The sequence below is a fragment of the Wenzhouxiangella sp. YN9 genome (assembly GCF_056324165.1).
Map to the genome: position 1 here is coordinate 1 of NZ_JBJNIP010000059.1, position 113,611 is coordinate 113,611.

At 64.7% G+C, this 113,611-nt stretch carries 102 protein-coding genes and 1 tRNA gene (1 of these 103 cut by a window edge); 63 read left to right on the forward strand and 40 right to left on the reverse strand.

The window, feature by feature from the left end; genetic code table 11:
* The first annotated feature begins 354 nt into the window (after positions 1–354).
* From ACEWQ0_RS02620 to ACEWQ0_RS02670, 11 genes are all read left to right on the forward strand, one after another.
* The gene (locus ACEWQ0_RS02620) at positions 355–774 is read left to right on the forward strand and encodes a prepilin-type N-terminal cleavage/methylation domain-containing protein (protein ID WP_476484398.1); all 420 of its coding nucleotides are present in this window, start codon (positions 355–357) and stop codon (positions 772–774) included.
* A gap of 69 nt (positions 775–843) precedes the next feature.
* Entirely contained in the window at positions 844–3,519 is a 2,676-nt protein-coding gene (aceE, locus tag ACEWQ0_RS02625; protein ID WP_476484399.1) for a pyruvate dehydrogenase (acetyl-transferring), homodimeric type, read from the forward strand.
* 162 nt (positions 3,520–3,681) lie between these two features.
* Positions 3,682–5,067, forward strand: coding sequence for a dihydrolipoyllysine-residue acetyltransferase (locus ACEWQ0_RS02630; RefSeq protein ID WP_476482635.1), 1,386 nt, complete (start codon positions 3,682–3,684; stop codon positions 5,065–5,067).
* On the forward strand, positions 5,064–5,567 hold the full coding sequence (locus ACEWQ0_RS02635) for a retropepsin-like aspartic protease family protein (RefSeq protein WP_476482636.1): 504 nt from the start codon (positions 5,064–5,066) through the stop codon (positions 5,565–5,567). Before ACEWQ0_RS02630 ends, ACEWQ0_RS02635 begins: the two co-directional genes overlap by 4 nt.
* 54 nt (positions 5,568–5,621) lie before the next feature.
* A complete protein-coding gene (lpdA, locus tag ACEWQ0_RS02640; RefSeq protein ID WP_476482637.1) occupies positions 5,622–7,454 on the forward strand; it encodes a dihydrolipoyl dehydrogenase in 1,833 nt (610 codons plus the stop codon).
* Positions 7,455–7,757: 303 nt separating this feature from the next.
* Entirely contained in the window at positions 7,758–9,914 is a 2,157-nt protein-coding gene (locus ACEWQ0_RS02645; protein WP_476482638.1) for an alpha/beta hydrolase, read from the forward strand.
* A gap of 16 nt (positions 9,915–9,930) precedes the next feature.
* A complete protein-coding gene (locus ACEWQ0_RS02650) occupies positions 9,931–11,817 on the forward strand; it encodes a DUF1302 domain-containing protein (RefSeq protein ID WP_476484400.1) in 1,887 nt (628 codons plus the stop codon).
* Between the two features lie 29 nt (positions 11,818–11,846).
* Entirely contained in the window at positions 11,847–13,274 is a 1,428-nt protein-coding gene (locus tag ACEWQ0_RS02655) for a DUF1329 domain-containing protein (RefSeq protein ID WP_476482640.1), read from the forward strand.
* 67 nt (positions 13,275–13,341) lie between these two features.
* Complete coding sequence (locus ACEWQ0_RS02660; RefSeq protein ID WP_476484401.1) at positions 13,342–14,430, forward strand: WD40/YVTN/BNR-like repeat-containing protein; 1,089 nt, start codon at positions 13,342–13,344, stop codon at positions 14,428–14,430.
* Between the two features lie 10 nt (positions 14,431–14,440).
* Complete coding sequence (locus ACEWQ0_RS02665) at positions 14,441–16,888, forward strand: efflux RND transporter permease subunit (RefSeq protein WP_476482642.1); 2,448 nt, start codon at positions 14,441–14,443, stop codon at positions 16,886–16,888.
* Positions 16,889–16,985: 97 nt separating this feature from the next.
* Positions 16,986–17,657, forward strand: coding sequence for a Dph6-related ATP pyrophosphatase (locus ACEWQ0_RS02670; protein ID WP_476482643.1), 672 nt, complete (start codon positions 16,986–16,988; stop codon positions 17,655–17,657).
* A gap of 15 nt (positions 17,658–17,672) precedes the next feature.
* Here the strand turns inward: ACEWQ0_RS02670 and ACEWQ0_RS02675 are convergent, their stop codons facing one another.
* From ACEWQ0_RS02675 to ACEWQ0_RS02685, 3 genes are read right to left on the reverse strand one after another with little or no spacing between them, the layout of a single operon-like run.
* On the reverse strand, positions 17,673–18,536 hold the full coding sequence (locus ACEWQ0_RS02675; RefSeq protein ID WP_476484402.1) for a helical backbone metal receptor: 864 nt from the start codon (positions 18,534–18,536) through the stop codon (positions 17,673–17,675).
* Positions 18,520–20,349 carry an SLC13 family permease gene (locus tag ACEWQ0_RS02680; protein ID WP_476482645.1) on the reverse strand — a complete coding sequence of 610 codons (1,830 nt, stop codon included), beginning with the start codon at positions 20,347–20,349 and terminating at the stop codon, positions 18,520–18,522. Before ACEWQ0_RS02680 ends, ACEWQ0_RS02675 begins: the two co-directional genes overlap by 17 nt.
* Positions 20,350–20,379: 30 nt before the next feature.
* Positions 20,380–22,440: a thioredoxin domain-containing protein gene (locus tag ACEWQ0_RS02685; RefSeq protein ID WP_476484403.1), complete on the reverse strand. Its 2,061-nt coding sequence runs from the start codon at positions 22,438–22,440 to the stop codon at positions 20,380–20,382.
* A gap of 126 nt (positions 22,441–22,566) precedes the next feature.
* On the opposite strand from ACEWQ0_RS02685, the gene lgt reads away from it, so the two are divergent.
* The 5 genes from lgt to ACEWQ0_RS02710 are packed head-to-tail and all read left to right on the forward strand — an operon-like array spanning position 22,567 to position 26,553.
* Entirely contained in the window at positions 22,567–23,421 is an 855-nt protein-coding gene (gene lgt / locus ACEWQ0_RS02690; RefSeq protein WP_476482647.1) for a prolipoprotein diacylglyceryl transferase, read from the forward strand.
* Positions 23,418–24,248 carry a thymidylate synthase gene (locus tag ACEWQ0_RS02695; protein ID WP_476482648.1) on the forward strand — a complete coding sequence of 277 codons (831 nt, stop codon included), beginning with the start codon at positions 23,418–23,420 and terminating at the stop codon, positions 24,246–24,248. Before lgt ends, ACEWQ0_RS02695 begins: the two co-directional genes overlap by 4 nt.
* 24 nt (positions 24,249–24,272) lie before the next feature.
* Positions 24,273–24,782: a dihydrofolate reductase gene (locus tag ACEWQ0_RS02700; protein ID WP_476484404.1), complete on the forward strand. Its 510-nt coding sequence runs from the start codon at positions 24,273–24,275 to the stop codon at positions 24,780–24,782.
* A 47-nt stretch (positions 24,783–24,829) separates the two neighbouring features.
* The gene (locus ACEWQ0_RS02705; RefSeq protein WP_476482650.1) at positions 24,830–25,738 is read left to right on the forward strand and encodes a cation diffusion facilitator family transporter; all 909 of its coding nucleotides are present in this window, start codon (positions 24,830–24,832) and stop codon (positions 25,736–25,738) included.
* Positions 25,735–26,553 carry a symmetrical bis(5'-nucleosyl)-tetraphosphatase gene (locus ACEWQ0_RS02710; RefSeq protein ID WP_476484405.1) on the forward strand — a complete coding sequence of 273 codons (819 nt, stop codon included), beginning with the start codon at positions 25,735–25,737 and terminating at the stop codon, positions 26,551–26,553. The genes ACEWQ0_RS02705 and ACEWQ0_RS02710 overlap by 4 nt, the downstream gene beginning before the upstream one ends.
* A 19-nt stretch (positions 26,554–26,572) precedes the next feature.
* Here the strand turns inward: ACEWQ0_RS02710 and aroE are convergent, their stop codons facing one another.
* Together aroE and hemB are read right to left on the reverse strand one after the other, a co-directional pair.
* Entirely contained in the window at positions 26,573–27,385 is an 813-nt protein-coding gene (gene aroE / locus ACEWQ0_RS02715; protein WP_476484406.1) for a shikimate dehydrogenase, read from the reverse strand.
* Positions 27,385–28,374: a porphobilinogen synthase gene (gene hemB, locus ACEWQ0_RS02720; protein ID WP_476484407.1), complete on the reverse strand. Its 990-nt coding sequence runs from the start codon at positions 28,372–28,374 to the stop codon at positions 27,385–27,387. Before hemB ends, aroE begins: the two co-directional genes overlap by 1 nt.
* 886 nt (positions 28,375–29,260) lie before the next feature.
* Between hemB and ACEWQ0_RS02725 the strand changes: the two genes are divergently transcribed.
* On the forward strand, positions 29,261–30,184 hold the full coding sequence (locus ACEWQ0_RS02725) for an NAD-dependent protein deacetylase (protein WP_476484408.1): 924 nt from the start codon (positions 29,261–29,263) through the stop codon (positions 30,182–30,184).
* On the opposite strand, the gene dusB is transcribed toward ACEWQ0_RS02725, so the two are convergent.
* The gene (gene dusB / locus ACEWQ0_RS02730; RefSeq protein ID WP_476482655.1) at positions 30,130–31,080 is read right to left on the reverse strand and encodes a tRNA dihydrouridine synthase DusB; all 951 of its coding nucleotides are present in this window, start codon (positions 31,078–31,080) and stop codon (positions 30,130–30,132) included. The genes ACEWQ0_RS02725 and dusB overlap by 55 nt on opposite strands.
* A 156-nt stretch (positions 31,081–31,236) precedes the next feature.
* On the opposite strand from dusB, the gene ACEWQ0_RS02735 reads away from it, so the two are divergent.
* A complete protein-coding gene (locus tag ACEWQ0_RS02735; RefSeq protein ID WP_476484409.1) occupies positions 31,237–31,650 on the forward strand; it encodes a PilZ domain-containing protein in 414 nt (137 codons plus the stop codon).
* Here the strand turns inward: ACEWQ0_RS02735 and yihA are convergent.
* Positions 31,611–32,243 (reverse strand): ribosome biogenesis GTP-binding protein YihA/YsxC, encoded by a 633-nt coding sequence (yihA, locus tag ACEWQ0_RS02740; protein ID WP_476482657.1) that lies wholly within the window; start codon positions 32,241–32,243, stop codon positions 31,611–31,613. The genes ACEWQ0_RS02735 and yihA overlap by 40 nt on opposite strands.
* A gap of 77 nt (positions 32,244–32,320) precedes the next feature.
* On the opposite strand from yihA, the gene ACEWQ0_RS02745 reads away from it, so the two are divergent.
* The 8 genes from ACEWQ0_RS02745 (at position 32,321) to ACEWQ0_RS02780 (ending at position 43,114) form a co-directional block, all read left to right on the forward strand.
* Positions 32,321–32,944, forward strand: a complete 624-nt coding sequence (locus tag ACEWQ0_RS02745) for a c-type cytochrome (protein WP_476482658.1) — start codon at positions 32,321–32,323, stop codon at positions 32,942–32,944.
* 85 nt (positions 32,945–33,029) lie between these two features.
* Complete coding sequence (locus tag ACEWQ0_RS02750; protein WP_476482659.1) at positions 33,030–33,731, forward strand: thiol:disulfide interchange protein DsbA/DsbL; 702 nt, start codon at positions 33,030–33,032, stop codon at positions 33,729–33,731.
* Between the two features lie 26 nt (positions 33,732–33,757).
* Positions 33,758–34,552 (forward strand): endonuclease/exonuclease/phosphatase family protein, encoded by a 795-nt coding sequence (locus ACEWQ0_RS02755; RefSeq protein WP_476482660.1) that lies wholly within the window; start codon positions 33,758–33,760, stop codon positions 34,550–34,552.
* Between the two features lie 139 nt (positions 34,553–34,691).
* A complete protein-coding gene (locus ACEWQ0_RS02760; RefSeq protein WP_476484410.1) occupies positions 34,692–36,632 on the forward strand; it encodes a transglycosylase SLT domain-containing protein in 1,941 nt (646 codons plus the stop codon).
* A 44-nt stretch (positions 36,633–36,676) separates the two neighbouring features.
* Positions 36,677–37,633: a complex I NDUFA9 subunit family protein gene (locus tag ACEWQ0_RS02765; protein WP_476484411.1), complete on the forward strand. Its 957-nt coding sequence runs from the start codon at positions 36,677–36,679 to the stop codon at positions 37,631–37,633.
* 25 nt (positions 37,634–37,658) lie between these two features.
* Complete coding sequence (locus ACEWQ0_RS02770) at positions 37,659–38,876, forward strand: multifunctional CCA addition/repair protein (RefSeq protein ID WP_476484470.1); 1,218 nt, start codon at positions 37,659–37,661, stop codon at positions 38,874–38,876.
* Between the two features lie 108 nt (positions 38,877–38,984).
* On the forward strand, positions 38,985–42,053 hold the full coding sequence (locus ACEWQ0_RS02775) for an efflux RND transporter permease subunit (protein WP_476482663.1): 3,069 nt from the start codon (positions 38,985–38,987) through the stop codon (positions 42,051–42,053).
* Between the two features lie 14 nt (positions 42,054–42,067).
* Positions 42,068–43,114: an efflux RND transporter periplasmic adaptor subunit gene (locus ACEWQ0_RS02780; protein WP_476484412.1), complete on the forward strand. Its 1,047-nt coding sequence runs from the start codon at positions 42,068–42,070 to the stop codon at positions 43,112–43,114.
* A gap of 13 nt (positions 43,115–43,127) precedes the next feature.
* On the opposite strand, the gene ACEWQ0_RS02785 is transcribed toward ACEWQ0_RS02780, so the two are convergent.
* Positions 43,128–43,937: an ABC transporter ATP-binding protein gene (locus tag ACEWQ0_RS02785; protein WP_476482665.1), complete on the reverse strand. Its 810-nt coding sequence runs from the start codon at positions 43,935–43,937 to the stop codon at positions 43,128–43,130.
* Complete coding sequence (locus tag ACEWQ0_RS02790) at positions 43,934–44,905, reverse strand: FecCD family ABC transporter permease (RefSeq protein ID WP_476482666.1); 972 nt, start codon at positions 44,903–44,905, stop codon at positions 43,934–43,936. Before ACEWQ0_RS02790 ends, ACEWQ0_RS02785 begins: the two co-directional genes overlap by 4 nt.
* Positions 44,906–44,978: 73 nt before the next feature.
* Between ACEWQ0_RS02790 and ACEWQ0_RS02795 the strand changes: the two genes are divergently transcribed.
* From ACEWQ0_RS02795 to ACEWQ0_RS02805, 3 genes are all read left to right on the forward strand, one after another.
* Positions 44,979–45,476, forward strand: coding sequence for an RNA pyrophosphohydrolase (locus ACEWQ0_RS02795; RefSeq protein WP_476482667.1), 498 nt, complete (start codon positions 44,979–44,981; stop codon positions 45,474–45,476).
* Between the two features lie 128 nt (positions 45,477–45,604).
* Positions 45,605–47,023, forward strand: a complete 1,419-nt coding sequence (locus ACEWQ0_RS02800) for a M20/M25/M40 family metallo-hydrolase (protein WP_476484413.1) — start codon at positions 45,605–45,607, stop codon at positions 47,021–47,023.
* 35 nt (positions 47,024–47,058) lie between these two features.
* Positions 47,059–47,433, forward strand: coding sequence for a DUF6164 family protein (locus tag ACEWQ0_RS02805; protein ID WP_476484414.1), 375 nt, complete (start codon positions 47,059–47,061; stop codon positions 47,431–47,433).
* A 20-nt stretch (positions 47,434–47,453) separates the two neighbouring features.
* On the opposite strand, the gene recQ is transcribed toward ACEWQ0_RS02805, so the two are convergent.
* Both recQ and hemH read right to left on the reverse strand, forming a co-directional pair.
* Entirely contained in the window at positions 47,454–49,274 is a 1,821-nt protein-coding gene (gene recQ / locus ACEWQ0_RS02810) for a DNA helicase RecQ (protein ID WP_476484415.1), read from the reverse strand.
* 114 nt (positions 49,275–49,388) lie between these two features.
* Positions 49,389–50,540 carry a ferrochelatase gene (hemH, locus tag ACEWQ0_RS02815; protein WP_476484416.1) on the reverse strand — a complete coding sequence of 384 codons (1,152 nt, stop codon included), beginning with the start codon at positions 50,538–50,540 and terminating at the stop codon, positions 49,389–49,391.
* Between the two features lie 382 nt (positions 50,541–50,922).
* Between hemH and ACEWQ0_RS02820 the strand changes: the two genes are divergently transcribed.
* The 9 genes from ACEWQ0_RS02820 (at position 50,923) to ACEWQ0_RS02860 (ending at position 63,469) form a co-directional block, all read left to right on the forward strand.
* On the forward strand, positions 50,923–51,714 hold the full coding sequence (locus ACEWQ0_RS02820; RefSeq protein ID WP_476482672.1) for a DUF3450 domain-containing protein: 792 nt from the start codon (positions 50,923–50,925) through the stop codon (positions 51,712–51,714).
* A 65-nt stretch (positions 51,715–51,779) separates the two neighbouring features.
* Complete coding sequence (locus ACEWQ0_RS02825) at positions 51,780–53,147, forward strand: MotA/TolQ/ExbB proton channel family protein (protein WP_476484417.1); 1,368 nt, start codon at positions 51,780–51,782, stop codon at positions 53,145–53,147.
* 27 nt (positions 53,148–53,174) lie between these two features.
* The gene (locus ACEWQ0_RS02830; RefSeq protein WP_476484418.1) at positions 53,175–54,143 is read left to right on the forward strand and encodes a MotA/TolQ/ExbB proton channel family protein; all 969 of its coding nucleotides are present in this window, start codon (positions 53,175–53,177) and stop codon (positions 54,141–54,143) included.
* A 15-nt stretch (positions 54,144–54,158) separates the two neighbouring features.
* Positions 54,159–54,569: an ExbD/TolR family protein gene (locus tag ACEWQ0_RS02835; RefSeq protein WP_476482675.1), complete on the forward strand. Its 411-nt coding sequence runs from the start codon at positions 54,159–54,161 to the stop codon at positions 54,567–54,569.
* Complete coding sequence (locus ACEWQ0_RS02840; protein WP_476482676.1) at positions 54,566–55,171, forward strand: energy transducer TonB; 606 nt, start codon at positions 54,566–54,568, stop codon at positions 55,169–55,171. The genes ACEWQ0_RS02835 and ACEWQ0_RS02840 overlap by 4 nt, the downstream gene beginning before the upstream one ends.
* A gap of 1 nt (position 55,172) precedes the next feature.
* Positions 55,173–56,627, forward strand: coding sequence for a tetratricopeptide repeat protein (locus ACEWQ0_RS02845; protein WP_476484419.1), 1,455 nt, complete (start codon positions 55,173–55,175; stop codon positions 56,625–56,627).
* A 209-nt stretch (positions 56,628–56,836) separates the two neighbouring features.
* Positions 56,837–60,805, forward strand: a complete 3,969-nt coding sequence (locus ACEWQ0_RS02850; RefSeq protein ID WP_476484420.1) for a sensor histidine kinase — start codon at positions 56,837–56,839, stop codon at positions 60,803–60,805.
* Between the two features lie 36 nt (positions 60,806–60,841).
* Positions 60,842–61,426 (forward strand): LemA family protein, encoded by a 585-nt coding sequence (locus tag ACEWQ0_RS02855; protein ID WP_476482679.1) that lies wholly within the window; start codon positions 60,842–60,844, stop codon positions 61,424–61,426.
* Positions 61,427–61,597: 171 nt separating this feature from the next.
* Positions 61,598–63,469: a M48 family metallopeptidase gene (locus tag ACEWQ0_RS02860; RefSeq protein WP_476484421.1), complete on the forward strand. Its 1,872-nt coding sequence runs from the start codon at positions 61,598–61,600 to the stop codon at positions 63,467–63,469.
* 40 nt (positions 63,470–63,509) lie between these two features.
* Here the strand turns inward: ACEWQ0_RS02860 and ACEWQ0_RS02865 are convergent, their stop codons facing one another.
* Positions 63,510–64,658 (reverse strand): class I SAM-dependent methyltransferase, encoded by a 1,149-nt coding sequence (locus tag ACEWQ0_RS02865; protein WP_476482681.1) that lies wholly within the window; start codon positions 64,656–64,658, stop codon positions 63,510–63,512.
* Positions 64,659–64,678: 20 nt separating this feature from the next.
* Here ACEWQ0_RS02865 and ACEWQ0_RS02870 point away from each other — a divergent pair, with 20 nt between their 5' ends.
* Positions 64,679–65,434 carry a pteridine reductase gene (locus ACEWQ0_RS02870; protein ID WP_476484422.1) on the forward strand — a complete coding sequence of 252 codons (756 nt, stop codon included), beginning with the start codon at positions 64,679–64,681 and terminating at the stop codon, positions 65,432–65,434.
* Between the two features lie 68 nt (positions 65,435–65,502).
* Here the strand turns inward: ACEWQ0_RS02870 and ACEWQ0_RS02875 are convergent, their stop codons facing one another.
* From ACEWQ0_RS02875 to tsaD, 4 genes are all read right to left on the reverse strand, one after another.
* Positions 65,503–66,063: a hydrolase gene (locus ACEWQ0_RS02875; protein WP_476482683.1), complete on the reverse strand. Its 561-nt coding sequence runs from the start codon at positions 66,061–66,063 to the stop codon at positions 65,503–65,505.
* Positions 66,064–66,218: 155 nt separating this feature from the next.
* Positions 66,219–66,716, reverse strand: a complete 498-nt coding sequence (gene folK / locus ACEWQ0_RS02880; protein WP_476482684.1) for a 2-amino-4-hydroxy-6-hydroxymethyldihydropteridine diphosphokinase — start codon at positions 66,714–66,716, stop codon at positions 66,219–66,221.
* Positions 66,713–67,069, reverse strand: a complete 357-nt coding sequence (gene folB, locus ACEWQ0_RS02885) for a dihydroneopterin aldolase (RefSeq protein WP_476482685.1) — start codon at positions 67,067–67,069, stop codon at positions 66,713–66,715. Before folB ends, folK begins: the two co-directional genes overlap by 4 nt.
* A gap of 188 nt (positions 67,070–67,257) precedes the next feature.
* A complete protein-coding gene (tsaD, locus tag ACEWQ0_RS02890) occupies positions 67,258–68,259 on the reverse strand; it encodes a tRNA (adenosine(37)-N6)-threonylcarbamoyltransferase complex transferase subunit TsaD (protein ID WP_476482686.1) in 1,002 nt (333 codons plus the stop codon).
* A 60-nt stretch (positions 68,260–68,319) separates the two neighbouring features.
* Between tsaD and rpsU the strand changes: the two genes are divergently transcribed.
* The 7 genes from rpsU to wrbA all read left to right on the forward strand — a co-directional run bounded on the left by rpsU (position 68,320) and on the right by wrbA (position 74,651).
* Positions 68,320–68,535, forward strand: a complete 216-nt coding sequence (gene rpsU, locus ACEWQ0_RS02895; RefSeq protein WP_476482687.1) for a 30S ribosomal protein S21 — start codon at positions 68,320–68,322, stop codon at positions 68,533–68,535.
* 38 nt (positions 68,536–68,573) lie between these two features.
* A complete protein-coding gene (locus ACEWQ0_RS02900; RefSeq protein WP_476484423.1) occupies positions 68,574–69,020 on the forward strand; it encodes a GatB/YqeY domain-containing protein in 447 nt (148 codons plus the stop codon).
* Between the two features lie 13 nt (positions 69,021–69,033).
* Positions 69,034–70,770 carry a DNA primase gene (gene dnaG / locus ACEWQ0_RS02905; RefSeq protein WP_476484424.1) on the forward strand — a complete coding sequence of 579 codons (1,737 nt, stop codon included), beginning with the start codon at positions 69,034–69,036 and terminating at the stop codon, positions 70,768–70,770.
* A 24-nt stretch (positions 70,771–70,794) separates the two neighbouring features.
* Entirely contained in the window at positions 70,795–72,660 is a 1,866-nt protein-coding gene (rpoD, locus tag ACEWQ0_RS02910) for an RNA polymerase sigma factor RpoD (protein ID WP_476484471.1), read from the forward strand.
* Between the two features lie 126 nt (positions 72,661–72,786).
* Complete coding sequence (locus tag ACEWQ0_RS02915; RefSeq protein WP_476484425.1) at positions 72,787–73,353, forward strand: bactofilin family protein; 567 nt, start codon at positions 72,787–72,789, stop codon at positions 73,351–73,353.
* Positions 73,354–73,376: 23 nt separating this feature from the next.
* Positions 73,377–74,000: a hypothetical protein gene (locus ACEWQ0_RS02920; protein ID WP_476482691.1), complete on the forward strand. Its 624-nt coding sequence runs from the start codon at positions 73,377–73,379 to the stop codon at positions 73,998–74,000.
* Positions 74,001–74,051: 51 nt separating this feature from the next.
* Positions 74,052–74,651, forward strand: coding sequence for an NAD(P)H:quinone oxidoreductase (gene wrbA, locus ACEWQ0_RS02925; RefSeq protein ID WP_476482692.1), 600 nt, complete (start codon positions 74,052–74,054; stop codon positions 74,649–74,651).
* A 48-nt stretch (positions 74,652–74,699) separates the two neighbouring features.
* Here the strand turns inward: wrbA and ACEWQ0_RS02930 are convergent, their stop codons facing one another.
* Positions 74,700–74,924 carry a hypothetical protein gene (locus ACEWQ0_RS02930; protein WP_476482693.1) on the reverse strand — a complete coding sequence of 75 codons (225 nt, stop codon included), beginning with the start codon at positions 74,922–74,924 and terminating at the stop codon, positions 74,700–74,702.
* 174 nt (positions 74,925–75,098) lie between these two features.
* Here ACEWQ0_RS02930 and ACEWQ0_RS02935 point away from each other — a divergent pair, with 174 nt between their 5' ends.
* Positions 75,099–75,479 (forward strand): TraR/DksA family transcriptional regulator, encoded by a 381-nt coding sequence (locus ACEWQ0_RS02935; RefSeq protein ID WP_476484426.1) that lies wholly within the window; start codon positions 75,099–75,101, stop codon positions 75,477–75,479.
* Between the two features lie 135 nt (positions 75,480–75,614).
* Here ACEWQ0_RS02935 and ACEWQ0_RS02940 read toward each other — a convergent pair whose 3' ends face one another.
* Both ACEWQ0_RS02940 and ACEWQ0_RS02945 read right to left on the reverse strand, forming a co-directional pair.
* A complete protein-coding gene (locus ACEWQ0_RS02940) occupies positions 75,615–76,628 on the reverse strand; it encodes a homoserine O-acetyltransferase family protein (protein ID WP_476484427.1) in 1,014 nt (337 codons plus the stop codon).
* Positions 76,625–77,947, reverse strand: coding sequence for an O-acetylhomoserine aminocarboxypropyltransferase/cysteine synthase family protein (locus ACEWQ0_RS02945; RefSeq protein WP_476484428.1), 1,323 nt, complete (start codon positions 77,945–77,947; stop codon positions 76,625–76,627). The genes ACEWQ0_RS02940 and ACEWQ0_RS02945 overlap by 4 nt, the downstream gene beginning before the upstream one ends.
* Before the next feature lie 342 nt (positions 77,948–78,289).
* On the opposite strand from ACEWQ0_RS02945, the gene ACEWQ0_RS02950 reads away from it, so the two are divergent.
* From ACEWQ0_RS02950 to ACEWQ0_RS02960, 3 genes are all read left to right on the forward strand, one after another.
* Positions 78,290–78,553 (forward strand): DUF2835 domain-containing protein, encoded by a 264-nt coding sequence (locus ACEWQ0_RS02950; protein ID WP_476484429.1) that lies wholly within the window; start codon positions 78,290–78,292, stop codon positions 78,551–78,553.
* Positions 78,554–79,263: 710 nt separating this feature from the next.
* The gene (locus ACEWQ0_RS02955; protein WP_476482699.1) at positions 79,264–79,689 is read left to right on the forward strand and encodes an antitoxin Xre-like helix-turn-helix domain-containing protein; all 426 of its coding nucleotides are present in this window, start codon (positions 79,264–79,266) and stop codon (positions 79,687–79,689) included.
* Complete coding sequence (locus tag ACEWQ0_RS02960) at positions 79,682–80,371, forward strand: RES family NAD+ phosphorylase (protein ID WP_476484430.1); 690 nt, start codon at positions 79,682–79,684, stop codon at positions 80,369–80,371. Before ACEWQ0_RS02955 ends, ACEWQ0_RS02960 begins: the two co-directional genes overlap by 8 nt.
* A 102-nt stretch (positions 80,372–80,473) precedes the next feature.
* On the opposite strand, the gene ACEWQ0_RS02965 is transcribed toward ACEWQ0_RS02960, so the two are convergent.
* From ACEWQ0_RS02965 to ACEWQ0_RS02975, 3 genes are all read right to left on the reverse strand, one after another.
* Positions 80,474–80,550, reverse strand: a tRNA-Ile gene (locus tag ACEWQ0_RS02965).
* Positions 80,551–80,557: 7 nt separating this feature from the next.
* Entirely contained in the window at positions 80,558–80,902 is a 345-nt protein-coding gene (locus ACEWQ0_RS02970; protein ID WP_476484431.1) for a DUF3144 domain-containing protein, read from the reverse strand.
* A 91-nt stretch (positions 80,903–80,993) separates the two neighbouring features.
* Complete coding sequence (locus ACEWQ0_RS02975) at positions 80,994–81,824, reverse strand: methyltransferase domain-containing protein (RefSeq protein ID WP_476484432.1); 831 nt, start codon at positions 81,822–81,824, stop codon at positions 80,994–80,996.
* Positions 81,825–81,839: 15 nt separating this feature from the next.
* On the opposite strand from ACEWQ0_RS02975, the gene ACEWQ0_RS02980 reads away from it, so the two are divergent.
* Positions 81,840–82,574, forward strand: coding sequence for a double zinc ribbon domain-containing protein (locus ACEWQ0_RS02980; protein ID WP_476484433.1), 735 nt, complete (start codon positions 81,840–81,842; stop codon positions 82,572–82,574).
* 7 nt (positions 82,575–82,581) lie between these two features.
* Here the strand turns inward: ACEWQ0_RS02980 and ubiA are convergent, their stop codons facing one another.
* The 7 genes from ubiA to ACEWQ0_RS03015 are packed head-to-tail and all read right to left on the reverse strand — an operon-like array spanning position 82,582 to position 88,532.
* A complete protein-coding gene (gene ubiA, locus ACEWQ0_RS02985; RefSeq protein ID WP_476482146.1) occupies positions 82,582–83,472 on the reverse strand; it encodes a 4-hydroxybenzoate octaprenyltransferase in 891 nt (296 codons plus the stop codon).
* A gap of 4 nt (positions 83,473–83,476) precedes the next feature.
* Complete coding sequence (locus ACEWQ0_RS02990) at positions 83,477–84,145, reverse strand: SPOR domain-containing protein (RefSeq protein ID WP_476482147.1); 669 nt, start codon at positions 84,143–84,145, stop codon at positions 83,477–83,479.
* Entirely contained in the window at positions 84,142–84,876 is a 735-nt protein-coding gene (locus ACEWQ0_RS02995) for a type III pantothenate kinase (protein WP_476482148.1), read from the reverse strand. Before ACEWQ0_RS02995 ends, ACEWQ0_RS02990 begins: the two co-directional genes overlap by 4 nt.
* The gene (locus ACEWQ0_RS03000; protein WP_476484434.1) at positions 84,866–85,822 is read right to left on the reverse strand and encodes a biotin--[acetyl-CoA-carboxylase] ligase; all 957 of its coding nucleotides are present in this window, start codon (positions 85,820–85,822) and stop codon (positions 84,866–84,868) included. Before ACEWQ0_RS03000 ends, ACEWQ0_RS02995 begins: the two co-directional genes overlap by 11 nt.
* 29 nt (positions 85,823–85,851) lie before the next feature.
* Positions 85,852–86,490, reverse strand: a complete 639-nt coding sequence (gene plsY / locus ACEWQ0_RS03005) for a glycerol-3-phosphate 1-O-acyltransferase PlsY (protein ID WP_476484435.1) — start codon at positions 86,488–86,490, stop codon at positions 85,852–85,854.
* Complete coding sequence (locus ACEWQ0_RS03010; protein ID WP_476484436.1) at positions 86,483–88,300, reverse strand: DAK2 domain-containing protein; 1,818 nt, start codon at positions 88,298–88,300, stop codon at positions 86,483–86,485. The genes plsY and ACEWQ0_RS03010 overlap by 8 nt, the downstream gene beginning before the upstream one ends.
* Position 88,301: 1 nt before the next feature.
* On the reverse strand, positions 88,302–88,532 hold the full coding sequence (locus ACEWQ0_RS03015; protein WP_476482152.1) for a glutaredoxin family protein: 231 nt from the start codon (positions 88,530–88,532) through the stop codon (positions 88,302–88,304).
* Between the two features lie 114 nt (positions 88,533–88,646).
* Between ACEWQ0_RS03015 and ACEWQ0_RS03020 the strand changes: the two genes are divergently transcribed.
* Positions 88,647–89,606 carry a peptidoglycan DD-metalloendopeptidase family protein gene (locus tag ACEWQ0_RS03020; protein WP_476484437.1) on the forward strand — a complete coding sequence of 320 codons (960 nt, stop codon included), beginning with the start codon at positions 88,647–88,649 and terminating at the stop codon, positions 89,604–89,606.
* Positions 89,607–89,617: 11 nt separating this feature from the next.
* On the opposite strand, the gene ACEWQ0_RS03025 is transcribed toward ACEWQ0_RS03020, so the two are convergent.
* Together ACEWQ0_RS03025 and ACEWQ0_RS03030 are read right to left on the reverse strand one after the other, a co-directional pair.
* Positions 89,618–91,339 carry a hypothetical protein gene (locus ACEWQ0_RS03025; protein ID WP_476484438.1) on the reverse strand — a complete coding sequence of 574 codons (1,722 nt, stop codon included), beginning with the start codon at positions 91,337–91,339 and terminating at the stop codon, positions 89,618–89,620.
* A gap of 103 nt (positions 91,340–91,442) precedes the next feature.
* Positions 91,443–93,185 (reverse strand): hypothetical protein, encoded by a 1,743-nt coding sequence (locus ACEWQ0_RS03030; protein WP_476484439.1) that lies wholly within the window; start codon positions 93,183–93,185, stop codon positions 91,443–91,445.
* Positions 93,186–93,327: 142 nt separating this feature from the next.
* On the opposite strand from ACEWQ0_RS03030, the gene ACEWQ0_RS03035 reads away from it, so the two are divergent.
* Together ACEWQ0_RS03035 and ACEWQ0_RS03040 are read left to right on the forward strand one after the other, a co-directional pair.
* Positions 93,328–94,929: a peptide chain release factor 3 gene (locus ACEWQ0_RS03035; RefSeq protein ID WP_476484440.1), complete on the forward strand. Its 1,602-nt coding sequence runs from the start codon at positions 93,328–93,330 to the stop codon at positions 94,927–94,929.
* Positions 94,930–95,112: 183 nt separating this feature from the next.
* Positions 95,113–97,149 carry a serine/threonine-protein kinase gene (locus ACEWQ0_RS03040; RefSeq protein WP_476484441.1) on the forward strand — a complete coding sequence of 679 codons (2,037 nt, stop codon included), beginning with the start codon at positions 95,113–95,115 and terminating at the stop codon, positions 97,147–97,149.
* A 60-nt stretch (positions 97,150–97,209) separates the two neighbouring features.
* On the opposite strand, the gene lptB is transcribed toward ACEWQ0_RS03040, so the two are convergent.
* From lptB to ACEWQ0_RS03070, 6 genes are read right to left on the reverse strand one after another with little or no spacing between them, the layout of a single operon-like run.
* A complete protein-coding gene (lptB, locus tag ACEWQ0_RS03045; protein ID WP_476482157.1) occupies positions 97,210–97,929 on the reverse strand; it encodes an LPS export ABC transporter ATP-binding protein in 720 nt (239 codons plus the stop codon).
* 3 nt (positions 97,930–97,932) lie between these two features.
* Complete coding sequence (lptA, locus tag ACEWQ0_RS03050; protein WP_476484442.1) at positions 97,933–98,526, reverse strand: lipopolysaccharide transport periplasmic protein LptA; 594 nt, start codon at positions 98,524–98,526, stop codon at positions 97,933–97,935.
* Complete coding sequence (gene lptC / locus ACEWQ0_RS03055) at positions 98,435–99,046, reverse strand: LPS export ABC transporter periplasmic protein LptC (protein WP_476482159.1); 612 nt, start codon at positions 99,044–99,046, stop codon at positions 98,435–98,437. The genes lptA and lptC overlap by 92 nt, the downstream gene beginning before the upstream one ends.
* The gene (locus ACEWQ0_RS03060) at positions 99,043–99,546 is read right to left on the reverse strand and encodes a KdsC family phosphatase (RefSeq protein WP_476484443.1); all 504 of its coding nucleotides are present in this window, start codon (positions 99,544–99,546) and stop codon (positions 99,043–99,045) included. The genes lptC and ACEWQ0_RS03060 overlap by 4 nt, the downstream gene beginning before the upstream one ends.
* Positions 99,543–100,520 (reverse strand): KpsF/GutQ family sugar-phosphate isomerase, encoded by a 978-nt coding sequence (locus tag ACEWQ0_RS03065; protein ID WP_476482161.1) that lies wholly within the window; start codon positions 100,518–100,520, stop codon positions 99,543–99,545. Before ACEWQ0_RS03065 ends, ACEWQ0_RS03060 begins: the two co-directional genes overlap by 4 nt.
* Before the next feature lie 33 nt (positions 100,521–100,553).
* The gene (locus ACEWQ0_RS03070; protein WP_476484444.1) at positions 100,554–101,534 is read right to left on the reverse strand and encodes a calcium/sodium antiporter; all 981 of its coding nucleotides are present in this window, start codon (positions 101,532–101,534) and stop codon (positions 100,554–100,556) included.
* A 111-nt stretch (positions 101,535–101,645) separates the two neighbouring features.
* Here ACEWQ0_RS03070 and ACEWQ0_RS03075 point away from each other — a divergent pair, with 111 nt between their 5' ends.
* Together ACEWQ0_RS03075 and murA are read left to right on the forward strand one after the other, a co-directional pair.
* Entirely contained in the window at positions 101,646–101,894 is a 249-nt protein-coding gene (locus ACEWQ0_RS03075; RefSeq protein ID WP_476482163.1) for a BolA/IbaG family iron-sulfur metabolism protein, read from the forward strand.
* Between the two features lie 5 nt (positions 101,895–101,899).
* Positions 101,900–103,159, forward strand: a complete 1,260-nt coding sequence (gene murA / locus ACEWQ0_RS03080; RefSeq protein WP_476482164.1) for a UDP-N-acetylglucosamine 1-carboxyvinyltransferase — start codon at positions 101,900–101,902, stop codon at positions 103,157–103,159.
* Positions 103,160–103,182: 23 nt separating this feature from the next.
* Here murA and yidD read toward each other — a convergent pair whose 3' ends face one another.
* Complete coding sequence (gene yidD / locus ACEWQ0_RS03085; RefSeq protein ID WP_476482165.1) at positions 103,183–103,416, reverse strand: membrane protein insertion efficiency factor YidD; 234 nt, start codon at positions 103,414–103,416, stop codon at positions 103,183–103,185.
* Between the two features lie 78 nt (positions 103,417–103,494).
* Between yidD and dksA the strand changes: the two genes are divergently transcribed.
* A complete protein-coding gene (dksA, locus tag ACEWQ0_RS03090; RefSeq protein ID WP_476482166.1) occupies positions 103,495–103,920 on the forward strand; it encodes an RNA polymerase-binding protein DksA in 426 nt (141 codons plus the stop codon).
* A gap of 236 nt (positions 103,921–104,156) precedes the next feature.
* Here the strand turns inward: dksA and ACEWQ0_RS03095 are convergent, their stop codons facing one another.
* On the reverse strand, positions 104,157–104,576 hold the full coding sequence (locus tag ACEWQ0_RS03095; RefSeq protein ID WP_476482167.1) for a SufE family protein: 420 nt from the start codon (positions 104,574–104,576) through the stop codon (positions 104,157–104,159).
* Entirely contained in the window at positions 104,573–105,946 is a 1,374-nt protein-coding gene (gene cysS / locus ACEWQ0_RS03100) for a cysteine--tRNA ligase (protein WP_476482168.1), read from the reverse strand. Before cysS ends, ACEWQ0_RS03095 begins: the two co-directional genes overlap by 4 nt.
* Before the next feature lie 72 nt (positions 105,947–106,018).
* Between cysS and pepQ the strand changes: the two genes are divergently transcribed.
* The 6 genes from pepQ to ACEWQ0_RS03130 all read left to right on the forward strand — a co-directional run.
* Positions 106,019–107,347 (forward strand): Xaa-Pro dipeptidase, encoded by a 1,329-nt coding sequence (gene pepQ / locus ACEWQ0_RS03105; protein ID WP_476484445.1) that lies wholly within the window; start codon positions 106,019–106,021, stop codon positions 107,345–107,347.
* Between the two features lie 338 nt (positions 107,348–107,685).
* The gene (locus ACEWQ0_RS03110) at positions 107,686–108,369 is read left to right on the forward strand and encodes a class I SAM-dependent methyltransferase (RefSeq protein ID WP_476482170.1); all 684 of its coding nucleotides are present in this window, start codon (positions 107,686–107,688) and stop codon (positions 108,367–108,369) included.
* 77 nt (positions 108,370–108,446) lie between these two features.
* Entirely contained in the window at positions 108,447–109,706 is a 1,260-nt protein-coding gene (gene proV / locus ACEWQ0_RS03115) for a glycine betaine/L-proline ABC transporter ATP-binding protein ProV (protein WP_476482171.1), read from the forward strand.
* Positions 109,699–110,544, forward strand: a complete 846-nt coding sequence (locus tag ACEWQ0_RS03120) for an ABC transporter permease (RefSeq protein ID WP_476484446.1) — start codon at positions 109,699–109,701, stop codon at positions 110,542–110,544. The genes proV and ACEWQ0_RS03120 overlap by 8 nt, the downstream gene beginning before the upstream one ends.
* 89 nt (positions 110,545–110,633) lie before the next feature.
* Complete coding sequence (locus ACEWQ0_RS03125) at positions 110,634–111,497, forward strand: glycine betaine ABC transporter substrate-binding protein (protein WP_476484447.1); 864 nt, start codon at positions 110,634–110,636, stop codon at positions 111,495–111,497.
* A gap of 301 nt (positions 111,498–111,798) precedes the next feature.
* Positions 111,799–113,611, forward strand: the 5' portion of a protein-coding gene (locus ACEWQ0_RS03130) for a type I restriction-modification system subunit M (RefSeq protein WP_476484448.1). It continues 359 nt past the right edge of the window; only the first 1,813 of its 2,172 coding nucleotides appear in the window; it begins with the start codon at positions 111,799–111,801; its stop codon lies beyond the right edge, outside the window.

The window sequence follows — 113,611 nt, forward strand, 5'->3', positions numbered from 1 at the left end:
GCGCGGAAGGCCCGAACCAGCCGCTTGACGTGGCGAACGCTCAGCCCCAGATGAAGCGCCGCCTCACGCTGGATCAGCGTGCCGTCAACCACCTTCCGGATGACACCCACCCGATCCAACTCCCTGTGACTCATGGCAATCTTCTCCCGATCCATGGCCCCGCTCCTTGTCAGAACAAAAAGGGGACACTTTAACTTTGTGGAAAGGGGACATTAGTGCTTTGGGCTAACATAGCCCTGGGTTTGCTTGACAGCCTGCCGCGACGCGCGACTATACTTCGGCCATGAATGTGGACGTGAATGTTGTCGAGAACGATTTGGCGGGTTGGAGTGGCGTGTCACTTGAGCGGCTGTCATGAAGCCGGTTTCGGGCTTTACGCTCATCGAGCTGGTTACGGTCATCGTGCTGCTGGGGATTTTGTCGGCAGTTGCCACCGTGCGCTTCATTGACCTGTCGCAGCAGGCGCGTGATGCCCGTATCCAGGCGCAGGCCCAGGCGCTGATCTCCAACGACACGCTTAATCACATGGCTTGCAAGGCTGGGGCTGAGGACTGCGTCGCCTTCGATCAGACGGGCTTTTCAACCTGCCAGATCGCTGTGGCCGCATTCCTGCCCGAGGTGGCTGCAGATTTCACCGCCACTACCTACACTTCGGCAACGCCTTCAGGTCAGTGGCAAAGCCTTCCCGGCCCGGGTGAGGCGCTGTTCTGGGTAACGCGAACGCTCGAGGTTCCGTTTCCCCAGAAGGTGCCCTGTGTGCTGGCCTACAAGTAGCGCCACCGGCCGCGGGTACTCGTTACAATAGGGGGTCTGATAACGAATACGCCCTTGAAGAGGACTGGCATGGCGCACGAGTATCCCCATCCCGACGATATCGATTTCCAGGAGACGCAGGAGTGGCTTGAGTCGCTGACCGCGGTTGTCGACCGCGACGGCCCCGAGCGCGCGCACTTCATTCTCGAGCGCCTGGTCGAACTGGCGCGCCGCTCCGGCGCGCACCTGCCGTTTGACCTGACAACGGCCTACATCAACACCATTCCGCTTCACCGTGAGCCGACCATGCCCGGCGACGGCGCCATGGAGCGGCGTATCCGCTCGATCATTCGCTGGAACGCCATGGCCATGGTGGTGCGCGCCGCGCGTCGCGGCGGCGAGCTGGGCGGACATATCGCCAGTTTTGCTTCGGCAGCGACGCTCTACGACGTCGGCTTCAACCATTTCTTCAAGGGCCCGGATCACGCCGATGGCAGCGATCTGGTCTACTTTCAGGGGCATTCCTCGCCCGGTTTCTACGCCCGCGCCTTTCTCGAGGGGCGCCTGACCGAAGAGCAGCTCGACGGCTTTCGCCAGGAAGTCGACGGCGAAGGGATCAGTTCCTATCCGCACCCCTGGTTGATGCCTGATTTCTGGCAGTTTCCGACGGTGTCGATGGGCCTGGGCCCGATTACCTCGATCTATCAGGCCCGATTCCTCAAGTACATGACCAACCGCGGCATGGCCGATGCGGAAAAGCGTAACGTCTGGAGTTTTCTCGGCGACGGCGAGATGGACGAGCCCGAATCGCTCGGCGCGATCTCGCTGGCGGGTCGCGAAAAGCTCGACAATCTGGTGTTTGTGGTCAACTGCAACCTGCAGCGCCTGGACGGGCCGGTCAGGGGCAATGGCAAGATCATTCAGGAGCTGGAAGGCTTCTTCCGCGGCGCGGGCTGGAACGTCATCAAGGTGATCTGGGGTTCCTACTGGGATCCGCTGCTGGCGCGCGACACCAAGGGACTGTTGCGCCGGCGCATGCAGGAAGCGCTCGACGGCGATTACCAGAAATACAAGGCCAATGACGGCGCCTACGTACGCGAGCACTTCTTCGGCGCCTACGACGAGCTCAAGGAAATGGTCGCCGACATGTCGGATGCCGATATCTGGCGGCTCAACCGCGGTGGCCACGACCCGCACAAGATCTACGCGGCCTATCACGAAGCGACCCATCATGAGGGTCAGCCCACCGTCATCCTGGCCAAGACCATCAAGGGCTACGGCCTGGGCCAGTCGGGCGAGGGTCAGAACATCTCGCATCAGCAGAAGAAGCTCGACGATCAGGGTGTGAAGTACTTCCGCGATCGCTTCAACGTGCCGCTGAGTGACGACCAGCTCGAAGGCGTGCCGTATTACCACCCGGGCGAAGATTCCGAAGAAATCAAGTACATGAAGAAGCGTCGGAAAGAGCTCGGTGGCTATCTGCCCCAGCGCCGGGTCGAAAACGACACGCTCAAGGTGCCCGATCTGGACGCTTTTTCAAGGCTGCTGGAATCCACCGGCGAGCGCGAGATTTCGACCACCATGGCCTACGTGCGCTGCCTGTCGCTGCTGCTGCGCGACAAGAACGTCAAGGAGAACGTGGTGCCGATCATCTGTGACGAAGGGCGTACCTTCGGCATGGAGGGTCTGTTCCGCCAGATCGGCATCTATGCGCCCTTCGGTCAGCTCTACGAGCCGGTTGACTCCGATCAGTTGGCCTACTATCGCGAGGCCAAGGAAGGCCAGGTGCTGCAGGAAGGCATCACCGAGGCGGGCGCCCAGAGTTCCTGGATGGCTGCCGCCACCAGTTATGCCACCACCGGCGTGCCGATGATTCCGTTCTACGCCTTCTACTCGATGTTCGGTTTCCAGCGTATTGGTGACCTCGCCTGGGCGGCCGGTGACATGCACGCGCGCGGCTTCCTGATTGGCGGCACATCCGGGCGGACCACGCTCAATGGCGAGGGCCTGCAGCACCAGGACGGCCACAGCCACGTGCAGGCCGGCGTCATCCCTTGCTGCGTCAGCTACGACCCCACTTTTGCCTACGAACTGGCGGTGATCCTGCAGGATGGCCTGCGGCGCATGTACGGCGAAGGCGAAGACGTTTTCTACTACATCACCGTGCTCAACGAGAACTACCAGCACCCGGCCATGCCGGAAGGCGCCGAAGAGGGCATTCGCAAGGGCATGTACCTGCTGCGCGAAGCCAAGGGCCAGAAAGACGCCCCGCGCGTGCAGTTGATGGGCTCGGGCGCGATCCTGCGCGAAGTCATGGCGGCCGCCGACCTTCTCGAACAGAACTACGGCGTCGGTGCCGATATCTGGTCGGTAACCAGCTTCAACGAGCTGCGCAAGGACGGGCACGAAGCCTCCCGGCGCAACCTGCTCAACCCCGACCAGTCGCCGACCACGCCCTGGATCACCGGCCTGCTCAAGGATCGTGAGGGGCCGGTGGTGGCTGCTACCGACTACATTCGGGCCTATGCTGATCAGGTGCGCGAGTTTGTTCCGGCCGATGACTACCTGGTGCTGGGTACCGATGGCTTCGGGCGCTCGGACACGCGCGAGAATTTGCGCCGCTTCTTCGAGGTCGATCGTTACTACGTCGCCTGGACGGCTCTGGTCGGTCTCAATCGTCAGGGCAAGTTCGATGACGACAAGCTGATCAAGGCCCGAAGCGCGCTGAATATCGATCCGGACAAGCCGCTGCCGACAACCGTGTGAGCGCGCGCGAACATCGGCACGCAGGTCGCGGCTACATCCGCGACGGACGACCTGGCAGGCTTGTTCACGCGTAGCTGACGCGTGTACAGACCAGATGCGTTGACCGTCGGGAATGTCATCCCCGACCTGCGCGGGCACCAGATACACAACGAGACGAATGTCATGAGCAACAGAACAGAGATCAAGGTTCCCGATATCGGCGACTTCGACAAGGTGCCGGTCATCGAGGTGCTGGTATCGCAAGGCGACACGGTCGACAAGGAGCAGTCGCTGATCACCCTCGAATCCGACAAGGCCACCATGGAGGTGCCATCACCGGAGTCGGGCAAGCTGGTCGAGCTGAGAGTCTCCGAAGACGACGAGGTGGGTCAGGGCGATGTGATCGGTATTGTCGAGGTGGCCTCTGAAGACGCCGGCGATGACGCGGGTGACGACCAGGCCGAAGCCGACGGGGAGGGTGAAGACGCTGCCGGCGACTCGGACTCGGCCCCGGCGCCGGCCGAAAGGCCAGCGACCGCCGAAGATACCGATACCGCCGCAACGGAAAGCCGAAGCTCGCAAGCGGATGCCGCTTCGGCGGGCCGTGCCGACAGGCTGCCGGCGCCGCCGGTGCCTTTCGAAGCGATGGATATGGACCCGTCGAAGCTGCCGCATGCCTCGCCGGCGGTGCGCCGACTGGCGCGCCAGCTGGGTGTCGATCTGGTCGGCGTCGAGGGCTCCGGGCGCAAGGGGCGCATCACCGAGCAGGATCTGAAGGACCATGTCAAGCAGGCGATGACCTCCGGTGGCGGCGCGACGGCCGGCGCGGGCCTGGACATTGCCGAGCCGCCGCGGGTGGACTTTGCCAAGTTCGGCGATATCGAGGAAGAGAAGCTCTCGCGCATCCAGCAGATTTCCGGCCCCAATCTGCACCGCAACTGGGTATCGATTCCGCACGTCACCCAGTTCGACGAAGCCGACATCACCGAAATGGAAGCCTTCCGCAAGGCCAACAAACAGGCGGCCGAGGACGCCGGCACCAAAATGACGCCGCTGGTATTCCTGATCAAGGCGGTGGTGGCCGGGCTGAAGGCCTTCCCGCACTTCAACGCCTCGCTGGCCAACGACGGCAAGAAGCTGATCAGGAAGAAATATTTCCATATCGGCGTGGCCGTGGATACGCCCAACGGCCTGGTTGTACCCGTCATTCGCGACGCCGACCAGAAGGGACTGCTGGAGCTGGCGACCGAGTTGACCGACCTGTCGGGTCGCGCGCGCGAGGGCAAGCTCAAGCCGGGTGAAATGCAGGGCGGGTGCTTCTCGATTTCGAGCCTGGGCGGCATCGGCGGCACTGCCTTCACGCCAATCATCAATGCGCCAGAGCTGGCCATCCTGGGCGTGTCACGCTCGGAGATGAAGCCGGTATGGGATGGCGAGCAGTTCGCCGCGCGCCTGATGTTGCCGCTGTCACTGTCATACGATCATCGCGTCATCGACGGCGCGGATGCAGCTCGCTTTACCCGCTATCTGGCCACTCAGCTCGAGGATCTGAGGCGACTGTTGCTTTGAGCCAGCAGCGCACGGGTTTTGGCATGATGCTGGCCGCCGCGGTCGGCTTCCTGCTGTTGCTCACCTTTGTCTTCTCGGGCCTGATCGAGGATCGGAGCAATCCCAACCGGCAGGTCGCCAGCAGTCGGGTCAACGGCAGCATCGAGGTGGTGCTGGAATCCGATCGTCAGGGGCACTTCATCGCCAGCGGCGCGATCAGCGGGCGCGAGGTGACCTTCCTGGTCGATACCGGCGCCACGCTGGTGTCGGTGCCCGAGGATCTGGCTGACCGGCTGGGGCTGGAGCGCATGGCGCGCATCGGGCTGGAAACCGCGGCCGGGCCGGTGACCGGCTGGATGACGCGCCTCGACGAGGTGCGCCTGGGCGATATCGTTCAGCGCGATGTGCGCGCAGCGATCAGCCCGGCTCGCAGCGAAACGGTGCTGCTGGGAATGAGTTTTCTCAAGAACCTGGAAATGACCCAGTCCGGCGGCAGGTTACGATTGGTGGCAAGGATTTAGGTCGCGGGCGCAGTAGCCGCGATCGGCGACAAGACACAGAACGAGACGAATGCCATGAGCAAGAAACAGGAAATCAGGGTTCCCGATATCGGTGACTTCGACAAGGTGCCCGTCATCGAGGTGCTGGTGTCAGAAGGCGACACGGTGGAGAAGGAGCAGTCACTGATCACGCTCGAGTCGGACAAGGCGACGATGGAAGTGCCGTCACCCGAATCGGGCAAGCTGGTCGAGCTCAAGGTCTCCGAAGACGATGAAGTCGGCCAGGGCGATGTGATCGGGACCCTTGAGGTTTCCGCAGCCGCCGCTGAGGGCGCTGACGAGGCCGGCGCCGAAGATGAGGGCGATAGTGCCCCCGACAAGTCGTCTGCTGGCCCGGACGCAGCTGCAGAATCAGGCGACGCCGAACCGGCTGACGAGCCCCGCACGGCCGGCGGTGAACGCAGAGCGGACACCGACGTTGACCCCGGCGATCACGAGTACGAATTCGATCTGGCCGTGCTCGGTTCCGGGCCGGCCGGCTACACTGCGGCCTTCCGCGCCGCGGATCTGGGGTTGAAAGTCGCGCTGATCGAGCGCTACGACACCATCGGCGGGGTCTGCCTGAACGTTGGCTGCATTCCATCGAAGGCCTTGCTGCACGTCGGTCAGGTGATCGATTCGGCGGCGCAGCTGGGCGAGCACGGCGTGGCCTTCGGCGCGCCCGAAATCGATCTCGACAAGCTGCGCGGCTTCAAGGACTCGGTGGTGAAAAAGCTCACCGGCGGCCTGGCCGGAATGGCGAAAAAGCGCGGCGTCGAGGTCATTCAGGGTTCGGGGACGTTCAGCGGCGAACACGAGCTGAGCGTCGAGCACGACGACGAAACGCGAACCGTCGGCTTCAATCAGTGCATCATCGCCGCCGGTTCGCGCGTGGTCGACATTCCCGGGCTGCCCGAGGGCGACGAGCGCGTCATGGACTCGACCGCGGCGCTCGAGCTCGCCGAGGTGCCGGAGCGCCTGCTGGTCATCGGCGGCGGCATCATCGGCCTGGAAATGGCCTGCGTGTTCCGCGCGCTGGGCTCGAAGGTCACCGTGGTCGAGATGATGCAGCAGCTTGTCCCGGGCGCCGACGCCGATCTGGTCAGGCCGCTGCAGCAGCATCTCAAGAAGCTGGGCGTCGAGTTTCATCTTGAAACGAAGGTTGCGAAGGTCGAAGCCGACGACTCGGGGCTGACCGCCCAGCTCGACGGCGAGGGCGCACCGGAAACTGCCGATTTCGATCGCGTGCTGGTCTGCGTTGGCCGCCGCCCCAACGGCGATCGGCTCAACGCCGAAGCGGCCGGCGTCAACGTCAACGACAAGGGCTTCATCAAGGTTGACGGCCAGATGCGCACCAGCACCGATCACATCTTCGCCATTGGCGACATCGTCGGCCAGCCCATGCTGGCGCACAAGGGCTCGTACGAAGGCAAGGTGGCCGCCGAGGTCGCCGCCGGCCACAGGCGCGCCGCCGACGCGCGCGTCATTCCCTCGGTGGCCTATACCGATCCGGAAGTCGCCTGGGTCGGCCTGACCGAGGCCCAGTGCAAGGCCGGCGACGTCAATTACGGCGTCGGCAAGTTCCCCTGGGCGGCTTCCGGCCGCGCTCTGGGCATGGACCGCAGCGAGGGCTTCACCAAGCTGATCTTCGAGGCCGAAAGCAACCGGCTCATTGGCGCCGGCGTCGTGGGCCTGCACGCCGGCGACCTGATCTCGGAGCTGGCGCTCGCCATCGAGATGGGCTGCGACGCCGACGACATCGGCCTGACAATCCATCCGCATCCGACGCTTTCCGAATCGGTGATGATGGCCGCCGAAGCCTACCAGGGCACGATTACCGACCTGTATCTGCCCAACAAGAACAGGTAAAGCGTCGGCCGAGCGGCGGGCCCGGCCACTCCCGAGCGGGCGGCCCGCCGACGGTCGTCGTCGGCACCGATGGGCTGCCCTGTCGGCTCACGCGCCTTCTCCCCGCGCGTGAACCCCGGCCGGATCAACGCTGCCGCCGCTCTCCTCGGGCGCTGGCGCCGGGCGTTTGTCGGCAGCCGGGTTCCGGCTGCTTGCAAAAGTAAAGAAGTTGTTCATATCATACAATCCAGAAAGCTGGATGCTGCGCCATACTGGACAGTATTGAGCAACACCTGAACCATCTCTGCCTAGGGGAGAAGTCCGATGAAGTCATGCCGATTCCTGGCGCCCGTGCTCGCACTGTTATGGTTGGTCGGCTGCGGCGGCAGTTCCAGCGTCGACCGTGCCGTCGATCAAGAGCCCGCCACCCAGCCCGACGGCCAGCCTGTCGATGGTGTCATCACCGCGGTCTTCGATCCCGCAGGCGGCGAGATTCCGTTTCCCAACACGCTGCTGTTGTCGGATACGGACGACATGACGCTCAATATCCCGGTGGCCGACCCCACCGACTACGGTGATCCCGCAGTGGCCATGAACGCGCTGGACGGTTTCAGCACCGTGGCGCCCTGGACCTTCGATTTCACCGCACCGATCGATCCTGCCAGCGTGATTCCCGGCAGCACCGTTCGTTTTTATGAAGTCACTTTCGTGCAGGGGCAGCCGGTCGTCTCCGGCGTCAATCGCGAACTGGTGCCGGGCCGGGAGTATGTGGCCGCAGTGGCGTCGTCTGACCCCAGCGGGCAGACGCTTGCCGTGGTGCCGCTCCAGCCGCTGCAGGAAATGACCGGTTACATGGCGGTGCTGACTGACGGTATTACCGATACCAGCGGCAATCCCGCCACTCCGGCGCAGCCCTATTTTCTGGCCAAGCGCCCCGATCCGCTGGTCGACGAGGCGGGCAACAGCACCGACCCGCTGCTGGACAACCCCACGGCGCAGGCGCTGGAGCCGCTGCGACAGGTGATCAATACGCACCTGGCCGCGGCAGCCTCGCAGGGTGTGACCGCAGACAGCATCGTGGTCTCTTCCACGGCCACCACGCAGTCGATCACGCCGGTGCTGTCGAAACTGCGCTCGGTCATCGGCCCGACCGGCAGTCAGGTGGCGCCGGCCTGCCTTGCGCCCGACAGCTGCCTGACCACGGCCGATGTGTTGCCGCCGGGCAGTTCGGCAGGCCTGGCCGACCTGTACATGGGCATCATGGAAGTGCCGTACTTTCTCGGCGTGCCCTCGCAGCAGAATCCGACCGCACCCCTGACCGCCTTCTGGGAAGCCGCGCCCGGCAACTACGTGCCGCCGTTCGACCAGCTGGGCCTGAACCCAGAATCCACCAACGTCACGGTGGCCAATCCGATTCCTGTGGAAACGGCCCGGCCGATGATCCCGCTGCTGATGACCGTGCCCAACGAGACTTCGGGGCAGCCGCGCCCGTCGGCAGGTTGGCCGGTGGTGATCTTCCAGCACGGCATTACCGGGGATCGCTCACAAATGCTGGCCCTGGCCGACACCATGGCCTCGCAGGGTTTCGCGATGGTTGCCATTGACATGCCGCTGCACGGCGTGACCGACCAGACCAGCCCGCTCTACATCGGCAATACGCCCTTTGCGGCGGCCGCAATGGAGCGCACCTTCGATCTCGACCTGCAGAACAACGACAGCGGCGCGCCGGGACCTGACGGCATCATCGACGACTCGGGTGCCTGGTTCATCAATTTGCAGAGCCTGCTGACCTCGCGCGACAACCTGAGACAGGCGCAGATCGACCTGTCGACTCTGGCCCTGAACGTGCCGGAGATGGACATCAACGGCGACGGTGTCAGTGATCTTGATGGTTCCAGTATCCACTTTGTCGGGCTCTCGCTTGGCGCCATGACGGGCACGCCTTTCCTGGCCGTTGAGCCGACCGTGGGCAACGGCGTGCTGTCGGTCGCCGGCGGCGGCGTCGCCAACCTGCTGGCCGGATCACAGACCTTCGGGCCGGTTATTCGCGCGGGTCTCGAGTCGGCGGGCGTCGAGCCCTACTCGCCTGACTATTATCAGTTCCTGCTGGCCGCACAGACGGTGATCGACGCGGCCGATCCGATCAACTGGGGCGCGATGGCAACCGCCCAGAACACCGTTCTGCTGCAGCAGGTCGCCGGCGACGCAGTGGTGCCCAACGCGGTCGAAGGGGCGCCGCTTTCCGGCACCGAACCGCTGATCCGGGTCATGGGCCTGGAGGCGATTACGGAGACCACGCAGGACCCGATGGGTATCCGCGGCGCGGTCCGATTGCTGCAGGGCGGGCACGGCTCGCTGCTCGATCCGACCGCCGGCCCGGCGGTGACCGCCGAAATGCAGGGCGAGGCGGCCAGCATGATGGCCTCCGGTGGCGCGATGGTTCTCATTGGCGATCCGTCACTTATCCAGACCGAAGACTGAGAGGGAGAATCCGAACATGAAACGTCAAGCATTCAAGAACACTCGGCGCGTGCTCGGGCTCCGTCCAGGCCTGCTGGCCGGTGCCGTCGGGCTCGCCCTGGCCACCCAGCCGGCTCATGCCATCGACCTGAGTACCGATGATGTCGAGATCCGTCTCGATACCACCGTAAGCTACGGTATTGGCGTGCGCGCTTCCGAGCGCGATGACGAACTGGTGGCCAAGTCACATTTCGATCCGGAGGTGTCTCAGCGCCCGCTGGCGCAGCAGATCGCCGCAAAGGGGCGCTTTTCAGCCAACTCCGACGACGGCAACCTCAACTTCGATCAATGGGATCCGATCTTCAACCAGGCCCGTATCAACTCCGAGCTGGCGATCAATTATGACAACATCGGCGCCTTCGTCCGGGGTAACTACTTCTATGATTTCACCCTCAACGACATGGACGAGCTGCCCGACGCCGCCAAGGATCAGGCCGGTGAACGCGCACGCTTGCTCGACGCCTATGTCTATGGCGACTTCTTCATGGGCGATCGCCTGCTTTCGCTGCGGCTTGGCCGGCAGGTCGTCAGCTGGGGCGAAAGCACCTTCCTGGCCGGCGGCATCAACTCGATCAACCCGGTCGATGTCACCGCGCTGCGTACTGCGGGCGCCGAGCTCAAGGATGCCTTTCTGCCGCTGAACATGCTCTGGGGCTCGATCGACGTCACGCCCAATCTGTCGGTCGAGGCCGTGGTCATGGCTGAGTGGGACTACGTCGAGGCCGAGCCGTCAGGCACGTTCTTCGCCACCAACGATTTCGCCACCGCCGGTGGTCGCTACGCCATGCTCAATTTCGGCCTGGTGCCGCAGCCGGTCAGAAACCCCGATCGGTTCAACGCCGTCTGTCGCGGCGGTAATTTCGGGGCATCCGACAGCGGCCTGCCGCCGCCACTGGTTGCTGCTGGTTGCAGCGCTGCCTTTCCGCGGGCGGCCGATGACCGTGCCAGCGACAGCGGCCAGTTCGGGGCCGCCCTGCGCTATTACGCCCCGGCGCTCAACAGCACCGAATTCGGCCTTTATTACCTGCGCTACCACAGCCGGCTGCCGCTGCTTTCCGGCCGCGCCGTGAGCAGCGCTGAGCCGTCCTCGGGTGCCGTCATCGTCGGCTATCCTGAAGACATCGATCTGTGGGGTGCAAGCTTCAACACCACGGTGTCGGGATGGTCGGTGGCCGGTGAGGTGAGCTATCGCGACAACGTGCCTCTCCAGATCGACGATGTGGAGCTGCTCTACGCCGGCCTGTCGCCGCTCAACGCCGCCATTCCCGAGCCCTACAACCGCTTCATCAGCCAGCTTGGGCAGTTCCAGCCGGGCGAATACATTCAGGGCTACGAGCGCCGCGAAGTGTCGCAGGCCCAGTTCACCCTGACCAAGGTGTTCGGGCCGGGCAACTGGCTCGGCGCCAACCAGGTGGCCATGGTCGGTGAGTTCGGGGTCACGCACGTCTGGGATCTGCCCGACCCCAGCGAGTTGCGTTTTGAAGGCCCGGGTACCGACACCTTCGGCGGCCCTTCGCGCCAGAGTGGCGGCAACTCCCGCAGCCCGACCACCACCACCAGCGGCTATGCCACCGATACCAGCTGGGGCTATCGCCTGGTGATGGCGCCAACCTACAACAACGTGCTCGGTACGGCCTGGAACATGACGCCCAGCGTGGCCTTCAACCACGATGTCGACGGCGTCTCTCCCGGCCCGGGCGGCAACTTCATCGAAGGGCGCAAGCAGGTGACCCTGGGCGTGGACTTCTCGTATCAGTCAGCCTGGCAGGCGGGGTTGTCGTACACCAACTTCTTCGGTGCCGGCAACAACAACCTTCTGGGTGATCGCGATTTCATCGCCGCCTCCCTCAGCTACTCCTTCTAAACATGCTCCCAAAGCAAGAGGCCAATCGAATGCACAAGCTAACCCCTGCAATCCTGGCACTGACCGGCATGATGACCCTGGCCGGCAGCGTGACGGCCCAGCAACCCGGTGCCGACCAGGATGCCAACATCGGCACGGCAGATATCGATGCAGTGATCCCGAAAACGCCGGAAAACATCGCCCGACTGGGCCAGGACCTCACGCCCATGGGTGCGCCCGTGGCGGGTAACGCCGAAGGCACCATTCCCGAGTGGGACGGTGGCCTGACGCGGGCTGACTGGCCCGAAGGTTATACCCCGGGCGATCGCCATCCCGACCCTTTTGCCGCCGACGAGCCGCGGCTTCGCATTACCGGGCAGAACTACCGCGAGCACAGCGACTATCTCTCACCCGGTCAGGAAGCGATCTTCGAGCGCTATCCGGATACCTTCTACATGGAGGTCTACCCCACCCGCCGCAGCGCGTCCTTCCCGGAACGCATTTATGAAATGACCGCCCGCAATGCCGAAACCGGCCGCCTGGTCGCCAACGGTGAAGGCGTTGCCGACGTCGCCGAAGGTTACCCGTTTCCGCTGCCGCAGAATGCGCGTGAGCTGATGTGGAACCACAAGATGAAGTACAAGACGGCCGGCAGCATCCGCTACTGGAACCAGGTGGTGCCGACCGCCGGCGGCAGCTACACGATGATCAAGATTCGCGAAGAGATCCTCGGCCTGTACTTCAAGGAAGGCATGACGATCGATGACATCGACAACGTGCTGCTGTATTTCTTCCAGGAAGTCGAATCGCCGGCGCGCCTGGCCGGCAACATCCTGCTGGTGCACGAGTCGCTCAACCAGATCAAGAAACCGCGCCAGGCCTGGGTCTACAACCCCGGGCAGCGCCGCGTGCGTCGGGCACCCAACGTGGCCTACGACAACCCGGGTACGGCAGCCGACGGCCAGCGCACCAGCGACATGACCGACATGTTCAACGGCGCGATGGACCGCTATGACTTCGAGTTGGTCGACAAGCGCGAAATGTACGTTCCCTACAACTCCTACAAGGCCCACAGCGCTGATCTGACCGCCGATGATCTGATCATGCCCGGCCACCTCAACCCCGAGCATCTGCGCTATGAACTGCATCGCGTGTGGGTGGTGGAAGCCACCATTCGCGAGGGCACGCGGCATATCCATCCGCGGCGCACCTTCTATATCGACGAAGACACCTACCAGATCCTGATGATCGAGCACTATGACCAGCGTGGCGATCTGTGGCGTGTGTCGGAAGCGCACCCGATCAACTACTACGATCAGCCGCTGATGACGCCAACGCTGGAGTCGACGGTCGATCTTCAGAATGGACGCTATATCGTCAATGGCGTGAACAATCAGGATCCCGTGATGCAGTTCGGACTCGAACTGTCGCCGCGAGACTACACGCCGCAGGCGCTGCGCGTGCGCGGTCGGCGCTGATTGCAGTCATCGTTGCAAACGCAAGGGCCGGCCGTGCGCCGGTCCTTGTGTCTCGGGGTTCGCGAACATGAATCACTTCAAGCTGATCGCCCTGGCGCTGCTGTTGCTGCCGGTGCTCACCTGCGCTCAGGAAACGCCTCAAGTCATCGAGCCCGAACCGGCGGAGCGCGTGCCCCTGGCCGATGAGTCGTTGATACTCGATGTGATCCGCGCCGGCGAACGCCATGTTGCCGTCGGCGCCAGGGGGCACGTGCTCACCTCCCCCAATGGCAGGGACTGGACCCAGGCCGAGCATGTGCCCGTGCGTTCGACGCTCACCCGAGTGGCGTTCAGCAACGGCCAGCTCTGGGCAGTGGGCCATGACACCACCATCATCCACAGCAGCGATTTTGGCAACACCTGGGAGCTGCAATACTTCATGCCTCTCTGGGATGGCCCGATTTCCGAACAGCCGCTGCTCGACGTGCACTTTTTCGATGCCCGCCAGGGCCTGGCCATCGGCGCCTATGGGTTGATCATGCATACCCGGGACGGCGGGGAGAACTGGACGGTGTCGCATATGGAAGACGCGATGGTTTCCGAGGCCATCAACTGGGAGCACCCCGGATCCGAACAGCGGGCAGACGACGCCGCCGAGCCCGAGGGCAGTGCCAGTGATGCCTATTACGACGCATCGCAGGACTTCGACCGCGGCTGCTACGAGTTCATGGAGTGCCATCTCAACGCTATCCTTGCGCTCGATGACGGCCGCCTGATGCTGGCCGCCGAGTCCGGTTACGGCTTTCGGAGCGACGACGGTGGCCAGACCTGGGAGAGCTTCCGGTTTCCCTATCCCGGCTCGATGTTCGGTCTGTTGCCCGCCGGTAATGGCATCATTGCCTTCGGCTTGCGCGGCAACGTGCAGCTTTCGGATGACTACGGCGACAGCTGGCAGGAACTCGAGTCCGGTGTCGAGGCCACGCTGCTTGGTGGCGCCGTCAGCCCGGACGGTCGGGTCGTGATGGTGGGAACTGGCGCGACCGTGCTTGCCTACGATCCGGAAGCCGGAAGCTTTGCGGTATCCCAGGATCGCCTCGGCAGCGACTATGCCGCGCTCGTGTTCGGCGACAGCGGCGACATGATCCTGGCTGGAGACAACGGACTGACCCATGAATGACACTCCTTCCATGACACGTCGCATTGCCGATGCCGTGTTCAGCGTTCGCCCGCTGATCCTGCTGCTGTTCGTTCTCGGCACGGCGGCGATGGTTTACTACAGCCTGCAGCTGCGCGTCGATGCCGGCTTCAAGAAGCAGCTGCCGCTGGAGCATTCCTACATGCAGACCTTCCTCGACTACGAGGAGACTTTCGGCGGCGCCAATCGCATCATGGTGGCCCTGATCGACCGCAAGGGCGACATGTTCACGCCCGAGTTCTTCCGCGCCTTCGAGCAGCTCAGCGAAGACGTGCTGTACGTGCCCGGCGTGGACCGCTCGTCGGGGCGCTCGATCTTCACCCCCAACGTGCGCTTCGTCGAGGTGGTGGAAGACGGCTTTGCCGGCGGCAACGTTATTCCGGCGGACTTTGCGCCCTCGCCGGAAATGCTCGAGAAGGTCCGCTCGAACATCATCAAGTCCGGCGAGGTCGGGCGCCTGGTGGCCGAGGATTTCTCTGGCGCGATGGTGTGGGCCAATCTGCTCGAGGAAAACCCCGAGACCGGGGAAAAGCTCGACTACCAGCGCGTTGCCAGTGCGCTGGAAGAGATCCGCTCGCGCTACGAAAATGAAGCGCAGGTGGTGCACATCATCGGCTTTGCGAAGATTGTCGGCGACGTTGCCGATGGTGCACGCGGGGTGGTGCTGTACTTCGGTCTGGCTTTCCTGATTACCGCAGGGCTGCTGCTGCTCTATTCCCGTTCCGTGTGGCTGACCGTGCTGCCGCTGGTATGCTCGGTCACCGCGGTCATCTGGCAGCTGGGCCTGCTCAATGTCATCGGCTTCGGGATCGACCCGATGAACATTCTCACGCCGTTTCTGATCTTTGCCATCGGCGTCAGTCATGGCGTGCAGATGATCAGCGGCTGGAACGCAGAGAAGCTCTTTGGCGGGCATTCGCCGATCGGTCTGGTCCAGGAAGGCATTCCGCTCGAGCAGATTCAGCCGGTTTCCAGCCTGGAAGCATCCAAGGCGGTATTTGCCCGCCTGCTCGCTCCAGGCGCCATCGCGCTGCTGAGCGACACCATCGGCTTTCTCACCATCCTGTTGATTGAAATCAAGATGATCCAGGAGCTGGCCATCACCGCCAGCATCGGCGTGGCCGTGATCATCCTGACCAACCTGGTTCTGCTGCCGGTGCTGCTGTCGTACGTGCGGCTGCGCAATGAAGACAGGATGCGCCGGCGCCAGTACGAAAGCAGCCAGAAGCCAAGCGCCATCTGGGACTTCATGGCCCGGTTCACGCAGCGCGGCGTGGCCGTGTTTGCGGTGATTGCCGGCATCGTCCTGTTCGCCGGCGCCTGGGTCAAATCACAAGACATGCAGATCGGTGACTCCGAAGCCGGGGTACCCGAACTGCGCGACGACGCCCGCTACAATCGTGACGCCCGCGCCATCCAGGAGCACTTCTCTCTGGGCACGGACGTGATCAACATCATTGCCCAGACCGAGGCCAACGCCTGCACCGAGTCACACGAGATCATGGAGGCGATCGATCGTTTCGGTTGGCATATGCGCAATGTCGAAGGCGTGCAGCGCGTGATGACGCTGCCAATGGCCGCCAAACAGGTCAATGCCGGGTGGAACGAAGGCAACCTGCGCTGGCAGATTCTCCCGCGCGACAAGTATGCGCTCGCCCTGACCACCCAGAATATCCCGACCGACAGCGGGCTGCTCAACCGCGACTGTAGCGCCATGCCGGTCATGATCTTCACCGAAGATCACAAGGCCGAAACCATCGACCGCGTGGTTGAACGGGCGCACCAGCTTCAGGAAGAGATCCGCATCGAGGAGCTCGGTTATCAGTCCGTCGGCCAGGCGGCCCACGGCAACTGGCCCGAAAACGGTGAGCATCCACCGCTGGTGTTCAGGCTGGCGACCGGCAACGTCGGCGTGATGGCGGCCACCAATCAGGAAGTGGCGGCAGCTCGCACGCCGATGCTGCTCTACGTCTACAGCGCGATCGTCGTGCTTTGCCTGATCACCTTCCGCAGCGTGCTTGGCACCCTGTGCATCGTGCTGCCGCTGGTGCTGGTCAGTTATCTGGCCTATTCGCTGATGGCTTTCATGGGCATCGGCCTGAAGGTCAACACGCTGCCAGTGGTCGCATTGGGTGTTGGTATCGGTGTCGACTACGGCATCTATATCTTCAGCCGGATGAAGAGCTTCCTGGACGCGGGTATCGGTCTGGACGACGCCTACTACCGCACCCTGCGTCTGACCGGCCGTGCGGTGTTCTACACTGCGGTCACCCTGGCCGTCGGCGTGGGCACCTGGCTGTTTTCGGACCTGCAGCTCCAGGCCGACATGGGGCTGCTGCTGGCCTTCATGTTCATCTTCAACATGATCGGCGCCATGCTGCTGCTGCCGGCGCTGGCGCGCGTGCTGCTGGGCTGGAAGGAAAAGCCCGGCAAGCCATGATGAACAACAGCGACACCACCGCAGGCAGTGACGACAGTGCAGGACAAGCCCGTCCCCGGGCTTTGCTGCACGCATTGACCATGGACGCGGTTCGGGCATGAGTCGCCGACCGTTGGTTGTGCTGTCCTCCGGCGGCAAGGACAGCCTGTACATGCTCGACAAGCTCCGGCGCGATCCGGCATGGCGAGTCGAGGCGCTGATCACCACCGTCAACGCAGGCAACGGCCGGGTGGCAATGCACGGCACTTCCGATACGGTGCTGCGCAAGCAGGCCGAAGTGCTCGGCTTGCCGCTGACCGTCATTGGCCTGCCCGACGGTTGCGACAACCAGGAATATGAAAAGCGCATGGCTGCGGGTCTGCAGCCCTTTCTGGAGCGGGGCATCGATACGATTGCCTGCGGGGATCTGGCGCTTGACGACATGCGGCAGTGGCGCGAGCAGAGCTTTGACGGCATGGGCTGGGAGGTTGTTTTCCCGATCTGGCACACGCCCACCGACGAGCTGGCCCGAACCCTGGCGCGCCCGCCATGGCGCGTGGTTATCGTCTGCGTCGATACCTGGCATCTGCCCGAGACGCTGCTGGGCGCGCCCCTTGATGACGAGCTGCTGGCCGCGCTGCCGGCCGGGGTCGATCCCTGCGGGGAAAACGGCGAATTCCACACTTTCGTGTGCAACGGGCCGGGATTTGCCGCGCCGCTGGAGGTGACACCCGGTCGTCGGGTGTTGACGCACGAACGTTTCCTGATGCTGGATCTGGAGCTCGGCTGAGCCCGAACCGGCGGCTCAGTCGCTCGGTCTCGTTTCGCTGTCGGCTTCCAGCTGTTCCACCAGGCCGCAGACGTAGCGAATGCCTTCGACGATGCGCGGCGTGGGGCGCACCAGGCGTTCGGGTTCGACTGCCTCCAGCCGGGTCTGGCCCTCTTCCACCATGCGGGTGTCGCGCCAGATCGTCAGCGGGTCTTCGCCGGATTCCGGCAGGCTGGCGATGATCAGTTCAGGCGTGCGCGCAATGACGGCTTCACGATCGATCGAGGCGGCTTCGGTGTCGAGGTCGTCGAAGACGTTGCGAGCGCCGCAAGCCTCGAAAACTTGGGTAATGACATGCGTCTTGCCGAGCGTGAACAGCGGCCGCGCCGACACCTGGTAAAAGATCGCCACATCGCTGTCGGCCTTGTGGTCGGAACGCAGTGCTTCAAGTTCGGCGCGAAAATCCGCTGCCGCCGTCCTCGCCTGATCGGCTGATCCCAGGCGGTTGCCGATCCGGGTCAGAGCGCGGGCGATGTCGGTCAGGGTTCGCGTGCCGAGCCACATTACCTCGATGCCCAACTGCTCGAGTCGGTCGCCGACCGCTGCCGGCGTGCCGCCCGTCCAGGCCAGCGCCAGATCGACATCCAGGCCAAGAATGGTCTCCATGTCGAAGCGGAAGGCGTCGCCGATCAGCGGCAGTTCGCGCGCCTGTTCGGGCCAGTCACTGTAGTCGACCACGCCGACGAGCGTGTCGCCGGCGCCGGCAGTGAACACCAGCTCGGTCAGATGCGGCGCCAGCGTGATCACGCGCGGCCGGTTTCCGGCGCTGGCCACGGAGCAGGTCAGCAGCAGCGCCGCCAGCGCCAGGCTCGTCAGCAGCGGTCTAGATCTGGTAGGCATACGACAGCGTCAGTGTGAGAACAACCCACAGTACCAGCATCAATGGCAATCCGACGCGCACGAAGTCGTTGAATTTGTAGCCGCCGGCATTCATGACCAGCAGGTTGGTCTGATAGGCCATGGGTGTGGCAAAGCTCAAATTGGAGCCGAACAGCACCGCCAGCACAAAAGGCTCGGCCGGCAGCATCAGCTGCTGGGCCAGGCTGATGGCAATCGGTGTGCCGATCACCGCCGCAGCGTTGTTGGACACCACGTTGGTCAGCGCCGCCATCGCCAGCATCAACAGGCCCAGGATCGCCCATGACGGAATCCCGAAGCTGACCGCCAGAAGGATCTGCGCCAGCCAGTCGGCGCCGCCAGTGCGCATCAGCGCCGCGCCCAGCGCCAGCGAGGCCACGATGATCATCACCACCTGAATGGACAGCGCATTCATTGCCTCCTTCCAGTTCAGGCAGCGCGTGAGCAACATGGTCAGCACACCCGCCACCGCGCTGATGGCGATCGGCAGGATGCCGGTGGCGGCGACGACAACCACCAGCGCCATGATGCTCAGGGCCAGCGGCGCCTTGGAGGTCTTGGGCAGGTTGACCGAGCCGTCGAGTACCAGCAGGTCGCCGCCTTCCTTGAGCTTGTTCAGACGCGCGCCGGGTGACTGCACCAGCAGTACGTCGCCTGATCTGAGCACGGTGTTGTCCAGGCCGGTCGAGCGGGTCTGGTTCTCGCGGTTGTAGCGGTGCAGGGCCAGCAGCCTGAGACCGTAACGCGACAGCAGCCGCGCCTCGCTGATGCGCGAGCCCACCAGCCTGGACTGCGGCGTGACCGCCACTTCGGCGATCTTGTGGTCGCCCGGACCCAGCGGGTGATTGTCGTTGACCTCCACGTCACCCGAAAAAAGCCGGCCGCCGAGCAGGTGGGCAAACTCCCTCAGGTTGTCCCGGGTATCGGTGGTGGTGATGCGATCACCGGCCTTGAGGGTCACATCCGGCAGCGGCGTGACGAACACGCCGGGCCCGCGCTGAATCTTTTCGACCTTGAGATTGCCGCTGCAGCGCTCGATCGCCACGGCCAGGGTCTTGCCCACCGCTTCGCTGGACTTGCCCAGGCGGATCTGGGCGGTATACAGCCGTTTGACCGTCGACTGCATCGGCACCGGTCGCTCGGGTATCAGCCGCGGCGCCACCAGCCACAGGTAGAGCACCGATATCGCGCCGGCGATGGCGGCCGGCACGATGAAGTCGAACATGCGAAAGGGCGCCACGCCCATGTCGGCAGCCACCGACACGACCAGCAGGTTGGTGGAGGTGCCGATGGTGGTCGACATGCCGCCGACGATACTGATCAGGCCCACGGGAAGCAGCAGCGCCGAGGGCGACTGCTTGGTGCGAATCGCCACGCCGATGAGGATCGGCAGCAGCATGACCACGATCGGCGTGTTGTTGATGAAAGCGCTCAGCACCGCGCAGATCAGCAGCGTGGCGAGCATTGACAGCTTGGGCGCCTTGCGCCAGGAAATCGCCAGGCCGCGGCCTACCGGTTCCAGCGCGCCGGAGCGGATCAGGCCGTGGCCGAGAATCATCAGGGCACACACCGCGATCAGGGCCTGATGACCGAAGCCGGCGTAGAAGTCGGTGGGGCTGAGCTCGCGCCCGTCCGGGCCGACATAGGGGAAGATCTGGAATCCGATGGTGAGAATGGCCAGCACTACCAGCGAGCTGGTCTCGAGCGGAATACGATCGCGCGAGAACAGCACCAGCGCCAGCAGCAACAGCAGCAGCACGCCAAGGGCGTGATAATTGGGCAGGGCGAAGCTCATGGTCAGCCGATTTTACGCGCAAACGCCTGCTCAGGAATGCCAGCCATCGGCCTCGGCCAGCTGCGACTCGATGGCCTCGAAAGAATGTACCGGCGCCAGACAGCGCTGCCCCAGGCAGATCATGGCGGTGGCCCGTTCTTCGTCGGCCAGCGGTCTGAGCAATTGGGGCAGGTCCTCGACGGCCAGCCCGGCGGGCAGGCGGTAGACCTCGCAGCGGTTCGTGGCCGCCAGCTGGCGCTGCCACTCGGCCACCGGGTCAGCGGGGCCGGCCAGCATGATCTGCGGCGGTGGGTGCTCCAGGATGCGCCAGGCGCGCAGCAAGGTCGCGTGCGCCAGGGCCGAGCGCGCGATATCGCCGCGGGCCGCCGCAATGGCCTGGTGCGCGGCATCGATCAGCCCCGGCTCGCCACACAGCTGGCCGAGCCTGCTCATGCCGATGGCCGCCTGGCCGGCGCCCGCCGGCGTCGCGTCGTCGGCGTGCGCCAGCGGTCGGGTCAGCAGGTGCTCATGATCGCGCGGCGTCAGATGCAGCGCGCCGCTGGCTTCGTCGACGAACTGCTCGACGATGCGCTGCCCGATGCGCCGGGCGAGATTGAGCCAGCGAATCTCGAAGCGCCAGGAAAGCAGTTCCAGGCAGGCGACCAGCACGTTGGCATGTTCGTCGAGCAGCGCGGTCTGGGCGCTGCGTCCATTGCGCCAGACCGCTCGTGGGGGTTCCTGGCCGAACAGGTTCACCGCCACGCTGTCAAGAGCCTTCGCCGCGCGCTCGCGCCAGCCTTCACGTCCGAGCAGCCGGCCGGCGGCGGCCAGATTTTCGATCATCAGCCCGTTCCAGCTGGCCAGCATCTTGTCGTCGCGGCTCGGTGCCGGGCGCTCCGATCTGGCCTTGAGCAGGCGGCTGCGCGCCGATTCGATACGGCGTCCGATCTCGCCTTCGTCGAGGCCTTCATCGACCAGCTCGCCTGTGGAGCGGGCCATGACCAGATGCCAGGCTTCGCCTTCGAAATTGGGCGGGCCATCCAGGCCAAAACGGGCGCTGAACAGATCCTGCTCGTCGGTGGGCAGGCGCTCGGCCACCTCCTTGCGCGTCCACACGTAATAGGCGCCCTCGCCGTCGGCGCTTTCGGCATTCAGGCTGGTGGCAAATCCGCCGCTCTCCAGACTCATTTCGCGCTCGAGCCACTCCACCAGGTGATCGCACACGGCGCCAAAGTCCGCGCGCCGCCAGCGCCTGGCCGCGCGGGCGTACAGCCCCAGCAGCAGGGCGTTGTCGGAGAGCATCTTCTCGAAGTGGGGAATCTCCCAGACGGCGTCGACGCAGTAGCGGAAAAAGCCGCCGCCGAGCTGGTCGTGCAGGCCCAGGCGCGCCATGGCCGTGAGGCTGTCGCCAAGCATCTGCGCCGGCTGGCCGCCTTCGAGCTCGGCCAGGGCGGCCAGCTGGGGTGCCTGGGGGAATTTCGGACCATCGGTGCCGAAGCCGCCGTTATCGCGGTCGAAGCGCGCGCCGGCCTCGGCGATGAATGACTCCAGCGCCGACTCCAGGTCGGCCTCGCCGCCGGGCCGCGGCGTGGCCACGGCCTGCAGGGCTTCCTGTACCTGCAGATGCTGCGCGCGCAGCTCGTCGCGGCGCGTCGACCAGACCTGATGGATGCGCGCAAGCAGGTCGCCGAAAGCAATCATGCCGTGACGTGGCTCGGGCGGAAAATAGGTGCCGGCAAAGAACGGCGCGTGGCTGGCCGGGTCGAGAAAGACGGTCAGCGGCCAGCCGCCGCCACGGCCCGTGAGCAACTGGTGAGCAAGCTGATAGATGTGATCGAGGTCCGGGCGCTCCTCGCGGTCGACCTTGATGTTGACGAAGTAGGCGTTCATGCGCTCGGCGATCTCGTCGTTGTCGAAGCACTCGCGCGCCATCACATGGCACCAGTGGCAGGCGCTGTAGCCGATCGACAGCAGAATCGGCTTGTCGAGCGTGCGCGCCATCGCCAGCGCCTCGCGATCCCAGGGCTGCCAGGCCACCGGGTTGCCGGCGTGCTGAAGCAGGTAGGGGCTAAGGGCATCGTTCAGTCGGTTGTGCGGCTGCTGCGGGTTCATGCGGTCATGGTAAGGGATCACGCCGGGTGCCGCTTGCGGCCGGACTCTGAGGCAGCTCGCCGGTGTCCGTGCGCCGTTGAATCCCGCGTTCAACTGCAGGGTGGTCTTCTGCGATAATCTGGCGCCATGAATCAGTCCGACTTCCATTTCCACAGCATCGATCCGGTGGCCATCGAGATCGGCGGCTTTGCCATCTACTGGTACAGCCTGATGTACCTGGTGGCCTTCGGCGCCTTCTGGCTGCTGGGCCGTCTGCGCGCGCGGCGTGAGGATGCGCCACTGAAGCCGCAGCAAATCGGCGACTTCCTGTTCTGGGGTGTGGTCGGCGTGATCGTCGGCGGGCGGCTGGGCTACGTGCTGTTCTACGGTTTTGACCAGCTGCTGTCCGATCCGCTGTTTCTGTTTCGCATTCGCGACGGGGGCATGAGTTTCCACGGCGGGCTGGTCGGCGTGCTGGTCGCCATCTGGGCATACGGTCGCCATCTGGGCTGCGGTTTTCTGCGCCTGGGTGATTTCGTGGCCCCGCTGGTGCCCATCGGTCTGGCCGCCGGGCGTCTGGGCAACTATATCGGCGGCGAGCTCTGGGGCCGCACCACCGACGTGCCCTGGGCGGTGATCTTTCCCGGATCCATTCAGGCCGGCGGGCGCGGCTCTGCGACCCTGTACGAACAATACCTGACCGGCGCGCTCGACGAGTTCGCGCGCCACCCGTCTCAGCTCTACCAGGCCGCGCTCGAGGGCCTGGCGCTGTTCGTGATCCTGTGGCTCTACTCGGCCCGGCCGCGGCCTGTCGGCGCCGTGGGCGGTGCTTTCCTGGTCGGTTACGGCGTGTTTCGCTTCATCGCCGAGTTTTATCGCGAGCCGGACGCGCACCTGGGTTTCGTCGCCCTCGACTGGATGACCATGGGTCAGATCCTGTCGCTGCCGATGTTCATCACCGGCGTGGCCCTGATGACCTGGGCTTATCGGAGCCGCTCGTGAAGAACTATCTGGATCTGCTGCGTCACGTGCGCGACAACGGCAGCCGCAAGGACGATCGCACCGGCACCGGCACGCTGAGCGTCTTCGGCCACCAGCTGCGCTTCGACCTGGCGGAATCCTTCCCCCTGGTGACCACCAAGAAACTCCATCTGCGCTCGATCATCCACGAGCTGCTCTGGTTTCTGCGCGGCGACACGAACATCGCCTACCTCCGGGAACACGGCGTGAAGATCTGGGACGACTGGGCCGACGAGCGCGGCAGTCTGGGGCCGATCTACGGCACCCAGTGGCGCAGCTGGCCGACGCCCGACGGCGCCACCATCGATCAGCTCGACGAGGTGGTCGAACAGATCCGCCAGCGCCCCGATTCGCGCCGCCACGTGGTCACCGCCTGGAACCCGGCCGACCTGCCCGATGAGTCGATCTCGCCGCAGCAAAACGCGCGCGCCGGCCGGATGGCGCTGGCGCCGTGCCACTGCCTGTTCCAGTTCCACGTTGCCGACGGGCGCTTGAGCTGCCAGCTCTATCAGCGCTCGGCCGACTGCTTTCTGGGCGTGCCCTTCAACATCGCCAGCTATTCGCTGCTCACGCTGATGGTCGCCCAGGTCACGGGCCTCAAGCCCGGCGAGTTCATTCACACCTTCGGCGACGCCCACATCTATCTCAATCACCTCGAGCAGGTCGACGAGCAGCTGTCGCGCGAGCCGTTTCCGGCGCCGCGCATGGACATCAAGCCCCGGCGACAGCTGAGCGACTTCACTTTCGAGGATTTTCGCCTGGAAGGCTATCGCTACCACCCGGCCATCTGCGCCCCGATCGCGGTCTAGAACGGCCTGACGCTGGAGCACTGGATGCAGCAAGAAGCGACTGAAATCACCCTGGTGGCCGCAATGGCCAGAAACCGCGTCATCGGGCGCGACGGCGGCATGCCCTGGCACCTGCCGGCTGATCTGAAGCACTTCAAGGCGGTGACGATGGGCTCTCCGATCGTCATGGGGCGACGGACGTTCGAGTCCATCGGTCGACCGCTGCCGGGGCGGACAAACGTCGTGATCAGTCGCTCCGGCCTTGAGTTGCCCGACGGCGTACTGCTGGCCGCGAGCCTGGACGAGGCTATCGACCGCGCCGGCGCCGCGCGGGTCATGGTGATCGGAGGCGGGCAGATTTATAGTAAAGCGCTGGATCGTGCCGACCGTCTGGAGCTGACCCTGATCGATGCGGTGATCACCGGCGATACGGTGTTTCCCGAATGGCCGGAAGTGGATTGGCAGTTGGCAAAGATGCGATCGCGGCCGGCCGACCAGTCCAATCCGTACAACCTGGTGTTTGCGACCTTCAAGCGGGCCGCTACGCCCAGCTGATCTCCGCGGCAGCTACAATGGCTGGCCCGCCGAAACTTTTGCGAGACATGGCAGCAGCATCTGGCTCCAGCGCCGAGGTCGATGAGCACTGGCCCGACAAGCGTCGCGTCACCATTGTCGGCGCGCTGTGGAACCTTGTGCTGGCGGTGGGCAAGATCGTTGCCGGCGTGGCGGGTCAGTCGCAGGCGCTGATCGTCGACGGCATCCATTCGCTCTCTGACCTGGTCAGTGATGCAGTCGTGCTGGTGGCATCTCGCTGGGGCGCCATCGAGCCCGATCACAATCATCCCTACGGTCACGGCCGCATCGAGACGGTGGCGGCAGCCATTGTCGGAGTGCTGCTGCTGGCCGTGGCCATCGGCTTCATCGCTGATGCGGTGATGCGCCTGCTCGAGCCCGAGCGCCTGCTGCAGCCCGGCTGGCTGGCGCTGTGGGTGGCGCTCGGCTCGGTGGGCATCAAGGAAGCGCTGTTCTGGTACACGCGGGCGGTGGCGAAGCGCTCGCGCTCGAGCCTGATCATGGCCAACGCCTGGCATCACCGCTCCGATGCGTTCTCGTCGGTCATCGTCATTGCCGGCCTGCTCGGCACGCGCGCCGGTTATCTGTGGCTGGATACTGCCGCCGCGATTGTCGTCGCCGGCACGGTCGCCTGGATGGGCGGGCGTTTTGCCTTCGACGCGCTGGTCGAGCTGGTTGATACCGGGGTCTCGCGCGGTGAGCAGAAGAAGCTCGGCAGCATCATCATGGCGGTCGACGAAGTCCACGGCTTTCGTGAACTGCGCACCCGGCGGATGGGCGGCCAGATCGTCATGGATGTCTCCATCCTGCTCGACGGCGGGCTCTCGCTCGATGCGGCCGACCGCATTGCCGCGGCGGTGCGCAAGCGCTTGCTGAGCGAGTCGACCGAGGTCTTCGACGTCGTGGTCAGCGTGGCACCGTGGCGAGGGCGTGAATGACAGCGCGGCAGATCTTCGTTGGCGATCTGCAGGGCTGCCGCGAGCCCTTCGAGCGCCTGCTCGAGCGGCTGCGTTTCGATCCGGCAGCCGATCGCCTGTATCTGGCCGGCGATCTGGTCAACCGCGGTGGCGAGTCGCTGGCCACCCTGCGCCTGGTTCACTCTCTGCGCGAGGTCTTGACCACGGTGCTGGGGAATCACGACCTGCACCTGCTCGCTTACGCGCGTGGGCTGTTGGGCAAGCCCAATCCCGAGTTCGATGCCATCCTGAATGATGCCCGCAGAGAAGAGCTGCTCGCGTGGCTCAGGCGTTGCCCGCTGATGTGGTTTGATGAGCCGGCCGGGCTGGCGCTAGTGCACGCCGGCGTCGACCCTCGTTGGGGGCCGCAACAGGCCCGCGCCCGCGCCGCCGAGGTTGAGCAAGCGCTGTCCGAGTCGCCTGAGCAGTTTTTCAACCATATGTACGGTGATGAGCCCGCGCGCTGGCATGCCGGTCTGCCGGACGGCGAGCGTTTGCGCACCATCACCAACGCGCTGACGCGCATGCGCTTTTGCAGCGCCGACGGCCACCTGCACCTGGCCAACAAGGGTGATCCCGACAGCGCACCGGCCAGCTTTGCGCCCTGGTATGAGCATCTGCATGCCGGCTGGCAGGGCTGGACGCTGATTTTCGGCCACTGGTCGCGGCTCGGGCTTTACGACAACGGTAGTGTCGTCTGCCTTGACAGCGGTTGCGTCTGGGGCGGGGCGCTGTCGGCCCTGGTTATCGAAGGCGAGGAGCGTCGGATCGAGAGCATCGATTGCCCGGGCCGCTGAAGCGGTGTTTCTCAGCGGGCTACACTAACGCTTCGAGCACCGGCGCAAGGGGTGGTCGTTGTCCCGTCCAGATCTCGAAGGCCAGGGCCGCTTGGCCGACCAGCATGCCGAATCCGCTGTGGACGCGCAGATCGCGGTCGCGACACCAGCGCGCGAAGGCTTCGTGCGCCGGGCCGTAGTTGAGATCGTATGTGGTGGCGTCTTTGGTCAGCCAGCCTCGATCGAGCGGCGGTAGCTCGCTGTCGTGACCGGCGCTGGTCGACTGAATCAGCAGATCAAACCGACCCCCCGGGCCGGACTCGAACCCGCCGCCGGTGATCGGGCCCAGGTGAGCGAACTTGCCCGCCAGCGCTGCGGCGCGTTCGGCCGTGCGGTTGATAATGGCAACTTCCGTCGGTTGACGCTCGAGCAGCGGGCCAAGAATGCCGGCCACCGCGCCGCCGGCGCCAACGATCAGAATGCGCCGCCCGGCCGGGTCGATGCCCAGGCGGTCAAAATCCAGCAGCAGCCCAGCGCCGTCGGTGTTGTAGCCCCGCCAGCCGTCTTCGGCCAGGCGCAGGGTGTTGACCGCCTTCGCCTGGCGAGCCGGGCGGTCGATATCCGTGCACAGCTTCAGCCCGGCCTGCTTGAGCGGTACGGTCAGGTTGGCACCCGTGCCGCCTTCATTTCGAAACGCCGCCAGCCGATCGGACAGCTCGTCGATGCCCGCCTCGATGGCGGTGTAGTCGACCCCGATGCCGAGCGCGTCGCCGAACAGGCGGTGAATGCGCGGCGACAGGCTGTGCGCCACCGGCCGGCCGAACACCGCGAGCCTGTGGCTTTGCCTTTTCATCAGTCGGTCATCAACCCGGCCGCTTCCAGTGCGGCGTAGGTGAGGATCCCGCTGGCGCCGGCGCGGCGCATGGCAATCAGGGTCTCGAGCAGCACCTTGTCGTTGTCAAGCCAGCCGTTGGCGACGGCGGCCTTGAGCATGGCGTACTCGCCGGAGACATGGTAGGCAAACGTCGGTACACCGAAGGTCTCGTGCACCCTGCGGATGACATCGAGGTAGGGCAGGGCGGGCTTGACCATCACCCAGTCGGCGCCCTCGTCGAGGTCGAGCTCCACTTCGCGCAGCGCCTCGTCGCTGTTGGCCGGATCCATCTGAAAGCCTTCCTTGCCGGCCTTGCCCAGGCTGGCCGCCGAGCCGACCGCGTCGCGGAACGGACCGTAGTAGCTCGACGCGTACTTGGCGGCGTAGCTGAGAATCAGCGTGTTGACGTGGCCGTCTGATTCGAGTTGCTCGCGGATGGCGCCGACGCGCCCGTCCATCATGTCCGAAGGGGCGACGACATCGGCACCGGCGGCGGCATGGGCCAGGGCCTGGCGCACCAGCACGTCGACCGTGCGATCGTTGAGTACGTAGCCGTCTTCGTCGGCGATGCCGTCCAGACCGTGGCTGGTATAGGGGTCGAGTGCCAGGTCGGTGATCACGCCCAGCTCCGGAAAGCGCGCCTTGAGCGCGCGCACGGTTTCCGGGATGAGGCCGTCCTCGCGCCAGGCCGCGGCGGCGTCCTCGCTCTTGTCTTCGGCCGCGACGACGGGAAACAGCGCCATCGCCGGAATGCCGGCCGCCAGGCAGCGCTCGGCCAGCTCGAACAGGCCATTGCGGCCGACGCGCTCGATGCCCGGCATCGAATCGACCGCCTCGCGGCCGTTGGCGTCTTCCAGCACGAAAGCCGGCTGAATCAGGTTGGCCGGCGAAAGCCGGGTCTCGCGCGCGAGTTCACGGGCAAAGCCGCTGGCACGCGTGCGGCGCATGCGGGTTGCTGGGAAAGTCATGTTCCATCAGGTGGTTTTGGGGTGTCTCCATTATAGGGCTGACGGGCTTGTTCTGGTGGTTTGCCGGCGATGCCGGGCGGTATTTCACGGGTGAGCCGTGGATTGGGCGCTGGCGCCGCAGGCCCGCTGCGCGGGTCTCGACAAGTCAAAGGCATTCCGCCCGGCTTGCTTCGCAAGCTCTTTGGGCGGGTACCTTTTTTCCAGCGCGAAAAAAGGCACGAAAAAGCGCGCTTGAAAGTCAAAGTCCCACGCTCTTTTTCTCAGAACTTGCTTGCTGTGCGGGCTGGCCCCTTCGCGACGGTGCCTTCGCGAGCACTCCGTCGGAGGATCTGGTGGCCATTGCTGCAATGGGGCGAAGCCGGCACCAAGGCGGCCCGGCTTCGATCGGTTGGCTTCGGATGGCGCTGGGATGGCTTCTGGCTTCCGGGCTGCGAGATTGGCCACTCGGCGATCTTTGGCTGACTTCCATCTCTATCGCCTCCGCTCCCCACAGCCAGCGCGCGCAAAGCGCCAGGTGTAACCCATCCCAAGCGCAAGCCCATGATCCCTCCCATGGCCATTTTCGGAAATCATCCCGGGCACCACGCGACCAGCCGGGCACTCGCGAAGCCCGCTCACCGAAGGGGCCAGCCCCCACAGTCGCCCATCTCCCGAGGTAACCGAGCGTGGGACTTTGAAGTTAGAGAGCGTTTTTGCTTACTTTTGTCGTAATTGACAAAAGTGAGTCGCCGCAAGACCCCGCGAAGCGGGCCCGGGCGAAACCGCCTTTGACTTTGATTTTGAATTGTCGAAACTCGCACCGTGACCGGTGACGTCAACACTCGATCACGCAGGAAATCCCCACCCCTTCGCGCAGCGTTGCAGCGCAAATGCTAATCTCGCAAGCATGTCACCCTCGGTTCGCATTCCTGAAATGCGCCCCGCCGAGCTGATTAACGTGCCGGCCGGAGACGTGGCGCGTCTGGCCGAGTTCATCGGTTCGAACGACCGCCTGCTGGTGCTGACCGGCGCCGGCATTTCCACGCATTCGGGGATTCCCGCCTACCGCGACGGCAGCGGGCGTTGGCTGCAGCGCCAGCCGATTCTTTATCAGGATTTCGTGCGCTGTGAGTCCACGCGGCGACGCTACTGGGCGCGCAGCTTTTTTGGCTGGCCGATCATGGCCGCCGCGCAAGTCAACGCTGCCCACCGGGCGCTGGTCGAGCTCGAGCGCGCTGGCCGGCTGGAAAGGGTGGTGACGCAGAACGTCGACGGTCTCCACCGGCGCGCGGGGCAGCAGCGCCTGGTTGAGCTGCACGGCCGGCTTGATCGCGTGTGCTGCCTTGACTGCGGCGCGGTCAGCGACCGCGCGGAGCTGCAGCGGCGCCTGGCTGATCTCAATCAGGGCTGGAGGGCCGAGGTGCAGGGCATCAATGCTGACGGCGACGCCCGGCTTGACGAGGCCGACTGGCCGGGTTTTACGGTAGCTGAGTGCGCCATCTGCGGCGGCCGGCTCAAGCCGCAGGTGGTGTTTTTTGGCGAAACCGTGCCGCCGGCCACGCGCCGGGCGGTGGACGCGGCCGTGGCGCGGGCCTCGGCGGTGCTTGTCGCCGGCAGTTCGCTGGTGGTCGGCTCGGCCTTTCGCCTGGTGCGCGCGGCCGCCGCCCGCGGTCTGTCCATTGCCGCAGTCAACCGCGGCCGCACGCGCGCCGACGAGCTGCTTTCTTTCAAGGTCGACAGCGGCTGCGAGGTTGCGCTGGCTGCTGCCGTGGGGCTTCAGGCTGCCGTCGACAGCCCGGGCTCGACGCCCTCGGCGAGCGCGTCGAAGTAGCTGCGCGTCAGCTCGAGCTGATCCCGGGCGCATTCGGCGCGGTTGACGATTCGGCGAAAGCCGGCGTTTTCAGGGCGATCTTTCGCGTACCAGCCCAGGTGCTTGCGCGCGATGCGCACGCCCCGGCTCTCGCCGTAGAAAGCGTAAAGGGCTTCGAGGTGTCCGAGCAGGATGTCGCGCACGTCGTTGACCGGTCGCTCGGGCAGGCGCTCGCCGGTGGCCAGGTAATGCGCGATCTCGCCGAAGATCCAGGGTCGGCCCTGGGCCGCGCGACCGATCAGCAGGCCGGCGGCGCCAGTGTAATCGAGCACTCGACGCGCCTGCTCCGGCGAGTCGATGTCGCCGTTGGCCCACACCGGAATGCGCCGCTGCGAGACGATCTGTGCAATCGTGTCGTACTCGGCCCGGCCGGTGTATTTCTGATCGCGGGTGCGGCCGTGGACGGCCAGGGCAGCAACGCCGGATTCTTCGGCGATGCGCGCGATGGCGGGGCCGTTGCGCTGGTCTGCGTCCCAGCCGGTGCGGATCTTGAGCGTGACCGGCACCTCGACGGCGGCCACTACCGCTTCGAGAATGCGCGCGACCAGCCTCTCGTCGCGCATCAGGGCCGACCCGGCCCAGGCCTTGCAGACCTTCTTGGCCGGACAGCCCATGTTGATGTCGATGATCTCGGCACCGTGGTCGACGTTGTAGCGCGCCGCCTCGGCCATGCGCTCGGGCACGGTGCCGGCAATCTGTACGCTCACCGGTCCGGGTTCGCCGGCGTGGTCCATGCGCTCGCGCGATTTGCGGGTATGCCACAGCGAGGGATCGGAGCTGGTCATCTCCGACGTGGCCAGATCGGCGCCGAGCTGGCGGCACAACAGCCGAAACGGCTTGTCGGTTACGCCCGCCATGGGTGCCAGGCCGAGTGCCGGCAGTATTTGCCGACCGCCTGTCGGAATAGCCCCGCCGGCTGTCTCTGTTGTGCGGATAGTGCCCATGCAGGCATTGTAGATTGCAAACAGGCTTCAAGCTATCTGCCCGGCCACGTCGGGTAAATCGAGTCCACCATGTGCGAGCAGGATCGACGCCGCTTCCAACGGTTTTCTCTCACGGCCGACTGTGAGCTGATGCTCGATGAGGAACATCGGGGGCAGCCCGCCAGGTTGCTCGACCTGTCGATCAACGGGGCGCTGATCGAACTGGCCGCACCGGCCGGTTTTGCCGCGATATCGCACGGCGGGCTGTCGCTGCGAGTCTCCGGTCTGAAGTCTGCTTCGACCATGCAGATGTACTTCAGGGTGCGCGTGCTGCGAGTGGACGAGCGCAAGGTGGCCTGTCGCTTCGAGCGCGTTGATATCGACAGCTTCGCAAATCTCAAGGACCTGATCGCACTCAGGCTGGGCGAGCCGAGCCTGCTCGATCGGGAGCTGACCCGGCTGGACTACTGGCCCGGAGTGTCGCGGGCTGCGGGCGACAGCTGAGGCAGCAGCCACTTGGCCATCACGGCTTCCAGCGTTTCCAGGCCCTGGCCGCTGGTGGCGGAAAATGCCTGGACACCCACTGTCTCGTCGACCGCGTTGCGCACCCGCATCAGCGCTTCTTTCTGCTTGCCGCGCCCCAGCTTGTCGGCCTTGGTCAATACCAGGTGCAGAGGCAGGCCGCGATGGGCCGCCCAGTTGGCCAGGTCGATATCGCCGGGCTTGAGCGGGTGGCGGATGTCCATGACGATGACCAGTCCGCTCAGCGCCTGGCGGCGTTCCAGGTAACCCTGAATCAGGCCTGCCCAGTGACGCTTGAGGTCGCCGCCCACGCGCGCGAACCCATACCCCGGCAGATCGACCAGGTGTCGCTGTTCATCAAGGCGGAAAAACACCAGCTGCCGGGTGCGCCCGGGAGTGCGGCTGGTGCGCGCCAGTGATTTGCGGTCGCAGAGTCGATTGATCAGGCTGGATTTGCCGGCGTTGGAACGACCGGCGATCGCCACTTCTCTGCCCGCGTCGGGGGGCAGCTGCGCGCGTTGATGAACGCTGATCAGGTATTCGGCCCGCCGAAGCAGCGGTTTGACGGCTTGCATGAGGATTGATGCTGGCACGGCAGATGCTTAGAGGCGATAATATCAGGTTCAGGTTTCCAATCAGGAGAAGGATCCAAATGGCTCGATTTCTGGTGATGCTGCTGGCATCGGCACCCCTTCTGGCGCACGCGCAGGTGGTGGGCGATCCCGAAGCCGGCAAGGAAAAGGCGGCTGTATGTGCGTCCTGTCACGGCATGGACGGTAATTCCCAGGTCAGCATCTGGCCGAAGCTGGCCGAGCAGCACGCCGGCTACGCGGCCCGGCAGTCGCGCCTGATTCGCGAACAGGAGCGCAACGTACCGGAGATGTATCCCATCGTGGCGGATATGAGCGATCAGGATCTGGCCGATCTGGCAGCCTACTACGAGCAGCAAACGCTCAAGGCTGGCGTGGCCGACGAAGTGCTGGTCGAAAAGGGCGAAGCCATTTATCAGGCCGGTAACGCCGACTCGGGTGTGCCGGCCTGCGCAGCCTGCCATGGCCCCTCGGGCAGCGGCATCAAGGGCGCCTATTACCCGCGCCTGGGCGGCCAGCACGCCGACTACACCCAGAGTCGTCTGCAGGACTATCGCAACGGCGTGACCAGCGGCGATGATGATTCTTACAGCAAGATCATGGTTGCCGTGGCCGAAAACATGAGCGATGAGGAAATCGAGGCCGTCAGTTCCTACATCGAAGGGCTGCACACGGCACGCTGGTAAACTGCGGCGACAGAGTTTCCGGAACTCGCCCGCATCGGGCGGGTCTGACTGAGCCATACAAGGCACGACAACCATGGAGAGTGCAATGCGCAAGTTTCTGAACCTGGCCGCCGCCGCCAGCGTACTGCTGGCCGGCTCGCTGCTGGCGCAAACCTTTGAGGAAGGACAGCACTACCAGCGGATCGGCAATCCGGTCGCTACACCCGATGACCGCGTGGTGGTGGTCGATGGTTTTGGCTATCCCTGCCCGGCCTGCCGCCGTTTCATGCCGTACCTGGAAAGCTGGGAGGAGCGCCAGCCCGACTATGTAGAGGTCGAGCATCTGCCGGTTGCATTGCAGCCCGGCTGGGACTTGTACGCCAAGGCCTATTACACGGCGGAGGTCATGGGGATTGCCGCTGAAACACATGAGGCCATGTTCAAGGCGGTGCATGATCAGCGGCGCCAGTTCCGCAGCTTTGATGACATCGCCCGGTTCTACGCCGAGCACGGCGTGGACGCCGACAGCTTCGTCAATACCTCGCAGTCCTTCGCCGTTGATGCCAAGATTCGCCAGAATCGCAATGACGTGCGCAATTACGGTATTCGTGGAACGCCCTCGGTGATCGTTCAGGGCAAGTGGAAAGTGAGCCCCACCGGCCTCAAGAGCTATGATGAGCTGCTCGAAATCGTGGACTTTCTGGTTGCCAAGGAAGCCCGGGCGCTGAATCTGGGCGCGGCGAACGGTGACCCCGCCGAAGAAGAAACAACGGCGATTGCCGAGTCGGCTGAAGACACCACCGGCTGATCGTCGTGGCGGTGTCCGGCCGGCAGTTGAGGCTGCTGAGCTACAACATTCAGGCCGGCACCTCGACCGGCCGCTATCGGGAATACCTTACGCGCAGCTGGCGGCAGGTGCTGCCCAACAATCAGCGCGTGGCGAACCTCGACGCCATTGCCGAGCTGGCGCGCGATTACGACATCGTCGCCTTGCAGGAGGTTGACTGCGGCAGCCTGCGCTCGGGCTTTCTGAATCAGGCGAAATATCTGGCCACCCATGCCCGTTTTCCCTGGTGGCAGCACCAGGGCAATCGCAAGGTGGGCATCGTGGCCCACGCCGGCAACGGCCTGCTCAGCCGCATGGAACCCAATCACGTCGAGGAGCACCGCCTGCCCGGTGCAATTCCCGGCCGCGGCGCATTGGTCACCCGGTTCGGCGAAGGCGACCGTGCGCTCTGGTTGGTGGTGCTGCATCTGGCGCTGGGGCGTCGGGCACGTACCCAGCAGCTCGACTATGTCGCCTCGCTGGTCCGGCATTACCCGCATGTGGTCGTCATGGGCGACTTCAACAGCGGCCCGGGCTCGCGCGAGGTGCGCGGCTTCTGCGATAAAGCCGGCCTGGAGCGCCCCATGCATCCGGTGCTGACCTTTCCTTCCTGGCAGCCGCAGCGGGCGATCGACCATATACTGGTCTCCCCCGAAATGCGCGTCAGCGAGCTGCGCGCGCTGCCGGTCACTTTTTCCGATCATCAGCCGGTGTCGATGACCCTGGAGCTCGGCGACGATGTCGACCTGCCGGATGCTGCCGGCGACGGCCTGACGCATCACCGCTCCGAACATCCGGCCTGAGGGCCGGATGGAGCAAGGCAGGGCGTCGGCCGGGCCGTCGCCTGATAACGACTCCAGCCACGAGCCGGTGGTGCCGCCGAGACTTGTCAGAACCCCTGTATGACTGCAGGATGATGGCCATGATGAGAGCTTCCAGCACATGAAAGCCAAACTGCTGATATTTCTGGCCTTGCTGGCGTTGGCGCCCGTTGCCAATGTCGCCGGCTCGGAACGCGCGAGCGAGCGCGAGGTCTTCAGGGAAGGCTGGCAGGCGGCCCGGCGCGGCGACCAGGCCGGTATGGTCGCCGCCATCAAGGCCTTGCCCGACTATTCGCTTACGCCCTATCTGCAGTTCGAGCTGTTCCGGCAGCGCATCGACTCGGTGCCTTATCCGGTGATGACGCAGTTTCTGGCGCGCTATCGTGACTGGTCGTTTCATTCGCAGCTCGAAAACGCCTGGCTGCGCAGCCTGGGTGAAAACGACGACTTCGAGCACCTGCTCGCGCATGGTGCCGACAGCAAGGATGTGACGGTACGCTGCCATGTGGCGCGCGCCCGCCTTCGTGAGGGCGATACACAGGGACTGGCAGCATGGGTTCGCGATCTCTGGCTGTCGGGGCGCTCCCGGCCGGATGCCTGCGACGAAGCCTTCGCCTGGTGGCGGAGCGAAGGCCATCTGGACGCCGAAACCGCCTGGCAGCGTTTTCGACTGGCCGTGGATGCCGGCGAGATCGGGCTGGCGCGTTATCTCAAGCGCTTTCTGCCGCGTGATGAGACGCCCTGGGCCGATCGCTGGCTGGAGATGACACAGCGCACCCCGGCGACGCTGCGCGCGGCGCGAAAATGGCGCGACTCGGAAATGGCACGCCTGCTGATCCGTCGTGGACTGGAAAAACTGGCCCGCAGCAGTTGGGAAAGCGCGAGCGGGCTCTGGCACCCGCTGTCTTCCGGGTTTGCCTGGAGCGACGCCGACCGCGCGGCCATTGACCGCGAGATTGCGCTGTTTCGTGCGGTTGACCTCGATTCTTCCGCGCTTGCCGCCATTGACGCGCTGCCTTCAGCGGCGCGTGATCAGCAGATCCTGGCCTGGCGCGCCCGCGTGGCCATGGCACAGGACGACTGGTCGGAGGTGCTGGCGAGCATCGAGGCGATGTCGCTGCGCGACCAGGCCGAGGCAAGATGGCGTTTCTGGCGCGGTCGCGCCCTGGCCGAGCTCGAGCGCCCCGAGGCCATGATTGCCTTCACCTCGCTGAGTACCGAAGCGCATTACTACGGCTTTCTGGCCGCTGCCCATCTGGAGCAGCCGCTGAGCCTGTGCGAAGAGCGGCTGCGCGCCGACGATGCCATTCAGCGACGCTTGCTCGGCGACGCCGAGTTCGAGCGGGTGCTCGAGCTGTTCGAGGTCGGCCTGTCCTGGCATGCCCGCACGAGCTGGCGCCGGCTCTCGCGGCGCTTGATCGATCGCGAAATCGAGCAGGCAGCGCTGATTGCCGCCGGCCGCGGTTGGCATCATCTGGCGATTACCGCGCTCAATCAGGCCGGCCGGCGTCAGGCTTATCCCTGGCGATTTCCGATGGCGGTCAAGGGCACCGTATTGACCGAAGCCAAGCGCTATGGCGTCGACCCGGCGCTGGCCTACGGCCTGATGCGGGCCGAGTCGGCGATGCAGCCCGACGCCCGTTCGCACGCCGGTGCGCTTGGCCTGCTGCAGCTCATGCCGGGAACAGCCCGGGCGGTGGCGCGCCGCAACGGCCTGCGCTACAACGGTGCCGATTCGCTGACCGACCCCGAGGTCAACGTGCCCTTGGGCATTGCCCATCTGGGCGAGCTCTATCAGGAATTCGACGGCCACTGGATCCGGGTGGCCGCGGCCTACAACGCCGGTGCCAATGCGGTCGATCGCTGGCTCGACAAGCGTCCGGACAGCGCGCCGGACGTCTGGATCGAGACGCTGCCCTACTATGAAACCCGGGATTACGTGCCACGCGTTCTGGCTTTTGCCACGATTTACGAGTGGCAGCTGGCCCGTCAGCCGGAGCTTCTTTCCGGCCAGCTGATTCCCGGCGCCGGGCCGGCCGCGGGTTTTGCATGCCCGCCGTGACGGGTGGTCGGTAGAATGGGCGTCAGTTCACTGCTGGAGTAAGCATGAAGGTTCTGATTCTGGGCGGCTCTGGTTTTGTTGGTTCGCACCTGACCCGCCGGCTGGCGCGCGAAGGGCATCAGGTCACGGTGGCCACGCGCTACGCGCCGGGCTGCAAGCATCTGTGGGTGGTACCCCAGGCCACGATCCGGCAGTTCGATCCCTTCGATCCGGAGGCGCTGACCGAAGAACTGCGCGGCCATGATGTGGCGATCAATCTGATCGGCATTCTCAACGAGCGCGGTCGCGGCGGTGCCGGCTTCCGGCGCGTGCATGTCGAGCTGGTCGAAACCATCATTGACGCCTGCGTTGCCGCCGGCGTACCGCATCTGGTTCAAATGAGCGGCCTCAATGCCGGGCGGGGCGAGAGCCACTATCTCAGGACCCGCGGCGAGGGTGAGGCCCGCGTGCGCGCGGCCCAACGTGATGGACGTCTGGTTGGCACCATTCTGCGCGCCTCGACCATCTTCGGTCCCGGCGACAGCTTTCTCAATCGCTTTACCGGCCTGCTGAAGCTCAGCCCCGTACTGCCGATGGCCCGCCCGAATGCGAAGTTCGCCCCGGTTTTCGTCGATGATGTGGTCGAAGCCTTCCTGCGGGTGCTGCTCGACGAAGACAATGCAGGCCGGGTCTACGAGTTGTGCGGCTCCGAGGAATGGTCCCTGATCGATATCGTTCGCTGGCAGCGTGATCAGCTCGAGCTCAGGCGTCTGGTGGTCGGCCTGCCCGATTCGCTTGCCCGTCTGCAGGGCCTGATTTTCGACTTCGTTCCGGGCAAGCCCTTCTCCAGCGACAACTACAAGTCGCTCAAGCTCGACAGCGTCTGCGAGAGCAACGGGTTCAAGAAGCTCGGAATTCGTCCCTGGGGTCTGGCCGAGCGCGCAACCCGGATGCTGAAGCCGACCGACAAGCAGTCCCGCTACCGGCAGTTCCGCCGTCAGGCCCGGCGTGAGCGGGGCTGATCAGCGCGGCGATCCGACGACCGGGCTGGAAATCTATCGCGTCGGCGGCGTCGTCCGCGATCGCCTGCTGGGCCGGCCGGCCGCGGATGCCGACTACGTTGTCGTCGGGGCCACGCCCGAATGCATGAACGCGCGTGGCTTTCGCCCCGTTGGTCGCGATTTTCCGGTGTTTCTGCACCCGCAAACGGGCGAGGAGTATGCCCTGGCGCGTACCGAGCGCAAGGCCGGCCGCGGTTACCACGGTTTTGTGTTTCGCACCGGCCCTGAGGTGACCCTGGAAGCGGATCTCGAGCGGCGCGATCTGACCATCAACGCCATGGCCGAAGACGTCACAGGCCGGGTCATCGATCCCTTTGGCGGTCGCCGCGACCTGAAAGATCGCGTGCTGCGTCACGTCTCTCCGGCCTTTCGCGAAGACCCGGTCCGCATTCTCAGGCTGGCGCGCTTCCAGGCGCGCTTTCCCGACTTCGGCGTCGCCGCAGAAACGCTTGCGCTCTGCCGCCGCATGGTGGCCGACGGTGAGGTCGATCACCTGGTCCCCGAACGCGTCTGGCAGGAACTGTCTGCGGCGCTCATGGAAGCGCAGCCCTCGAAGTGCTTCGAGCTGCTGCACGACACCGGCGCGCTGGCGGTGATTCTGCCCGAGCTCGAGCGGCTGTTCGGCGTCCCACAGGTGGCCGAGCATCACCCCGAGATCGATGCCGGCGTGCACACTCTGATGGTGATTGACCAGGCCGCCAGGCTGGGCGGTGATCTGACGGCGCGCTTTGCCGCGCTGGTGCACGATCTCGGCAAGGGCCTGACGCCGGCAGTCGAGCTGCCCCGGCATATCGGCCACGAAAAAGCCGGGCTGGCGCCCATTCGAGCGGTTTGCGAGCGCCTGCGCGTAAGCGTCGAGTGCCGCGACATGGCCTTGCTGGTCGGCGAATATCATCTCCACGCCCACCGCGCGCTCGAGCTCAGGCCCGCAACGGTTCTGCGGCTGTTCGAGCGGCTCGATGCCTTTCGGCGGCCCGAACGCCTGGCGCCTTTCCTGCTGGCCTGCGAGGCTGACCGGCGGGGGCGGCTGGGTCGTGAGAACGAACCCTATCCGCAGGCCGATTTTCTGCGCCGGGCTCACGCCGCGGCCGCCGCCGTGAATGCCCGACCGTTCGTCGAACGCGGCCTCGAGGGGCCGGCAATCGCCCGGGCAGTTCATGCCGAACGCGTGAGGGAGATCACAAAGCTGAAGCAAGGAAGCTGATTTTGAGAAATCTGACGGCACCAATCGGACTTGCTGTTGTCCACCTGATCATCGACCCTGCGGGATGGCTCCCGCGAGCCGAACAATAAACATAGCGGAGAAACCCACTTGCCTTTGACTCGACTTGGCCTGAGTAATCCGGTGGCCGTGGCCGTCGGCTGCATTCTGCTGGTGATCTTCGGGCTTTTGAGCCTGTCTCGCCTGCCGGTGCAGATGACGCCCAATATCGAGCGCCCGACGATCTCGATCTTTACCGGCTGGCGCGCGGCTGCGCCTTCGGAGGTCGAATCCGAGATCATCGAGCCGCAGGAAAACCAGCTGCGCGACGTGCCGGGGCTGCAGCGCATGACCGCCACCGCCAGCCAGGGTCGCGGTTCGATCAACTTGGAGTTCGACGTCGGCGCAGACCTCAACCGCGCGCTCATCGAGGTCATCAACCGCTTGAACCAGGTGCCGCGCTATCCGGCCGACGTCACCGAGCCGACCGTGCGCGTGGGCTCCGACCGCTTCGGCGACACCGTGGCCTGGTTTGCCATCCGTCCGATGCCGGGCAACAACCGCCCGGTCATCGAGTACCAGGACTTCGTCGAAGAGATCGTCAAAGAGCGGCTCGAGCGCATCCCCGGCGTGTCCTCGGCCAATCCGCGCGGCGGGCGGCCGTTCGAGGTACGTATCACCTTTGATCCTTATCAGGCAGCCAATATCGGCGTGGATCTCACTCGGATCGGCCAGCGCCTTGGGCAGAACAACGATGTCTCCGGCGGCTTCCAGGAAGTCGGGCGACGCCAGTACACGCTGCGCTTTGCCGGCCAGTACGAGATTGCCGATCTCGAGGACCTGGTGCTTGACTGGCGCGAGGGTCGGCCGGTTTACTTGCGCGACGTGGCCCGCGTCGAACGGGTGATGCGCGACTCTTCGGGCGTGATGACGCAAAACGGTGGGCCGTCGATCGCCATGAATGTGATTGCCGAACCGGGCGTGAACCTGCTCGATGTCATGGCCGATATTCAGGCGACCGTCGACGAACTGCGCGACAGCCATCTCACGCCGGCCGGCCTGGAAATCGAGCAGTCCAGCGACGACACCATCTACATCCGCCAGTCGGTGAGCATGGTGGTCACCAACCTGATTGTCGGCATGAGCCTGGCGGTGCTGGTGCTGTGGTGGTTCTTCCGCAAGCTGCGCGCCACCCTGATGGTCGCGCTCGCCATCCCGCTGTGTCTGTGTTTCGCTTTCCTCGTGCTCGATGGGGTGGGCCGCACCCTCAACGTCATTTCTCTGGCCGGCCTGGCCTTTGCTACCGGCATGGTGCTCGATGCGGCCATCGTGGTGCTCGAGAACATCGTACGCCAGCGCGAGCACGGCCGCGACCCGCTCGAGGCCGCCGACCGCGGCACCGGCCAGGTCTGGGGCGCGCTTTTGGCATCGACGGCCACCACTGTGGCCATCTTCTTGCCGGTGATCTTCCTGCAGGACGAGGCCGGCCAGCTTTTCGCCGACCTGGCGGTGGTGATTTCGGCGGCCATCATCTGCTCCTTGCTGGTGGCGATTGTCGTGCTGCCCACGGCAAGCTACCGCCTGCTCGGCGATGCCCGGCTCGAAGATCGCCACGGCCACTGGTGGCGCCGGGCGAGTGACTTCATCATGACCCTGACCGACACGCCCCGCCGCCGCTGGGGCTGGGTCGCCGGGCTGACCATCATCCCCATTTTGATCGGCGTGCTGCTCGTGCCGCCGGCCGACTACCTGCCCGAAGGCAAGCGCAACTTCATTTCCGGTTTCCTGCAGACGCCGTCGGGCATGGGCCCCGATACCGCCGAAGAGGAACTGATCAAGCCGATCAACGAGCGCATGCTGCCCTATATCCGCGGCGACAAAGAGCCGGCGATCGCCACTACCTTTCTCGGGTTTTTCGGCACCGGGGCCTTTCTGGGCATGAGCGCCGTCGACGAGGACCAGGTCGACGAGCTGCTGGCGGTAGTCAACAACGAGATTCTCACCGGCTTTCCCGACACTTTCGGGCGCGCCAACCGCTCGCCGATTTTTGGCGGGCGCGGCAGTCGCCGCATTGATATCGATCTGCAGGCAGCCGATGTTGAGGAGCTGCTCGGGGCAGGACGACTCGCCTTCGAGCTGATTGAGCAGAAAATGCCCGAGGCGAACATCCGGCCACAGCCCGGCCTCGAGCTGGCCGAGCCGGAACTGCGTCTCAAGCCGGACGACCGGCGGATTGCCGAGCTGGGCTGGACCCGCGGCGATGTCGCCACCCTGGTGCGGGCCTTCGGCAACGGCGCGTATCTCGGGGACTACTTCGACGGCGACCGCCGCCTCGACGTGATCCTGCGCGGTCAGGAGTGGGTCACGCCTGAGGAGCTGATGAGCATGCCGCTTTCCACGCCTTCAGGCCGCATCGCCACCCTGGGTGAACTGGCCGATCTCGAACGCACCGCCGGGCCCAACCAGATTCGCCGCGTCGACCGGCAGCGCACCCTGTCCCTGCAGGTCACGCCGCCGTCGGGTATGCCGATGGAGACGGCCCTGGCCTTTCTGCAAGAAGAGGTCGAGCCGGCCATCCGCCAGGCCCTGCCGCCCGACGGCGTGATTACCTACCGCGGAACGGCCGAGGCCCTGGATGAGACCCTGTCGAACCTGATCGGCAGCTTTGTGCTGGCAATCGTGATTCTCTACCTGCTGATCTCGGCGCTGTTTCGCTCCTTCAGGGACTCGCTTCTGGTGCTCATGGCCATTCCGATGGCCACCGTCGGCGGCATTGTCGCGCTGCGGATTACCGGCTGGATTACGGGCCAGGCGATGGACATGCTGACCATGATCGGCTTCGTCATCCTGCTTGGCCTGGTGGTAAACAACGCCATTCTACTGGTCTACCGCGCCCGTGATGGTGAACGCGAGGAGGGGCTGAGCCGGCGTGAAGCGGTGGAAACGGCCGTGCGCCTGCGTCTGCGACCCATCCTGATGAGCACGACAACCAGCGTGTTCGGCATGCTGCCGCTGCTGGTATTGCCCGGTGCGGGCACGGAACTGTATCGCGGCCTGGCCGCGGTGATCGTCGGCGGCATGGCGGTAAGCACGCTGTTTACCCTGGTGCTGCTGCCCTCGCTACTGAGAGCCAACGAAGACCAGCACGCCACCGCCGAGGGCGAGGTGGTGCCGGCATGACAAAAGGACATCGAATGAGAAAATCGATCGCAGCGCTGGCCGCAATGGCGCTGGCCGCACTGATGCTCACGCATCCGGCTCGGGCGCAGTTCGGCGCCGCGCCCACCGTGGAAGTGGTGCCGGCCCAGCAGCGCGAGATGGCGCCGACCATGCAGGTGGCCGGTACCGTGCTGTCGCGCTCGGATGCCGGTTTGTCAGCCGAGGTTGAAGGCCGCCTCGTGGAAGTGGCCGACGTTGGCACGCGGGTGGCCAAAGGCGACGTGGTCGCGCGCATCGAAGACACCACGCTCAAGCTTCGCGTCGCCGAGCTCGCAGCCCAGATCGACCGCGGCGAGGCGCGGCTGGCGTATCTCGACACCGAACTCGATCGCGTACAGCGCCTGGCCGAAACCAACCTGGCAGCAATCAGCCAGATCGACCAGACACGCTCGGAGCGCGATATGGCCGGCAGCGACCTGGCTGTCGCCCGCGCCCGCCTGGCCCAGCTTGAGGACCAGATCGAGCGCACGCGGGTTCGCGCGCCCTTTGCGGGCGTCGTGGTCGAACGCGCGGCGCGGGCCGGCGAACGGGTAGGTGTCGGCACGCGCATCCTGCGCCTGGTCGACCCCGATCATCTGGAAGTGGTGGCGCGCGCGCCGCTGCGCTACTACCGCTATGTGCAGCCCGGTGATGAACTGAGGGTGGATGCCGAGGGCCAGGTCTTCAGCGCGCCGCTGCGGACGGTCGTCAGCGTCGGCAACGAGGATCTGCACGTTTTCGAGCTGCGTCTGGACATTGCCCAGCCGCTGCCGGTAGGCCAGACCGCCCGTTTGACGATTCCAACGGCCCGACTGCGTGAAGTGCTTGCCGTGCCGCGCGATGCGCTGGTGCTGCGCGGCACCGGCACGGCGGTGTTCGTCATCGAAGAAGACGGCACGGCACGGCGCGCCACGGTCTCGACCGGCATTGGTCAAGGCGACTGGATTGAAGTCGCCGGTCCGGTTCAGGCCGGTGATCAGGTTGTGGTGCGAGGCAACGAGCGTCTGCGTGACGGTCAATCAGTCGATATCCAGAAGAGCTAGTGTATCCCGCCACTCATTTTGTAGCATTCAGGCCGCCGGCGACCGCGAATACGCGCTGACGGCCATCGTCGACCAGGCGGACCCGACAGCGATACAGGCGCGACAGGTTTTCGGCAGTGAGCAATTTACTGGCGGGGCCAGCATCCCATTCGCCGTTGCCGTAAAGCAGTAGGACATGTGAGCAGTAGCAGGTAGCCAGATTGACCTCATGCAGTGCCATCACCGCCGACTTGCGCTGCTCGGCGACCTGGCGATGCAGGACGTTGAGAATGGTCACCTGGTTGGCCGGATCGAGGTGGTTGGTGGGCTCATCGAGCAGCATCACCTGCGGATTCTGTACCAGTACAGTAGCCAGCGCCAGACGACGGGATTCACCGCCGGAAAGGTCCATGCAGCTGCGTTCGGCCAGCGCGAGCATTTCCAGATCGGCCAGCGCGTCGCGGGCGCGCTCCTGGTCGGCGCGGGTCTCGCGGGCCCAGGGCTTGATATGCGGGTGGCGACCGACCATTGCCGTTTCCAGGCAGGTCGCATCGAAGGCGTAGTGGGTGTGTTGCGGCAGCATGCCCAGGCGGCGTGCGATATCGCGGCGGTGGCGCTCGTCCATGCGTTGTCCGTCGAGGCGAATGCCGCCGCGTTCGGGCTTGAATACGCCGGCCAGCGCCTTGAGCAGCGTGGTCTTGCCGACCCCGTTGGGGCCGAGCAGGCCCCAGAACTCACCCCTTCCGACGGCCAGGTTGAGATCGCGTACGACGCTGACCGAGCCAATGCGCAGGTCGAGATCCTCGACGACCAGCGGGCTGTTGCTCGACGGATAGATGGTCATCTGATCCTTGCTGCACGATAGAGTAGAAGCAGAAACAGCGGCACGCCGATCAATGCAGTAAGCACACCGACGGGCAGCTGGCGTGGGCCGAGCAGGCTGCGTGCAGCCGTGTCGGCCAGTACCAGAAATCCACCTCCGAACAAGGCCGAGGCCGGCAGCAGTACCCGGTGGTCGGCACCGACCAGCAAGCGCATCAGATGCGGCACGATCAGGCCGACGAACCCGATGGCACCGGCCAGGGACACCGCCAGCGCCGTCAGCAGCGAGGCGACCACATAAATTTCCCAGAAGCGCGCGCGCGCGGACTCGCCCAGCAGGGCGGCCTGCAGCTCGCCGCCGCTGAGGACGTTGAGGCTACGCGCGCGCAGCCATAGCAAGCCGATTCCAGTCACCAGTGGCAGCAGCCACCAGGCCGACAGGCTGGTGTAGCTCAGATCTCCCATCAGCCAGTAGAGCATCGAGCGCAGGCTGCCGTCCGGCCCGGTTGCCAGAATCAGCGAAATGACTGCACCCCAACCGGCGGCGACGACCACGCCGGTCAGCAGCACGCGCGTTGTGCTCCAGGCGCCGCGACCGCGCGCGAGCACGAATACGATGATCATGGTCAGCAGCGAACCGGCAAAAGCCAGCACCGGTATCGGTAGAAAGCTCAGGCCCAGGCTCATCCCGATCAGGGCAAATGCCGCCGCGCCGCCGGACAGGCCGAGCACGTAGGGATCGGCCAGGGGGTTGCGCAGCAATACTTGCATCAGACAGCCGGCCTGGGCAAGCAGGGCACCGGTGACCAGCGCCGCGATCGCCCGGGGAATGCGCAGCTCGCCGATGACGCGCTGCATGGCCTCGTTGGCCGCGAAAGGCCAGACCCAGCCGCTGCTGCCCCAGCTGGCAGCCAGCAGCAGGGCCGCCGGCGGCAGGGTAAGCAGCGCTGCCCAGGCGATCAGCTTTTTCGTGACTGGTGCGCGCGCCATGAATTGATTACCATTCGAGACAGTTGAATACTTTAGCGGCCCGGTATGATAGCTGGCCGCGCGGACCATCACCATGATCGATCCGGACGGTTTCAGGCCCAATGTGGGTATTGTGCTGGCTCGGGAAGATGGGCGTGTCTTCTGGGCGCGCCGTGCCGGCAAGGATGGCTGGCAGTTCCCGCAGGGCGGCATGAACACCGATGAGACGCCCATCGAGGCAATGTACCGTGAGCTGGAAGAGGAAACCGGGCTCTTGCCCGATCACGTCGAGTTGCTAGGGCAGACGCCGGGCTGGCTCCGTTATCGCTTGCCAAGACGTTACCGGCGGCGTCATCAAAGACCCGTGTGTGTCGGGCAGAAGCAGGTCTGGTTCCTGCTGCGCTTTCTGGCCGGAGATGAGGCCTTTGATCTGGAAGCAGCGGACAAGCCAGAGTTCGACCGCTATCGCTGGGTCGATTTCTGGTATCCGGTACGCCACGTGATTCCGTTCAAGCGTCGGGTCTATGTCCGCGCGCTTGAACATCTCGAGCCGCTGTGGTCGGAAATCCCCAACCTTCGGCAGCGGGTTTGAGGCCGGGCCGAGTGGCCGGGACTGGCGGCGTCGCCATCGCCCGCGACGCCCGAATTTGCTCTGGATATTGATCCGGCCCGCGGCCCCCGATCGTCTGCCAATTGATTGTTACCCAAGGAGTTGTTGACATGAAACGCATGCTTTGCATGACCGCGGCATTGTTGCTGGCCGGTCCGCTCGCCGCCGAAACCTTTTCCGGGCAGGACCTGGCCGTCGCCGCCGAGCTGCGCGAGGCCGGTCTGGCTGGCGACGGCGGTTTCGAGATCGTGGCCGACCTGACGACGCGCATTGGCCCGCGCATGGCCGGCAGCGATGCCGACGCCCGCGCGGTCGAATGGGCCGTGGACCTGTTCGAAAGCATGGGTTTCGACCGAGTATGGACCGAGCCGGCGAGATTTCCCGTCTGGCGCCGCGGCTTCGAGCGCACTGAAATCGTCTCACCGGCACCGCAGGAGCTGGTCAGCCTGGCGCTGGGCTTTTCACCGGCCACGCCAGCCGGTGGCGTCGAGGCCGAGGTGGTGATGTTCGATGACCTCGCCGCGCTGCAAGCGGCCGATCCGGCCGAAGTGGTCGATCGCATCGTGTTCATTCGCAATCGCATGGAGCGTACCCGCTCGGGCGCGGGCTACGGTCCCGCCGTGGCTGCGCGCTCGATGGGCAGTCGCGTGGCCGCCAGCAAGGGCGGCAAGGCGCTGGTTATCCGTTCAATCGGGACCTCTGATAACCGCTTTGCCCACACCGGGATGCAACGCTTCGATCCGGATGAGCCCATGCTGCCGGCAGTCGCCATTTCCAATCCCGATGCCGATCAGCTCGAGCGCCTGATGGCCGCTGATCAGCCGGTGCGGATCCGGGTGGAGGTTAATGCCGAGACAATCGAATCGTATACCTCGCAGAACGTATTCGCCGAGATCACCGGCGCGAAGAAGCCCGAGGAGGTTGTCGCCATCGGTGCGCATCTGGACTCCTGGGACGTGGGTACCGGCGCGATTGACGACGGCGCGGGCGTGGCCATCGTGACCGAGGCCGCGCGGCTGATCATGGCCGCCGATGCGCAGCCCGACCGCTCGATTCGCGTGATCCTGTTTGCCGCCGAAGAAATCGGCCTGTGGGGCGGTCGCGCCTGGGCAAAAGCGCGCGAGGACGCCATCGCCGATTACCAGCTTGTTGCCGAGTCCGATTTTGGGGTCGGCGAAATCTACGCCATCAGCGCCCGGGTGAAGGAAGCCGCCTGGCCGGTCATCGAAGCCATTCAGGCCGAGCTGGCGCCGCTGGGAATCGAGCTCGGCGGCCGTCAGGCTTCCGGCGGGCCTGACTTCTCGCCCGCCAGCCCTCTGGGGGTGGCGGCGATCGATCTGCACCAGGACGGCACCGACTATTTTGACTACCACCACACCGCCAACGACACGCTCGACAAGATCGACCCTGAAGCGCTGGCGCAGAACGCTGCGGCCTATGCCGTACTGGCGTGGCTCGGCGCGCAGGCCCCGATGAGCTTCGGTTCCGGTCAGACCATTCTGTCCGAACAGGGCGAAAGCGCGGAATGAAAACGAGCGCTTGCCCTGATCGACGCGGTTGATCCATGTCTCGACTGCTTCTCAACCTGCGGAATGTGCCCGAGGATGAAATCGAGGACGTGCGCGAGCTCATGGCCGCGCACGGCATCGAGTGCTACGACACCCCGCCGGGCCCGCTGGGCATCACCGCCGGTGGCATCTGGCTGCGGCATGCCAACGACTACGCTCGGGCGCGGGAGTTGATGGATGACTATCAGGCGCAGCGCCGAGTCCGCGCCCGGTCGGAATGGCAGGCGGCGCAGGCACAGGGCAGGGCCGATACGCTGCTCTCGGCGATCCGGCGCCATCCACTGAAGGCGCTGCTGGTCATTGCCGGCAGCGTGTTCATTCTGATGGTGCTGTTTGCCCCGGTGGTGGTGTTTTTCCGCGCCGGAGGCTGAGAACGGGGGGTTGAGTGCCGTCAGCTGACGGTCGCCAGCGTTTCGATCACCGCTTCACCGTAGCGGGCGAGCTTGTGCTCGCCGACCCCGCTGATGCTGGCCAGCTCGTCAAGCGTTTGCGGGCGCGACTCGACGATGGCCGCCAGCGTTGCGTCGTGAAAGATCACGTAGGGCGGCACTTCTTCCGCGCGGGCAGTTTCCAGACGCCAGCGCCTGAGCGCCTGCCACAGCGGTGATTCGGTATCGACATCGACCGGCTTGCTCGAGCGGCTTTTGCGGCGGCTGGAGGGCACCGTATCGCGTCGCATCTCGATGCTGGTCTCGCCGCGCAGCAGCGCGCGGCAGTCAGGGCCGAGCTGAAGCCCGCCGTGACCTTCCGGATCGGGCACCAGATGGCCGGCGGCCAGCAGCTGGCGCAGCACCGAATGCCAGGTGGCGCGGTCGATGTCGCTGCCGATACCCCAGGTGCTGAGACGATCATGGCCAAGCTGCTCGATGCGTTCGCTGGTTTTGCCGCTGAGCACGTCGATCACGTGGCCGGCGCCGAAACGCTGTCCGGTACGGAAAACGCAGGACAGCGCCATGCGCGCCGGCTCGGTGGCGTCCCAGGTCTCCGGCGGGTGCTCGCAGTTGTCGCAGTGGTTGCAGTTGCCGGGATGAGCTTCGCCGAAGTAGCCCAGCAGGGACGGTCGCCGACAGCCAGCCTGTTCGCAGTAGGCCAGCAGGGCCTCCAGCCGGTCACGCTCGAGCTTTTTCTTGTCGTCGCCAGCGCTGGACTGGGCCAGGAGTTGGCGGATGCGCACCACATCCGACAGGCTGTAGACCATCCAGGCGTCGGCCGGCAGCCCATCGCGCCCGGCGCGGCCGGTCTCCTGATAGTAGGACTCGATGCTCTTGGGCAGGTCGAGGTGGGCGACGAAGCGCACGTCGGGCTTGTCGATGCCCATGCCGAAAGCGATGGTGGCGCAGATGATCAGGCCGTCTTCCTTGATGAAGCGATCCTGCGCCGCCTGGCGATCGCCTGCGTCCATGCCGGCGTGATAGGCCAGGGCCTCCAGTCCCTGCTGCGCCAGCCAGCGGGCAGTTTCCTCGCTCTTGCGGCGGGAAAAGCAGTAGACAATGCCGGATTGACCGGGATGGCGGCGCTGGATGAAAGTCAGCAGCTGCTGGCGGGCGTTGCGCTTGAGGCCCACCGTGTAGCGGATGCCGGGCCGGTCGAAGCTGTCGACAAAAACGCGCGCGCTGCGGCCAAGCAGCTGCGCGACGATTTCCTCACGCGTGCGCTCATCGGCAGTGGCCGTCAGCGCAATTCGCGCAACCTCCGGAAAGCGCTCCGCCAATATGCCCAGCTTCAGGTATTCGGGGCGGAAGTCGTGGCCCCACTGCGAAACGCAATGCGCTTCGTCAATGGCGAACAGGTTGATCCGGCAGCGTGCGAGCAGGTTCAGGGTGGATGCGCGCAAAAGACGCTCGGGCGCGATGTAGAGCAGATCGAGCCGGCCGTCGACCAGCGCCTGTTCGGTTTGCTGACGGGTCTCGGCGTCGAGCGAGGAGTTGAGCACCGCGGCCGCCACGCCGTGATGGGTCAGCGCCTCGACCTGGTCGCGCATCAGCGCAATCAGGGGAGAAACCACGATCGTGGTGCCGGGCTGCATCAGCGCCGGAATCTGATAACACAGCGACTTGCCGCCGCCGGTGGGCATCAGTACCAGCGCGTGCCCGCCGACGCTGACGTGCTCGATGATCTCGCGCTGACGGCCGCGAAACGCCTCGTACCCGAAGACCTGGCGCAGCAGCTCCTCGGGCGAATACGACGAGGCTTCCCGGGCGACGATGCTCATCGATTGATGTGCGAACAAAAAGTGATCATGCTGACTGACAGCCTGCCACAAAGCACGGCGTCGAGGGCCGGCAGTTTTCCCCGCCGCGGGGTGCGATTCCGACGCGGTCGAACGTCAGCCTTGCTGGCGAGTCAGGCCAAGCTGCTCGGCTGCCTGTCCGGCGCGTTCGATGCGCGCGGCCAGTTCCGATTCGCCGGCGTCCCGACCGCCGGCGAACTCCGGCCAGCCCTGACCGTGACGGCGACACAGCTCGGCAAGCGCCTCGACGTGTCCGGATGACTCATTGAGGCAGGGAATGTAGTCCAGCGACTCGCCCCCGGCGGCAATGAATTCCTCGCGTCCTTCGAAAGCGATTTCATCCAGCGTTTCAAGGCAGTCGATCGAGAAGCCCGGGCACACCACCTGCAGCTTCTTGACGCCCTGTTGGGCAAGCCTTTCGAGCGTCTTGTCGGTGTAGGGTTTGAGCCATTCGGCACGTCCCAGCCGCGACTGGAAGCTGACCTCCCACTCATCGTCAGGCAGCTGCAGTCGCCGGGCAATCTCGCGGGCGCTGGCCTGACACTGGCAGTAATAGGGGTCGCCGGCCAGCAGGTTGCGCTTGGGAATGCCGTGGAAGGAAAACAGCAGCTTGTCGGCTTTTTCATTGCCTGCCCGAAAGCGGCGAATCGACTCGGTCAGCGCCGACAGCCAGCCCTCATCGTGGTGGTAATCGTTGATGAAGCGCACTTCCGGCAGCCAGCGCAGACGCTTGAGCGAGTCGGTGACCTGATCAAATGCGGCCGCGGTGGTGGTCGCCGAATACTGGGGATACAGCGGCAGAACCAGCAGGCGCTGAATGTTCTGACGCCGCAGCTGATCGATCGCCGAATCGATATCGGGCTGACCGTAGGTCATGCCCAGCAGCACCTTGACGCGCGGCAGGTCGCTCTGGAACCGGGCCGCCAGGGCGTCGGCGAGCTTGCGGTTGTTGATCAGCAGGGGCGAGCCCTGATCCGTCCAGATACGCGCATAGGCTTGCGCCGACCGCGGCGAGCGAAACGGCAGGATATAGCCGTGCAGGATGAGCCACCAGAGCAGCTTCGGTGCTTCGATCACGCGGCGGTCGGAGAGAAACTCCTTGAGATACGGGCGCAGCGCCGCGGCCGTGGGCGCTTGCGGCGTACCCAGATTGACCAGCAGTACCGCCGCGCGCGCGGCCTCGCGGTGGGCATTGACCTGGCGGGTCGCATCGATCGTGTTGACCAGTGAATCGGTGGCTGGGGGCATGGCCTTTTGCGAATCCTTTGATGAAAAGCTTTGGCGAGATTGTAACTTTTGCCGCGTGAGGAGGAGACAAGCCGTGCGTGCCGGGACGTCGTGGCAGGTATCGACGCGGTTCAATTAAGGTCGCTGCCGCGTGACAGATATAGCCATAAAAATATGCTTTTGAGATTAGGTGTGCAGATTAAATTGGGGCTGTCGGCACTTGCAGAGGGGGCGGCAGGAATCGGCTTTATCCGCGCAAAAGCCCGTAGTGACGGGGGTTGAGGGAAATTGAAAGTCGCCCTTGCGTTCTCGGATCAGACCTGCGTAGAATGTTTTCCCTTTCGGGCACCCCTATTGGGCAGCCTTTCGAATCTGTCAACTCAAACCACACGATGATCTGGGCATGAACATACTGAGCAAACGATATTTCCCCGGCCTCGGCAGCGCCATCACCGGAGGCCTCCTCCTGCTGGCAAGCCTCAGCGTTTTCGCGCAGGAGGTCGAGCCGGTAATCGAGACCAGCCGCCAGATGGCGCAGGCGACCAGCCAGTCTCAGGAGCGCATCGACGACATCGACGAACGCACGCAGGAGTTGATGAATCGCTACCGCGCCAGCCTCAAGCAGCTTGAGCAGCTCGATCGCTATAACGAATCGCAGCGTCGCCAGGTCGAGGCGCAGCGGCGGGAGATCGAGTCGTTGACCAACGATATCGACAACATCGCCAGCCTGCAGCGCGCGGTACAGCCGCTGATGGAAGACATGGTCAAGGCGCTTTCCAGACTGGTGGCCGCTGACCTGCCTTTCCTCAGAGACGAGCGCCATGACCGCGTCGAGCGCCTCGAGGAAATAATGAACAGCGCGTCGCGCTCGCCGGCGGAGCGATATCGCCTGATCGTCGAGGCCTACCAGATCGAGAACGAGTACGGTCGCACCCTCGAAGCCTACCGTGACGACATCGAAATCGACGGCACACAATACGAGAACGTCGAGTTTCTCAAGGTGGGCCGGGTGCTGCTGGTCGTGCGCAGTGATGATTGGCAGATGCTCAAGCGCTATGACGCCGATAGTGACAGCTGGGTCGATCTCGACAAGTCCTATCAGCCCGCGATTCGTGACGCGATCCGCATCGCCAACGAGCAAACCCCGCCGGACCTGATGTTCATTCCGGTCACCGCGCCCCAGGCCGCAGAGTGAGGGAGGCAGACTCAATGTATTCCGACGACAAACAAGCCAAATCCGTAGAAACCGGCAGGGACACCATGATTTCCAGATTCACGAATCGCACGGCCAGGCTCGGCATGGCCGCACTGATCGCGCTGGTCGGCCTTGCCCCGGCCGTGACGATGGCGCAATCCGAGCCGCAGACGCTTGATGACGTGCTGCGTACCATGCAGCAGGAACGTCAGCAGGTGGCCGAGGCCAACCGCGAGCGCGAACAGCGCTTCCGCAACATGCAGGCCAATCGCGAGCAGGAGCTCAACCGGGCGCAGAATCAGGTCGCCGAAGCCGAAAACGAAGCCAGCCGCCTGGAGCGTCTGCGCAACGAGCTCGACCGTGAGATCGATGAGCTCCGTGCGCAGCTCAACGAGCGTCAGGGCGAGTTCGGCGAGCTTTTCGGTGCCGCGCGTGCTGCGGCTGCCGACATGGACGAGCAGCTGGCCGATTCGCTGATTTCCACGCAGTTCCCCAATCGTGGCGAAGAGCTCAGCGAGATCGCGCAGGCCGACTCACTGCCCACCATCGAGCAGCTCGAAGGGCTGTGGTTCACCATGCTTCAGGAAATTGGTGAGCAGGGTAAGGTCGTGCGCTATGACGCCTCGGTGATTGGCAACGACAACCAGTCCAGGCAGGAAGAGGTGGTCCGTATCGGCCCGTTTGCGGCCTTTACCGAGCAGGGTTACCTGATCAACAACAACGAGGCCTTGCGTTATCTGGCGCGCCAGCCCGGCGGCGGCGCCGTAGCCGCTGCCAAGCGCGTCTACAACCACAGTGGCTCGGGTGTGGTGCGCGGCATGGTCGACCCCTCATTGGGCAGTCTGCTGGGCCTGGTCATCGAAACGCCCACCCTGCGTGAGCGCGTCGATCAGGGTGGCTGGATCGGCTACATCATCATCTTCGTGGCCATCTTCGGTATCCTGCTGGCGCTGGTGCGCTGGGGCATGCTGATGATCACCTCCATGCGGGTCAAGGCCCAGATGCGTTCATCCGAGCCGTCCAGCGGCAACCCGCTGGGCCGCATCATGGAGGTCTACCAGCGCTACAAGGGCGAAGATCTCGAAGCGCTTCAGCTGCACCTCGACGACGCCGTTCTCAAGGAGATTCCCAAGCTCGAGCGTGGCCTCAACCTGATCAAGGTGCTGGCCGCGGCCTCCCCGCTGATGGGGCTGCTGGGTACCGTCATCGGCATGATCGTCACCTTCCAGGCCATCACCCTGTTTGGTACCGGCGATCCCAAGCTCATGGCTGGCGGTATCTCGCAGGCGCTGATCACCACGGTTCTGGGTCTGATTGCCGCGATTCCGCTGCTGCTGCTGCACGCCTTTGCTGCCGGGGCATCGCGGCGCCTGTCGCAGACCCTCGAGGAACAGTCGGTCAGCTACGTGGCCGAAGCCGGCGACCGCAAGTAACGCAGTCAACAGAGAGGTTTCTGAACCGTGTTTTCTGAACTGCTGAATCCCGCTACCGCCCTCGAGGTGCTCCGTGAGTACCTCGAGGCCGGCGGGCCTGTGGTGCTAGCGCTGCTGATCAGTACCCTCGTGCTGTGGCTGTTGATCAGCGAGCGCTTCATCTATTACTTTCTGACCGCGCCGCGCTACTGTCGCAGCCAGGTCCAGCGCTGGCAGGATCGAAGCGATCGCAGCAGCTGGAGCGCTCACATGTACCGTGAACGGCTGGTGTCCGAAGTTCAGGTCGAGAACGAACGCAACCTGAGTGTGATCAAGGCGCTGATCATGATCACCCCGCTGCTCGGCCTGCTCGGTACCGTCACCGGCATGATCGAGGTGTTCCAGGTGATTACCGACACCGGGGCATCGAACGCGCGCTTGATGGCGGCCGGTATTTCGCGAGCCACCATCCCGACCATGACCGGACTGGCGGTATCGCTGACCGGTGTGTTCGCGATGAGCTATATCGATCGCCGCAACGAGGCCGTGACAACCAACATCTCCGAAGACCTGAATGTGGATTCGGCGATGGGGCTGGGCTCCTCGCGACGCCTGAGTGGCGAGGAGATGGACGACGCGGAAGTCGATATCACCCCGCTGCTCGATATCGTCTTCATTCTGCTGATCTTCTTCATCGTCACGACCACGTTTCTGGATGAGTCGGGCCTGAGCCTGCAATCACCGCAGGACAATCCGCCCGATGAGCCGACGCGACCGCCGCCAACCTTGCTCCTGAGCGTGCAGACCGACGGCTTTGTGCGCGTGGACGATGCGCGCACCATCGACCCGCGATCGGTCAAGTCGGTGATCGAAGCGTTCAAGGCTGAAGAGCCCCGCGGCGTGGTGCTGCTCAATGCCGCACCGGAGTCGGAAGTCAGCACGACGGTACTGGTGCTCGATCAGGCTCGCCAGGCCGGTGTGGATCCTGCCCTGGCCATTCAGGGCGCCAGCCAGTAGATCAGGTGAGATTTTATGAGTAGACGTACACGCAGGGCCGGTTCCGGTGGTGATGATGACGTCAACGTCACGCCGCTGCTGGATATCGTGTTCATCATGCTGATCTTCTTCATCGTGACGGCAACCTTCATCAAGGAGCCGGGCGTTGAGGTAGAGAAGCCGTCAGCCCAGACGGCCGAAGACCAACGCCTGGTCTCCGTACTGGTCGCGATCAACGAAAGCAATGAAATCTGGATCAACAACAAGGAAGTGCCCCTGGACGGGGTGCGCGCGGCCGTCGAGCGGCTGCGCCGCGAGAACCCGCGCGGCAGTGCGGTGATCCAGTCCGACGGCGCTGCTCACAGCCGGTACCTGGTAGAGGTGCTGCAACAGCTGCGAGCCGCTGGTGTTGACGATACTGTTGCAGTTTCGACAAAGAAGTCATGAATAACTTCCTACGCATTGCGATCGGCTCGCCGGTTGCCATTCTCGTCACCGTAGCGCTGTTCCTGCTGCTGGCCTCGGTCATTTCGACCCAGCAGGACGTTCAGCTCAGCGAAGACAAATCGGTGCAGATCAACATCACGCGTCAGATCAAGGACACGATCCAACAGGCGCAGCAGGACATCGAACGTCCGGTGCTCGATCAGCCGCCGCCGCCGCCGCCGATGGTGACGGATCAGAGCTTCCGCCCGGAAATTTCCGGCCAGGTCGGCGAGCTGCCCGATCTTTCGAACGTCGACGTTGATATCGGCAGTGGCGGCTTCAACCCCGACCGCGACGCTCAGCCCCTGGTGCGCATTCCGCCGCAGTATCCGCAGCGCTGCATGGCGCGGGCCGATGCAAGAGAGACGGTGGTGGTGGAGTTCGACGTGACCCCGGAAGGCCGCGTGGTCAACGCCGAGGTGATCGACAGCACCAATTCGTGCCTGAATCGCGCCGCCGTGCGAGCGGTCGAGCGTTGGAAGTATCAGCCGAAGATCGTGGATGAAGTAGCGCAGCCGCGTTTTGGCGTGCGTACTGCACTCGATTTCACTCTGGAGGAATAGCGTGAGCTTGCTATCGAAAGGACTGGCGCGCTGCACCCTGCTGTGCATCGGGCTCATCATGCTGGCCAGCCCGGTCTGGGGGCAGGAAAAGCAGACCCTCAACCCGCGCGTTGCCCAGGCGCTGTCGGATGCGTATGAATTCTTCACTGAAGAGGAATACGATCAGGCGCTGGAAGCCCTGAACAAGATGATGAGCCGCTTCGAGGACATGAAGCCCTTCGATCGGGCGACCGTGCTTCAGGTGCGTGGCTCGACCAATATCAACCTCGAGAATGTCGACGCCGCTCTGAGTGATTTTTCCGAAGCGCTGCGCCTGGACGCCCTCAACGCGGAAACGCAGAATCAGCTGCGCTTCAACGTGGCCCAGCTCCATTTCGTTTCCGAGCAGTATGAGGAAGCGATTCGCTATTTCGAGGAGTGGATGGCCGGTGAAGGTGTGTCGCCGAAGCACAGCGCGTACTTCATGCTCTCTGCCGCTTACTACAACACCGACCAGACGCGCGAGGCGCTGCCGCACATCAGCCGGGCGATCGACATGGCTCCGGAGCCGGAAAAGCGCTATTACGATCTGAAGAACGTGCTGCTTTCGCGCCTGGACATGCCGGCAGAACGAGCCGATCTGCTGCAGGAAATGGTTTCGATCTGGCCTGACAGCCTTTCCTACTGGCGTCAGCTGGCTTCGATCTACACCGAGCAGGGAGAAGACGAGAGAGCCTTTGCTACGCTCGAGGCCGCCTACCTCAACGGCTTGATTGAAAGCGAAAGCGACATCATCGTTCTGGCGCAGTACTACTCGACCTTCCAGAATGCGTATCGGGCCGGGACGCTGCTGGAAAAGGAAATGGAAGCGGGCAATGTCGAGGAAAACGTCGACAACCTGGAGCTGCTTTCCCAGCTCTGGGCGCAGGCACGAGAGCACAAGAAGGCCATTCCGGTGCTGCGCCGGGCGGCGCGCATGTCGGAAGACGGCGATCTCTATTTCCGTCTGGGGCAGTCGCTGCTCGCCAGCGAGGACTATGAAAAGTCCGAAAACGCTCTGGTTCAGGCCCTTGACAAGGGCGGGCTCGACGCTGACAAACGCGCAGAGGCGTGGTTGCTGCTGGGCACGGCGCGCTTCAATCAGGCCGAGCCGGGCGAGCGGGCACAGCGCATGCGCGCTGACGAAGCTTTCGCGCAGGCGGCAAAAAGCCAGTCCACCCGACGGCAGGCGCAGGAATGGCGCACCTATATCGACGCCATCAACAAGACCGAAGCGCGCCAGGCGTCGCTGGAAAAAGAACAGCAAGCAGAGATCGCGGCCAGCGCTCGCGAGCGCCGGATTACCGGCTGCCGTGCCCGCCAGCTGGCCGGCAATGAGTTGAGCCAGTCCTGCAAGGAGCTGCTTGCCGAAGTCGAAGCCGAGGAAGAAGCCGAACGCAACGGCAACAATGAGGATTCAGAGTCCGACAACGACTGATTCCCCAGCGTTTACTCTGCCGGCTTCAAGTTCCACTGATGGAAGCGAGAAAGGCCCGATCCGACACCGGATCGGGCCTTTTTCTTGTATCACCCCCGCAGACCTGATAGTCCCTGAACCGCCGGGGCCGTATTCGCCTGGCAGACTTGACTTGGACATACGGTTGCTGGTGGTATGGCGCCATGTTGGCGTACAGGCACCCGAACCCCTTGACTTCATTTTGTGGCGTCGTCAGATGCTTCGCACTGACGCTGCTGGTCTGGTCGGCGTCGGTCGGCTGGGTCTGGGCCGTGCAGCAGGGGCCGGTCTTTCGCAGCCTCAGCGTCAACGAGGGCCTGCCGGATCGCTCGGTCGAGGCCATTGTCCAGGACGCTCATGGCTTCATCTGGATTGGCACCCAGGGGGGGCTGGTGCGCCTGGAGGGCGGGCAGATACGCGCGATTCCTGGCGACCCCGAGAACCCCGCGCCGTTGCCGGGCCGCAACATCATGTCGATGATGGCTCACAGCGATGGCTCGATCTGGGCTGGCGTGGAACATCGCGGCCTGACCCAGATCGGGCCGGACCTGGCGCGGCTGACCCATCTGGATACGCGCAGTAATGGCGGGCCCCTGCCTGATGAGCATATCTGGTCACTGGCGGAAGACTGCAGCGGCCGGGTCTGGATGGCGTTCATGCGCGGCGGAGTGGCGGTCTACGACCCCGCCAGCGAACAGCTGCACCACTACCCTCAAGGCCCTGAGGCCGGTCTCAGCCCTGACGGCTTTCAGTTGCACCTGGAAGTCGATTCCAGCTGCCGGGTGTGGCTGGTCCAGACCAGCCAGATCGCCAGTTTCAATACCGAGACCGACCGCTTCGAAACCCGACATACGCCCCGCGAAGGCGTGTTCACCATCTATCTGACCGAAGCGAGGGGCCGCATCTACTTTACCGAAGGCATGCGCTTGTATGACCTGGGCCCCACCACCAGCGCCAACCGTGCACAGCCTCGGGAGCTGGTCGACATTGGCTACGGCATTACCAGCGTAGCGGCTGATCCCAGCGACGAGTATCTGATCATCAGTTCCGTCGGCGGTCTGCACTGGATGGAAGCTGAATCCCCTGATTCGCTGAAGGTCGCCCGTCATCTCCCCGGGCTCACCGACAGCGTACCCTCGAACACCCTCACCAGTCTGCTGGTCGACAATGAAGGCGGCTTGTGGGTGGCCAGCAGCCACAGTGGCGCAAGCTACCTTCCCCCCGGCTTTGATGCCTTTGAAAGGTTTCAGCCCATCCCGGGGGCAACGTCGCCGCTGGCACGCAGCCTCGATCAGGTGATGAGCCTTGCCTGGGATCCCGCGAGAAAGGGCTTCTGGCTGGGTGGCCAGCGTTCGGCGTTCGGGCTTCTCGGAATCGATGGAAAACCGGTGGAATCAGCCGGTCTGCCTGACGATGCCCGGCAGGTGCTGTACCAGACCGCCATCGTCGACCTTGTGCATGAGCCCGACCGCCTTTATCTGGTGGCGCATGAAGCCGTTCTGCGCCTCGAACCCGAGCAACCCGAAGACTATCAAATCGTGGTGCGCCGCGAGAATCCGGGTGCCGGTAGCTACCGTGGCGTGCAGCGCAAGGCAGACGACGAGCTGTGGATCCTGACGCGGGACGCCGGCCTCTGGCGGCACGATGAGAAAAGCGACGAGTCGGAGCAGTTTCATTCCGCCGGCGAGGGGCGTCGGCATCTGCCGCTGGATGCGCCCCGCGACCTGTTCCAGGACGGCCAGGGCCGATGGTGGCTGCTGGGGCCCGACAGCCTGTTTCTGTGGAGCGAGAAGCACGGGTTCAGGGAACAGTCAATCCAGTCGGAACAGCCATTTGTCACCGGGCTCTGGCGGCGCGGGGACCTCTGGCTGGCAACGACTGACGGCCTGCAACAGTGGCGGCCGGAGGCGGACGGATTGCGTCGACAGCGGGTCATTTCATTGCGCGAGCGCGCCCAGCCGGGATACGTCATGGACATTCTGCTTGATCAGCATGACGACCTCTGGATGGTGCGTTCCGGCGGCCTGTCGCGCTATCGCCCGTCCGCAGAGAGCCTGCGCCATTTCTCGCGACACGACGGCCTGGCGGCAGTCGAGTTCGGCAAGGGCGCCTCGGCCCTGCTCGGCGACGGTCGCCTGGCATTTGCCGGCCGGGGCGGCATTGTCCTGGTGGACCCGCAAAGGCTCACTGACGTTGACCAGCCGCCAAGGGTGCATGTCACCGCGCTTGATGACGGCCAGACCAGCTACCGCTTTCATCCCGGCGAAGCGGCTGCGGTTGTGCTCGCACATGACCGTAACCATGTTGACTTCGACTATCTGGCTACCAGCTACCTGGCGCCGGAACGGACTCGCTATCGTGTCCGACTGGAAGGCTGGGACAGCGACTGGCTGCAGCTGGTTGGACAGACTCGCCAGCATTATTCCAATTTGCCTCCGGGGGACTATCGCTTCCGGGTCCAGGCGGCCGCGCCCCAGGGGCCCTGGAGTCCGCAAGGCGCCGGCGTCGAGGTGACGGTGCGCCCGCCTCCGTGGTTGACGCCCTGGGCCATGGGCGGCTATGTGCTTGTAGCACTGATTGTACTGGTCGCGGCCCTGCGAGCGTATCGACGAACGAGCCAGCGTCGGCGCGACATCGAAGAAGCGCGTCAGAAGCGCGCGCAGGCCGAAGAACAGCGACAGATCATCGATCGCCTGAATCGCAGTCTGGAGCCGATGCCCCTGGCCCGCACCATCGCGCAGGAGATTGCCCGGCTGACCTCTGGTCGCCGCGCCTGGCTCGGCTATCTGGACGAGCATCTGCCCCGCGAGCTGATCTGCAGCGACCCGAAGGCCGACCGGCTCACGCGAGAGCAGTGGCGGCGTCGGCTGGACGCCAGCGCAGGCAGCGACGATATGGCCGTGACCCTGCGTGTGGCCGACCGCAAGGTGGCCCGAGTGCTCGTCGAGGCGGCGGCAGACGAGCTGCCCGAAGCCGGCCGGGAGCGTCTGCACTTGCTCGAAGAAATGGCCGGTCAGGTTCTGCACAATGCCCTGCTGCTTCAGCGGGTGCGCACCCTTGCCGAGCGCACCGAGCAGGCAAACCACGCCAAGTCCGAGTTTCTGGCTACCATGAGCCACGAGATTCGCACCCCCCTGCACGGTGTCCTCGGCATGGTCGAGCTGCTCTACGAAACCGAGACCGAGCCGGGTCAGCAGGACATCCTCGATACCCTGCAACAGTCCGGCCTTCAGCTACAGCGAATCATCGACAATGTGCTCGATATCTCGCGCATCGAGGCCGGTCGGCTGAGCTTGAATGCCCAGCCTTTTGATCTGGCGGCGACGCTCGAGCAGTTGATCGACCTGCACGCCGCCAATGCCGCCCGTAAAGGCCTGGATCTGCGCCTGAGAATCGCCGCTGACCTGCCGCTTGCCGCCTGCGGTGACGCCGATCGAATCTCGCAGGTCGCCGGCAATCTGCTCAACAATGCGGTCAAGTTCACCGCGCGGGGCGGCGTTGAGCTCAGCGCCGCACGCGGCAGTGACGGCTGGCTGGTGCTGGTGGTTTCCGACTCGGGCCCCGGCATCAGCCGTGAGGATCGGGAGCGCCTGTTCGAGCCGTTTACTCAGCTCGACGCGTCCATTACCCGCTCTCACAGCGGCTCGGGTCTGGGCCTGGCCATCTGCCGGCGGCTGGTCACCGCCATGGGCGGCAGTCTGGACTTGCTCGAATCCTGCCACGGCGGCAGCCATTTCCGCATTCGTCTGCCGATCCTCCAACCCGAACACGGGCGTGATCACCCACCGCTTTCCCGCCTGCTCGAGGGCTGCCTGGTGGCGGCCAGCGTGACCCCGCCGACGCGGCGTGTTCTCCAGGGCCTGGCTCGGCGCTGGGGCTTCGAGGTCATCGATGCCCGTCGCCGGCTACAGGCGTGCGATCTGTTGCTGATCGATCCGCGCACGCTTGAACAGCCCGGTGCCGTGGAGATTGCTCGCTGGCGGCCGCTGGCAGCCGAACTCGCCTGGCTGCAGTCACCGTTTCCGTCACGATGCGGGTCGGGCACCATGATTCCGGACGATGCCCGGTTCTTGCGCTGGCCGCTGGTGGAAAGCCGATTCATCGGGCTGCTGTTCGATCTGCATATCGGCGCACCTGACGAGACCGCACGGAGCGAGTAAACTGGCTCCAGGCCATCACCCGGGAGGCATGGGTCCATGAAGTGGGTAATCCTGATCATCCTGATCGCGGCGGCATTCTTTGTCGTCACGATCTACAATCGCCTGATTGCCGCGCGCAACCGCTACAAGAACGCGTTTGCCCAGATCGACGTCCAGCTCAACCGGCGCCATGACCTGATTCCCAACCTGGTCGAGGTTGCCAGAAAGTACATGAGCCACGAGCGCGAAACGCTCGAGGCCGTTATCCAGGCCCGTAACGGCGCGCATCAGCAGCTGGGCAGGGCCGCCGCCGACCCTTCTGACCCGGACGCCATGCGCAAGCTCTCCGAGGCCGAGCAGGGGCTCTCGGGCGCGCTGGGCCGGCTGTTTGCGCTGTCGGAGAACTACCCCGACCTCAAGGCCAATCAGAACATGATGCAGCTGTCCGAAGAGCTCACCAGCACCGAAAACAAGGTCGCCTTTGCCCGTCAGGCCTTCAACGACTCGGTCATGAACTACAACACCCTGCGCGAGAGCTTTCCGGCCAACATCATCGCCGGCATGTTCACCTTCAAGCCGGCGGAGTTCCTCGAGATCGACGACCCGCAGAAACGAGAAGCGGTTCAGGTCGACTTTGGATGAGTTCTTGAAGTGTGAAGTGTGAAGTGTGAAGGGGGCCGGATGGGTTCTTGCATGTTTTCGAACGCATGGTGCCGTCCGTTCTGTGGGCGGCTCAAACGAAGTCGTTGCGGTGTGTTTTCTTCACACTTCACACTTCACAGTTAACAGTTAACACTCGAAAACCCGATCGCCATGAACTTCTTCGAGCACCAGGACAGAGCCCGCCGCCAGAGCACCTACCTGGTGGTGATGTTCGCCCTGGCGGTGCTGGCGATCATCGTCGCCGTCGACGCGCTGGTCTTTTTCGCCGTTGGCCCCGATCCGTTCGCCCTGTTCTGGGCGACGCTAGCCACCGGCGGCATCATCCTGGGGGCGAGCACAGTGCGGACTTTGCAGATGCGCGGCGGCGGTGGCGAGGTGGCCCAGTCCCTGGGCGGCACGCGCATCGATGCCTCGCCGTCGGATCCGCTCAGGCAGCGGCTGCGCAACGTGGTCGAGGAAATGGCCATTGCCGCCGGCGTGCCGGTGCCCGAGATCTACGTGCTCGAACACGAGCAGGGCATCAACGCCTTCGCCGCCGGGTTTTCTCCCGCCGACGCGGCAGTCGCGGTTACCCGCGGCACGCTCGAACACCTCGACCGTGACGAGCTGCAGGGCGTCATCGCCCACGAGTTCAGCCATATTCTCAACGGCGACATGCGCCTCAACATCCGCCTCATCGGCTTCCTGTTCGGTATTCTGGTGATCGCCATCATCGGCCGCAAGCTGCTTTTTTCGGCGCGTTATGCCCGCGATAGCCGCAACGCTGCGCCGGCGGTCATGGCCGGCCTGGCCGTCGTCGTGCTCGGCTACGTCGGCCTGTTTTTCGGCCGCTGGATCAAGGCCGCCGTCTCGCGCCAGCGCGAATTCCTGGCTGACGCCTCGGCGGTGCAGTTCACCCGCAATCCCGAGGGTATCGGCAACGCCCTGAAGAAGATCGGCGCGCTGCATGCCGGCTCTTTTCTGAGTACTGACAGCGAAGAGATCGGCCACATGCTGTTTTCACCCGGCATGGGCTACCAGATGTTCGCCACCCATCCGCCGCTGGAGCAGCGCATCAAGGCGATCGATCCCTCCTTCCGGCCCGAAGAGCTCGAGCAAATCGCGCGCCGGCTCGATCGCCACGCCCAGGCGCGCCGGGCCGAAGCCGAAGAGGCCTTGCGGCAGCGTCAGGCCCGCGAGGCGGCCGAGGGAATCGATCCGGCCCGCCTGGTCACCGACCTGGGCGGGCTGGCCGAGCAGATCGGCCAGCCGGGTCTGGAGCAGGCGCTGACCGCAGCCATGGTGGCGGCCGCCATTCCCGCTCCGCTCGAGCGCGCCGCGCATTCTGACGAATGGGCGCAGGAGCTGATCTGCAGCCTGCTGTTGAGCTCCGACGACGAGGTGCGCGAGCACCAGCTGCTGCAGATCGCGCGCAGCCTGGGTGGCGACAGCGAGGCGCAGGTGCGTCAGCTCCGCGCGGTGCTTGTCGATCAGCCGCGCTCGATGCGGCTGCCGCTGGTCACGATGGCTTTTCCCCAGCTTCGCCGTCGGCCCGAGGCCGAACTGCTGGCCTTCATGCGCCTGCTCGAAGCTCTGGCCGAGGCCGACGGCAGGGTAAGCCTTCACGAGTACGCGCTGACCCGGCTGGTCAACGCGATGGTGAGGGATGCCCTGCGCCCGGCGCGATCAGCCGCCGCCGGGCGCCGCAAGCTGGCCTCGCGCAGGCGCGAGGCAACCGAGCTGATGGCGGTACTGGCGCACTACGGCCATCCCGACGACCCAGCCGGCGCCGAATCCGCTTTCGCTGCCGGCATGTCCGAGCTGAGCGGGCAGGTGCCGCCGATGCCGCCGGTTGCGGCCGGGGTGGAGCGCCTCGACGAGCTGCTCGGGCGCCTCGATGAACTGCGGCCCCAGTCGAAGCACGCCCTGGTCGCCGCCCTGCTGTGCTGTGCCGCCGACGACGATCAGGTTGTCGACGACGAACTCGACCTGCTGCGCGTGATCTGCGCCCTGCTGCACGTGCCGCTGCCGCTGATGCAGTAGCCGGTCAATGGGTGCGCTTGCCTACAGCCGTAAACCGCAATCACAGTCGATGCAGCTGGCCCATCAGCTCGAATCCTTCCAGGCGGGTATCGAGGTTGCGGCTCATTGCGATGACCTTGAATTTCTCGCCCATCTCGCCGGGCAGGGTCAGGCGCTTGAGCTCACCGGCAAGCTGCAGGCGGACGGCGTCGTCTTCGGCCTGATCCACGGCTTCATGGGCGCCCAGCGCGAGCAGGAAACCCGCCTGAGTGGTGAAGCCGGCCACTTCCAGCCCGGCTGCGTGGCCGGCGTCGGCCACGGCGGTGAAGTCGACGAAGGCCGACAGGTCGGTCAGGCCGGGCCAGATGAAAGGGTCGAAATGAGCGCGATGGCGATAGTGGCCCACCAGCGTGCCTTCGGCGCGGTCGAGGTGGTAATACTCGGCGCGCGGGTAGCCGTAATCGACAAACAGCACCAGTCCGTGCGCCAGCGACCGGGTGACGGTGTCGACCCAGCCGGGCAGGTCGACGGCGATTTCGCTGGCGTAGCCCACAGGCAGCGGCTGGGAGAGCTGCCGCTGGAGATCACTGATCGCCTGGCCGACCCGCGGTTGCGGTGGGCGATGGGTCCAGCCGAAACGTTCGCCGTCAAAGCTCACGCACTGCTCGAGCGGGCCGTCCGGGCCGATCTCGAATCGGCTCACGGGCAGGGCGTCGATGACTTCGTTGCCGACAATCATGCCCGCAAACGACTCCTCGGGCGGGGCGTCGATCCAGCGCACTCGCTCGCGCAGTTGTTCCGGCAGCTCGGCCAGGGTTTCGCGCTGCACCTCGCGCAGCGGCGCGCTCGGCTCCAGAATCAGATACTCGCGCGGTGGCGAGCGCAATCCAGCGAGCAGGTCACGCGCCAGAGCACCCGAGCCCGGGCCCAGTTCCAGCAGGGTCCAGTCTGCACCGGTTGCGTTTGCAACCTGGTCGCACTGGCGTGCCAGCGCGGCAGAGAACAACCGGCCCTGTTCCGGCGCGGTGACGAAGTCGCCTGCCTGCCCGAACTTGTGCAGTCCGTTGACGTAGTAGCCCAGCCCCGGTTCGTACAATGCCATCGACATGAAGCGATCGAAAGGCATGGGGCCTTCACGCTCGATTTCAGCGATGATCCGGCGGCACAATCGTTCGCTCAGGGCCGCCAGCTCGGCGGGCGGCTCGGGCAACGACAGAGAGGGAGTTCGGGATGACGGCAAGGGTAGAGGCACAGCGTGGACGTGTGGCAATTGTAACCGGCGCAGCGCGCCGTATCGGCGCGGCCATCGCGCGTGAGCTGCATGAACGCGGCCTCGATGTGGTCATCCACTATCGTGATTCAGGCGACGAAGCCCGCGCCCTGCGTGATGAGTTGCTCGAACTCCGGCGTGGGTCAGCCGCCCTGGTGCAGGCCAACCTGGCCGACGACGCGGCGCCGGAACGTATCCGCGATGCGGCCCTGGAAGCGTTCGGACGTTTCGACATCCTCGTCAACAATGCCTCGGCTTTCTATCCGACGCCGTTTGATTCGGCCTCACGGGCGCAGTGGGATGAGCTGATGGCCAGCAATCTGCGCGCGCCGTTTTTCCTGGCCCGGGCCTGTGCAGAAGAGCTGGCGGTGCGCGAAGGCGCGATCGTCAACATGGTCGATATTCACGGCCTGGTGCCGCTGCGCAACCACCCGATCTACAGCCAGGCCAAGGCCGGCCTGATCGCTCAGACGCGCTCGCTGGCGCGTGAGATGGCGCCGGCAGTGCGCGTCAATGGGGTGGCGCCCGGCGCCATTCTGTGGCCGGAAAATGAGCTGTCGCCGGAGGCCGGCCGGGAGATCCTCGAGCGCGTGCCGCTGGGGCGCCAGGGCCGCCCCGAAGACATCGCCGGTGCCGTCGCCTTTCTCGCCCTCGACGCCCCCTACATCACCGGCCAGATCCTCGCTGTCGACGGCGGGCGGCTGCTGAACATGTAACTTGCCTGGACAAGCTCCTGCTGGGTGGGACGATCTCAGGGCCACCGCGATCAGAAACGCATCAGCCTCTACTTCAACAGCCGGGCAACGTCGCGAAAGCGCGGGTGCTTGGCGTCGCCCATGAGCTCGAACAGCGCCATTTCGACGTTGCTCAGGTGCACGCCGGCGGTTGCCATGCGGCGCAGGGCGATGTCGCGGTTGAACGCCGAGCGCGACGAGATCGCGTCGGCGATGACGTGCACCTCGTAGTTTTCAACGCGCAGGGCGGCCGCGGTCTGCCAGACGCAGACGTGGGCCTCGATGCCGGCCAGCAGAATGCGGTTGCGTCCGGAGTCGCGGATGGCCTGGCGCAGCTGCGCGTCGCCCCAGCAGCCAAAGCTGCTCTTGGCACCGGGCGTGAATTCATCCAGCTTTTCGGCCAGCTCGGGCACGGTCGGGCCCAGCTTGTCGGGCAACTGCTCGGCCCAGACAACGGGAATATCGAGAATCCGGCAGGCCTCGACCAGAATGCCCTGCTGGCGGATCATCGCCTCGGATTCGTGCATGATCCGCGCGAGTTTGCCCTGAACATCGACGAGCAGGAGCAGGGCGTTTTCGGGAGTGGGGTGGTCGATAAGAGGTTGCTTCATATCCTGTATGTCTGCGGGTGCCGGGCTGAATTATCAATGGCCAGGAATCAATGACCCAACAAGAATCAATGATCCAATAATGGTCAAAACGCGCCGGCGGTGGCTGTATCTTCCGTCGGGGGGGGGTGATCATTGCATCAATGAAAATTGTCTGGTCATTGAGAATTGGTGATTGACAGCTCCATGCGCTGCAAGGTGCGATCGCCCTCGAACGCTTCCCAGTGCTCGGCAAAGGTCTGGCCCGTTTCCGGGTGCTCGACTTCCGGGGCGAGGTCGGCCAGGGGTTTGAGGACGTGTGCGTATTTGAGGATTTCGCCGCGCGGCAGCGTCAGGCCGTCGAAATCCCCGACCTTGTCGTCGTGCAGCAGAATGTCGATATCCAGCCTGCGGTCGGAAAACTTCGGCTGGCTGCGGTCGCGGCCGTAGGCGTCCTCCAGCTCGGTCAGCCAGCGCTTGAGCGCGGTCGGCGAGAGCCGGGTTTCGATGCGTGCCGCGCAGTTGAGGAAATCCGCTCCGGAAAAGCCGACGGCGGCCGAGCGGTACACCGGCGAGATCGCAGTGGCGGCAAAGTTGCGGTAAAGCTCGCGAACGCCGGCGCGGATGTTGGCCTCGGCGTCGCGGTTCGAGCCCAGGCCCAGATACACGATGCTCATGGTTGTCGCCCCCGCTCGATGCGTATGCCGACCGACTTCGAACCCCTGACCGCGCCCGGCTTGTCGAGTTCGAGGCGCAGCCACTCGACCGGAAACTCGGCCAGCACGATTTCCGCACAGCGCTCGGCCAGGGTCTCGACAAGCTGGAAGCTGCTCGATTCGACAAAGCCGATCAGCCGCTTGGCCACCGCCTTGTAGTCGAGCGCATCGTCGATCCGGTCGGTCGCGGCCGCCTTGCGATTGTCGCTGCTCATTTCCAGATTGAGCCGCACCGTCTGGCGAATCTTGCGCTCCCAGTCGTAGATGCCGATGACGGTCTCGATGTCGAGATCCTTGATGAAGACGATGTCCATGGGAATTAGTGTGAAGTGTTCAGTGTGAAGTGTGAAGTGTTCAGTGTGAAGTGTTCAGTGTGAAGTGTTAATAAAACAAGTGGTTATAGCCCATCATCTGCCATCTAGCACCTAGCACCTAGCACCTAGCACCAGCCCCTAAACACAGGCACCCACCTCCGAGCACCCCCCACTTCACACTTCACACTTCACACTTCACACTTCCCCAGTTGCTCGATCGACCACCTCGGCTTGACTGCGATGATCCCGTCTCTCGTCGCCTCCCCCCGCCGATACCACCCGGCGTGGGCAATCATGGCGCCGTTGTCGGTGCACAGCTTCAGCGACGGATAATACACCTGCCCGGGCATGCGCCGCTGGAGTTCGGCGCGCAGGCGGGTGTTGGCGCTGACGCCGCCGGCGATCACCAGACGCTGCATGCGCGTATGCTTCAGCGCCCGCTGGCACTTGATGGCCAGAGTCTCGGCCACGGCCTGCTCGAAGCCAGCGGCGACGTCGGCAAAGTCTTCCGGCTGCAGGCGGGCAGCCAGCTCACGGGTGTGCGTCTTGAGCCCCGAAAAACTGAAATCCAGGCCGGGGCGGTTGACCATCGGTCGGGGAAAGTCGAAGCGATCCGGATTGCCATCTGCGGCCAGGCGGGCCACTTCCGGCCCGCCCGGATACCCCAGGCCCAGCAGGCGTGCAGTCTTGTCGAAGGCCTCGCCGGCGGCGTCGTCAAGGGTTTCGCCGAGCAGGCGATAGTCGCCGAAGCGCTCGACGGCGACCAGCATGGTGTGCCCGCCGGAGACCAGCAGGGCGATAAAAGGAAACTCCGGCGCCGGCTCTTCCAGCAGGGGCGAGAGCAGGTGGCCCTCCATGTGGTGGACGGCAATTGCGGGTACATCCAGCGCTGCAGCCAGCGCCACTCCGGTGGCCGCGCCCACCAGCAGCGCGCCGGCCAGGCCCGGGCCGGCGGTGTAGGCCACCGCGTCAAGCGCAGCGGCAGGCATGCGTTCGCGGTCGAGCAGCTCGCGGATCATGCCGGGCAGCTTGCGGATATGGTCGCGCGAGGCCAGCTCCGGCACCACGCCGCCGTAAGCGGCATGGTCGGCCTGGGTGTAGACCAGGTCGCCAATCAAGCCGCGAGAGCCGCTGTAGAGGGCTACCCCGGTTTCGTCGCATGACGTTTCGATGCCAATAATGTTTTGCACGTTGGGGGGTTGCCGGCTTATAATGGTCAGCTTTCCACAAGTTATGGACAGAGGATTTTAATGCCCAATGTAAAGGTCAAGGAAAATGAGCCCTTCGAGTACGCCCTGCGTCGCTTCAAGCGCTCCTGCGAGAAAGCCGGCGTGGTGTCCGAAGCGCGCCGCCGCGAGTTCTACGAAAAGCCCACGCAGGAACGCAAGCGCAAGAAGGCTGCAGCCGTCAAGCGCCACCTGCGCAAGATCTCGCGTGAGCGCGTGAACCGCAAGCGGCTCTACTGAGTCCATTGTAAGCAACTTCTCGGCAAAGCGGGCCGGTCATGTCGCTGAAAACACAGATCAACGATGACGTCAAGCAGGCGATGCGTTCCGGCGAAAAGGAACGCCTCAAGACCCTGCGCATGGTGACCGCTGCGATCAAGCAGCGCGAGGTCGACGAGCGCGCCGAGCCTGACGACACGCAGGTTCTGGCCCTGATCGAGAAGATGATCAAGCAGCGTCGGGAATCGGCCGCGCAATACCGCGCGGGTGATCGCCCCGACCTGGCTGAGGTCGAAGAGGCCGAGATCCGGATTCTCGAGCCTTATCTGCCCGAGCAGCTTTCCGACGAAGAGCTGGCCGGGATTGTCGATGCCACCATCGCCGAGGCCGGGGCCACCGGAATGAGTGCCATGGGCCAGGTCATGGGCCTGCTCAAGCCCCGCGTGCAGGGTCGCGCGGACATGGGCGAGGTCTCCAGGCTGGTGCGCTCGCGACTGGCAGGCTGAGCGCGGCGCTGCCGTGGCCGGCCGGATCCCCGAAGAATTCATCGAATCCCTGCTGGAGCGGACCGATATCGTCGAGATTGTCGGTGCCCGCGTTGATCTCAAGCCCGCCGGGCGCGGCGAGCACAAGGCCCTTTGCCCCTTTCACGACGAGAAGACGCCGTCTTTTACGGTCAGCGCCAACAAGCAGTTCTACCACTGTTTCGGCTGCGGCGCGCACGGTTCGGCCATCGGTTTCATGATGCAGCACGACGGCCTGGAGTTTCCGGCCGCGATCGAGGAGCTGGCGCACATTGCCGGCCTCGAAGTGCCCCGTGAGGGCGGTCATGTTCCGGTCAAGAAAAACGATCGTCTGTATCAGGCGCTGAATCAGGCGCAGGCCTGGTTTCGCCGCCAGCTCGGGCACAGCGAGCCGGCGCGCCACTATCTGAAATCACGCGGTTTCGACAAGGCCAGCGTGGATGAATTCGGCATCGGCTACGCGCCGGATGCCTGGCAGGCTCTGGCCGACTTTCTCATCAGCGAGGGGTTCGGGCCGCAGGAGCTCGAGGAGGCCGGTCTGGTGACCCGCCGTGACGGCCGCGTGACCGACAAGTTTCGCGACCGCGTGATGTTCCCGATCCACGACCGCCGCGGCCGCGTGATTGCCTTTGGTGGTCGCAGCCTGGGCGAGCGCGGGCCAAAGTACATGAACTCGCCCGAGACCCCGGTCTTTCACAAGGGCCGTGAACTCTACCGGCTGTTCCAGGTGCGCCGCGGCGGTCTGCCGTCGCGTATTCTGGTGGTCGAGGGCTACATGGATGCCGCCGCGCTGTTCCAGTTCGGCTTCGACAACGCCGTTGCCACCCTGGGTACCTCGGTGACATCCGAGCACATGAGCCTGCTGTTTCGCGCCTCCCCGGTGGTAGTGTTCTGTTTTGACGGCGACCGGGCCGGGCGCCAGGCAGCCTGGCGCGGCCTGGAAGCAGCGCTGCCCGAACTCAAATCCAACCGTGAGGTGCGATTTCTGTTCCTGCCCGAGGGCGAAGACCCGGATTCGCTGCTGCGCAGCCGCGGAACGGATACCATGGCGCGGTTACTTGATGAGGCGCGGCCGCTGTCGACGTTCTTTTTCGACCACCTGGCCGAGCCGCTGGACATGACAAGCATTGACGGTCGCGCGCGCCTGGTGGCGCTGGCCGAGCCTTATCTGGCCAAGCTGCCGTCGGGCGCTTTTGCCGATATGATGCGCGACGAGCTGGTTCGCCGGGCAGGCCACGGCGGGCGCATTCAGCCTGAGCCGCCGGTACCGCCGCAGGCCCCGGGCGCGGGCAGCGGCTCGAATGATCGACCGCTGACGCCGGTGCAGTACGCCGTGGCCCTGATTGTGCACCGTCCGAGCCTGGCCGCCGAGGTTGAAAAAGAGGCGTTGGCCGGGCCGGCGACGCCGCGCGGAGTGGAATTTCTGCGCGAATTGATTGACTTTTGCCGTCACAAGCCCCAGTTTTCTACGGCTATGCTTCTGGAGGCTTGGCGAGATCGTCGAGAAGCACCCTGGATGGCCCGTCTGGCGGCCCGGGATGTGCGTGGCGTGATCGCCGATCCGGATGAAATGTCGATGGCGCTGGCGCAAACTCTAGCCAGAATACGTCGTCAAATGATACAGACACGAATACGAGAGCTTCAGCAGGCCCAACTGAATGAAGGGGGGCTCGATGAAGACCAGACCAGCGAGCTGCGCCGGCTGCTGATTGAGCGCACCCAAGACAGATGAATCATGAAAGCCGAAACCGTACCAATGGAAAACGCACCGCGACCGTCCCAGCTCAAGCAGCTGATCCAGCAAGGCCGTGATCAGGGCAACTGGCTGACCTACACCCAGGTCAACGACCATCTGCCCGGCGATATCGTCGATCCCGAACAGATCGAGGATATCGTCAACATGATCAACGACATGGGCATCAAGGTCTTCGAGGAAGAACCCGAAGATGCCGATGCGCTGATCCTCAACGACTCGGCCAGCACGGACAGCGACGATGAGGCCGCCCAGGCAGATGCCGAGGCCGCGCTGGTGGCAGTGGAAACCGAGCTGGGAAGAACCACCGACCCGGTGCGCATGTACATGCGCGAAATGGGCTCGGTTTCCCTGTTGACCCGCGAAGACGAAATCGACATTGCCAAGCGCATCGAGGACGGCCTCAACCAGGTCAACCAGGCGCTGGCGCGATTCCCGGGCACCATCGAGACCCTGCTCGAACACGTTGATTCCTGGAAGGAAGGCAATCTGCGCCTCAACGAGCTGGTCAGCGGCTTCATCAACCCCACTTTGCTGGCGGAAATGGAGCTCATTTCCGACGATGCGATGGAAGCGGCGGTCGAGGAAGAGGCCGAGTTCATCGACGAAGACGAAGAGATCGACGAAGACAAGCCGGCGCCGACGGTCAATACCATGCCCTCGCCCGAGCAGGTCAGCCAGTTCTTCGACGAGATGCGCAAGCTGCACGAGCGCTTCGTCACGCTCTTTGACCGTTATGGCGCCAACAGCCCCAAGGCCTCGGAGCTGCGCAACCTCATCGGCGAGCAGTTCATGCGCCTGAAGCTGCCGCCGCGCCTGTTCGATTACCTGATCGACCGCATGCGTTTTCAGGTGGCGCGCACGCGCGATCTGGAGCGCTCGATCATGCGCATCTGTGTCGAGCGCTGCGGCATGCCGCGCAAGGAGTTCATCACCAGCTTCCGCGAAAATGCAGGCGATCCGGAGTGGCTCGAAGGCCTTCTCCGACGCCGCAGCAAGTGGGCCCAGGCCATCAAGGAGCACGCCGAAGAAATTGCCGGCCTGCAGGAGCGCCTGGCCCGCTTCGAGCACGACCAGCGCATTCCCGCCGGGGCGCTGCTCGAGGTCAACCGCGCCATGTCCATCGGCGAGGCCAAGGCCCGGCGCGCCAAGAAGGAAATGGTCGAGGCCAACCTGCGGCTCGTGATCTCGATCGCCAAGAAATACACCAACCGCGGCCTGCAGTTCCTGGACCTGATTCAGGAAGGCAATATCGGTCTGATGAAGGCTGTCGACAAGTTCGAATACCGCCGCGGCTTCAAGTTCTCGACCTATGCCACCTGGTGGATTCGTCAGGCCATCACTCGTTCGATTGCCGACCAGGCGCGTACCATCCGCATTCCGGTGCACATGATCGAGACCATAAACAAGCTCAACCGCGTCTCGCGCCAGATGCTGCAGGAAATGGGCCGCGAGCCCACGCCAGAAGAGCTGTCCGAGCGCATGGAAATGCCCGAAGACCGGGTGCGCAAGGTGCTCAAGATCGCCAAGGAGCCGATCTCCATGGAGACGCCCATCGGTGACGACGAGGATTCGCATCTGGGTGATTTCATCGAAGACGCCAATATTCTCTCGCCAGTCGATACCGCAACCACCACCGGCCTGACCGATACGGTTCAGAAGGTGCTTTCGGGTCTGACCCCGCGCGAGGCCAAGGTGTTGCGCATGCGCTTCGGTATCGACATGAACACCGACCACACCCTTGAAGAGGTGGGCAAGCAGTTTGATGTCACCCGCGAGCGCATCCGGCAGATAGAGGCCAAGGCGCTGCGAAAGCTGCGCCACCCGACGCGCTCGGAACAGCTCAGGAGCTTCCTCGATCTCGAATGACGCGGCGTCGCGTCACGCCGGCGCCTGCGCTTTCCCGCCCGCATTTTGCGGGCGTTTTCCTGCACTTGACCGGCTCGCTGCCCGGGGGTACGTTGAACAGCCCCATTCCCCAAGCAGGAAAGAACGATGTTCAGCAAGCGTGATCAGAAGAAGTCCGAACCCAGGCCTGAACGCCGCAGCGCCGAAGCCGCTGATGCACCGCGCCCGGCGCCACGCGCTGCCAGCGCCAGCGGCACGGCCATGATCGGCCCGTCGATCCATGTCGACGGCAAACTCAAAGGGGAAGAGGATCTGGTCATCGAAGGCCAGGTCAAGGGGGCCGTCGAGCTCAAGAGCAACAGCGTGACCATCGGCAGCCAGGGGGATGTTGCCGCTGATATCTACGCTCACTCGATCTTTGTCGACGGCAGCATGGACGGCAATCTCGTTGCCTCCGAGCAGGTCGTGATCCGCAAGTCGGCCCGCGTCAAGGGCAGCATCGCCGCCCCCAGGGTGAGCCTGGAAGACGGCGCTCAGTTCAACGGCTCGATCGACATGGACAGCCAGGGCGACACCCTGGGCAAGGCCTTTTCAGGCCAGAAGTCCGGCGCCGGTTCGGGGGCAGGCGCCAGCGCCGGGGGGGCGCATTCGGGCACGAGTGCCGATACCGCCGACTCCGGCAAGGCAGCGGACAAGCAGGCAGCCAGTCGCTGAGGCCCGACCGGGAATTTACCTGAATGCACAGCAGCAACGCCGCCGGGCCGCTTGAAGAGAGCGGCCCGCAGCCGATACGCGCGCCGCTTTTTTCCATGGCCGTGGAGGCCTTCGAGGACGATCGCCGGCACGTGGTGCTCGACCTGGGCCGGGCGCGGGCCGGCACCGTGGAGCTGTTCAGCAACTATCGCTGTCGCCTGGACGTGGCTGACCTGCCGGCCCGGCTGCCGGCACTGCCGGACCCCGACGACGACGCGCAGGGCCCGGACGCCGTCGAGCGCTGGCTTGACGGCCTGCTGCCGCCGGCGCGCGGCGAGGCGGTCGATCTGGTGCTGTGCTGGAATCTGCTCAACTACCTGTCACCCGGCGTCATCGAGGCGCTGGGCCGGCGTCTGGCCGAGCGCGCCTCCGGGCAGGCGCGGCTGCACGCCCTGATCGAGTACCAGGCCAGGCACATGCCGGCCGTGCCGGCTTCCTTCGCTCCGGCCGGGCTCGAATTGCTCGCCGATTCGGCCGCAGCGGATGACGCCACGGTCCCCGCGCCGCGCTACAGCCCCAACGAGCTCGAAAAACGGCTGCCCGGTTTTACCTCGGAAAAGACCATGCTGCTGGGCAACGGCATGCAGGAATATCTTTACCGGCGTTGAGTGCTTGTATACTGGCTCCCTGTCATCAGTCTTGATCTGGAGGTTTTGTAGATGAGCGATGTGCGACTGGCAATAATTTATTACAGCACCTATGGCACCAACCACGCCATGGCAGAGGTTGCCGCCGAAGCTGCTGAGCAGGCCAATGCGCAGGTACGCTTGCGCAAGGCTAGGGAAACCGCACCGGCCGAGGTTGTCGCCGGACAGCCTGCCTGGCAGGCGCAAGCTGACAAGACCGCCGAAATTCCCGAGGCAAGCCTGGACGACATGGAGTGGGCCAACGCCTATCTGTTCAGCGCGCCGACCCGTTTCGGAACGATGGCCAGCCAGATGCGCGCCTTTATCGACACGCTCGGCCCGCTCTGGCAGAAGGGCGCGCTGGCCAACAAGGCGGTCAGCGCCATGAGCAGCGCGCAGAACATGCACGGCGGCCAGGAAACCACGCTGATGGGAATGTACACCACCTTCATGCACTGGGGCGCCATCATCGTGCCGCCAGGCTATGCCGATGAGGTCATCTATGCCTCCGGCGGCAATCCTTACGGGGCCAGCGTCACCGCAAGCAGTGAAGGCCTCGATAATGAATTGAAGGCATCCATTGCCTTTCAGAGCAAGCGACTGGTCGAATTCGCCGCCAGAATTGCCGGCTGAGCCAGGCCGCGCCGCGCCTGCCGGCGCTTTCGGCAGGCGCGCTCCCGCTCAGCCGCCGTCGACGGGAACGGCTTGTGCCAGATGGGTGCGAAGCTCGGCTTCGTCCATGGCCGCCAGCATTTCCCGGGCCTCCGCCAGGTCGGCGGCATACAGATCCCCTTTCAGCACATCCGTCGATCCAAGCCGGCTGAAAATCAGCATGACGCGGCCATAGGAGGCATCGAGCACCGCGGCCTGCCACGTCTGGCCATGCTCGTCTTCGAAGCTGTGCATTGCATTACCTGAAGCTTTCCAATCAGGTAAACGTTAGCACGCCAGGCGCAGCAAGGATGTGGCGCGTTTGACCGGCATCAACACCCGGCGTCGTCCAGGCAGTAGCATGGATGCGACGGGGTGATTGCCCGGCCGCGGTAATCAACGTGGATTCAAGCAACCCAAGGAGAGGACATGAGCCTTCTGACTCAGGAACAGACCGAGCGCCTGACCGAGCTGATGGACGAGCGCTACGAGCGCGAGCTCGAAGAGATCAACGCAATTGCCGCGCGCACCAAAGACGAGCGCCGCCAGCAGGCGCTCGCCAGCCGGTCGGCAGACAGCGTCGACAGCGTGCTGGCCCAGATCGTGCGGGCCTCTGATTACGCCGTGGTGCAGCAGGATATCCAGGACGTGCGCGACATTATCGCCGCGCGCAAGCGCCTGGCTGACGGCGTTTACGGTATTTGCATCGACTGCGATCAGGGCATCCGCTACGTCCGCCTGCTGGCTCACCCCACGGCCAAGCGCTGTATCGACTGTCAGCGCGAGCACGAGAAAAGAAAGCAGGCATAGTGTTGCCGATTCAGCCGGGTCGGGAAGCACTTCCTCAAACCACGAAGCGCAAGAAGAGCCGGCAAGACCGGCCTTCTTGAGCTTTTTCACCTCTTCGTGTGTTTCGCGACCTGCGTGGTGAAATCCTGGCCCCGGTCACGCGCGCGCTGCCACAGGTGCGCGCTGGTCAGCGGCGCCGTGGCGAAACCCCGAGATGATGCGATCTAGCTGCTGCTGTTCCTGTTCGATCAGGAAGGCGTCGTGGCCCTGCGGTGCTTTCAGCCAGGCGAGCTCGGCGCCTGGCAGGGCGTCAGCCAGGGCCTGTTGATCGCGCGGTGGGTAGAGCAGGTCGGAGGTAATGCCCACGATCAGCGTGCGCGCGCGGACCGACCTCAGCGCCTTGCGCCAGCCCCATCGGCCGCGGCCGATATCGTGGCCGTCCATGGCGTCCATCAAGCGCCGATAACTGACTGCATCAAAGCGCTCATCGAGCGCGCGGCCGTGGTAGTCGAGCCAGCCCTGCGCGGTACGCTGGTTGCCGGCCTCGGGGCCGAAGCGCGCATCCAGATTGTCCCAGTGCCGATAGCTGAGCATGGCGATCATGCGCGCCAGCTGCAGGTCGCCGTGGACCTCCAGCGCCCGGCGCTGGGCGTGGTTGAGCGCCGCCGCCCAGGCGCTCTGGCGCGCCGGCGCGGCGATCGCAATGGCCGCGGCCACCCGCTCGGGATGGCCAACCGCCCATTCAAGCACTTGCATGCCGCCGAGTGATCCGCCGATCACCATCTTCAGGCGCGCAATCCCCAGGGCATCGAGCAGCAGCCGCTGCACCTTCACCATGTCGCGCACCGAAACGGCCGGAAAGCCGCTGGCCTGCAGGCGGATGTTGTCGCCGCTGGCCGGCCCGGTGGTGTCGCCGCTGCCGCCGAACACGTCGGCGGCAATGATGAAGTCGGCGTCCGGATCCAGGCTGCGCCCGGGGCCGAACAGGCCGGGCCACCAGCGGTCGACGTGGCGATCACCGGTCAGCGCCGGGCAGACCAGCACGGCGTTCGAGGCGCCGGCATTCAGCCGGCCCCAGGTCCGAAAGGCAATATCCAGGCGCGACAGGCGGCCGCCGCCCTCCAGCGGCGGCGGGTTCTCGATGGTGATGACGCGATTGCTGCTGTTCATGCCGCAACTGCCAGCCCGGCGCGCTCGAACGCCGTGGCGAAGTCGTCGATGATGTCGTCGATATGCTCGATGCCAACCGACACCCGGATCAGCTCGCTGGACACGCCGGCGGCCCGGCGCTCGTCCTCGCCAAGCTGCTGGTGGGTGGTGCTGGCCGGGTGAATCACCAGGGTCTTGGCATCACCGACGTTGGCCAGGTGGCTGGCCAGCTCGACGCTGTCGATAAAGCGGCGTCCGGCCGCCTCGCCGCCGCGAATGCCGAAAGTCAGCACCGCGCCGAAGCCGTGCCTGAGGTAGCGCCTGGCGCGCTCGTGCGAGGGGTGTTCGGGCAGGCCGGGGTAGTTGACCCATTCCACCGCCGGGTGCTGCTGCAGCCACTCGGCCAGCGTCTGGGTGTTGTCGACGTGGCGCTGCACCCGCAGCGACAGGGTCTCGAGGCCTTGCAGCAGCAAAAAGCTGTTGAACGGACTCTGCGAAGGCCCGAGGTCGCGCAGGCCCTCGACGCGGGCACGGACGGCAAACGCGATATTGCCGAAAGGGCTGTCGGGCCCGAAGGCTTGCCAGAAATTCAGACCGTGGTAGCCGGGCGCCGGCTCGGTAAACAGCGGGAAGCGACCGTTGCCCCAGTCGAAGCTGCCGGCATCGACAATCACGCCGCCCATCGAGGTACCGTGCCCGCCGATCCACTTGGTGGCCGAGGCCACCACGATATCGGCGCCGTGGTCGATCGGCCGGGCCAGATAGCCGCCGGCGCCAAAGGTGTTGTCCACAATCAGCGGCAGGCCGTGCTTTTTGGCGAGCGCCGACAGGCCCTCGAAATCCGGAATCCGGAATCCGGGGTTGCCTATCGTTTCGACAAAGATCGCGCGCGTGCTCTCATCGATCTGCGCCTGGAAAGCGGCCAGATCTTCGTCGGCAACCAGGCGCACGTCGATGCCCAGCCGCGGCAGGGCGACCTTGAACTGGTTCCAGGTGCCGCCGTAGAGCGATGCTGCCGCCACGATGTTGTCGCCGGCCTGAGCCAGCGTGGCAATCGCGATCAACTGCGCCGCCTGACCCGACGCCGTGGCCAGAGCGGCCACGCCGCCTTCGAGCGCGGCGACGCGCTTTTCGAATACCTCCGTGGTCGGGTTGGTGATGCGCGCGTAGATGTTGCCGAACTCCTCGAGCGCAAACAGCCGCGCGCCGTGTTCGGTGTTGTTGAAGGTATAGGAGGTGGTCTGGTAGATCGGCACCGCCCGCGCGTTGGTGCCGGGCGCGGGCTCCTGGCCGGCGTGCACCTGCAGGGTCTCGAATCGTCTTGGTTTTTCGTTGCTCATGGTCTGTCTCCTCGTTGCGTGTCGTCGTTTCAGCCGGCCCCGAAGCGTTCGGGCCGGCCGGATGTCCGCAGCGGAAAGACAGATGAAGGCAATGGACAAGAAAAAACCCGCACCGGCCAGGCCGCTGCGGGTTTTCGTGAAGCGCTTGTTCTCGAGCTTTCAGAACACAGCCGTACACGCATCCGCAGCAAAGGCTTGCAGACACATGCACATCGGGCAGCTGTAATTCCGTAAGAAGGGCTCGTTCATGCGTTTATCTTATGCTCGAAACACCGACGGCTGTCAAGCCCGCCCGCACACGGCATAATGAAAGCCTTGGGTAAGAAGCACCGTTGAATACGCATGCCGCGTTACATTCTCGATCTGTCGATCAGTACTGAAACGCTTCTGCGCCATTACCGCGGGCAGGCGGTTTCGGTGACCGCCACGGATCGCCACGGACGCCGCGTCCGCTTTCCCGCCGCTGCCCTGCGCGCGCACGTGACCGACGCCGGGGTCCGCGGAACCTTCTGCCTGGAAACCGATGACGAGCATCGGTTGATCGGGTTGTACCGGTTGGCCGGGCAGGGTGCATCCGGCGGGAATGTTCCGGGAGCAAGTCAATGATCATCGACCCGGCCGCTGGCAGACCCGCCGCCGGCGGCAGCTTGGGCCTGTTCCGGTTTCTGCGGTAAGCTTTCTGCTGAACGTCAGGTTATTGGGGGTCTCATGACAGTCTGGATGGTGCGATCGGCTTCCGGCTGACGCCATCGGCAGCAGGAAAGTCCGCAACCTGGTGGGCGGCCGCCACACCAGCGACAAGGGTTTTTCGCGTCCGCCGACGGGTTTGCCAAGGACCCTCGCCACGAGCCCGAGCGTCCCGATATCCCGCTGATGCTGTGGGACCTGGACGATCTGGTTAAGGCACTGGTCGAGAACTACGACCATGCCGATCAGGTCCCGGGATTCTTGTGCGGAGGTTTACTTCTGCTGGGAATCAAGTGTTCCGTCAGCCTGTGCCGCCTTTTTACCCCGGAGTCTTGATGGGTTCGCACGGGCCAGATATCGAATATCGAGTTTTTCACGATAGCCGTCCAAGGGCGCCGGGCTGTTCCTGCTGAACCGCCTCAATGTTCGAGCCAAGGGCTGACGCTGGCCCTGATGGCCCCTGATGGCCACCCTGGCTATGGTGTTGACCACCAGGCCCTTTCCAGCAAGCGTATGACCCCATGGGTCGAGATCAGTACATGAAACAAGTCACCCTTGTGGATGTGACAGTTGTCAGTATTGTGCTAGGCTTTCAGTAACGGGCTTATGCTCGAGACGCCATGGAGGCCATGACCATGTTGAACACAGCCATTCCTGCCGACACCCTGCGCGAATCCATGCCCGCTGCTTTCCGCGTGGCCATTCGCACTCTGGCTGCGTGGGGGTTTACCCACGACGAAATGGCCGCGACATTGGGCCTGGAGTCTCGCACTCTGTATCGCTATAAGCGCCAGGGGCTTCCGACACGGGCGATTTCGCCCGGCCTGATCGAACGAACCTCCTATGTCCTCGGTATCGAGAAGGCGCTGGAGATTCTCCTCGCCGGTGAGCCTGAACAGGAGGAGCATGACATCCGGCGGTGGGTCAACTCGCCGTCAGATGCCCCGCTTTTCGCCGGCCATCCTCCGAAAGGACGCCTGACCACCGGTCGCGCGGCGGATCTGTTTCAGGTGCGCCAGTATCTCGATGGCTGGCGGGGCGGAGATTTTGCCTGAACGTCTGCCCGATCACTTTCGACAAGCCCTGCCCGAAACCCGGAACTGGTATCGTGTCGTCCCGTCGCGCTTTCCACCTGTTCAGCTTTGGGATCGCCTGGCCAGCCGCGAGGAATTGAACGCCGTCGCTGCCGTGGAAAGCGCAACGAACGCGCGTCTCAGTGAGAGTGTGGGCGACATCAGTCGGGTCCCGGAACACGACTGGATTTTTGGCCCGGGTGCCAGCCCGGTCATGGCCGCGTTTTGCCATCCTTCACCCCAGGGCAGTCGGTTCTCGAGCGGAGAATATGGCGTCTACTACGCGGCTGATTCGGTTGATGCCGCGGCGACTGAAGTCGCCTACCACCGCCGTCGGTGGTTTATGGATAATCGGATTCGGCCGCGCACGGATACCTACCGCTGCTACATCGGATCCGTTGCCAAACCGCTGGTGGATATCCGTGAGGAAGCTGCCCCGCGCGTGTTGCACGATACAGGCAGCTGGCAGGCATCCAGGAGTTTCGGAGCCGCATGCCGTCGGAACGGGCGCTGGGGGATTCATTTCGCCGGTGTTCGCTCAGAGGGCGCTGAATGCGTTGCCCTCTTCCGGCCACCGGCCTCGTCACCTGTCATCCAGGGGTGTCACCTAACCATGGAATGGGATGGCGAGCATGTTCTGGGTTGGGAAAGAATGGACCGATGAGTTGCTGGCAATAAGACAGTTGCCGGGGGCAACGACCGCAAGCCGCGGTGGAGTGGCCGCTTTATGGCTTCTACGGCCCCCTCGAACTTCGAGGTTTGAAAATGGTGGGCCCAGCTGGACTTGAACCAGCGACCAACCGATTATGAGTCGGGTGCTCTAACCAACTGAGCTATGGGCCCGGGCACTTCAGTTGTCGTCGGAACCGGTGTCGGTGGGGTTGTTGGCGTCGCCCTGGATTTCGGCCATGGGCTTGGGTTTGAGGCCCTGGGCTTCCAGTTCTTCGTGCTTGCGCTTCTGGATGTAGGCAAGGTTGTTCTTGTACATGCTGGCGACTCTTTCGACGCCGTTTTCGGCCAGAAAGCCCTGGTTTCCGGCGGCCACGAAGGTGGCGTAAACGCCGGAGGCGGCCATCAGTGCGGCCGAGACCAGGTTCTGTTCGAAACCGCGTTCGTTGACCATCTTGTTGGCCAGTTCGATGAATTCGTTGGTGGCCTGGTTGTGGGCGTCGATCTGTTTTTGCTGTTCGGACATGGAAGGCTCGAATCAATCGGGTGTGTTGGTGTCCGGCAGACGCACCGCCGGCAGAGGCGAAAGAATACCACGATCGCCGGCGATTTCGTTGTCAGCTGCGACGTTTGCGGATGCCCAGGCTGGCGGCTGAAACGCTGGCTTCCTCGCCCGCATCGGTGCGGATGGGCTGGCCTTCGTCCGGCGACCAGGCGGTGGCGTAGAGCATTTCCCAGGTGACGGCGGTTTGCTGGCCGTTCAGGGCGCTTTCGAAGGCTTGCCGGCCCACGGGCAGGCGGCACTTCAGGCCAAGCTGGTGCAGCTCTTCGAGCAGCTGATCCAGGTTGGCGTGGGTGCTGGTCAGCCAGTCGGTGTCGAGAACCGGTTCCTGGAAGCCGGCCCGGGTGAGCACATCGCCCATTTCCTGGGCGTGGTTGGTAATGCCCATTTCGATGATGGCCCCGGCCTGGCGCAGTTCGCGCAGGGTGTCCGGCCCCGGCAGGGTCATCATCATGATGCCGCGCGGGCGCATGATGCGACGCAGGCCGGCCAGGGTCGCTGCCAGATCCGGGCTCCACTGCAGCGACAGGTTGGCAAACACCAGGTCGATACTGGCTTCGGCGATCGGCAGGGCGGAAAGATCGGCGCAGGCCAGCTCGAAGCGCGGTCGCCAGCGCCCGCGACGCCTGCGGGCCATGGCCAGCATCTGCGGGGCGTGATCCACGGCCAGCAGCCGGGCGTCAGGATAGCGCGTGCGCAGGGCCAGGCTGTGTCGGCCGGTGCCGCAGCCGAGGTCGAGAATGCGCTCGGGCGCAAACCGCAGGCCGTCGAGACGTTCAAGCAGGCGCGTGCCGACTTCGTCGAATATGGCGGAGTACTGGTCGTAGTGCTCGGCAAGTGCGCCGAAGCGCTGCCGGATCGGGGCGGTGTCGGCCGGTTCGTTCATGGGTGGTAGGCTTGTGTGCTGTACGAAACCATCCGGGGGCGGGCGGTCATGCGGGTCGAAATATCGTCTTCCGGGCGTACCGGTTGGCTGCTGCCGCCAGTATGCCTGATCTGTGCCCGGCGCGGGCGGCCGGGGCTTGATTGCTGTGCCGGCTGCGAGTCCGATCTGCCGGTTGTTGCGCGCCGCTGTCTGCGTTGCGGGTTGGGCCTGGCCTCTACCACCGTTGTATGCGGCCGCTGTGTTCGGCGTCCGCCCGCTTTCGACAGCACCTGGCCGGCCTTCGAGTACACCGGCGCGGTCGAGCGGCTGGTGCATCGCTTCAAGTTCCATCGCGATCTGGCGGCCGGGCGCACGCTGGCCGGTCTGGCCGCGCGTCGTCTGGCGGCGCTGGGTGCGCCCCGTCCCCGGGTGCTGGCGCCGGTTCCGCTGCACTGGCGGCGTCAGTTATGGCGCGGGTTCAATCAGTCGCGCATGCTGGCCGATGATCTGGCAGCGGCGCTGGGCGCCATTCCCGTGGCGCCCTTGCTGCTGCGACGCCGCGCGACGCGATCGCAGTCCAGCTTGCCGGCCGGGCGTCGGAGCGCCAACGTGCGCGGCGCATTTCGTGTGCGAGCGGTAGGCCAAAAGATTTCGCATGTGGCCCTGGTTGACGACGTCATGACCACGGGCACGACGCTGGATGCCTGCGCACGAGCGCTGCGTCAGGCCGGCGTGAAGCGGGTGGATGTCTGGGTGGTGGCAAGGGCCTGAACGGGATTCAGGGTGTTTGCATCGCCAGCGCGATGGCGGCCCCGGCCCAGACGAACAGACCCACCCAGTGATTGCTCAAGAAGGTCTTGAAGCAGGCGACCGGATCACGGTTGCGAATTCGCCACAGCTGGATCAAAAAGTGGATGAACACCAGGCCGACGGCAATGAACCACGCCGGCTCGGGCAAATGGCGCAGTCCTATCAGTACCAGCAGGGCGGTCATCACGCCCATCAGCGCGCCCAGGATGGGCACATCAGCGCGGCCGAAAGCGATGGCGGTGGACTTCACCCCCACTTTCAGATCATCGGCGCGATCGGCAATGGCATATTCGGTGTCGAAGATCACCGTCCACACGAAGTTGGCCGCAAACAGCCACCAGGCCAGGGCGGGCACCTGCCCGGCCTCGGCGGCAAAGGCCATGGGAATGGCCCAGCTGAACGACGCGCCCAGCACCAGCTGCGGAAAGTGCGTGAAGCGCTTGAAGAACGGGTAGGTGGCGGCCAGCAGCGCGCCGAAAAAGGCCAGCAGCAGGGTCAGTTTATTGGTCAGGAGCACCAGGCCGAAAGCGATTGCCAGCAGGATCAGAAACAGCGCCAGGGCTTGGCGGGGGCGAATCTCACCGGTGGCCAGCGGGCGGTCGACGGTGCGCCCGACGTGCGGGTCGAGATCGCGGTCGGCGTAGTCGTTGATCACGCAGCCGGCCGCGCGCATGACGACGACGCCCAGGGTGAAGATCACCAGATTCTTGAGGCCGGGCACGCCGCCGGCGGCAAACCACAGCCCCCACCAGGTCGGCCAGAACAGCAGGGCGATACCGATGGGGCGGTCGAAGCGCATCAGCCGCAGCCACGGGCCGGCCGCGCTGGAGAAAATGCGTGCGCGCAGGCGAAACTCCATGCCGTCAGCCTCCGGTTGCCGTCGTCAGGCGGTATTCCGTGCAGGGCACCTGGACGCGCTGTGCGCCGGGTGAGGCGCGCACAATGAACCGCCACGGCGGTGATTCACCCGGCTCGACACGGTAATCCACCCAGAACTGGGGTACCGTTTCGCGCCGCACCTCCAGCTGCGCGTCGAGCCCCATGGCGCGGATGCGCCGCTGGCGCTCGCGCGCGTTGTCGATGTTTTCGTACAGCCCGACCGAAACGGCGTTTTCAAGCGTGCCGCCGGCGATCACATAGTAGTCTTCGACGCCGCGCTCGGCCAGGTCGCGGGTCAGCGACAGGGCCTGGTTGCGGCTGCTGGCGGGCAGGTAAACCCACCAGCCGCGGTCGTGGTCGGCTTCGGTCTGGCGCAGCTGCAGGTGGCTGGCGAAGGGTCGGAGACGATCGCTGGCCCGTTGCCGGGACAGCAGCGTGGGCAGCGGGCCGATGGTATAGCAGCGCGGGCCGCTGTCTTCGCTTTGCTCGTGACTGCGCTCGACCAGCTCGGCACGCGGCAGCGCGGGGTCGAGCGGCGGGAGCTCGCCCTCACGCACCGGTGGTGGCGCTGTCGTGAATTGACCAAGCACGAATACGATGGTGTTGATTGTAAACAGCGCGACCGCGAGCCAGCGCCAGTTGATGTTGTTCATGTCGCTTGCGTTGCCAATGCCAGGCCGTGAAGCACAAGGTGTCTTTGGTGCCGGGCTTCTCGCCTCAGGTGCGAGATCAGCTCGGCGGCGTTGCCCCCGGTCAGCCACAGGCTGACTTGATCGTCAACGGCGCGTTCGGCCGCGGCAACGGCGTGTTCGATGCCGCCGGCCGCCAGAATCAGCCCGCCGCGAGCCAGCGCGGTGCCGGTGCCACGCGCCGGGCGCTCGATGTCGCCGGCTTGTGGCAGCGGCCGATTGAGCCCCGGTGCGCGCATGAACAAGCCGTTGCGCGCAGTTTCGATGCCGGCCATGATCCAGCCGCCTCGGTGCTTGCCGCTGCCGTCGACTACATCGACGGTGATGGCGGTGCCGCTGTCGACGACGACAAAGGCGCGTCGCTCTTGCTGCCATGGCATCTGCAGCGCCATCCAGCGATCGCAGCCCAGCGACTTGTACGCCGGCGCCACGGGCAGCGGACGATCACCGGTGGTGATGATATCGACTTGCGTCCCGGCCTGCTGCAGTTCATCGGCGATCCGGTTGACGGTTTCAGGCCGCGATTGCCCCGAGATCAGAGCGTGCTTGCAGCTGGCCTCCTGCAGGGCGGCAAACAGCGCGTCGGGCTGGTCGGTCATGACCCGGCCAATGCTGGGCAGATCGAGCTGGCCCTCTTTTGCGCGCGCCCACTTGATGCGCGAGTGGCCGATGTCGACGATCAGGTCATGCGGCACGAACGCTGACCTCGCCGCTGACAATGGGTTGGGTTTGTCCGTCGGCCTCAAGCAGCAGGCGGCCCTGCCGGTCGATGCCCCGAGCAGTGCCCGGGAAACTGTGGCCGTCGGCCCGGGTGACCGTCACCAGTTTATCGTACAGCAGATCGAACTGCGGCCAGTGCGCCATCAGCTCGTCAACCCCGCGTTCGTCGAAGCGAGCGAGCGCTCTGGCCAGCGCATTGATCAGCCCGGCAGCGAGCGCGTTGCGGCCAACCGGCTTGTCGGCATGTTCTTCGAGCACGGTCGAGGCCTGCTCCAGTGCATTCAGCGAGGGCGTGCGCGACAGGTTGATGCCGACGCCGACAACGGCGCGACACGGGCCTTCGGCAGCGCCGCTGAGATCAACCAGGCAGCCCCCGAGTTTGGCGTGGCCCACGAACAGGTCGTTGGGCCATTTGACTTTTACCGCAGCGCCGCTGAGCTGTTCGAGCGTTTGCGCGGCGCTCAGGCCTACCACCAGGCTCAGAAGCGACAGCCCGGCCAGGCCGGATTCAAAACGCCAGGCGAGCGACAGATACAGACCGCTGCCCGGCGGCGACAGCCAATGGCGCCCGCGCCGGCCGCGGCCGGCAGTCTGGGCCTCGGCGATCAGCGCCCGGCCGTGCGGGGTGTCCGCCGCCATCAGCCGGGTGTTGGTCGAATCCACCGCGCCAGCGACTTCCAGCCCGACTCCGTCGTGGTCGAGCTGCGCCCGTATGGCGTCTGCGTCGAGCCGCTCGATCGGGTGGGGCAGGCGGTAGCCGTCGCCGGCGGTGCCGGAGATTTCCAGCCCCAGCTTGCGCAGGCCCTGCATGCGCTTCCAGACCGCAGCGCGGGTGATCCCCAGCTTTGCGGCGAGCTCGGCGCCGTTGTGTAGCTCGCCGTCGGAAAGGCGCGTGTAGAGTTCGTACAGACCGGGTTTCATCGTCGTCCAAATGCTCGTCCAGCAGGCTTTCAGCGTCGCTTGAGCAGGCGTGCTTTCTCGAAGCGGCTTTCGTCGCCTGCCAGCATGCGCGCAAGATTACCCCGGTGGGTGAACACCAGCAGCACCGCCAGCGCAATGGCCAGTACGCCGAGCGCGGCCGGCAGGGGTTTGGGGCCGAGCAGCCACATCGACGGCACCAGGCTCAGGCCGGCCAGAATGGTAGCCAACCCGACATAGCCGGTGCCGATGATGGTGACCACCCAGACCAGCAGCAGCGGCGCCAGACACCACGGGGCGATGACGGCCATCGCGCCCACTGCCGTCCCGGCGCCCTTGCCGCCTTTGAAGCGGAAATACAGCGGCCAGACATGGCCGATGACCGCGCCGCCGCCCGCGGCCGCTGCCAGGGTGATGAAGTCCGGCGGCTGGCTGGTCAGCAAAGACGTGGCCAGCGGCAGCAGCCCGGCCGCAATGGCGCCCTTGCCGACATCGACCAGCACGACCGCCAGGGCAAAGCGCCAGCCGACCGTGCGCAGGGCGTTGGTGCCGCCGGCGTTGCCCGATCCCATGGTGCGGATATCAATGCCCTGCAGCCGACCCAGCAGCAGGGCACCGGAAATCGAACCCAGCAGATAGCCGCCCAGCAGCGTCAGCAGCAGTTCAATCATGGTGTTTCTCCGGCGGGTTCCAGATATGCATGCCCACCGCCAGCATACCCGGCCCGGCGTGCGCGCCCACCGCCGGGCTGGCTTCAACCACCCAGCAGGCGTCCACGCGCGGGTGTGCGGCAAGCAGGTGTTTGCGCAGCGCCCGGGCGTCGGTCTCGGCGTCGGTGTGGCTGATGATGATTCGATAGCTGGCTTGCTGGTCCATCCGGCGCAGCAGGTAGCGGGCAAATTTCTCCAGGGCGTACCGGCGACCGGCAATCACGCCCCGCGTGGTGAGCTCGCCCGCGGCCGAGACGGTCAGCACCGGGTTGAGCCGCAGTCTGCGCGCCAGCTTTTCCATCCACGGCTTGACCCGGCCGCCGCGTACACCCCAGCTGAGATCGCGAATCAGCGCGTGCGTGCGGAAGGTCCCGCGCATCTCGGTCAAACGGGCGCGGATGGCCGCGCGGTCCCAGCCTCTGGCCGCGGCTTCGGCGGCCCAGAGCACCATCAGGCCCTGACCACAGGCGGCATTGCGGCTGTCCATCACCTCGATATTTTCGGGGTCGCTGCGCTCGGCGGTCTGGCGGGCAGCCTGCAGCGTGCCGCTCAGACGCCCGGCGATGTGAATGCCCAGCACCTCGAGGCCGTGCGAGGTGAGCAGCTCGTACTGGCGGCGAAAATCGGCCGGTGGCGGCTGCGAGGTCTGCGGATGGATCGGTGAATCAGCCAGGCGCGCGTAGAACTCGCTCGGCGTCATGGTCAGTTTATCGAGGAACTCCGCGTCATCGAAGTTGAGCCGTACCGGCACTACGTGAATGCCCAGCCGCTCGATTTCTTCATCGGGCAGATCGGCGGCCGAGTCGGTCACGATGGCGAGCGTGCCGGTATGGTTCATCAGACCGTGCTGCCGCGCCATGTCGTCGGCTTTTTGCTGCGTCAGCTCGCCGAATTCGCTGCACAGGTTGAACACTTCACCGGGGCGGTCGGTATGGATATGGACCCGCGCCCGCCGCTCGCTGCCGGCCACTACCAGCGAACTGGCTTCGAGTGCTTCCAGCCGCTGTCTGAGTCGGGCCACGGCAATGCCTTGGCCTTCAACCAGGCACTCGGTACAGAAACGGTGCTTGTCCGGCGCAGCGGTTGCCCGCTGCCCGGAGGCGGGCGGTGGGGCAGCGACCGCGTTGAGCTGCGGTATCTGCCCGCTGCGCACGTACTGCCAGATGCCCTCGAGCAGGTCGACGAAGCCCTGAGCACCGGCATCGACCACTCCGGCCTCGCGCAGGACGCTGAGCTGCTCTGGCGTGGCCGCCAGCGAGCGCCGCGCGCGCGCCAGGCCGCGTCGAAAAAGCTGGCGAATGTCATTGATGCCGCTGCCGGTCACGCGCAGCAGCTCGTCGGCAAAATCCTCAAGCACGGTCGGCAGCGTGCCGGGTACCGGCTCGGACATGGCCGACCAGGCCGAACGCGCGCCCGCGGCCGCAACCTGCGCCAGGTGCTGGCCATCGAGCGTCTGAAGCTCCCGCGCCGACTGGCTCAGGCCCTGAAAGTACTGCGCCATGATGACGCCCGAGTTGCCGCGGGCGCCGTCGAGCGCGGCATCGGCAATGCGGCACAGCAGCTCCGGCAGGCTGCCGTTGAAAGCGCGATCCTCGATGGCCTCGCGTACGCTCGCCAGGGTAAAAGCCAGGTTGGTGCCGGTATCGCTGTCGGCCACCGGAAAGACATTGATGGCGTTGATGTGGTCGCGGCGACGGGAGACGTTGGCGATGCCGGCCAGAAGTGCTTGCTGCAGCCGCTGTGCATCGACCTGAAAAACGGCTTGCGACACGTCAGTTGGCGACCAGTTCGCGCACCTGTGAGGCGGTGAACGGCCAGGACAGCTTCTCGCCGGTTCGGGTGTTGTGCAGCACCGGAATCTTGTCGCCGTATTGCTCGATGAGCTTCAGGTCGGACTCGATATTGACCTTTTCGTATACTTTGCCGAAGCCGCCCTCGGCAAGCAGCGCTTTGGCCTTGGTGCACAGGTCGCAATCCGGGCGTGTATAGAGATTGATGGTCATGGCTTCAAGCCGGAAAAGTTTCGCGGTTGGCAAGTATTTCATTTTAGCGCTTGTTATTCCAGCGTGCCCGGGGGCGGCTGCCGAACGACGCAGGACAGGCCCGGGAGGGGTGACATGAGAACGCTATCAAGTCGGCTGAATGCGCTGCGCTTTTCTGCCGGGTCAATGATTCCGGCATTGCTGTTGTTCCCGGCGCTTGTGCTGGCGCAGACGATCTACATCTGGGAAGATGAAGATGGGATCAAGCATTTCACCGACCAGAAACCCGAGACGGATCGCGAGGTCACGGTTCAGCGCGCCCGGGCCGAGCCGCAACGCCTGATCGATACCGTCAAGTCGGGCAGCCGCGATGCGCCCGTCTGGCGGTTTCGCAATCGCATCCAGGGCCCGGTGAGCGTGCGGGTGTCACTGGTCGAGGGAACCAACGTGATCAGCGAGCCGCGCCTGCCGGCAGATTTCGTGCTCGCGGCCCTGCAGGAGCGCGAGCTGGTCGCTTTTGCTGCCCGCAATCAGCGCCGTGCCTGGTCCTACCGCTTCGAAACCGTCACCGCGCCGGGGCGCCAGGGCGCCCGTCACCAGCCGCGGCGAGCCTATCGGCCGCCGATTCCCGCCGGCAGCCGTTTCCGCATTGGCCAGGCCTTTGGCGGCAAGCACAGCCACAGCACGCCATCGGGCTTCCACGCGGTGGATATCCAGACGCCGCTGGGTACGCCCGTGCATGCGGCACGCCAGGGCGTGGTGATGGACGTGGCGCGCTATTTTCACGGCGCCGGTGAAGATCTTGAATACGATGGGCCGCGCGCCAACTTCGTGCGCATTCTCCACGACGACGGTTCCATGGCGCTCTATGCCCACCTCGATTACGAAGGCGTCGAGGTGCGCCCGGGAGATCGCGTCGAGCGTGGCCAACGCATCGGCCGCTCGGGCAATACCGGCTACAGTACCGGTCCGCACCTGCACTTTGCCGTGCAGGTCAACCGTGATATGGAGCTGACATCGGTGCCGTTCGAGTTCGAGGGTGCGGATTCAAAAGCCTTCGCTCCGAGCCCGGGGCAATGGCTTGAAGTGGAGTGATTGATGCCGGGTTAATAATCGCAGTCGGCCAGCATGGGATTGGCCAGGCGCTGGAGCGCAAACTGCCCCGAGCCGTAGCTTGCAAAAAGGCTATCGAACTCCACCTTGCCGTGATCCGGGCCGGACAAGGAAACCGTCAGCTCGCCCCATTCAACGAGATCCACATCTTCCGGATCGAAGTCGGGCCCGTAGCTTGCGCCCTGAGGCTGGTAGAGCGTGACGGTGAAGTGATTGACGGGTGGATGGACAGGAATCGAGGGGACATTTGGCGACAAGTCGCCGCTGCCGATCATCCAGGCCTGCTCGCCCGAACCATCGGGCTTGTAGGTGAACCAGTAGACGATGACCCGGTCATCGGGGAGAACCTCGACGAGAAAGCCTTCGCCGGACTGCTCGGGGTTGTACCAGGCGCCGGAAAAGTGCTGGAAGTTGCTGGCGCTATCGCAGGTGGTTCCGGCCAGCTGCGACAGGCGCTGGTAATCCATCCGGTCGTCGATCAGCGGCATCCAGCACAGGCCGGGATCCTCGACCGGCGTTTGTGGTGACCAGGGGCCGCAAACCAGCTTGTCGTGGTAGTGGCGATGGATGCTGAGCGTGTCATCACCCACGCGGTCGGCGCGGAATCGGCCGGTGCCGCGAACGAAGGTGAAGTCTTCTGCGGTGGCGATGCCCTCGCCGAAATACCCGCGGGTTTCGCGCATGGGATCCCAGCGCAGCCACTTGTCGCCGGCCGTGCCGACCTCGAACAGCCACTGCTGGCGGCCCTCGGTATTGAAGCTGAAGCTGTAGAGCAGCGGCGCGCCGTTGTCGAGCAGCATGACCGACACGCCTTCGCCGGAGCGCTCGGGGTGGTACCAGCTGCCGCTGGCGGTAGCGTCGATTGCGACTCGCTCGCGCCCCAGGCACAGCTCGAAATCCGGTGAGCCGACGTGGCGCGCGGCGATCCAGTCGCGCACGGCCGGATCGGTGACGAGAAAGTCGTTGTAGCAGATATCCAGCCCGGCGCCGACGTTGGTGTCGCCGCGCTCGGCCAGACCGCTGGCGTTCATGATCTCCTCGCCAAGCTCGGCGGCGAAGCGGTTGCCGTTGAGGTAGAGAAAGCTCTGTTTGGAACCGCGCATGGCGGCGAAGGCGTTGCTCGCGCCGGCGTCCAGACGGTTGTCCGCCAGGTCGAGCGAGCTCAGCTGCAGACGTTTCCAGCTGGACGGAATACGGCCCGAGAAGTCATTCCGGGCCAGTCTCAGCCGCTCGAGATTGTCGCTTGGCAACTCTTCGGTGAATTCAGGGAAGGCGCCGGTGAGGAGGTTGTCATTGAGGTTTACCTCGCTCGTGCGCCAGGGAAAGTGAGCCAGTTTGCCGGCAATGGCGTTACCGCTGAGGTCAAGCTCGCGTTCGGGCGCCTGGTTGACCAGCAGCAACTCCACCAGCTCGGGCGTGAGCGTGCCGACGAGATTGTTGCCCGGCAGTTTGAGCCGCCTGAACTCGGGGTGGCTGGAAATTCCGGTTTCGGCGCACTCGACGCCGTACCAGTCGCACCAATGCACGTCCGGATCCAGCCAGCCGTCGTTGCGATGCCAGTCATCGCCGCCGAGGGTGTCGTACAAAAGCGGCAAGAGTGCGTCACCGGGATCAGGCGCCGGCGGCGACGCGGACACCAGCGCCGGGCTGAGCGCGAGCACGGCGCCAGCCAGCGCCGCGCGGATTAGAGAGAAGAATCGGTTGCCGGTGTTCATGCAAGCTGCCTGTGGTTGAGTGCGTTACCCTGCCATGAGCATACGGAAGCCTTGGGGCCTGCGCAAACCAGGTGCGGCAGCGCTGTCGCTTTTGTGAGCCCGGTCAACCCCCGCAGTCGGCCAGCATCGGGCGGGCCAGGCGTTCGATCGGGAACTCGCCGGAACCGAGCAGCGGCAGGTTGCTGTTGTACCAGACGTGTCCGTCGTTTTCGCCGTCGAAGCGGATGGTCAGATCGCCCCAAACGAAATTCTCGATACCGGCCATATCCACGGGCGCGGCAGACTGGGTGTCTTGCGGCTGGTAGAGCGTATAGATCAGGAGGGTCTGGTCCTTGAAACTCCCGTCGCCGACCATCCAGGCTTGCCAATCATTGCTGGCCGACCCTGGACTGTCGTTGTGCACGGCCTCCGGCGTATAGCTGAACCAGTACACCAGCCCGCGGCCAGTCTCGAGGACCTCGACGACGAAGCCCTGCCCGTCAAGATCCGGAATCGACCAGGCCCCGGAAATCCACTGATGGGGTTGCTGATTGTCGCAGCTTGTGCCGGCCATTCGACTCAGCCGCTGGAAGTCCTGGCGCATCGCCGTGTCGGGGATGGGCGGCCAGGTAATCCCGATCGAATGGGGCAGGTCATAGCCGGTGTAGGCAATCAGTTGTTCACCGTGCAGGGTGTCTGGTCCGACCCGGTCCAGACGCCAGCTGCCGCCGCGCACGGTCGGACGATCGGCACCGGCCAGGCCCGCTTCGAAGCTGCCCCGGGTTCTGAGCATTTCGTGAAAGCGCAGCGTGGTGTCGTCCGACTGGCCGACGGAAAGCTGCCACATCTGGCGTCCGTTGAAGACATGACTGAACCAGTAGATCAGTGGTCGGCCATTGTCGAGCAGCATCAGGCTGAAGCCTTCTCCACTACGGTCGGGGTTGAACCAGCTGCCGCTCATCGAGACGTCCACAGGCTGGCGCTCGCGCCCCATGCACTGGGCCTGCGGTCCACCCAGATGACGCTCGGCAATCCATGCCTCCAGGTCGGGGTCGACAATCTCGACGTCGGTCCAGCACAGGTTGATGCTGTTCAATTCCCGGTTCTCGAACCAGTCCGGTTCGAGCTCCCCGCTGAAGGCGTTGTCGGCCAGCCACAGCTCGGTTTTGCGTATCTCCTCTCCGGGTTCGCCATCAGCAGGGTGCATCGCGAACACGGCATTTTCGATACTCCCTTCCAGTCGGTTGTCCGATAGATCGAGGTGGTCGAGCGTCATCGCCCCCTGCCACGCCTCGGGCACCACCCCGGAAAACTGGTTGCCCGAAAGGTCCAGATACTCAAGGCGCACGGGTGCTGCTGGTGGCGGGGTCCCGATAGTCGGCCCGTCGCCATGGCCTGCTTGGGGCGGCAGGGGGCCCTCGAGCTGGTTGTTTGCGAGAATCAATCGGGGGATACCTAGTGGCAGCGCTGGAAGCTCGCCGCTGATGGCGTTGCCCGAGAGGTCCAGTTCTATGCTGGGCATGCCCACCGCGCTCGAGCCGTTCAAGTGGCCGATCAGAGACAGGTCGAAACTGCCCTGCAGATTGTTGTCGGGCAAGCGGATATAACCAATCCACTCGTATCCGCCGAACTCGTCGCCTTCGGTCACGCAGGTAATGCCGTACCAGTCGCAGACGTCGACCTCGGGGTTGAGCCAGCCATCGTTGCGGTGCCAGTCGTCACCGTTCATGGCCGCGTAGAAGTCCGTGAGCGCTTCGACGGGCATCGGCGGCGGCGGCGAGAGGGCCAGCAGGGCCGGGCTCAGTGCCAGCATGATGCCGGCCAGCGCCGCGCGGATGGGGGAGGGGAAGCGGGTATTGATGTTCATGCAAGCAGCCTGTTGTTGGAGTACCGCCTTCCTGACCATGCTACGGTAGCCGTTTGGTTGGCGCAAGTCGCGCCGGGTGTAGCGCTGCGCAGTGGCGAGCTGCGCCGGTATAATGGCGTGTTTTCCCTTGGATTGTTGCAGCATGCCCCAGTTGTCCGACCAGGTTGCGCGCCGGCGAACCTTTGCCATCATCTCGCACCCGGACGCCGGCAAGACCACGCTGACCGAAAAGTTCCTGCTTTTCGGCGGTGCGATCCAGCTTGCCGGCTCGGTCAAGTCCCGCAAGGCCGAGCGCCACGCCACCTCCGACTGGATGGAGATGGAAAAGCAGCGCGGCATCTCGATCACCTCCTCGGTGATGCAGTTTCCCTACAAGGAGCGCATCGTCAATCTGCTCGACACCCCGGGCCATGCGGACTTTTCCGAAGATACCTACCGCGTGCTCACTGCCGTGGACTCGGCGCTGATGGTGATCGACTGCGCCAAGGGCGTGGAGGAGCGCACCATCAAGCTCATGGAGGTCTGCCGCATGCGCGATACCCCGATCTTCACCTTCATCAACAAGCTCGACCGCGAGGGCCGCGAGCCCATCGAGCTGCTTGATGAGGTCGAGGAAGTGCTGGGCATCGAGTGCGCGCCGGTAACCTGGCCGATCGGCATGGGGCGCCGGCTCAAGGGGATCTATCATCTGGTGCACGACGAAATTCATCTCTATGAGTCGGGCAAGAATTACATGCGCCAGGAGCCGCGGATCATTGCCGGCCTGCACTCGGCCGAAGCTGACGAAGCCCTGGGCGACATGGCCGCCGAATTGCGCGACGAAATCGAGCTGGTGGCGGGTGCCAGCCATGATTTTGACCATGAGCGCTACCTTGAAGGCAAGCAGACACCGGTGTTCTTCGGCTCGGCTCTGAACAATTTCGGCGTGATTCCGCTGCTCGACGAGTTTGTCGATCGTGCCCCGCAGCCGCAGGCGCGCGCTACTCTGGGACGCTCTGTCGAGCCGGTCGAGGACAAATGCACCGGCTTCGTGTTCAAGGTGCAGGCCAATATGGACCCGGCCCACCGCGACCGCATGGCCTTCATGCGCGTGTGCTCGGGTCGTTTCGAGAAGGGCATGAAGCTGCACCATGTCCGCATCGGCAAGGAGCAGCGCACCCACGGCGCGCTGACCTTCATGGCCGGCGAGCGGGCGGCAGCCGAATATGCTTACCCAGGTGACATCGTCGGCCTGCACAACCACGGTACGATCGGCATCGGCGACACGTTTACCGAGGGCGAGAAGCTGCAGTTCTCCGGCATTCCGAACTTTGCCCCCGAGCTGTTCCGCCGCGTGCAGCTGAAAGACCCGCTCAAGCTCAAGGCCCTGACCAAGGGTCTGACCCAGCTTTCAGAGGAAGGCGCCACACAGTTTTTCAGGCCCTTGATCGGCAATGACTTGATCGTTGGCGCCGTGGGTGTTCTCCAGTTCGACGTGGTGGCCTACCGCCTCAAGGAGGAGTACAACGTCGCGGCGGTGTTCGAGGCGGTCAACGTATCAACCTGCCGCTGGGTCAGCGCTGATTCCGATCGCGAGCTCGACAAATTCCGCAACAAGAACGAGCAGCAGCTGGCCGAAGACGGCGGCGGCCGCCTGGTTTACCTGGCGCCCACCCGGATCAATCTCCAGCTGGCCGAAGAGCGCCATCCCGAGATCACCTTCCGCGCCACCCGCGAGATCAGCGTTTACGTCGACGTCGATTGACCGGCCCCCGGCGGGCTTCAGGTCGGCCCGGGGTGCTCGGCAGCTGGCGTGCGAGGTGGTCGCACTGTTTGCGGGGCGGGTGACCGGTTCCGGGTGGATTTGTCGTTAGGTTTGATATATTCGGCCGAAAGGGGCGGCATGCGCGCCGGCCGCGGCGACTGATCCAGCCGGGAGGTGACGGAAATGGGCGAAGTTCTCGGGCGTTATCACATCATCAGCGAACTCGGTCGCGGCGGTATGGGCGTGGTCTACAAGGCGCTCGACCCCAAGCTCGAGCGTTTCATTGCCATCAAGTGTCTGAGCGACGAGCTGAGCGAAGACGAGATCGTCGTCGCCCGCTTCCTGCGCGAGGCGCGCAACGTGGCCGCGCTCAACCATCCCAATATTGCCCAGATTTTCGTCGCCGACGAACATGACGGCAAGCCGTATTTCGTCATGGAATACGTCGACGGCGAATCGCTGGCCGAATTCATCGACCGTGAAGGCCAGTGCTCGCCGGAGATGGCGCGCCGGGTGGCCGAGCAGGCGGCTCGCGCCCTGGCGGCCGCCGCCGCCGAAGATATCGTGCACCGCGACGTCAAGCCGGGCAACATCATGATCGATCGTCGCGGCCGCGCCGTCCTGACCGACTTCGGCATCGCCTGCATTGCCGCCGAGCAGTCCGGCCCGGAGGGCGGCACCGTCATGGGCACGCCGGGCTACATGGCCCCCGAGGTGCTCAGTGCCGGTCCGGCGGACTCGCGCAGCGACATGTTCGCGCTGGGCGTGGTGTGGTTCGAGATGCTCGCCGGTGAGCGCCTGATGCCGGGCCGCGATCTCAAGCAGGCGTTTTCTCAGCTGGCCAAAGACGGCTTTCCCGACCTGTCGGCACTCGAGGGTCGGGTCGACGATCGCGTCATCGACATCCTGCGGAAAATGCTGGCAGTCCAGCCAGATAATCGCTACGCCAGCTGGACTGAACTGCTGGCCGATATGCAGCCGCTCAAGACCGGCCGGACCGGGCCGGTGGAACGTTCCGACAGCGGCCCTTCGACCGCCGAGCGTGAGGTCACCGAGGCGCTGGCAACGACCGGCGTGCTGTCGCCAACCGCCGGCGGCACGGTTGACGCTGCCGCAGCCGCGGCGGCGCTGCAAACGCAGGCCGAACCTGCGCACCCGGTGCTGGTGCAACGACCGGCGCCGAAGCGACGTGGAAGATGGGTTGCCCTGGCGCTGGTGTTCGTGGCTGCGCTGGCCGCCGCCGGCTTTGGGCTGACGCGGCTGGATTCGGCCACCTGGAACCGCATGACGGCCTGGCTGCCGGGCGGCGCGGGCAGCGAGGACGCAGCCGTGGCCGATGCCGGAGCCGGCGACTCTGAAGCCGGCTCGGCCACGCGGTCGGCGGCTTCACGAGAAGGTGGCGGCATCGCCGATGCCGCCGGCGGCCTTCGCGCCGGGCAGGCGATTGCCGATGCCGGCAGCGGTGACGGCAGTGAAGTGCCGCTGCCAGAAGAGCCGGCAGCCGACGCTCTGGCGGCTGACACACAGGCCGCGTCCTCCGACTCGACCGACAGTCCCGCCGGGGAAGGCGATGGAGTGGCCGAGCTGGATGACTCGGCAGCAACCGCAGCAGCGCAGACCACGGCCGCCGCCGGGAACGCGGATATGTCGGCAGCGCCCGCGGCATCGGATCCAAAGGAGGCCGTGGTTGCAACCGATCCGCCTGCCGAGCCGGTCGAATCGCCGGCAGGCGAGCCCGCAACAGGTGAATCTGACCCCGGTGCGTCCGCCCGCCAGGCCGCGCCGCTGCCACGCGGCGTGGTCGTGATCGGTGTTGGTGATCCCGTGGTTGCCGACCCGATGGTGCGCGAGATCGAATCGGCGCTGCGCGGCAGCAGCCATCCGCTGGTGCAGCGCAGCTTTGTCAGCGGCTACCGCAATCATGTCCAGGGCGAGGAAGTCGACCTGGTCGGCCTGGCCCGCCCGGCTCTGGATGCCGGCGCGCGCTACGTTGTGGTGGCGCGCGCGCTGCCGGCCGGCGAGCGGGAGTTGCAGTACTACAATCGCATTGAAAGGGCCTTCATTGCCCAGCTCGAGGCGGTAACGTTCGACCTGCACAGCATGCGCAAGATCGGCGCATCACCGGTCGAGCAGATCGAGTTCACCGCGCTCAACGCTACCCGCCGCGCGGTGGATTCCGTACGGCCCTGGCTGCCGGGGATTCGAGACCAGTTCGACTGATGGCGAGCAGCTTCTTTTCCAGAGCCGGACTGTCTCTTCCGCCCGGCATGCCACTCCGACCTACAGCCGGAATTCGCGACCCAGATAGACGTTGCGCACGTTCTCGTCGGCCATCACCTCATCGGGCGAGCCGTGGATGAGCAGCCGGCCCTCGCTGATGATGTAGGCGCGGTCGCAGATGCCGAGGGTTTCGCGCACGTTATGGTCGGTGATGAGAATGCCGATATTGCGCTCGGTCAGATGCCGGACGATGTTCTGAATCTCGCCAACCGAGATCGGATCGACGCCGGCGAACGGTTCGTCGAGCAGGATGTAGGACGGGTTGGCGGCCAGCGCACGGGCAATTTCCACCCGTCGGCGCTCGCCGCCGGACAGGCTGATGCCCGACTGATCGGCCAGATGGCTGACCGAAAACTCCTCCATCAGGCGCTGGAGTTCATCACGTCGGCCGGAGCGATCGAGATCACGGCGCAGTTCCAGCACCGCCTTGATGTTGTCGGCCACTGACAAGCGCCGGAATATCGAGGCTTCCTGCGGCAGATAGCCCAGGCCGTAGCGCGAGCGCTGGTTCATGCTCGCGCGCGTGATGTCGCGTTCGTCGAGTACGATGCGACCGCCGTCGGCCGTGACCAGTCCCACCACCATGTAGAAGCAGGTGGTCTTGCCGGCGCCGTTGGGGCCGAGCAGGCCGACGATCTCGCCGGTATCGACCTGCATGGACATGCCGTGAACCACGGCACGCCCCTTGTAACGCTTGGACAGCTGTTCGGCGATCAACACGGCTCAGTCCGGCTCGGTCTCATTGTCGACCTCATCGTCGGCCTCGTTGTCGGTGGCGTCGTCGGCCGGGTCGTTGGGCGCTTCATCGGGTTGATCGTTTTCGATGACCTCCGGCTCGATCGACAGGCGCACGCCACCTTCGCCGCGAACGCCTTCGGTATCCAGGCTGTAGACCAGGCGCTGGCCGGAATAGGTGCCGCGGGGGTCTTCGATGTAGGCATCGCCGACCAGGGTGACAGTGCGTTCGATCAGGCTGTAGATCACCTGGTCTGCGTGACCGGTCGTTTCCCGGTTTTCTTCGTTGAGCGTGCGCCAGCGTACCGGCTCGCCGAACAGCTCGATGCGCTCGTAGCCGTTATCGCCGCGATAGGCAAAGCCTTCGTCGGCGGTCACTTCCATCTCGCCGCGGGTGATGCGCACGCTGCCCTCCAGGTGGGAGGCATTGCGCTCGGTATCGTGCTGCGCGTTGTCGGCCTCGACCCCGATAGGGCCTTTGTGCTGTGCTTCAGCCGCGGTCGCCAGGCTTGCCAGCAGCAGCGCCAGCACGACGGCCGTCGCGATCAGCCACGGCCGGCTCGAGCTCACCTTGTACGCCATCAGTCAGTTCCAGAAGGTTTTTGTCCAGTTGAATTCTCAGACCGCCGGAACGCAGCCGGGATTCCGTCTGCGTGATCGTCACCGGTGTATCCGACGAGATTGTACGCTTGCCCCGGTCGTAGCGCAGGCGTTCGGTGCGCACCTCGATGTCTCCACCCCGAGCGCGATGGACAAGCTGGATATCGCCCTCGAGCACGAGCATTTCCTGATCGCGCAGCACGCGGCCCTGATTCGATGAACCCCGCCAGTCGGCGCCTTCGGGCTCGATATGGAATTCGGGCGCCTCCAGCCGGGCGACGCGCTCGGCCCAGACGTGCTCGAGCCGGGGCCCCGAGAGCGTGAGCTCCACGCGGTCGAGCGCATCGCGAAAGCGCGCCGAGAAGTCGGTCAGGGTGTAGTCGAACTGCGGGTCGGGTACCGACAGCGGCGGCGTGGCTCTGCGGTCGCTGGGCATCAGCCAGCGAATGCCAAGCGCCAGCACCAGCGCCAGGCAGCCGATCAGCACCACGCGCCAGGTCACTCGAAGCCATCCTGCCAGGCGCCCAGCAGGCCGCGTCCGGCGAGGATACGCTCGCACACCGCCCGCACGGCGCCAAAGCCGCCGCGCTCTGGCGTGACAAAGTCGGCGCGCTCACGAATCCAGGCGCTGGCGTCGGCTGGCGCACACTTCAGGCCGCAGCGGCGCATCGCCGGCCAGTCGAGCAGGTCGTCGCCGGTGTAGGCGCAGTTTTCACCGGCCAGATCGAGCGTGTGCAGCAGTTCCTCCAGCGCAGCGGCCTTGTCCTGACGCCCCTGAACGAGGTGCTCGATGCCCAGCTCCTGCGCGCGCCGGGTCACGATCGGTGACTGCCGAGCGGTGATGATGGCCACGGCAATATCGTTGTCGAGCAGGGCCTTGATGCCCAGGCCGTCGCGGGTGTGAAAGGTCTTGATCTCGTCGCCGGCATCGTTGTAGGCAAGGCGGCCGTCGGTCATCACGCCGTCGACGTCGAAGATGGCCAGCTGAATGTTCGCGCTCATACCACGCCCGCCTGCAGCAGATCCTGAAAGTTGAGGGCGCCCACCAGCCGGCCTTCGGCATTGGTGACCAGAACGCCCTGAATGCGATGACTCTGCATCAGCTCCACCGCCGCGGCCGCCAGTTCATCGGCCCGTATGGTGCGCGGGTCGCGCGTCATGATGTGCTCGGCCGGCTTGCTGCGAATATCGGCCAGCTCGTCGACGTGGCGACGCAGGTCGCCGTCGGTGACGATGCCCACCAGGGCTTCATCGTCGTCGAGCACTGCGCACATGCCCAGGCGGCTGCGCGTCATCTGCATGATGGCCTCGGCGATACTGTCGTTGGCACGGATAATGGGCAGGGCCTCGCCGGTGTGCATCAGATCACTGATGCGCAGCAGCAGCCGGCGCCCGAGGCTGCCGGCCGGGTGCGAGCGCGCAAAGTCTTCGGCCGTGAAGCCGCGGGCGTCGAGCAGCGCAATGGCCAGAGCGTCTCCCAGCGCAAGCTGGGCCGAGGTCGAAGCAGTTGGCGCCAGCCCCAGCGGGCAGGCCTCGCGATCAACGCTGGTGTCGAGGTGAACATCGGCGTGGCGCGCCAGCGTTGACGACGGATTGCCGGTCATCGCAATCAGTTTCACGCCCAGGCGCTTGAGGCCCGGCAACAGGCGCAGCACTTCCTCGGTTTCGCCGGAGTTCGACAGCGCCAGTACGGCGTTGTCTGCGGCAATCATGCCGAGGTCGCCGTGACTGGCTTCGGCCGGGTGCACGAAAAAGGCCGGCGTGCCGGTCGACGCCAGGGTGGCGGCCAGCTTGCTGCCGATATGTCCGGACTTGCCCATGCCGGTCACCACCAGGTGGCCCGGCGAATCGAGCAGCAGGCTGCAGGCGGCAATGAAGTCTTCACCCAGGCGCTCGGCCAGCGCGGTGATCGCGCGTGCTTCGGTGGCCAGTACTTCGCTGGCGGCATGAATCAGACGGCGAGAGTCGATATTCATGGCTCAGATTCTAATGCAGACCGAAGCGGATCATCATCGTGCCAGCAGCGCTTCCCAGATCACCAGGGTCTGGTAGCCGAGATAGCCGGCAAACAGCAGTACCGCGGCGGGCCGCGTGATCAAGCTCTGGCCGCCGCGGCGCCAGACCATGACCAGCAGCAGGATGGAGATGGCGAACATCACCAGCATGTCGCGGTTGAGCAGCATGGGCTCGATGTGCATGGGTTCGATCACGGCAGCAATGCCCAGCACACCGAGCAGGTTGAACATGTTCGAGCCGAGGATATTGCCGATCGCGAGGTCGTCTTCGCGCTTGTAGGCCGAGGTCGCAGCCGCCGCCAGCTCCGGCAGGCTGGTGCCCAGCGCCACCACGGTCAGGCCCACCACCGCCTCGGAAACGCCCACCAGAAGCGCCAGGGTCACGGCGCCGGTTACCAGCACCTGTGCGCTCAAGGGCAGCAGGATCAGGCCCAGTACGGTCCAGATCACGGCGGCGCGCATCGGCATGCCCGGCGGCACTTCTTCGGTCAGGGCCGCGGTGATCGGGTCCTGGCCACCGCTTTTCACGCCCAGCATCACCATGCCGCCCACCAGCATGAACAGACCGACGATCAGTACCGTACCGTCGAGGCGCGAAAGCTCCAGGTCCCACATCAGAAACAGTGTCAGCAGCATGATCAGCGCCAGCACCGGCACCTCGCGTTTGAAGGTGGCCGAGTCGACGCGCAGCGGATAGATCAGCGCGGTCAGCCCGAGGATCAGGCCGATATTGGCGATATTCGACCCCAGGGCGTTGCCGATGGCGAGCGCCGGGTTGCCCTTGAGCGAGGCGATGGCCGAAACGATCATCTCTGGTGCCGAGGTGCCAAAGCCGACGATCGTCAAACCCACGATCAGGGTCGACACACCAAAGTTGCGTGCCAGCGCCGATGCGCCGGCCACCAGCCGGTCGGCCGCCCAGATCAGCAGCACGAAGCCGGCGAGCAGTTGCAGCAGGGCGATGGTGATCGTCATACGGGTTCCCGGGCGGCGCGAAGGTGGGACAGGGAGAGGATGGGGTACACTAGGCGGCTGGTCCGCATGCTGTTGCGGCCGCTCTTTTTCACTCCCCTCCGGGTTGAATCCATGGATATCACTGCAATCGAAACGCGCATTCTACAGGCAATGCCCGAAGCACAGGTCAAGGTTGAATCCGACGACAACGTGCATTATGTCGCCCGAATCGTGAGCGATTCCTTTGTTGGTTTGTCGCGCATCCAGCGTCACCGCAAGGTGCATGCGGCCGTTGGTGAGGCGCTGGGGCGAGAGATCCACGCCATGAGTCTGGATCTGAAAACTACCGAAGAAGCCGGCCAGGCGGCGGTTGACGGCTGATGGGCATGGCCGGAATCCAGATTGTCGGCGGCAGGGCGCTGGACGGCTCGGTCGAGATTTCCGGCGCCAAGAATGCAGTGCTGCCCATCCTCATGGCCGCGCTGCTGACCGAAGAGCCCTGCCGGCTCGAAGGCGTGCCACATCTGAAGGATGTGACCACCACCATGGAGCTGCTTGGCCAGATGGGCGTGTCCATCGCCCTGGGCGATCGTCTGAGCGTGGAGCTGGATGCTTCGGCCATGGACAGCGACGTCGCGCCCTACGAGCTGGTCAAGACCATGCGCGCCTCGATTCTGGTGCTGGGGCCGCTGCTGGCGCGCCGCGGTGCGGCCCAGGTGTCGCTGCCGGGCGGCTGCGCCATCGGCGCCCGGCCGGTGGATCTGCACCTCAAGGGCCTGGCGGCCATGGGGGCCGAGATCACCGTCGAGTCGGGCTATATCCAGGCCCGTGCTGATCGCCTCAGGGGCGCGCACATCGTGCTCGACACCGCCACGGTTACCGGCACCGAAAACCTGATGATGGCCGCGACTCTGGCGCAGGGCACCACGGTCATCGAAAACGCCGCGCAGGAGCCGGAGGTCGCCGATCTGGGCCACTGCCTCAACTCGATGGGCGCACAGGTCTCCGGGCACGGCAGCAATACCATTGTCATAGAGGGGGTCGAGCGTCTTTCCGGCTATGACTACAAGGTGGTGCCCGACCGGATCGAGGCCGGCACCTTTCTCACCGCTGCCGCCATGACCGGTGGCCGCGTGCGCGCGCTCAATGCAGTGCCGGGCACGCTCGATGCCGTGCTGGCCAAGCTCGAGGAGGCCGGCGGGCGGATCACCACCGGCGAAGACTGGATCGAGCTCGACATGGCCGGGCGACGGCCACGCGCGGTTGACGTCACCACCGCGCCGTATCCGGGCTTTCCGACTGATATGCAGGCGCAATTCACCGCCCTCAACGCCATTGCCGAGGGCACGGGTATCGTTCGCGAGACGGTTTTCGAGAACCGTTTCATGCACGTGCTGGAGCTGCAGCGCCTTGGTGCCGATATTCGCCTGGAGGGCAACGCCGTCATCATCAGGGGCGTCGAGCGTCTGACCGCGGCCCCGCTGATGGCGACCGATCTGCGCGCCTCGGCCTGCCTGGTGCTGGCCGGCCTGGTTGCCGAGGGCAAAACCCTGATCGACCGCGTCTATCACATTGACCGCGGCTACGAGAACATCGAGGAAAAACTGCGCCAGCTCGGCGCCGACATTCGCCGGCTGGCCGGCTGATCCGGCGCGCTCGGCGACAGGCGTTATTCGACCTCTTCCTTGTCGTAACCGGGCACGGGGTCTTCGCCGCCGGGGCAGAACGGATGGCAGCGCAGCAGGCGCTTGACCGCCATCCAGCCGCCACGCCAGGCGCCGTAGAGCTCGATTGCCTGGCTGGCATAAACCGAGCAGGTCGGGTCGAAACGGCATTGCCCGCCAATCCAGGGGGACAGAAAGTAACGATAGGCCCGGATCAGGCCGAGAAATAAAGTCTGCATCGGGGTTGCCCAGAGTTCCCGACTAGGATATATAATCGTCGGTTTTGCAACAACCTGGCTTGAAGAGGCCGTGAGCTGATGCCTAGCAAGAGTGTTGAACTGCCGAAAGGTTACAAGCCTTCCGAAGACGAAGAGTACATGGGCCCGAAGCATCTGGAGTATTTTCGTCGCCAGCTGCTGCAATGGCGTGAAGACCTGATCCAGGAGTCTCAGGAGACGATCGACAACCTGCGTGGCGAGGTCCGCGATGTCGGCGATGAGGCCGAGCGCGCCAGCCGCGAAACCGAAAACAGCCTGGAACTTCGCACCCGCGATCGCTACCGCAAGTTGCTCAACAAGATCGACGAGGCCCTGGCCCGAGTCGAAGACGGTTCCTACGGCTACTGCGAAGAAACCGGCGAGGAAATCGGCTTGCCCCGCCTGGAAGCCCGGCCGATCGCCACGCTCTGCCTCGACGCTCAGGAGCGTTGGGAACTCAAGCAGAAACAGATGCGCGATCGCTAAGGAGCGTTGATCCGAAGCTGCTGATTGATGAAAAGCCCCGCACTGTCGGGGCTTTTTTACGCGTGGCGCGAGGCCGCTCTTCTCCGTTGGCCGAAGAGGCTGTCTTGCTCCGGGAGAGGGGCCCATGGGCGTGGGAGCGCGGCTCCAGACCGCGATACGGCGCCCAGCGGCGCCGGCCCGAGGCAAGGCTCAGTCGCGCAAGAAGGCAGCCCCTTCCGGCCCAAGCCCTGGGGTGTTCAGGCGGCCTCGAGTGCGCGCGTGGCCTGGCGACGGACTTCGGCCAGCATGGCATTGAGGCCGTTGGCACGCGTTGGCGAGAGGTGGTCGCTCAAGCCGATCTCGACGACGAAGTGGGGTTCGGAATCGAGGATTTCGGGCGCGCTGCGACCGGAATAGACTCGCAGCAGCAGGGCGATCAGGCCCGAGACGATGGCGGCATCCGAGTTGGCGCGAAAAATCATGCGTTCGGCGTCGCCCTCGGTGATCAGCCAGACCTGAGATTGGCAGCCGGACAACAAATGGTCCTCGACCATGTCGGCCTCGTCGAGCGCGGGCAGCTTCCTGCCGAGGTCGATCAGGTACTGGTAGCGGTCCATCCAGTCGTCGAACAGGCTGAACTCCTCGACGATTTCTCGCTGTGCTGTTTCGATGCTCATGAGCTTGCCTTCCAGCGCGTTCCATCAGCGCTGTCTTCGAGTTCGATGCCGCGCTCGGTCAGCTCGTCGCGGATGCGATCGGCGGTGGCAAAGTCGCGCGCTTCGCGTGCTGCATTGCGCTCGGCAATCAGCTGCTCGATTTCGCCGGCATCGATGGTAGCGTCATCCACGCCGCGCCTGAACCAGGCGTCCGGCTCGACCTGCAGCAGGCCGAGCAGGGCGGCGGTTGCCTTCAGGCGCGCCGCCAGCCGGGGCTGATCGGACGCTGGGGCCGCAGACAGCCGGCGCGCCAAGGTATTGATTTCTGCCAGCGCCGTGGGCGTGTTGAGGTCGTCTTCCAGCGCAGCAATCACGCTGGTCTCGGGCTCGACGTCGATCGCCGCAGGCGGGTGACTGCGCAGCAGGCCATAGAGTCGGTCGAGGGTGTTGCGGGCCTGCTCGAGAGCGCTCGTTGACCAGTCCAGCGGCTGGCGATAGTGAGCCGACAGCAGCAGGTAGCGCATTACCTCGCCGGGCCATTGTTTCAGCAGCTCGTGCACGATCAGCGTGTTGCCCAGCGACTTCGACATCTTGCGCTTGTCGACGGTTACGAAACCGTTGTGCATCCAGTAGCGCGCGAAGTGCTCGGTGCCGTGGGCGCAGCGACTCTGGGCAATCTCGTTTTCGTGATGCGGAAAGATCAGGTCCTGGCCGCCGGCGTGAATGTCGATGACCTGGCCCAGGTGCGCGGCGCTCATGGCCGAGCATTCGATGTGCCAACCGGGGCGACCGCGGCCCCAGGGGCTGTCCCAGCCCGGCTGGGTTTCGTCGGAGGGCTTCCACAGCACGAAGTCGCCGGGGTGCTTCTTGTAGGGGGCCACGTCGACGCGCGCCCCGGCCACCATCTCGCGCATGTCGCGGCGCGACAGCTCGCCGTAGTCGGGCGCCGATTCAATGCTGAACAGCACGTGGTTTTCGGCGGCGTAGGCGCAACCCTTGTCGATCAGGCGCTCGATCATGGCGATGATTTCATCGATGTGATCAGTTGCCCGCGGCTCGACGGTGGGCCGGCCCACGCCCAGCGCGGCCATGTCCTGATTGTAGATGTCGGCAAACTTGTTGGTGATGGTGCCGATTGCCACGCCCTGTTCGGCCGCCGCGGTGTTGATCTTGTCGTCGACGTCGGTGATGTTGCGCGCGTAGACCACCTGCGGAAAGCGTCGTGCAAGCACCCGATACAGCAAATCGAAAATGACGGCCGGGCGGGCGTTGCCGATATGGGCATAGCTGTAGACGGTGGGGCCGCAGGCATACAGGGTGACCCGTTCCGGATCGAGCGGCGAGAACGCCTCTTTCTGCCGGCTGAGCGTGTTGTATATCTGGATGGTCATCGGTGACTAAATTGGCGGTCAGGGGCTAGAATGACAAGCTCTGAATTCTAACTGATCGAGGACTGTCTCCCCATGCCCAACCCGGAAGCGCTGCTTTATGCCCGTCATATCGAACATCGGCGCGCGGAAATAGACGCCGTTCTTGCCGAGCTCGGCTACGACGGACTGCTGATTCACTCCGGGCGGCCGGAGAACCGCTTGTTCGACGACAGCCCGCCGCCGTTTCGCGCCCACGGGCCTTTCGTGGCGCTGGTGCCGATGCCGTTCGCGGCCGACGGCCTGCTGGAGCTGCGTCCGGGCAACAAGCCCCGATTGTGGCACTGCCAGCCCGATGATTTCTGGCACATGCCGCCCGAGCCGCCGGCCGACTGGTTGACCGACAGCGTGGACGTCGAGGTGGTGCGCTCGCCCGAAGAGTGGCACGAACGGTTTCACCAACAGCGCGCGCTGGCCGTCATTGGCGACGAGCGTGCGCTGGGGTCCTTGCTTGACGGCGCCGATCTCAACCCGCCCGAGCTGATGTGGCGCCTGGACGAGATCCGCACGCGCAAGACGGCTTTCGAGCGCGACTGCATCGAGCGCGCCAACCGCCTGGCCATTGCCGGCCATCTGGCGGCAGCGAAAGCGTTCCGCGAAGGCCGAAGCGAACTCGAGATTCACCTGGCCTATCTCGCCGCCATGGGCGCCGATCAGGACACGCTGCCCTACGGCAGTATCGTGGCCCTCAACGAACACGCCGCGGTGCTTCACTACCAGTTCCGCTCGCCCGAGGTGCCGCGCTCGATGCGCAGTTTCCTGCTTGATGCCGGTGCCGACTGGCGCGGCTACGCCGCCGATATCACGCGCACCTGGACGCTGGAAGAGCACCGTGAGTTCGGCAATCTGGTCGAAGCCATGGATGCCGCGCAGCGCAGTCTGGCCGACGGCGTGCGCGCCGGCGTTGATTTTGTCGACCTGCACCGCGACGCGCACCTGGCGGTTGCCGCCGTGCTTGAGCAGGCCGGCCTCGTCAGAATGCCGCCCGAAGAGCAGGTTGAAACCGGTGTGAGTGCACATTTTCTGCCGCACGGCCTGGGCCACCATATCGGCGCCCAGGTCCACGACGTGGGCGGCCTTGTGGACGAGCACGGCAATGCACTGCCGCCGCCGGCGCGCTACCCGGCGCTGCGGCTGACGCGCAAGCTCGAACCGGGCAACGTCGTGACCATCGAGCCGGGGCTTTACTTCATACCGACCTTTCTGGAAAAGCTGCGCGCCGGCGATCACGCCGCAAAGGTCGACTGGCAGGCCATCGAGCGGCTGACGCCTTTTGGCGGCATCCGCATAGAAGACAACGTGCTGGTCAGCGAGAGCGAGCCGGTGAACTTCACCCGCCAGGCGTTCGCTGAAAGGAGCCGCTGACCGCTACTGCACACGTGGCGGGCGGCGTCCGGCGGTGCTCGAGATCGGCATGCATTTGCTATGCACTCCGGTTCCCGTGCTCCGGCGGCCACCGTCAGCCACGCGCTGGCCACGCCCTCAGCGGCTCCCTGGGCTGTCCTTGATGGCTCCGGGGCTCGCTGGTGGGGAGGTCTACTTGAATGCGGCGGCCGTCGTCACCACGTCGAAAACGATACTGATCGCATACCCGGGACAACCGCTGTGATGAAACGCGAGGCGGTTGACCAGGCGGGGTGCATCTTCTGCGTGACTCCGGGTCACGGCCACTTGAACAAGCGTAATGCCTACGGCGGTTTTTCATGTCCAACCAGTCTATCGGTCTCAGCGACGAGCTCCAGAACTATATCCTTGGCCACTCCATGCAGGAACATCCGCTGCTGGCGCGGCTGCGTGAAGAAACCGCCGAGCTGCCGCAGCGCAGCATGCAGATTGCGCCAGAGCAGGGCCAGTTCATGGCACTGCTGGCCAGGCTGATCGGCGCGAAACGCTACATCGAGGTCGGTACGTTTACCGGTTACAGCGCGCTGGCTGTCACCCTGGCCATGCCCGAAGACGGGCGCACCATCGCCTGTGACGTCAGTCGTGAATGGACCGACATTGCGCGGCGCTACTGGCAGGAAGCGGGCCTGGCCGATCGCATCATGCTCGAACTGCGCCCGGCGCTGAAAACACTCGAAGAGCTTCTGGTCTCCGGCTGCGAAGACACCTTCGACCTGGCCTTCATCGACGCCGACAAGGCCGGCTACATCGACTACTTCGAGCGCTGTCACGAGCTGGTGCGCCCCGGCGGCCTGATCATGATCGACAACACCTTGTGGTCTGGCCGGGTGATCGACGAAGCCGACAGCGACGACGATACACAGGCCATCCGTGCTTTCAACGACTACCTGCGCGACCGCGAAGAGGTTGACGTGTCGATCGTGCCCGTCGGCGACGGGCTGACCCTGGTGCGCAAGCAGGTCATCGACCCCGAAGCGGGCTGAGAACAGCGCCACCGGTTTGAAACTTTTCGGGCCGACGCTTAAGGTGTAGCACTGCCTTCACACCTTGTAGGTTGCGCATGACTGATGCTCCAGTGATCGAAGTATCGGGGCTCTACAAGATTTTTGGAGCGAACCCGTCCGCGGCCATGCCGCTGATCGAACAGGGTTTTGCCAAGGACGAGATCTTCGAAAAAACCGGTCAGACCGTCGGCGTTCACAACGCCGATCTGACCATCAACAAGGGGGAAACCTTTGTGGTCATGGGCTTGTCCGGTTCGGGCAAGTCCACGCTGGTGCGCTTGCTCAACCGCCTGATCGAGCCGACCAGCGGCAGCGTTCGCATCAACGGGCGCGACGTGACCTCGATGAGCCACAAGGAGCTCATTGCCCTGCGTCGCCGCGATCTGGCCATGGTGTTCCAGTCATTTGCGCTGATGCCGCACCGTACCGTGCTCGACAACGCCGCATTCGGCCTGGAAGTCGCCGGCGAGAGTCGCGACAAGCGCCGCGAGCGCGCCCGCGAGGCGCTCGATCAGGTCGGGCTCAAGGCCAACGCCAACAGCTATCCCGACGAATTGTCCGGCGGCATGCAGCAGCGCGTGGGTCTGGCGCGCGCGCTGGCGACCGACCCCTCGATCATGCTCATGGACGAAGCCTTCTCGGCGCTCGATCCGCTGATTCGCACCGAAATGCAGGACGAACTGCTCGAGCTGCAGCACCAGCATGCGCGAACGGTGGTCTTCATTTCGCACGACCTTGACGAGGCCATGCGCATCGGTGATCGCATCGCGATCATGCAGAACGGCCAGGTGGTACAGGTCGGCACGCCCGAAGAAATCGTCACGAAGCCGGCCAACGACTACGTCAGGTCGTTCTTCTACGGCGTCGACATCGCCCAGGTCTTTACCGCCAGCGACATCATGGACAAGCAGCAGGTCACCGTGGTCGAGCGGCCAGGCATGGGCGTGCGCGCTGCGCTCGAGAGCCTGAGGCGATACGACCGCAACTACGCAGTAGTGGTTGGCTCCGGCGGGCGCTACGAAGGTCTGGTATCGGCTGATTCGCTGGCCCATACCCTCAATCAGCCCGGCGAATCGACCTTCCGCGACGCCTTCGAAACGCTCGAACCGGTGGCGCACGACGGCCTGCTCGAGGAGTTGATCGCGCGCTGCGCCGAGACCAGCGCCCCCATTCCGATCGTTGCCGAAGACGGGCGCTACCTGGGTACTGTATCGCGCAGCCGCCTGTTGCGCACCCTCGATCGCACGAGCGACAACGACGTGAATGGAACCGACGCCGACACCGACACCGCACAGGGGGAGACCGATAATGGATGAGTGGCTCGACAAGTTTCGAATTCCCATCGACGACTGGGTCGAGGCCATCGTGCTGTGGATTCAGGAAAACCTGACCGGCCTGCTCGATAGTTTCGCGCTGGTCATCGGCTTTCTGACCGACTCGTTCGAGACGGCGCTGATGTTCCTGCCGGCCTGGCTGCTGAGCCTGATCCTCATCGGGTTGAGCTGGTGGCGCGTGGGCTGGAAGTTCGGCATTTTTGCCTTTGTCGCCCTGGGCGTCATCCTGGGCATCGACCTGTGGCAGCAGACCGTTCAGACCCTGGCGCTGGTGCTGGCGGCAAGCACCGTTGCCCTGTTGATTGGCATCCCGGTCGGCATCGCCATGGCGCGCAATGACCTGGTCGAGTCCATCTGCCGACCGGTGCTGGACTTCATGCAGACCATGCCGCCGTTTGTCTATCTGATTCCGGCGGCCATCTTCTTCGGCCTGGGCAAGGTGCCCGGCGCCATCGCCACGGTGGTGTTTGCCATGCCGCCGGCGGTGCGCCTGACCAACCTCGGCATTCGCCAGGTCAACGAAGAGCAGATCGAGGCCGGACTTGCATTCGGCTGCACTCGCCGCCAACTATTAACCAAGGTTCAGTTTCCGCTGGCCATGCCATCGATCATGGCCGGCGTGAACCAGACCATCATGCTGGCGCTGTCGATGGTGGTCATCGCCTCCATGATCGGCGCCGGTGGTCTGGGCAATACGGTCCTGACGGGGATTCAGCGACTCAATGTCGGGCTCGGGTTCGAGGGCGGTCTGGGGGTGGTCATCCTGGCCATTCTGCTGGACCGCATCACCCAGAGCTTCGCGCCCGGACAGCGCGGCTGACCCCTCAGTTCTGTCAGGTAGCGCGTCGTGTACCGCGCATCATGCGCGGCACGATATTTTCTCGCATCAAACGAAGAGGAGAAAACATCATGCGACACAAGTTCGCTGGATTATTGATCGCCCTGGGGCTGAGTGTGGTGCTTGCCGCACCCGTTCAGGCCCAGGATATCCGCATCGGCTGGACCGCCTGGTCGGACGCCGAGTTCGTCACCAAGCTGGCTGACCAGATACTCGAAGAGCGCCTCGATCAGAACGTCGAGCTGGTCCAGACCGACATCGCGCCGCAGTATCAGGGCGTGGCCTCGGGCGACATCGACGTGATGATGATGTCGTGGCTGCCCGACACCCACTCCGACTACATGGACAGCGTCGGCTCCGACCTCGTCAGCCTGGGCATTCTCTACGGCTACGCCCGTCTGGGCTGGGCCGTGCCCACTTACATTCCCGAAAGCGAAGTCTCTTCGATCGAGGATCTCAACAACGCCGACGTGCGCAAGAAGCTCAAGGGCACGATTACCGGCATCGATCCCGGCGCCGGCATCACCCGGCTGTCGAAGAAGGCCATCGAGGACTACGGACTCGACTATGACCTGCAGATCTCGAGCGGCGCCGGCATGACCGCGGCGCTCGACCGCGCGGTCAAGCGCGACGAGTGGATCGTGGTCACCGCCTGGAGCCCGCACTGGATGTTTGGCGCCTACGACCTGCGCTACCTCGAAGACCCCAAGGGCACGCTCGGCAGCTACGAGCGCATTCACGCCATGGCGCGCAAGGGCTTCTATCAGGACAACCCGGAAGCCGCGCTGTTCCTGTCGCGCATGCACCTCGACATCGACGAGCTGCAGGCGGCCATGTACAACGCCCAGGACACCTCCTACGAGGAGGCGGTCAGCAAGTTCATCGACGAAAACCCCGAGCTGATCGACTACTGGGTCACCGGCAAGATGGACTGAATTGCTGCAGGCAATTGACAGTCAGTTGAAAAAGCCCCGCTTCGGCGGGGCTTTTTCGTGCGGGCCCGCATCGCGCCATGTTTGCGCGCTGAGCAGGATTTCGGCAGTATATCCCCGAACAATGGGGGCTCGGCAAGAACCCGGATTTGCTTACACCAGCCGCGTGCCAGGTCGATTTTCCTTCGGGCGTGGCACTGCCTGACCTGAAGATGGCGGAAGCCGCAAGCGAGTGATACGCATGTCTTCGTCGCAGTTCTGTGAACCGTAATCCTCGAAAACAATCAAGCAAAATTGTGACTGAATGACCGCGAACACCACCAACCTGATCAATTTCGTATTCGATATCGCCAACAAGCTGCGTGGGCCGTATCGGCCGCCGCAGTATCGCAAGGTGATGTTGCCGATGACCGTGCTGCGGCGCCTTGATTGCGTGCTGGAGCCGACCAAGAAGCAAGTGTTGAAGGAGTACGAGAAGCTCAAGGCGCGAGGCCACGAGGGCAATGCACTCCATCGGGCCCTGGCCAGCAAGGCGATCTCCGGCCGCAAGCACCCGCTGTACAACATCAGCCCTTATACCTTCAAGAAGTTGCTGGCCGACCCGGAGAATATCGCCGGCAACCTGACCAGCTATATCAACGGCTTCTCCGAATCTGCCCGCGAGATCTTCGACGCCTTCGGCTTCGAGGCCGAGATCGCAAAGCTGGACAAGGCCAACCGCCTGTACCTGATCGTCAAGGCCTTTGCCGATCCCAAAATCGATCTGCACCCTGATCGTGTCAGCAACCACGACATGGGCTACGTGTTCGAGGAGCTGGTTCGCAAGTTCAACGAGCAGGCCAACGAGGAGGCCGGGGACCACTTCACCCCGCGCGAGGTCATCCGCCTGATGGCCCACCTGCTCTATACCGAAGACGAAGACGTCTATACCCCCGGTATCGCCCGCACCATTTACGACCCGACAGCCGGTACGGGCGGCATGCTTTCGGTTTCCGAGGAATACATCACCGAGCAGAACCCGCAGGCCCATCTGCATCTTTTCGGGCAGGAATACAACGAAGAGTCCTGGGCGGTCTGCCGCTCGGACCTGCTGATCAAGGACGAGCCGATCGAGAATATCGCTTTCGGCGACACGCTGGGCGACGGCGAGACCGAAGACGGCCACCCTGACCGGACCTTTCACTACATGCTGGCCAATCCGCCCTTCGGCGTGGAATGGAAGCCGCAGGAAGATACCGTCAAGAAAGAGCACAAGGAGCTGGGCTTCAACGGCCGCTTCGGGCCGGGCCTGCCGCGGATCAACGACGGCGCCACGCTGTTTCTGCTGCATATGCTGAGCAAGATGAACCCGCCGCTGGCGCAGGGCGGCGAGGGCTCGAAGATCGCCATTGTCTTCAACGGCTCGCCGCTGTTCAACGGCGAGCCCGGGCCCAGCGAGAGCAATATCCGCCGCTGGATCATCGAAAACGACTGGCTCGACGCCATCATCGCGCTGCCCGATCAGCTCTTCTACAACACCGGCATCTATACCTACATCTGGCTGGTGACCAACCGCAAGGCCGACCATCGCAAGGGCAAGGTGCAGCTCATCGACGGCACGCGCCACTACCGCAAGATGAAGAAGAGCCTGGGCAACAAGCGCAACGAGCTGGGCCCCGAGCACATCGAGGAACTGACCCGCCTTTACGGTGACTTCGCCGAAGGCGCCACCTGTCAGGTGGGGCCCCACGACGAACTCGAGGAGCGGGTCTGCTCGAAAGTCTTCGACAATCGCGAGTTCGGCTACCTGAAGATCACGGTGGAGCGCCCGCTGCGACTCAACTTCCAGGCCAGCCCGGAGCGCATCGAGCGGCTCTGGCAGGAAACCGCCTTCGCCAACCTGACCAAAAGCAAGAAGCGCAAGGACAAGGCCAGGCACGATGCCGAGGTCGAGGCCGGCGAGGAAGCCCAGCACCGCATCATCGAGATCCTGCAGGGCCTGGACCAGCGCCGCTACGATGACCGGGCCGAATTCGAGCCCAAGCTCAAGGCAGCCTTCAAGACCGTTGGCGAGAAACTGCCGGCGCCGATCAAAAAAGCCATCCTCGGCGCGCTGTCCGAGCGCGATCCCGAGGCTG

Coding starts and splice junctions, on each gene's coding strand:
- ACEWQ0_RS02725 (WP_476484408.1), top strand. CDS start 29,261: ATGTCACCCTCGGTTCGCATTCCTGAAATGCGCCCCGCCGAGCTGATT.
- rpoD (WP_476484471.1), top strand. CDS start 70,795: ATGGAAAACGCACCGCGACCGTCCCAGCTCAAGCAGCTGATCCAGCAA.
- ACEWQ0_RS02805 (WP_476484414.1), top strand. CDS start 47,059: ATGTCTCGACTGCTTCTCAACCTGCGGAATGTGCCCGAGGATGAAATC.
- ACEWQ0_RS02800 (WP_476484413.1), top strand. CDS start 45,605: ATGAAACGCATGCTTTGCATGACCGCGGCATTGTTGCTGGCCGGTCCG.
- dusB (WP_476482655.1), bottom strand. CDS start 31,080: ATGGCGGGCGTAACCGACAAGCCGTTTCGGCTGTTGTGCCGCCAGCTC.
- ACEWQ0_RS02645 (WP_476482638.1), top strand. CDS start 7,758: ATGAAGTCATGCCGATTCCTGGCGCCCGTGCTCGCACTGTTATGGTTG.
- ACEWQ0_RS02655 (WP_476482640.1), top strand. CDS start 11,847: ATGCACAAGCTAACCCCTGCAATCCTGGCACTGACCGGCATGATGACC.
- ACEWQ0_RS02825 (WP_476484417.1), top strand. CDS start 51,780: ATGATTTCCAGATTCACGAATCGCACGGCCAGGCTCGGCATGGCCGCA.
- ACEWQ0_RS03015 (WP_476482152.1), bottom strand. CDS start 88,532: ATGACCATCAATCTCTATACACGCCCGGATTGCGACCTGTGCACCAAG.
- ACEWQ0_RS02840 (WP_476482676.1), top strand. CDS start 54,566: ATGAATAACTTCCTACGCATTGCGATCGGCTCGCCGGTTGCCATTCTC.
- folB (WP_476482685.1), bottom strand. CDS start 67,069: ATGGACATCGTCTTCATCAAGGATCTCGACATCGAGACCGTCATCGGC.
- ACEWQ0_RS02675 (WP_476484402.1), bottom strand. CDS start 18,536: ATGCCTACCAGATCTAGACCGCTGCTGACGAGCCTGGCGCTGGCGGCG.
- ACEWQ0_RS03125 (WP_476484447.1), top strand. CDS start 110,634: ATGCGACACAAGTTCGCTGGATTATTGATCGCCCTGGGGCTGAGTGTG.
- ACEWQ0_RS02940 (WP_476484427.1), bottom strand. CDS start 76,628: ATGAACAGCAGCAATCGCGTCATCACCATCGAGAACCCGCCGCCGCTG.
- ACEWQ0_RS02650 (WP_476484400.1), top strand. CDS start 9,931: ATGAAACGTCAAGCATTCAAGAACACTCGGCGCGTGCTCGGGCTCCGT.
- ubiA (WP_476482146.1), bottom strand. CDS start 83,472: ATGGAGTTTCGCCTGCGCGCACGCATTTTCTCCAGCGCGGCCGGCCCG.
- ACEWQ0_RS02955 (WP_476482699.1), top strand. CDS start 79,264: ATGACCATGTTGAACACAGCCATTCCTGCCGACACCCTGCGCGAATCC.
- ACEWQ0_RS03110 (WP_476482170.1), top strand. CDS start 107,686: ATGTCCAACCAGTCTATCGGTCTCAGCGACGAGCTCCAGAACTATATC.
- ACEWQ0_RS02745 (WP_476482658.1), top strand. CDS start 32,321: ATGGCTCGATTTCTGGTGATGCTGCTGGCATCGGCACCCCTTCTGGCG.
- lpdA (WP_476482637.1), top strand. CDS start 5,622: ATGAGCAAGAAACAGGAAATCAGGGTTCCCGATATCGGTGACTTCGAC.
- ACEWQ0_RS02855 (WP_476482679.1), top strand. CDS start 60,842: ATGAAGTGGGTAATCCTGATCATCCTGATCGCGGCGGCATTCTTTGTC.
- ACEWQ0_RS03030 (WP_476484439.1), bottom strand. CDS start 93,185: ATGAACATCAATACCCGCTTCCCCTCCCCCATCCGCGCGGCGCTGGCC.
- ACEWQ0_RS03035 (WP_476484440.1), top strand. CDS start 93,328: ATGCCCCAGTTGTCCGACCAGGTTGCGCGCCGGCGAACCTTTGCCATC.
- ACEWQ0_RS03065 (WP_476482161.1), bottom strand. CDS start 100,520: ATGAATATCGACTCTCGCCGTCTGATTCATGCCGCCAGCGAAGTACTG.
- ACEWQ0_RS03020 (WP_476484437.1), top strand. CDS start 88,647: ATGAGAACGCTATCAAGTCGGCTGAATGCGCTGCGCTTTTCTGCCGGG.
- hemH (WP_476484416.1), bottom strand. CDS start 50,540: ATGCCCCCAGCCACCGATTCACTGGTCAACACGATCGATGCGACCCGC.
- ACEWQ0_RS02950 (WP_476484429.1), top strand. CDS start 78,290: ATGCCGCGTTACATTCTCGATCTGTCGATCAGTACTGAAACGCTTCTG.
- ACEWQ0_RS02835 (WP_476482675.1), top strand. CDS start 54,159: ATGAGTAGACGTACACGCAGGGCCGGTTCCGGTGGTGATGATGACGTC.
- ACEWQ0_RS02785 (WP_476482665.1), bottom strand. CDS start 43,937: ATGACCATCTATCCGTCGAGCAACAGCCCGCTGGTCGTCGAGGATCTC.
- rpsU (WP_476482687.1), top strand. CDS start 68,320: ATGCCCAATGTAAAGGTCAAGGAAAATGAGCCCTTCGAGTACGCCCTG.
- cysS (WP_476482168.1), bottom strand. CDS start 105,946: ATGACCATCCAGATATACAACACGCTCAGCCGGCAGAAAGAGGCGTTC.
- dksA (WP_476482166.1), top strand. CDS start 103,495: ATGCCTAGCAAGAGTGTTGAACTGCCGAAAGGTTACAAGCCTTCCGAA.
- ACEWQ0_RS03000 (WP_476484434.1), bottom strand. CDS start 85,822: ATGAAACCCGGTCTGTACGAACTCTACACGCGCCTTTCCGACGGCGAG.
- ACEWQ0_RS02760 (WP_476484410.1), top strand. CDS start 34,692: ATGAAAGCCAAACTGCTGATATTTCTGGCCTTGCTGGCGTTGGCGCCC.
- ACEWQ0_RS02780 (WP_476484412.1), top strand. CDS start 42,068: ATGAGAAAATCGATCGCAGCGCTGGCCGCAATGGCGCTGGCCGCACTG.
- aceE (WP_476484399.1), top strand. CDS start 844: ATGGCGCACGAGTATCCCCATCCCGACGATATCGATTTCCAGGAGACG.
- aroE (WP_476484406.1), bottom strand. CDS start 27,385: ATGAAAAGGCAAAGCCACAGGCTCGCGGTGTTCGGCCGGCCGGTGGCG.
- ACEWQ0_RS02685 (WP_476484403.1), bottom strand. CDS start 22,440: ATGAACCCGCAGCAGCCGCACAACCGACTGAACGATGCCCTTAGCCCC.
- ACEWQ0_RS02970 (WP_476484431.1), bottom strand. CDS start 80,902: ATGTCCGAACAGCAAAAACAGATCGACGCCCACAACCAGGCCACCAAC.
- ACEWQ0_RS02795 (WP_476482667.1), top strand. CDS start 44,979: ATGATCGATCCGGACGGTTTCAGGCCCAATGTGGGTATTGTGCTGGCT.
- ACEWQ0_RS02900 (WP_476484423.1), top strand. CDS start 68,574: ATGTCGCTGAAAACACAGATCAACGATGACGTCAAGCAGGCGATGCGT.
- wrbA (WP_476482692.1), top strand. CDS start 74,052: ATGAGCGATGTGCGACTGGCAATAATTTATTACAGCACCTATGGCACC.
- ACEWQ0_RS02630 (WP_476482635.1), top strand. CDS start 3,682: ATGAGCAACAGAACAGAGATCAAGGTTCCCGATATCGGCGACTTCGAC.
- ACEWQ0_RS02665 (WP_476482642.1), top strand. CDS start 14,441: ATGACACGTCGCATTGCCGATGCCGTGTTCAGCGTTCGCCCGCTGATC.
- lptA (WP_476484442.1), bottom strand. CDS start 98,526: ATGGCGTACAAGGTGAGCTCGAGCCGGCCGTGGCTGATCGCGACGGCC.
- ACEWQ0_RS02945 (WP_476484428.1), bottom strand. CDS start 77,947: ATGAGCAACGAAAAACCAAGACGATTCGAGACCCTGCAGGTGCACGCC.
- ACEWQ0_RS02765 (WP_476484411.1), top strand. CDS start 36,677: ATGAAGGTTCTGATTCTGGGCGGCTCTGGTTTTGTTGGTTCGCACCTG.
- plsY (WP_476484435.1), bottom strand. CDS start 86,490: ATGATTGAACTGCTGCTGACGCTGCTGGGCGGCTATCTGCTGGGTTCG.
- ACEWQ0_RS02930 (WP_476482693.1), bottom strand. CDS start 74,924: ATGCACAGCTTCGAAGACGAGCATGGCCAGACGTGGCAGGCCGCGGTG.
- lgt (WP_476482647.1), top strand. CDS start 22,567: ATGAATCAGTCCGACTTCCATTTCCACAGCATCGATCCGGTGGCCATC.
- ACEWQ0_RS03040 (WP_476484441.1), top strand. CDS start 95,113: ATGGGCGAAGTTCTCGGGCGTTATCACATCATCAGCGAACTCGGTCGC.
- ACEWQ0_RS02875 (WP_476482683.1), bottom strand. CDS start 66,063: ATGAAGCAACCTCTTATCGACCACCCCACTCCCGAAAACGCCCTGCTC.
- ACEWQ0_RS03060 (WP_476484443.1), bottom strand. CDS start 99,546: ATGAGCGCGAACATTCAGCTGGCCATCTTCGACGTCGACGGCGTGATG.
- ACEWQ0_RS02620 (WP_476484398.1), top strand. CDS start 355: ATGAAGCCGGTTTCGGGCTTTACGCTCATCGAGCTGGTTACGGTCATC.
- yihA (WP_476482657.1), bottom strand. CDS start 32,243: ATGCAAGCCGTCAAACCGCTGCTTCGGCGGGCCGAATACCTGATCAGC.
- folK (WP_476482684.1), bottom strand. CDS start 66,716: ATGAGCATCGTGTATCTGGGCCTGGGCTCGAACCGCGACGCCGAGGCC.
- ACEWQ0_RS02820 (WP_476482672.1), top strand. CDS start 50,923: ATGAACATACTGAGCAAACGATATTTCCCCGGCCTCGGCAGCGCCATC.
- ACEWQ0_RS02735 (WP_476484409.1), top strand. CDS start 31,237: ATGTGCGAGCAGGATCGACGCCGCTTCCAACGGTTTTCTCTCACGGCC.
- ACEWQ0_RS02870 (WP_476484422.1), top strand. CDS start 64,679: ATGACGGCAAGGGTAGAGGCACAGCGTGGACGTGTGGCAATTGTAACC.
- ACEWQ0_RS02710 (WP_476484405.1), top strand. CDS start 25,735: ATGACAGCGCGGCAGATCTTCGTTGGCGATCTGCAGGGCTGCCGCGAG.
- ACEWQ0_RS03075 (WP_476482163.1), top strand. CDS start 101,646: ATGGATATCACTGCAATCGAAACGCGCATTCTACAGGCAATGCCCGAA.
- proV (WP_476482171.1), top strand. CDS start 108,447: ATGACTGATGCTCCAGTGATCGAAGTATCGGGGCTCTACAAGATTTTT.
- ACEWQ0_RS02975 (WP_476484432.1), bottom strand. CDS start 81,824: ATGAACGAACCGGCCGACACCGCCCCGATCCGGCAGCGCTTCGGCGCA.
- ACEWQ0_RS02915 (WP_476484425.1), top strand. CDS start 72,787: ATGTTCAGCAAGCGTGATCAGAAGAAGTCCGAACCCAGGCCTGAACGC.
- recQ (WP_476484415.1), bottom strand. CDS start 49,274: ATGAGCATCGTCGCCCGGGAAGCCTCGTCGTATTCGCCCGAGGAGCTG.
- pepQ (WP_476484445.1), top strand. CDS start 106,019: ATGCCCAACCCGGAAGCGCTGCTTTATGCCCGTCATATCGAACATCGG.
- ACEWQ0_RS03070 (WP_476484444.1), bottom strand. CDS start 101,534: ATGACGATCACCATCGCCCTGCTGCAACTGCTCGCCGGCTTCGTGCTG.
- ACEWQ0_RS02660 (WP_476484401.1), top strand. CDS start 13,342: ATGAATCACTTCAAGCTGATCGCCCTGGCGCTGCTGTTGCTGCCGGTG.
- ACEWQ0_RS02750 (WP_476482659.1), top strand. CDS start 33,030: ATGCGCAAGTTTCTGAACCTGGCCGCCGCCGCCAGCGTACTGCTGGCC.
- ACEWQ0_RS03025 (WP_476484438.1), bottom strand. CDS start 91,339: ATGAACACCGGCAACCGATTCTTCTCTCTAATCCGCGCGGCGCTGGCT.
- ACEWQ0_RS03095 (WP_476482167.1), bottom strand. CDS start 104,576: ATGAGCATCGAAACAGCACAGCGAGAAATCGTCGAGGAGTTCAGCCTG.
- yidD (WP_476482165.1), bottom strand. CDS start 103,416: ATGCAGACTTTATTTCTCGGCCTGATCCGGGCCTATCGTTACTTTCTG.
- ACEWQ0_RS02680 (WP_476482645.1), bottom strand. CDS start 20,349: ATGAGCTTCGCCCTGCCCAATTATCACGCCCTTGGCGTGCTGCTGCTG.
- ACEWQ0_RS02705 (WP_476482650.1), top strand. CDS start 24,830: ATGGCAGCAGCATCTGGCTCCAGCGCCGAGGTCGATGAGCACTGGCCC.
- ACEWQ0_RS02935 (WP_476484426.1), top strand. CDS start 75,099: ATGAGCCTTCTGACTCAGGAACAGACCGAGCGCCTGACCGAGCTGATG.
- ACEWQ0_RS02790 (WP_476482666.1), bottom strand. CDS start 44,905: ATGGCGCGCGCACCAGTCACGAAAAAGCTGATCGCCTGGGCAGCGCTG.
- hemB (WP_476484407.1), bottom strand. CDS start 28,374: ATGACTTTCCCAGCAACCCGCATGCGCCGCACGCGTGCCAGCGGCTTT.
- ACEWQ0_RS02670 (WP_476482643.1), top strand. CDS start 16,986: ATGAGTCGCCGACCGTTGGTTGTGCTGTCCTCCGGCGGCAAGGACAGC.
- ACEWQ0_RS02700 (WP_476484404.1), top strand. CDS start 24,273: ATGCAGCAAGAAGCGACTGAAATCACCCTGGTGGCCGCAATGGCCAGA.
- ACEWQ0_RS02990 (WP_476482147.1), bottom strand. CDS start 84,145: ATGAACAACATCAACTGGCGCTGGCTCGCGGTCGCGCTGTTTACAATC.
- ACEWQ0_RS03120 (WP_476484446.1), top strand. CDS start 109,699: ATGGATGAGTGGCTCGACAAGTTTCGAATTCCCATCGACGACTGGGTC.
- ACEWQ0_RS02860 (WP_476484421.1), top strand. CDS start 61,598: ATGAACTTCTTCGAGCACCAGGACAGAGCCCGCCGCCAGAGCACCTAC.
- ACEWQ0_RS02920 (WP_476482691.1), top strand. CDS start 73,377: ATGCACAGCAGCAACGCCGCCGGGCCGCTTGAAGAGAGCGGCCCGCAG.
- murA (WP_476482164.1), top strand. CDS start 101,900: ATGGCCGGAATCCAGATTGTCGGCGGCAGGGCGCTGGACGGCTCGGTC.